Annotated in this window: 93 protein-coding genes, 2 rRNA genes and 1 pseudogene (2 of these 96 only partly in view); 69 read left to right on the top strand and 27 right to left on the bottom strand. The window is 66.0% G+C overall.

The features are described from left to right. Positions 1-2725: ribosomal RNA gene (locus BMW54_RS11275) — 23S ribosomal RNA — on the top strand; it begins 160 nt to the left of the window's first position. A 114-nt stretch (positions 2726-2839) separates the two neighbouring features. Then, a 5S ribosomal RNA gene (gene rrf, locus BMW54_RS11270) occupies positions 2840-2954 on the top strand. A 475-nt stretch (positions 2955-3429) separates the two neighbouring features. Here the strand turns inward: rrf and BMW54_RS11265 are convergent. Next, a complete protein-coding gene (locus BMW54_RS11265; RefSeq protein ID WP_090055499.1) occupies positions 3430-3987 on the bottom strand; it encodes a DUF4879 domain-containing protein in 558 nt (185 codons plus the stop codon). Between the two features lie 167 nt (positions 3988-4154). On the opposite strand from BMW54_RS11265, the gene BMW54_RS11260 reads away from it, so the two are divergent. From BMW54_RS11260 to glpK, 4 genes are all read left to right on the top strand, one after another. After that, a complete protein-coding gene (locus BMW54_RS11260; protein ID WP_090055497.1) occupies positions 4155-4928 on the top strand; it encodes a DeoR family transcriptional regulator in 774 nt (257 codons plus the stop codon). Between the two features lie 354 nt (positions 4929-5282). Further along, positions 5283-6770 carry a glycerol-3-phosphate dehydrogenase gene (gene glpD / locus BMW54_RS11255; RefSeq protein ID WP_090055496.1) on the top strand — a complete coding sequence of 496 codons (1488 nt, stop codon included), beginning with the start codon at positions 5283-5285 and terminating at the stop codon, positions 6768-6770. A 72-nt stretch (positions 6771-6842) separates the two neighbouring features. Continuing rightward, on the top strand, positions 6843-7547 hold the full coding sequence (locus tag BMW54_RS11250; protein WP_090055486.1) for an MIP/aquaporin family protein: 705 nt from the start codon (positions 6843-6845) through the stop codon (positions 7545-7547). A gap of 17 nt (positions 7548-7564) precedes the next feature. Further along, complete coding sequence (glpK, locus tag BMW54_RS11245) at positions 7565-9073, top strand: glycerol kinase GlpK (protein WP_090055483.1); 1509 nt, start codon at positions 7565-7567, stop codon at positions 9071-9073. A gap of 171 nt (positions 9074-9244) precedes the next feature. Here the strand turns inward: glpK and BMW54_RS11240 are convergent, their stop codons facing one another. After that, complete coding sequence (locus BMW54_RS11240) at positions 9245-10180, bottom strand: carbohydrate kinase family protein (protein ID WP_090055480.1); 936 nt, start codon at positions 10178-10180, stop codon at positions 9245-9247. 269 nt (positions 10181-10449) lie between these two features. Here BMW54_RS11240 and BMW54_RS11235 point away from each other — a divergent pair, with 269 nt between their 5' ends. From BMW54_RS11235 to BMW54_RS11145, 19 genes and pseudogenes are all read left to right on the top strand, one after another. Then, positions 10450-11496 carry a rod shape-determining protein gene (locus BMW54_RS11235; protein WP_072322142.1) on the top strand — a complete coding sequence of 349 codons (1047 nt, stop codon included), beginning with the start codon at positions 10450-10452 and terminating at the stop codon, positions 11494-11496. A gap of 38 nt (positions 11497-11534) precedes the next feature. Then, on the top strand, positions 11535-12545 hold the full coding sequence (gene mreC, locus BMW54_RS11230; RefSeq protein WP_090055477.1) for a rod shape-determining protein MreC: 1011 nt from the start codon (positions 11535-11537) through the stop codon (positions 12543-12545). Continuing rightward, positions 12542-13033, top strand: a complete 492-nt coding sequence (gene mreD, locus BMW54_RS11225) for a rod shape-determining protein MreD (protein WP_090055474.1) — start codon at positions 12542-12544, stop codon at positions 13031-13033. Before mreC ends, mreD begins: the two co-directional genes overlap by 4 nt. Next, the gene (gene mrdA / locus BMW54_RS11220) at positions 13030-15033 is read left to right on the top strand and encodes a penicillin-binding protein 2 (RefSeq protein ID WP_090055471.1); all 2004 of its coding nucleotides are present in this window, start codon (positions 13030-13032) and stop codon (positions 15031-15033) included. Before mreD ends, mrdA begins: the two co-directional genes overlap by 4 nt. A 2-nt stretch (positions 15034-15035) precedes the next feature. Next, positions 15036-16151 (top strand): rod shape-determining protein RodA, encoded by a 1116-nt coding sequence (gene rodA / locus BMW54_RS11215; RefSeq protein ID WP_090055469.1) that lies wholly within the window; start codon positions 15036-15038, stop codon positions 16149-16151. A gap of 139 nt (positions 16152-16290) precedes the next feature. Beyond that, positions 16291-17256: a lytic murein transglycosylase B gene (gene mltB / locus BMW54_RS11210; protein ID WP_090055940.1), complete on the top strand. Its 966-nt coding sequence runs from the start codon at positions 16291-16293 to the stop codon at positions 17254-17256. Between the two features lie 92 nt (positions 17257-17348). Continuing rightward, positions 17349-17963: pseudogene (locus BMW54_RS11205) on the top strand (septal ring lytic transglycosylase RlpA family protein); the annotation flags it as partial. A 255-nt stretch (positions 17964-18218) separates the two neighbouring features. Then, positions 18219-18587 carry an SPOR domain-containing protein gene (locus BMW54_RS11200; RefSeq protein WP_090055937.1) on the top strand — a complete coding sequence of 123 codons (369 nt, stop codon included), beginning with the start codon at positions 18219-18221 and terminating at the stop codon, positions 18585-18587. Between the two features lie 37 nt (positions 18588-18624). Beyond that, positions 18625-19848, top strand: coding sequence for a D-alanyl-D-alanine carboxypeptidase family protein (locus BMW54_RS11195; protein ID WP_090055467.1), 1224 nt, complete (start codon positions 18625-18627; stop codon positions 19846-19848). Between the two features lie 13 nt (positions 19849-19861). Next, the gene (locus BMW54_RS11190; protein WP_090055462.1) at positions 19862-20152 is read left to right on the top strand and encodes a DUF493 family protein; all 291 of its coding nucleotides are present in this window, start codon (positions 19862-19864) and stop codon (positions 20150-20152) included. A 105-nt stretch (positions 20153-20257) separates the two neighbouring features. Continuing rightward, positions 20258-20926, top strand: a complete 669-nt coding sequence (gene lipB / locus BMW54_RS11185; RefSeq protein ID WP_090055460.1) for a lipoyl(octanoyl) transferase LipB — start codon at positions 20258-20260, stop codon at positions 20924-20926. 15 nt (positions 20927-20941) lie between these two features. Further along, positions 20942-21940: a lipoyl synthase gene (lipA, locus tag BMW54_RS11180; protein ID WP_090055458.1), complete on the top strand. Its 999-nt coding sequence runs from the start codon at positions 20942-20944 to the stop codon at positions 21938-21940. Between the two features lie 31 nt (positions 21941-21971). Further along, positions 21972-24308: a carboxy terminal-processing peptidase gene (locus tag BMW54_RS11175; RefSeq protein WP_090055456.1), complete on the top strand. Its 2337-nt coding sequence runs from the start codon at positions 21972-21974 to the stop codon at positions 24306-24308. Between the two features lie 223 nt (positions 24309-24531). Beyond that, positions 24532-25392 carry a mechanosensitive ion channel family protein gene (locus BMW54_RS11170; RefSeq protein WP_090055454.1) on the top strand — a complete coding sequence of 287 codons (861 nt, stop codon included), beginning with the start codon at positions 24532-24534 and terminating at the stop codon, positions 25390-25392. Positions 25393-25712: 320 nt separating this feature from the next. Further along, entirely contained in the window at positions 25713-27407 is a 1695-nt protein-coding gene (gene aceF, locus BMW54_RS11165) for a dihydrolipoyllysine-residue acetyltransferase (RefSeq protein WP_090055451.1), read from the top strand. 13 nt (positions 27408-27420) lie between these two features. Next, complete coding sequence (gene lpdA / locus BMW54_RS11160) at positions 27421-29223, top strand: dihydrolipoyl dehydrogenase (protein WP_090055449.1); 1803 nt, start codon at positions 27421-27423, stop codon at positions 29221-29223. 66 nt (positions 29224-29289) lie between these two features. Continuing rightward, on the top strand, positions 29290-29748 hold the full coding sequence (locus tag BMW54_RS11155; protein WP_090055446.1) for an REP-associated tyrosine transposase: 459 nt from the start codon (positions 29290-29292) through the stop codon (positions 29746-29748). 381 nt (positions 29749-30129) lie between these two features. Further along, positions 30130-31455: an APC family permease gene (locus tag BMW54_RS11150; RefSeq protein ID WP_090055443.1), complete on the top strand. Its 1326-nt coding sequence runs from the start codon at positions 30130-30132 to the stop codon at positions 31453-31455. A gap of 257 nt (positions 31456-31712) precedes the next feature. Beyond that, complete coding sequence (locus BMW54_RS11145; RefSeq protein WP_090055935.1) at positions 31713-33827, top strand: beta-agarase; 2115 nt, start codon at positions 31713-31715, stop codon at positions 33825-33827. On the opposite strand, the gene BMW54_RS11140 is transcribed toward BMW54_RS11145, so the two are convergent. The 4 genes from BMW54_RS11140 to BMW54_RS11125 form a co-directional block, all read right to left on the bottom strand. Then, positions 33810-33992 carry a DUF2061 domain-containing protein gene (locus BMW54_RS11140; RefSeq protein WP_090055440.1) on the bottom strand — a complete coding sequence of 61 codons (183 nt, stop codon included), beginning with the start codon at positions 33990-33992 and terminating at the stop codon, positions 33810-33812. The two genes, BMW54_RS11145 and BMW54_RS11140, sit on opposite strands and share 18 nt — an antisense overlap. A 90-nt stretch (positions 33993-34082) precedes the next feature. After that, positions 34083-34493: a hypothetical protein gene (locus BMW54_RS11135; RefSeq protein ID WP_090055437.1), complete on the bottom strand. Its 411-nt coding sequence runs from the start codon at positions 34491-34493 to the stop codon at positions 34083-34085. 10 nt (positions 34494-34503) lie between these two features. Next, positions 34504-34971, bottom strand: a complete 468-nt coding sequence (locus tag BMW54_RS11130) for an Mpo1 family 2-hydroxy fatty acid dioxygenase (RefSeq protein WP_090055434.1) — start codon at positions 34969-34971, stop codon at positions 34504-34506. Between the two features lie 35 nt (positions 34972-35006). After that, the gene (locus BMW54_RS11125; RefSeq protein ID WP_090055430.1) at positions 35007-35903 is read right to left on the bottom strand and encodes a phosphoribosylaminoimidazolesuccinocarboxamide synthase; all 897 of its coding nucleotides are present in this window, start codon (positions 35901-35903) and stop codon (positions 35007-35009) included. Between the two features lie 170 nt (positions 35904-36073). Here BMW54_RS11125 and BMW54_RS11120 point away from each other — a divergent pair, with 170 nt between their 5' ends. From BMW54_RS11120 to BMW54_RS11075, 10 genes are all read left to right on the top strand, one after another. Beyond that, positions 36074-36385 carry a c-type cytochrome gene (locus BMW54_RS11120; protein ID WP_090055427.1) on the top strand — a complete coding sequence of 104 codons (312 nt, stop codon included), beginning with the start codon at positions 36074-36076 and terminating at the stop codon, positions 36383-36385. Next, entirely contained in the window at positions 36382-37188 is an 807-nt protein-coding gene (gene djlA / locus BMW54_RS11115; protein ID WP_090055424.1) for a co-chaperone DjlA, read from the top strand. Before BMW54_RS11120 ends, djlA begins: the two co-directional genes overlap by 4 nt. A gap of 122 nt (positions 37189-37310) precedes the next feature. Next, positions 37311-37988: a ribulose-phosphate 3-epimerase gene (gene rpe, locus BMW54_RS11110; RefSeq protein ID WP_090055420.1), complete on the top strand. Its 678-nt coding sequence runs from the start codon at positions 37311-37313 to the stop codon at positions 37986-37988. Positions 37989-38140: 152 nt separating this feature from the next. Then, positions 38141-38890: a hypothetical protein gene (locus tag BMW54_RS11105; protein ID WP_090055417.1), complete on the top strand. Its 750-nt coding sequence runs from the start codon at positions 38141-38143 to the stop codon at positions 38888-38890. 91 nt (positions 38891-38981) lie between these two features. Next, complete coding sequence (locus BMW54_RS18825) at positions 38982-39746, top strand: SEL1-like repeat protein (protein WP_090055414.1); 765 nt, start codon at positions 38982-38984, stop codon at positions 39744-39746. A 586-nt stretch (positions 39747-40332) separates the two neighbouring features. Then, positions 40333-41022, top strand: a complete 690-nt coding sequence (pdsR, locus tag BMW54_RS11095) for a proteobacterial dedicated sortase system response regulator (RefSeq protein WP_090055412.1) — start codon at positions 40333-40335, stop codon at positions 41020-41022. A gap of 118 nt (positions 41023-41140) precedes the next feature. Next, on the top strand, positions 41141-43138 hold the full coding sequence (locus tag BMW54_RS11090; protein WP_090055409.1) for an ATP-binding protein: 1998 nt from the start codon (positions 41141-41143) through the stop codon (positions 43136-43138). A 234-nt stretch (positions 43139-43372) separates the two neighbouring features. Further along, complete coding sequence (gene trpE / locus BMW54_RS11085; protein ID WP_090055406.1) at positions 43373-44848, top strand: anthranilate synthase component I; 1476 nt, start codon at positions 43373-43375, stop codon at positions 44846-44848. Between the two features lie 106 nt (positions 44849-44954). Beyond that, positions 44955-45614, top strand: a complete 660-nt coding sequence (locus BMW54_RS11080) for a UTRA domain-containing protein (protein WP_090055403.1) — start codon at positions 44955-44957, stop codon at positions 45612-45614. Between the two features lie 374 nt (positions 45615-45988). Beyond that, positions 45989-46459, top strand: coding sequence for a DUF4019 domain-containing protein (locus tag BMW54_RS11075; RefSeq protein WP_139206089.1), 471 nt, complete (start codon positions 45989-45991; stop codon positions 46457-46459). Positions 46460-46518: 59 nt separating this feature from the next. Here the strand turns inward: BMW54_RS11075 and BMW54_RS11070 are convergent, their stop codons facing one another. Then, positions 46519-47517: an alpha/beta fold hydrolase gene (locus tag BMW54_RS11070; RefSeq protein WP_090055397.1), complete on the bottom strand. Its 999-nt coding sequence runs from the start codon at positions 47515-47517 to the stop codon at positions 46519-46521. Positions 47518-47806: 289 nt separating this feature from the next. On the opposite strand from BMW54_RS11070, the gene BMW54_RS11065 reads away from it, so the two are divergent. Then, the gene (locus BMW54_RS11065; RefSeq protein WP_090055394.1) at positions 47807-48136 is read left to right on the top strand and encodes a hypothetical protein; all 330 of its coding nucleotides are present in this window, start codon (positions 47807-47809) and stop codon (positions 48134-48136) included. Positions 48137-48346: 210 nt separating this feature from the next. Here BMW54_RS11065 and BMW54_RS11060 read toward each other — a convergent pair whose 3' ends face one another. The 4 genes from BMW54_RS11060 to BMW54_RS11045 form a co-directional block, all read right to left on the bottom strand. After that, positions 48347-49717, bottom strand: coding sequence for a leucyl aminopeptidase family protein (locus tag BMW54_RS11060; protein ID WP_090055392.1), 1371 nt, complete (start codon positions 49715-49717; stop codon positions 48347-48349). Between the two features lie 61 nt (positions 49718-49778). Then, the gene (locus BMW54_RS11055) at positions 49779-50477 is read right to left on the bottom strand and encodes an HAD family hydrolase (RefSeq protein WP_090055389.1); all 699 of its coding nucleotides are present in this window, start codon (positions 50475-50477) and stop codon (positions 49779-49781) included. 3 nt (positions 50478-50480) lie between these two features. Then, complete coding sequence (locus BMW54_RS11050) at positions 50481-51986, bottom strand: LysM peptidoglycan-binding domain-containing protein (protein ID WP_090055387.1); 1506 nt, start codon at positions 51984-51986, stop codon at positions 50481-50483. Positions 51987-52280: 294 nt separating this feature from the next. Continuing rightward, the gene (locus BMW54_RS11045) at positions 52281-53651 is read right to left on the bottom strand and encodes a Do family serine endopeptidase (protein ID WP_090055384.1); all 1371 of its coding nucleotides are present in this window, start codon (positions 53649-53651) and stop codon (positions 52281-52283) included. Between the two features lie 352 nt (positions 53652-54003). Here BMW54_RS11045 and BMW54_RS11040 point away from each other — a divergent pair, with 352 nt between their 5' ends. The 4 genes from BMW54_RS11040 to BMW54_RS11025 all read left to right on the top strand — a co-directional run bounded on the left by BMW54_RS11040 (position 54004) and on the right by BMW54_RS11025 (position 61442). Next, positions 54004-56151 carry an adenosylcobalamin-dependent ribonucleoside-diphosphate reductase gene (locus BMW54_RS11040; protein WP_090055382.1) on the top strand — a complete coding sequence of 716 codons (2148 nt, stop codon included), beginning with the start codon at positions 54004-54006 and terminating at the stop codon, positions 56149-56151. 21 nt (positions 56152-56172) lie between these two features. Next, positions 56173-57099: a histone gene (locus BMW54_RS19035; protein ID WP_254779288.1), complete on the top strand. Its 927-nt coding sequence runs from the start codon at positions 56173-56175 to the stop codon at positions 57097-57099. 56 nt (positions 57100-57155) lie between these two features. Beyond that, a complete protein-coding gene (locus tag BMW54_RS11030; RefSeq protein WP_090055380.1) occupies positions 57156-57950 on the top strand; it encodes a TSCPD domain-containing protein in 795 nt (264 codons plus the stop codon). Between the two features lie 66 nt (positions 57951-58016). Continuing rightward, on the top strand, positions 58017-61442 hold the full coding sequence (locus tag BMW54_RS11025) for a P-loop NTPase fold protein (RefSeq protein WP_090055377.1): 3426 nt from the start codon (positions 58017-58019) through the stop codon (positions 61440-61442). Between the two features lie 148 nt (positions 61443-61590). Here BMW54_RS11025 and BMW54_RS11020 read toward each other — a convergent pair whose 3' ends face one another. Then, complete coding sequence (locus BMW54_RS11020) at positions 61591-62619, bottom strand: MrcB family domain-containing protein (protein ID WP_090055375.1); 1029 nt, start codon at positions 62617-62619, stop codon at positions 61591-61593. A gap of 577 nt (positions 62620-63196) precedes the next feature. On the opposite strand from BMW54_RS11020, the gene BMW54_RS11015 reads away from it, so the two are divergent. Further along, positions 63197-63472, top strand: coding sequence for a hypothetical protein (locus BMW54_RS11015; protein WP_090055373.1), 276 nt, complete (start codon positions 63197-63199; stop codon positions 63470-63472). Positions 63473-63502: 30 nt separating this feature from the next. On the opposite strand, the gene BMW54_RS11010 is transcribed toward BMW54_RS11015, so the two are convergent. Beyond that, a complete protein-coding gene (locus BMW54_RS11010) occupies positions 63503-65350 on the bottom strand; it encodes a 3'-5' exonuclease (RefSeq protein WP_090055370.1) in 1848 nt (615 codons plus the stop codon). Positions 65351-65674: 324 nt separating this feature from the next. Between BMW54_RS11010 and BMW54_RS11005 the strand changes: the two genes are divergently transcribed. From BMW54_RS11005 to BMW54_RS10950, 13 genes are all read left to right on the top strand, one after another. After that, complete coding sequence (locus BMW54_RS11005; RefSeq protein WP_090055368.1) at positions 65675-66763, top strand: lysozyme inhibitor LprI family protein; 1089 nt, start codon at positions 65675-65677, stop codon at positions 66761-66763. Beyond that, positions 66760-67416: a hypothetical protein gene (locus BMW54_RS18530; protein WP_139206088.1), complete on the top strand. Its 657-nt coding sequence runs from the start codon at positions 66760-66762 to the stop codon at positions 67414-67416. The genes BMW54_RS11005 and BMW54_RS18530 overlap by 4 nt, the downstream gene beginning before the upstream one ends. Before the next feature lie 146 nt (positions 67417-67562). Beyond that, positions 67563-68147 (top strand): hypothetical protein, encoded by a 585-nt coding sequence (locus BMW54_RS11000; protein WP_139206087.1) that lies wholly within the window; start codon positions 67563-67565, stop codon positions 68145-68147. A 303-nt stretch (positions 68148-68450) separates the two neighbouring features. Continuing rightward, on the top strand, positions 68451-68918 hold the full coding sequence (locus tag BMW54_RS10995) for a hypothetical protein (protein ID WP_090055361.1): 468 nt from the start codon (positions 68451-68453) through the stop codon (positions 68916-68918). A 114-nt stretch (positions 68919-69032) separates the two neighbouring features. Continuing rightward, complete coding sequence (locus BMW54_RS10990) at positions 69033-69500, top strand: lysozyme inhibitor LprI family protein (protein ID WP_139206086.1); 468 nt, start codon at positions 69033-69035, stop codon at positions 69498-69500. A 166-nt stretch (positions 69501-69666) separates the two neighbouring features. Beyond that, positions 69667-70299 carry a hypothetical protein gene (locus BMW54_RS18525; RefSeq protein ID WP_139206085.1) on the top strand — a complete coding sequence of 211 codons (633 nt, stop codon included), beginning with the start codon at positions 69667-69669 and terminating at the stop codon, positions 70297-70299. Between the two features lie 23 nt (positions 70300-70322). Beyond that, positions 70323-72134, top strand: a complete 1812-nt coding sequence (locus BMW54_RS10980; RefSeq protein ID WP_090055353.1) for a peptidoglycan-binding protein — start codon at positions 70323-70325, stop codon at positions 72132-72134. Positions 72135-72591: 457 nt separating this feature from the next. Beyond that, positions 72592-74070, top strand: a complete 1479-nt coding sequence (locus tag BMW54_RS10975) for a type IV secretory system conjugative DNA transfer family protein (protein ID WP_254779211.1) — start codon at positions 72592-72594, stop codon at positions 74068-74070. Between the two features lie 27 nt (positions 74071-74097). Then, positions 74098-74526 (top strand): hypothetical protein, encoded by a 429-nt coding sequence (locus BMW54_RS10970; protein ID WP_139206084.1) that lies wholly within the window; start codon positions 74098-74100, stop codon positions 74524-74526. A 74-nt stretch (positions 74527-74600) separates the two neighbouring features. Continuing rightward, positions 74601-75470, top strand: a complete 870-nt coding sequence (locus BMW54_RS10965; RefSeq protein WP_090055346.1) for a trypsin-like serine protease — start codon at positions 74601-74603, stop codon at positions 75468-75470. Next, a complete protein-coding gene (locus BMW54_RS10960; RefSeq protein WP_090055344.1) occupies positions 75467-75823 on the top strand; it encodes an antibiotic biosynthesis monooxygenase family protein in 357 nt (118 codons plus the stop codon). The genes BMW54_RS10965 and BMW54_RS10960 overlap by 4 nt, the downstream gene beginning before the upstream one ends. 85 nt (positions 75824-75908) lie before the next feature. Beyond that, complete coding sequence (locus BMW54_RS10955; protein WP_090055341.1) at positions 75909-76541, top strand: hypothetical protein; 633 nt, start codon at positions 75909-75911, stop codon at positions 76539-76541. A gap of 48 nt (positions 76542-76589) precedes the next feature. Further along, a complete protein-coding gene (locus BMW54_RS10950; RefSeq protein ID WP_090055339.1) occupies positions 76590-77543 on the top strand; it encodes an alpha/beta fold hydrolase in 954 nt (317 codons plus the stop codon). Here the strand turns inward: BMW54_RS10950 and BMW54_RS10945 are convergent. Continuing rightward, positions 77531-77923, bottom strand: coding sequence for a VOC family protein (locus tag BMW54_RS10945; RefSeq protein WP_090055335.1), 393 nt, complete (start codon positions 77921-77923; stop codon positions 77531-77533). The two genes, BMW54_RS10950 and BMW54_RS10945, sit on opposite strands and share 13 nt — an antisense overlap. A gap of 324 nt (positions 77924-78247) precedes the next feature. On the opposite strand from BMW54_RS10945, the gene BMW54_RS10940 reads away from it, so the two are divergent. Further along, positions 78248-78886: a glutathione S-transferase family protein gene (locus tag BMW54_RS10940; RefSeq protein ID WP_090055332.1), complete on the top strand. Its 639-nt coding sequence runs from the start codon at positions 78248-78250 to the stop codon at positions 78884-78886. A gap of 480 nt (positions 78887-79366) precedes the next feature. Here BMW54_RS10940 and BMW54_RS10935 read toward each other — a convergent pair whose 3' ends face one another. After that, positions 79367-80113 carry an SDR family oxidoreductase gene (locus BMW54_RS10935; protein ID WP_090055330.1) on the bottom strand — a complete coding sequence of 249 codons (747 nt, stop codon included), beginning with the start codon at positions 80111-80113 and terminating at the stop codon, positions 79367-79369. Between the two features lie 99 nt (positions 80114-80212). Between BMW54_RS10935 and BMW54_RS10930 the strand changes: the two genes are divergently transcribed. Beyond that, positions 80213-81118: an AraC family transcriptional regulator gene (locus BMW54_RS10930; RefSeq protein ID WP_090055327.1), complete on the top strand. Its 906-nt coding sequence runs from the start codon at positions 80213-80215 to the stop codon at positions 81116-81118. A gap of 11 nt (positions 81119-81129) precedes the next feature. On the opposite strand, the gene BMW54_RS10925 is transcribed toward BMW54_RS10930, so the two are convergent. After that, positions 81130-81498: a hypothetical protein gene (locus BMW54_RS10925; RefSeq protein WP_090055326.1), complete on the bottom strand. Its 369-nt coding sequence runs from the start codon at positions 81496-81498 to the stop codon at positions 81130-81132. Between the two features lie 545 nt (positions 81499-82043). Between BMW54_RS10925 and yjjJ the strand changes: the two genes are divergently transcribed. Continuing rightward, complete coding sequence (yjjJ, locus tag BMW54_RS10920) at positions 82044-83411, top strand: type II toxin-antitoxin system HipA family toxin YjjJ (RefSeq protein WP_254779209.1); 1368 nt, start codon at positions 82044-82046, stop codon at positions 83409-83411. Positions 83412-83420: 9 nt separating this feature from the next. On the opposite strand, the gene BMW54_RS10915 is transcribed toward yjjJ, so the two are convergent. Beyond that, on the bottom strand, positions 83421-83840 hold the full coding sequence (locus BMW54_RS10915) for a hypothetical protein (RefSeq protein WP_090055321.1): 420 nt from the start codon (positions 83838-83840) through the stop codon (positions 83421-83423). 481 nt (positions 83841-84321) lie between these two features. After that, positions 84322-85152, bottom strand: coding sequence for a restriction endonuclease (locus BMW54_RS10910; RefSeq protein ID WP_090055319.1), 831 nt, complete (start codon positions 85150-85152; stop codon positions 84322-84324). Between the two features lie 203 nt (positions 85153-85355). Between BMW54_RS10910 and BMW54_RS10905 the strand changes: the two genes are divergently transcribed. After that, the gene (locus BMW54_RS10905) at positions 85356-86684 is read left to right on the top strand and encodes a lysozyme inhibitor LprI family protein (protein ID WP_175472828.1); all 1329 of its coding nucleotides are present in this window, start codon (positions 85356-85358) and stop codon (positions 86682-86684) included. Positions 86685-86872: 188 nt separating this feature from the next. On the opposite strand, the gene cycA is transcribed toward BMW54_RS10905, so the two are convergent. Next, complete coding sequence (gene cycA / locus BMW54_RS10900) at positions 86873-88246, bottom strand: D-serine/D-alanine/glycine transporter (RefSeq protein ID WP_090055316.1); 1374 nt, start codon at positions 88244-88246, stop codon at positions 86873-86875. Between the two features lie 180 nt (positions 88247-88426). Here cycA and BMW54_RS10895 point away from each other — a divergent pair, with 180 nt between their 5' ends. Further along, the gene (locus tag BMW54_RS10895; RefSeq protein WP_090055314.1) at positions 88427-88810 is read left to right on the top strand and encodes a nuclear transport factor 2 family protein; all 384 of its coding nucleotides are present in this window, start codon (positions 88427-88429) and stop codon (positions 88808-88810) included. Positions 88811-88816: 6 nt separating this feature from the next. On the opposite strand, the gene BMW54_RS10890 is transcribed toward BMW54_RS10895, so the two are convergent. Then, positions 88817-89170, bottom strand: coding sequence for a response regulator (locus BMW54_RS10890; RefSeq protein ID WP_090055313.1), 354 nt, complete (start codon positions 89168-89170; stop codon positions 88817-88819). Positions 89171-89311: 141 nt separating this feature from the next. On the opposite strand from BMW54_RS10890, the gene BMW54_RS10885 reads away from it, so the two are divergent. The 6 genes from BMW54_RS10885 to BMW54_RS10860 are packed head-to-tail and all read left to right on the top strand — an operon-like array spanning position 89312 to position 94711. Continuing rightward, positions 89312-90169 (top strand): STAS domain-containing protein, encoded by an 858-nt coding sequence (locus tag BMW54_RS10885; RefSeq protein WP_090055311.1) that lies wholly within the window; start codon positions 89312-89314, stop codon positions 90167-90169. Positions 90170-90174: 5 nt separating this feature from the next. Continuing rightward, a complete protein-coding gene (locus BMW54_RS10880; RefSeq protein ID WP_090055310.1) occupies positions 90175-90537 on the top strand; it encodes an STAS domain-containing protein in 363 nt (120 codons plus the stop codon). Positions 90538-90542: 5 nt separating this feature from the next. Next, a complete protein-coding gene (locus BMW54_RS10875) occupies positions 90543-90938 on the top strand; it encodes an anti-sigma regulatory factor (RefSeq protein ID WP_217642653.1) in 396 nt (131 codons plus the stop codon). Beyond that, positions 90929-91942: an ATP-binding protein gene (locus BMW54_RS10870; protein WP_090055307.1), complete on the top strand. Its 1014-nt coding sequence runs from the start codon at positions 90929-90931 to the stop codon at positions 91940-91942. The genes BMW54_RS10875 and BMW54_RS10870 overlap by 10 nt, the downstream gene beginning before the upstream one ends. Next, complete coding sequence (locus BMW54_RS10865; RefSeq protein ID WP_090055305.1) at positions 91939-92787, top strand: sensor histidine kinase; 849 nt, start codon at positions 91939-91941, stop codon at positions 92785-92787. The genes BMW54_RS10870 and BMW54_RS10865 overlap by 4 nt, the downstream gene beginning before the upstream one ends. Further along, positions 92777-94711: a response regulator gene (locus tag BMW54_RS10860; protein ID WP_090055304.1), complete on the top strand. Its 1935-nt coding sequence runs from the start codon at positions 92777-92779 to the stop codon at positions 94709-94711. The genes BMW54_RS10865 and BMW54_RS10860 overlap by 11 nt, the downstream gene beginning before the upstream one ends. A 3-nt stretch (positions 94712-94714) precedes the next feature. Here BMW54_RS10860 and BMW54_RS10855 read toward each other — a convergent pair whose 3' ends face one another. Then, positions 94715-95722, bottom strand: a complete 1008-nt coding sequence (locus BMW54_RS10855; RefSeq protein WP_090055302.1) for a zinc-binding alcohol dehydrogenase family protein — start codon at positions 95720-95722, stop codon at positions 94715-94717. Positions 95723-96016: 294 nt separating this feature from the next. On the opposite strand from BMW54_RS10855, the gene BMW54_RS10850 reads away from it, so the two are divergent. The 3 genes from BMW54_RS10850 (at position 96017) to BMW54_RS10840 (ending at position 101209) form a co-directional block, all read left to right on the top strand. Further along, positions 96017-96931, top strand: a complete 915-nt coding sequence (locus tag BMW54_RS10850) for an SDR family oxidoreductase (protein WP_217642652.1) — start codon at positions 96017-96019, stop codon at positions 96929-96931. A 281-nt stretch (positions 96932-97212) separates the two neighbouring features. Beyond that, a complete protein-coding gene (locus tag BMW54_RS10845) occupies positions 97213-98451 on the top strand; it encodes a tetratricopeptide repeat protein (protein WP_090055298.1) in 1239 nt (412 codons plus the stop codon). A gap of 124 nt (positions 98452-98575) precedes the next feature. After that, on the top strand, positions 98576-101209 hold the full coding sequence (locus BMW54_RS10840) for a M1 family metallopeptidase (RefSeq protein ID WP_090055296.1): 2634 nt from the start codon (positions 98576-98578) through the stop codon (positions 101207-101209). A 306-nt stretch (positions 101210-101515) separates the two neighbouring features. Here the strand turns inward: BMW54_RS10840 and BMW54_RS10835 are convergent, their stop codons facing one another. Then, the gene (locus BMW54_RS10835) at positions 101516-102370 is read right to left on the bottom strand and encodes a PfkB family carbohydrate kinase (protein ID WP_090055294.1); all 855 of its coding nucleotides are present in this window, start codon (positions 102368-102370) and stop codon (positions 101516-101518) included. 4 nt (positions 102371-102374) lie between these two features. Further along, positions 102375-103679: a NupC/NupG family nucleoside CNT transporter gene (locus BMW54_RS10830; RefSeq protein WP_090055292.1), complete on the bottom strand. Its 1305-nt coding sequence runs from the start codon at positions 103677-103679 to the stop codon at positions 102375-102377. A gap of 278 nt (positions 103680-103957) precedes the next feature. Between BMW54_RS10830 and rhtC the strand changes: the two genes are divergently transcribed. Beyond that, positions 103958-104587 (top strand): threonine export protein RhtC, encoded by a 630-nt coding sequence (gene rhtC / locus BMW54_RS10825; RefSeq protein ID WP_090055291.1) that lies wholly within the window; start codon positions 103958-103960, stop codon positions 104585-104587. Here rhtC and BMW54_RS10820 read toward each other — a convergent pair. The 4 genes from BMW54_RS10820 to BMW54_RS10800 form a co-directional block, all read right to left on the bottom strand. Next, positions 104584-105021: a MarR family winged helix-turn-helix transcriptional regulator gene (locus tag BMW54_RS10820; RefSeq protein WP_090055289.1), complete on the bottom strand. Its 438-nt coding sequence runs from the start codon at positions 105019-105021 to the stop codon at positions 104584-104586. The two genes, rhtC and BMW54_RS10820, sit on opposite strands and share 4 nt — an antisense overlap. 1 nt (position 105022) lies before the next feature. Continuing rightward, the gene (locus tag BMW54_RS10815; RefSeq protein ID WP_090055288.1) at positions 105023-105784 is read right to left on the bottom strand and encodes an AraC family transcriptional regulator; all 762 of its coding nucleotides are present in this window, start codon (positions 105782-105784) and stop codon (positions 105023-105025) included. Between the two features lie 400 nt (positions 105785-106184). Beyond that, on the bottom strand, positions 106185-107102 hold the full coding sequence (locus BMW54_RS10805) for a hypothetical protein (protein ID WP_090055284.1): 918 nt from the start codon (positions 107100-107102) through the stop codon (positions 106185-106187). Between the two features lie 41 nt (positions 107103-107143). Then, a protein-coding gene (locus BMW54_RS10800; protein ID WP_090055283.1) for a hypothetical protein crosses the window boundary here: on the bottom strand, positions 107144-107329 show its 3' portion. It continues 87 nt past the right edge of the window; only the last 186 of its 273 coding nucleotides appear in the window; its start codon lies beyond the right edge, outside the window; it ends in the stop codon at positions 107144-107146.

Raw genomic sequence — 107329 nt, 5'->3', positions numbered from 1 at the left:
TAGCTATGCGAAGCGAACCCGGGGAACTGAAATATCTAAGTACCCGGAGGAAAAGAAATCAACCGAGATTCCGTCAGTAGCGACGAGCGAACGCGGACTAGCCCAAAAGTGTCGTACATTCTAGTCGAACAGCGTGGAAAAGCTGGCCGTAGACGGTGATAGCCCGGTAGACGAAAGGGTGCATGGCATGAAATTGAGTAAGGCGGGGCACGTGAAACCCTGTCTGAACATGGGGGGACCATCCTCCAAGGCTAAATACTCCTGACTGACCGATAGCGAACTAGTACCGTGAGGGAAAGGCGAAAAGAACCCCGGAGAGGGGAGTGAAATAGACCCTGAAACCGTATACGTACAAGCAGTGGAAGCCCGCAAGGGTGACTGCGTACCTTTTGTATAATGGGTCAGCGACTTACTGTCAGTGGCAAGCTTAACCGTATAGGGGAGGCGAAGGGAAACCGAGTCTGAATAGGGCGAATAGTCTCTGGCAGTAGACCCGAAACCGAGTGATCTATCCTTGACCAGGTTGAAGGTGCGGTAACACGCACTGGAGGACCGAACCCACATCTGTTGCAATAGATGGGGATGAGTTGAGGATCGGAGTGAAAGGCTAAACAAACTCGGAGATAGCTGGTTCTCCTCGAAAGCTATTTAGGTAGCGCCTCGTGCGAACACTGTTGGGGGTAGAGCACTGTTATGGCTAGGGGGTCATTGAGACTTACCAAACCATGGCAAACTCCGAATACCAACACGTGCTACACGGGAGACACACGGCGGGTGCTAACGTCCGTCGTGAAAAGGGAAACAACCCAGACCCGCAGCTAAGGTCCCAAAGTCATAGCTAAGTGGAAAACGATGTGGAAAGGCATAGACAGCCAGGAGGTTGGCTTAGAAGCAGCCACCCTTTAAAGAAAGCGTAATAGCTCACTGGTCGAGTCGGTCTGCGCGGAAGATTTAACGGGGCTAAGCTATGCACCGAAGCTCGGGGTGTACAGGTTTTGACCTGTACGCGGTAGAGGAGCGTTCCGTAGGCCTGTGAAGGTGAGTCGTAAGGCTTGCTGGAGGTATCGGAAGTGCGAATGCTGACATGAGTAACGATAAGGGGGGTGAAAAGCCCCCCCGCCGAAAGCCCAAGGTTTCCTCGCGCAACGTTCATCGGCGCAGGGTGAGTCGGCCCCTAAGGCGAGGCAGAAATGCGTAGTCGATGGGAAGCAGGTTAATATTCCTGCACTTTTCTACAGTGCGATGTGGGGACGGAGAAGGTTAGGTCTACCAGGCGTTGGTTGTCCTGGGGAAAGGCGGTAGGCAGTGATCTTAGGCAAATCCGGGATCACTTATGCCGAGCACCGAGACCAGTCCTATGAGGACGAAGTGACTGACACCACGCTTCCAGGAAAAGCCACTAAGCTTCAGCTGTAGAAAAACCGTACCGTAAACCGACACTGGTAGGCAGGGTGAGAATCCCAAGGCGCTTGAGAGAACTCGGGTGAAGGAACTAGGCAAAATGGCACCGTAACTTCGGGAGAAGGTGCGCCCCTTGGTGTGGTCACGTGCGTGACTGAGCATCGAGGGGTCGCAGTAACCTGGCCGCTGCGACTGTTTATCAAAAACACAGCACTCTGCAAACACGAAAGTGGACGTATAGGGTGTGACGCCTGCCCGGTGCTGGAAGGTTAATTGATGGGGTCAGCCGCAAGGCGAAGCTCTTGATCGAAGCCCCAGTAAACGGCGGCCGTAACTATAACGGTCCTAAGGTAGCGAAATTCCTTGTCGGGTAAGTTCCGACCTGCACGAATGGCGTAACGACAGCGGCGCTGTCTCCACCCGAGACTCAGTGAAATTGAAATCGCTGTGAAGATGCAGCGTTCCCGCGGCAAGACGGAAAGACCCCGTGAACCTTTACTATAGCTTTACACTGAACGTTGAGTTCTTCTGTGTAGGATAGGTGGGAGGCTATGAAACCGAGACGCTAGTTTCGGTGGAGCCATCCTTGAAATACCACCCTGAAGTGCTTGACGTTCTAACCTAGGTCCGTAATCCGGATCGGGGACCGTGTATGGTGGGTAGTTTGACTGGGGCGGTCTCCTCCCAAAGAGTAACGGAGGAGCACGAAGGTACGCTCAGCGCGGTCGGACATCGCGCACTGTGTGCAAAGGCATAAGCGTGCTTGACTGCGAGATCGACGGATCAAGCAGGTACGAAAGTAGGTCTTAGTGATCCGGTGGTTCTGTATGGAAGGGCCATCGCTCAACGGATAAAAGGTACTCCGGGGATAACAGGCTGATACCGCCCAAGAGTTCATATCGACGGCGGTGTTTGGCACCTCGATGTCGGCTCATCACATCCTGGGGCTGTAGCCGGTCCCAAGGGTATGGCTGTTCGCCATTTAAAGTGGTACGCGAGCTGGGTTCAGAACGTCGTGAGACAGTTCGGTCCCTATCTGTCGTGGGCGTTGGAGATTTGAGGGGGGCTGCTCCTAGTACGAGAGGACCGGAGTGGACGTTCCGCTGGTGTTCGGGTTGTCATGCCCATGGCATTGCCCGGTAGCTACGAACGGAAGTGATAACCGCTGAAAGCATCTAAGCGGGAAGCACGCCCCAAGATGAGATCTCCCGAGAGCTTGACTCTCCTTAAGGCACCATCAAGACTAGGTGGTTGATAGGCGCGGTGTGGAAGTGCAGCAATGCATTGAGCTTACGCGTACTAATGAGCCGTGAGGCTTGACCATATAACCCCAAGACGCTTCACCGTCTTAATACAATCCTCCGGTCGACCCCGGACGCTTGTCACTCGTTTACAACCCTCTGTGGAGCCGGCGCACCTGCGCTGCTCCCACCCCTTCCCTGGCGGCCATAGCGGCGTGGTACCACCTGATCCCATCCCGAACTCAGAAGTGAAACGCGCATGCGCCGATGGTAGTGTGGCTCAAGCCATGCAAGAGTAGGTCACCGCCAGGGGCTTTATCCCAAAAACCCGGTCTCATTGAGGCCGGGTTTTTTCTTTTGCGCTGTGGGAGCGGACCCGGCCGCGACCGCTTCTCGCCGCACGCCGCAGATCCTGCGACACCTCGCGACAAGCCGTCGCGCCCCGGTGCGCTCCAACGGCCGCCGTGTCGCGCGCTTGTGTGGGAGCGGACCCGGCCGCGACGGCTCCTCGCCGCACGCCTCAGGCCCTGCGGCACCTCGCGACAAGCCGTCGCGCCCCGGTGCGCTCCCACAGGCCGCCGTGTCGCGCGCTTGTGTGGGAGCGGACCTGGCCGCGACGGCTCCTCGCCGCACGCCACAGGTCCTGCGGCGCCTCGCGACAAGCCGTCGCGCCCAGGTGCGCTCCCACAGGACGCCGTGTCGCGCGCTCGTGTAGGAGCGGACCCGGCCGCGACGGCTCCTCGCCGCACGCCTCAGGTCCTGCGGCACCTCGCGGATTGGCCTGACTTCAGAGGATCTCGAGCGAGTCGCTGCGCGACGGCCCTTCGGCGGGAATACTTTCGTGACGGAACTGGCCGCCGTCGGAATCGCCGAGGTCGTACTGCAGGAACGTGCCTACCACGGTGCCTGACGAGCACGGCCAGCTGTACTGCCCATCGATGATGCACACGGGGAACGTGTACATCGGTGCCACGTTCAGCGCGACGCCATCGAGCGTCAGTCGCCGCTGGGCGGCGATTCCGACCTCGAGCACGCCGACCTTCAGGTAAAGACCATAGTGATCGTTCGACGTCCGGGTCTGATCCTCGCGGATCGTCTCGGCACCGCCGTATTGGGACTCCACGGAAAGGATCCAGACTTTTTCGATCGCACGTGGATCCGGACTCGCCGATGGCTGCCCGGCGTCGCGATACGGTGCCGGAAGCTCGAAGGGCAGGTCGGCGGAACGGCTGTATGCGGGCACGGTGCGGTAGCCATCCAGGCTGTCCGCGAGGGCACCAGCGAAGGGAAAAAGGGAGAGCGCGGTAGCGCAGGCGACACGAGTCGCCGGACAGGAAGTGAACATTGAAACTCCTTGTTCGTAGAGCGCCCGCTCCAGCGCGGGCGAACCGATTCTCTCATCGCGACTACCCGGGCAACTACCGGCATCCACTCACCGACGCGCCCGCCGCATGACTTCCACCCGCCACACGCGCCATCATGTCGGGAAGTGGAACGTTGATGGGGTAGCCGATGGAGCCAAGACTCAACAGGCGACAGGAAGAATTGATCGCGATCGTGCAACGCGAAGGGTTCGTCGGTGTCGACGAGCTCGCGAGTCACTTCGACGTCGCGCCGCAGACGATCCGACGCGATCTCAACCTGCTGGCCGACGGGGGGCTCATCCGTCGCTATCACGGTGGCGTCAGCGCGCCGTCCTCCAGTGTCGAGAATGTCGCCTACGCGGCGCGCCAGTCGCTCCAGGCGGCGGAAAAGAACCGCATTGCCGCGTCGATCGCCGCGGCGATCCCGGACGGCTCGTCGCTCTTCATCAACCTCGGCACCACCAACGAAGGCGTCGGCCGCGCGTTGCTCAACCACCGCGATCTGCGCGTCATCACCAACAACCTCAATATCGCCATCCTGCTCAGCGACAACCCGACGTTCGAAGTGATCGTCGCCGGCGGCGTCGTGCGCGGCCGCGACCACGGTGTGACGGGCGAGGCCACGATCGAGCTGATCCGTCAGTTCAAGGTCGACTTCGGCATCATCGGTATCTCGGGGATCGAGCTCGACGGCACGCTGCTCGACTTCGATTTCCACGAGGTGCGCGTGGCGCAGGCGATCATCGAGCACTCCCGCCAGGTGTATCTGGGGGCGGACCATACCAAGATCGGCCGCAACGCCATGGTTCGCCTTGGCGACTTCTCGCGTGTCGACGCCTGGTTCACCGACCGCCCCCCTCCGGACGCGTTGCAGCCCGTGCTCGAGGCATCGGGTACCCAGGTCTTCGTCGCCAAGGATTGAGCTAGAGCCCGGCCTCCGCGGCGACCGTGCCCGCTGCCGCGGGATCGCCGATACGATCGGCTCCCACCAGAGCCGCCAGCTCTCACCCATGGAATGGTCGGCCCCGCTACCGAAGGGTGGGAGCCGATCGCATCGGCGATGGGTGCTCGCACGAGTACGGCTTCGCTGCACCGCAGCGTGCGATGTTCGTTTGTGTTCGAATATGCTCGTTTACCAACAGGCGGTGCCTGACAGCGCGTAAGAAATGTTCGAATGCGCAAGGATTCACGCGCGAGTTCCACCCAAACGAACGTACCCGGGCGTAGGGTCTTTCTCACGGTTGCCGGCGCCGCCTCCCGAATGACGGAGCGTGCGATGGTCGAGCAGGTCGATGTTCTGGTGGTGGGTGGTGGCGTCAATGGCGTCGGTATCGCGCGTGACGCGGCGGGCCGTGGCCTCAGCGTCTGGCTCTGCGAGCGCGACGACCTCGCGTCCCACACCTCCAGCGCGAGCACGAAACTGATCCACGGTGGGCTGCGCTACCTCGAGCAGTTCGAATTCGCCCTCGTCGGCAAGGCGCTGGCCGAGCGCGAGGTGCTCCTGCGCGCGGCGCCGCACATCATCTGGCCGCTGCGTTTCGTGCTCCCGCACCAGCCGCACCTGCGTCCCGCGTGGATGATCCGCATCGGCCTGTTCCTCTACGACCATCTCGGTCGTGGACGGCGCACGCTGCCCGGCTCGCGGCGCGTTCGCTTCGGCAAGCACGTGACCGGCGAGCCGCTGCGCGACGAGTTCACGCAGGGCTTCGTGTACTCCGACGCGTGGGTGCAGGATGCGCGCCTCGTCGTGCTCAACGCGATGGACGCGGCGCGCCGCGGCGTTCGCGTCGAGACCCACACGCGCTGCGTCAGCGCGCGCCGCGACGGTGAAGGCTGGACCGCCGAGCTCGAGAGTCGCGACGGCAGTCGTCACTTCATCCGGGCGCGCGCGCTCGTCAATGCCGCCGGCCCCTGGGCGGCGACGTTCCTGGACGACGTGGCGCACGTGCCGCACCAGCACTCGCTGCGCCTGATCAAGGGCAGTCACATCGTGGTGCCGAAGATCTTCGACCACCGCTATGCGTACATCTTCCAGCAGCCCGACCGCCGCATCGTCTTCGCCATTCCGTACGAGCGCGACTTCACGCTCGTCGGCACGACCGACATCGAATACAAGGACGACCCGTCGCGCCCCGTCATCACCGACGAGGAGACGCGTTACCTGTGCGACGCCGCGAACCGCTACTTCAAGAAGCAGCTGACGCCCGCCGACGTCGTCTGGAGCTATAGCGGCGTACGCCCTCTGCTTCAGGACGAATCCGGCAACGCCTCGGAAGTCACGCGCGACTACCAGCTCGACATCGACGCCAACGGCCCGCCGCTGCTGAACGTCTTCGGCGGCAAGCTGACCACCTTCCGCAAGCTGTCGGAGGAGGCCGTGGACAAGCTCGCGCCGCTGCTCGGCAACACGCAGCCGGCGTGGACGGCCGATGCGCCGCCGCTGCCCGGTGGCGGCGAACGCGACATCGACGAACTGCAGGCGGACATCCGCGCGTCGCGCCCCTGGCTGCCCGATGCCTTCGCCTGGCGTCTCGTGCACAGCTACGGCACGCGTGCCCGCGACCTGCTCGGCGAAGCGGACGGTCTGCACGCGCTCGGTGAGCATTTCGGTGCGGATCTCTACCAGGCCGAGGTCGATTACCTCGTCCGCCACGAATGGGCGACGGAGGCCGAGGACATCCTTTGGCGCCGGAGCAAGCTGGGCCTGCGCGTCACGCCGGCCGACGTGCAGCGCCTTTCCGATTACCTGTCCACGAAGCGCTGAACGCTCGCGGCCACCCCCAGCGCGCGCCGGACTGCTGACCGTCGCGCGTCCCCAAGATAAGGAGTACTCAGCATGTCGGTGTACCTGAGTGAGTTCCTCGGAACGATGGTGATGATCCTGCTCGGCGACGGCGTCGTCGCCGGCGTGCTGCTGAAGGATTCGAAGGCGAAGGATGCGGGCTGGAGCGTCATCACGTGGGCGTGGGGCCTCGCCGTGCTCATGGGCATCTTCGTCGCCGCGAAGAGCGGCGCCCACATGAACCCCGCGATCACGCTCGCGATGGCGTCCATCGGCAAGCTGTCGTGGACGCTGGTGCCGGGCTACATCGCCGCCCAGATGGCCGGTGCGTTCACCGGCGCGGTGCTCGTGTACTTCGCCTACCTCGCGCACTGGAAGGGCACGCAGGACGCCACGGCCAAGCTCGGCATCTTCTGCACCATCCCGGCCATCCGCTCCATTCCGGCGAACCTCGTCACCGAGATCATCGGCACGTTCGTCCTCGTCTACTGCGTGCTCGCCATCGGCAGCAACGACCTCTCGAAGGGTCTCGCCCCGATCGCCGTCGCGCTGCTCGTGGTCGTGATCGGCATGGGTCTCGGCGGCCCCACCGGTTACGCCATCAATCCCGCGCGCGACTTCGGGCCGCGCGTCGCCCACGCCATCCTGCCCATCCCCGGCAAGGGTGGTTCCGACTTCGCCTACGCACCCGTGCCGATCGTCGGCTCGATCATCGGCGCACTGCTTGCCGCCTTCGCCTATACCGCCCTCGCGGCGTGAACCCAAGGACCCGCATCGTGACCACGAAGAAGAAATACATCCTCGCCATCGACCAGGGCACCACCAGCTCGCGCACCATTCTTTTCGACCACGACGGCAACATCGCCGGCACCGCGCAGCGCGAGTTCCCGCAGATCTTCCCGCAGCCGGGCTGGGTGGAGCACAACCCGCGCGAGATCATGACCAGCGTGCTGTCGACCATGACGGAAGTCATCAGCAGCTCGCAGATCGACGCGTCGTGCATCGAAGGCATCGGCATCACCAATCAGCGCGAGACGGCCGTGGTGTGGGATCGCCACACGGGGCAGCCCATCTACAACGCCATCGTCTGGCAGTCGCGCCAGACGGCGGAGATCTGCGACAAGCTCAAGGCCGACGGCTTCGAGGACATGGTCCGCGAGAAGACGGGCCTGCTGATCGACGCCTACTTCGCCGGCACGAAGGTGCGCTGGATCCTCGACCATGTCGAGGGCGCGCAGGAGAAAGCCGAGGCCGGCGACCTGCTGTTCGGCACGATCGACACCTGGCTGATCTGGAACCTCACCGGCGGCAAGGTGCACGTCACCGACTACACCAACGCCTCGCGCACGCTCATGTACGACATCTTCAAGCGCGAATGGGACGACGAGCTTCTGAAGATGCTCAACGTGCCGCGCGCGATGCTGCCGGAGGTGAAGTCCTCGAGCGAGGTCTACGGCAACACGCTGGCGAAGCATTTCTTCGGCCGCGAAGTGCCGATCGCCGGCATCGCGGGCGACCAGCAGGCCGCGCTGTTCGGTCAGGCGTGCTTCGAGGAAGGCCTGGCGAAGAACACCTACGGCACCGGCTGCTTCATGCTGATGAACACTGGCGAGAAGGCGGTGCGTTCGAAGAACGGTCTGCTCACCACCATCGCGTGGGGCGTCGACGGCAAGGTGGAGTACGCGCTCGAGGGCAGCATCTTCGTGGCGGGCTCGGTCATCCAGTGGCTTCGCGACGGCCTGCGCATGCTAGGCAAGGCGTCGGACTCGCAGGCGTACGCGGAACGCGCGAAGGACAACGACGGCGTCTACTTCGTGCCCGCGTTCGTCGGTCTGGGCGCACCGTACTGGAAGAGCGACGTGCGCGGTGCCGTCTTCGGCCTTTCGCGCGGCACGACGAAGGAACAGTTCATCCGCGCGGCGCTCGAATCGATGGCTTACCAGACGCGCGACGTGCTCGAGGCCATGCAGTCCGACTCCGGCATCCAGCTCAAGGAACTGCGCGCCGATGGCGGTGCGATCGCCAACGACTTCATGGCGCAGTTCCAGGCCGACATCCTCGACGTCACGCTCTTGCGTCCGAAGGTGCAGGAAACCACGGCGCAGGGCGCGGCGTATCTCGCCGGCCTCGCCGTCGGCTTCTGGAAGGACAAGAAGGACATCGCCACGCGCTGGGCAGTCGATCGCGAGTTCAAGCCGGAGATGACGAAAGAACGCCGCGACGATCTCTACGACGGCTGGAAGCAGGCCGTGAACGCGACCATGGGCTTCAAGCCACGCAACTAAGAGCATCGCCGATGCGATCGGCTCCCACCCTCTGGTAGGTCGGCCTTCGCAAGCATGGCTACCGAAGGGTGGGAGCCGATCGTATCGGCGATCACGACGAAGCGAGCCGCACAATCAAAAAGGGGCGACGCATCGCTGCGCCGCCCCTTCTTCTTCAGGCTCTTCGACCGATCAACCGATCGCGTAGCCGAACTGTTCCTCGAACGCTTCCGCGAACTGCGCGTACGTGAAGTACTGGTTCTGCGTGCCCGGATGCTCGACCTTCAGCGCGCCCATCAGCGACGCCATGTTGCCGACCGTCTTCCAGTCGTAGCCCTTCATGATGCCGAAGATCAGGCCGGCGCGGTACGCGTCGCCGCAACCCGTCGGATCGACGACCTGGCGCTCGCGCGCCGGCCCGATCTCGATCGTCTCGCCATCGGCGTGGATCTGCGACCCGCGCGGTCCGAGCGTCACGATGTACGCCTTCACCTTCGACGCGATCGTCTTCGCGTCCCAGCCGGTGCGCTGCTGCAGCAGCTGCGATTCGTAATCGTTGACGATCACGTACGTCGACTTCTCGATCATCGAGCGGAACTCGTCGCCGTTGAACAGCGGCATCGCCTGGCCCGGATCGAAGATGAAGGGCACGCCACGCGCGGCGAACTCGTCGACGTGCTGCAGCATCGCCTCGCGGCCATCCGGCGCCACGATGCCGAACTGGTAATCGGGGATATCGCGTACGTGGTTGTCGTGCGCGTTCGACATCGCGCCCGGGTGGAACGCGGTGATCTGGTTGTTGTCCAGGTCGGTCGTGATGAAGCACTGCGGGGTGAACATGTCGTCGTACTGACGCACGCCCTCGAGGCGGATGCCGTGCTTCTCCATGTGCGCGCGGTACGGACCGAAGTCCTGGCCCACCGTCGCGACCGGCATCGGGTCGCCGCCGAGCAGCTTCAGGTTGTACGCGATGTTGCCCGCGCAACCACCGAACTCGCGACGCATGCCCGGCACGAGGAACGACACGTTGAGGATGTGCACCTGGTCCGGAATGATGTGGTTCTTGAACTGGTCCTGGAACACCATGATGGTGTCGTAGGCGAGCGATCCGCAGATAACGGCAGTCATGCGTCGGTGACCCTGGAAGTAGTGGTGGGACGACCCGGGCGGGCCGCCGCAAACGCCGCCCGCGTGGGGTCCGGCAAACCTGCGAATCCTACCCAAAAAAGGGCCGCGAGGCGACCATCCGGAGGCATCGCGTGCCCGGAGCAGGGCGCTCTGCCGCACGCATCATCCGGACTTACAAGGCTTTCTTAACGTATCCGCCCTTGCGTGGGAGGGGTGGCCAATCTAGACTCGCACGCTTACTTTTTCCCGCTACGGGCGCCCGCCGCACCATGTTTAAGAAGTTCCGCGGACTTTTCTCGAACGACATCTCCATCGATCTCGGCACGGCGAATACGCTCATTTATGTGCGCGGTCAGGGCATCGTCCTGAACGAGCCGTCGGTGGTGGCGATCCGCCAGGACCGCGGCCCGGGTGGCCCCCGTGCCGTGGCGGCCGTCGGTGGCGACGCCAAGCGCATGCTCGGCCGCACGCCGGGCAACATCGCCACGGTGCGTCCGATGAAGGACGGCGTCATCGCCGACTTCACCATGACCGAGGCGATGCTCCAGCATTTCATCAAGCAGGTGCACCGCTCGCGCATGCTGCGCCCGAGCCCGCGCGTGCTGGTCTGCGTGCCCTGTGGCTCCACCCAGGTGGAGCGCCGCGCGATCAAGGAATCGGCCGAAGGCGCCGGTGCCCGCGACGTCTTCCTCATCGAGGAGCCGATGGCGGCCGCGATCGGCGCCGGCATCCCGGTGCACGAAGCCCGCGGCTCCATGGTGCTGGACATCGGCGGCGGCACCTCGGAAGTGGCGGTGATCTCGCTCAACGGCATCGTCTACTCGCAGTCCGTGCGCGTGGGCGGCGACCGCTTCGACGAGGCCATCATCAACTACGTGCGCCGCAACCACGGCACGCTGATCGGCGAATCCACCGCCGAGCGCATCAAGCTGGAAATCGGCTGCGCCTTCCCGCAGAGCGAAGTCCGCGAGATCGAGATCTCCGGCCGCAACCTCGCCGAGGGCGTGCCGCGCATGTTCACGATCAACTCCAACGAGGTGCTGGAAGCCCTGCACGAGCCGCTCTCCGGCATCGTGGCGGCGGTCAAGGCGGCGCTGGAGCAGACCCCGCCGGAGCTCTGCTCCGACGTGGCCGAGCGCGGCATCGTGCTCACCGGTGGCGGCGCGCTGCTGCGCGACCTGGATCGCCTGATCTCCGAGGAAACCGGCCTGCACGTGCAGGTCGCCGACGATCCGCTCACCTGCGTGGCGCGCGGCGGCGGCAAGGCCCTGGAGATGATCGACCAGCACGGCAGCGACTTCTTCGCGTTCGAATGATGATGGCGCGCAGCGGCGCTATGGCCGGAGCGCGCTGAATGGCCCTGAATCGCGACGACAAGTCGCCCCTGTTCGCACCGGGCGTGGCGGGAACGCTGCGCCTGATCGTGTACCTCGCGCTCGCCTGCGTGCTCATGGTGCTCGATCATCGTGGCGGCTGGCTGGCCAACGTCCGCTACGGTCTCTCGCTCGTGGTCGAACCCGTGTACCGGATCGCCGGGCTGCCCTCGCAGGGCTTCCAGGCGGCGACGGTGGCCTTCGCCGACCGCCAGCGCCTCACCGAGCAGAACCAGCGCCTGCGTGAAGACCTCCTGCTCGCCAACGCCAAGCTCAACCGCATGGCGTCCGTGGCCGAGCAGAACACGCGCCTGAAGGAACTGCTGGATACCCAGCACAGCCTGTCGCTCAACGTGCAGCTCGCGCGGCTCATCGGCGTGGACCTCGGTACCTTCCGCCACCGGATCGTGCTCAACGTCGGCGCGCGCGACAAGGTGCAGCCGGGGCAGGTCGTGATCGACGCCCGCGGTGTCATGGGCCAGATCGTGGACGTCATGCCCACCACCTCCGTCGCGATGCTGATCACCGATCCGAACCACGCCATTCCCGTGACCATCGAACGCACCGGCCTGCGCACCATCGCCTATGGCTCGCGCGCGGGCGACCTGCTGACGCTGCCGAACATTCCCGTATCCGCCGACGTGCAGGTGGGCGACAAGCTCGTCACCTCCGGCCTCGGCGGACGCTTCCCGCCCGGCTTCCCCGTGGGCGAGATCCGCGACGTGGCGCAGACCGCGTCGGGAACCTTCCTCTCCGCGCAGGCGAAGCCGGCCGCGGACCTCGACCGCAGCGAGGACGTCCTACTGCTGCACGATCTCGCGGAATCCGCGGGACCGCCGCCACCCGCGCCCAACGTCGGGCCGCCGTCCGACATGAAGCCCGATCCGAACGCGCCACCGGCGCCCACGTTGCCGGCGGTCACCTCGCCGACGGCCACGCCGCTGCCCGCGCGTGCCGCCACGGCCGCCTCGCCGACGGGGAGCACGCCATGAACCGCGTCCGCGTCCGCCAGCTCTGGTTCGCCGCCACGCTGCTCATCTCGCTGTTCCTGATGCTGATCCCGTTGCCGGGTCCGCTCACGCCCTTCAAACCGTATTGGCCGGCGCTCATCCTGCTCTACTGGTGCCTGCAGTCGGGCGACCGCGTCACGCTCGGGCTCGCGTTCTGCCTGGGCGTCGCGGCCGATCTCTTCGATGGCGTGCTGCTCGGCGAACAGGCGCTGCGCCTCACCGCGATGGTGTTCATCGCGCTGCGTTTCCGCTCGCGCCTGCGCTTCTTCCCGATGTGGCAGCAGTCGCTCGCGGTGCTCGGGTTCCTGGTGAACGATCGCATCCTGTTGCTGCTCGTGCGCGTGTTCGGCGGCGATCCGCTGCCGCCGGCCGAGTACTGGATCTCGCCGCTGGTCGGCGCGGCGCTGTGGCCGTTCGTGTTCCTGATCCTCGACGACCTGCGCGCGCGGCTGCGCATCCACGACGCATGAAGCGCCGGCGCGCCTCGATCAAGGAAGCGCGCGGCGAAGTCGCGCTGTTCCGCCGTCGCGCGCTGGCCGGCTTCGCGCTGATCCTGCTCGGCCTCAGCGCCGTGTGTGTGCGCTACGTCTACCTGCAGGTGCTGCACCACGAGGAATTCGTGGCGCGCTCGGACCAGAACCGGGTCAAGCCGCGCGCGATCCCGCCGGCGCGCGGCCTCATCTACGACCGCAACGGCGTGCTGCTGGCCGACAACGTGCCGGCGTTCCGCCTGGAAGTGACGCCCGAGCAGGTCGACGACATGGACGCGATGCTCGGCAAGCTCGGCGCCGTCGTGCCGATCAGCGACGACGACATCGCCACGTTCAAGAAGCAGGTGAAACAGGGCCGGCGCTTCGAGGGCATCCCGCTGCGCCTGAAGCTGACCGAAGACGAGATCGGCCGCTTCGCCGTGAACCGCTGGCGCTTCCCCGGCGTCGACGTCGTGCCGTACCTCACGCGTCGCTACCCGCTCGGCCCCTCCATGGCGCACGTCATCGGTTACGTCAGCCGCATCGACGCCGACGACCTCGACCGCATGGACGACGACGAGGAAGCCAGCTACAAGGGCACCACGCACATCGGCCGTATCGGCATCGAGCGTTCGTACGAGAAGCTGCTGCACGGCGCGCCCGGCTACGAGCTGGTGGAAGTGAACGCCGACGGCCGCACGCAGGCCGTGCTCGACACCACGCCGCCCACCCCCGGCAAGAACGTGTACCTCAGCATCGACGTGCGCCTGCAGAAGGCGGCGGAGCAGGCCATGGCGGGCAGGGCGGGGGCGGCGATCGCCATCGATCCGCGCAACGGCGAGGTGCTCGCGTTCGTCAGCGTCCCGGATTTCGACCCCAACCTCTTCGTCAACGGCATCAGCTCCGCCGACTACAAGGCGCTGACCACGGCACCGGACAAGCCGCTGTACAACCGCGCCCTGCGCGGCGTGTACCCGCCGGGCTCCACTGTGAAGCCGTTCCTCGCGCTCGGCGGCCTCTCGATGGGCATCCGCCGCCCGAGCGACACCGTGCTGTCCACGGGCGAGTTCTGCATCCCGGGCCAGTCGCGCTGTTACCGCGACGACAAGCGCGGCGGCGACGGCACGGTGAACATGATCCGCGCCATCGAGCTGTCGACGAACACCTATTTCTACCGCCTCGCGCTCGACATGGGCATCGACCGGCTCGCGACCTGGATGGGCGGCCTGGGCTTCGGCAAGAAGACCGGCATCGACCTCGTCGGCGAAGTCGAGGGCATCCTGCCGTCGCGCGAGTGGAAGGCCACGCGGAGCAAGTCCGGGTGGTATCCCGGCGAGACGATCATCGCGGGCATCGGCCAGGGCTACTGGGCCGTGACGCCGCTGCAGCTGGCGCACGCCACCGCCACGTTCGCCGGCCACGGCATCCCGTACACGCCGCATCTCCTGCTCGACACGCAGGACGGCGTGGACAGCCCGCGCGTGCACCAGCCGTTCCCGCCCAGCGGCCCCTCGGTGATCCGCAAGCCGTCCGACTGGAACGCCGTGAACGAGGGCATGGAAGCGGTGATCAACTCCGGCAAGGGCACCGGCAAGAAACTCGGCATCGGCTTCCCGTACCTCATCGCGGGCAAGAGCGGCACCGCCGAACGCTTCTCGCGCAAGACCGACGCGTACGACACGAACAAGAACACCGCGTATCTCGCCAGTCGCCACCGCGCGCTCTTCATCGCCTACACGCCCGCCGACGATCCGAAGATCGCCGTCGCGGTGGTGCTCGAGGCGGGCGCCTGGGGCGCGGCGGATTCCGGCCCCATCGCGCGCAAGATCCTCGATCAGTGGGTGGTGGACGAGGGCGGCCCGCGGCCGGTCGACCCCGCGCCGGGCCAGGTCGTGACGGCCGATGCCGATCCGGCGGACGCGGCGGCGGACGAACCCGAGCCGCCGGCCGCGCCGGCCAGCGCGGGTGCGCCGCCGCAGGACGATGGAGAGGACCAGTAACGATGTTCCCGCAACTCGCCCTCCGTCTGAAACGGTTCGGCCTGCGCCTGCTCTCGAAGCCGCGCCTCGACATTCCGCTGCTGCTCGCGCTGTTCGTGCTCGCGATCGTGGGCCTGTCCAACCTCTACAGCGCGGGCAACGGCAACGATTCGCTGGTGATCGGCCAGGCCGCGCGCTTCGTGCTCGGCGGCGTGCTGCTGCTCGTCATCTCGCGCATCCCGCCGCCGGTGCTGCGCTCGTGGACGCCGTGGCTCTACCTCGGCAGCACCGCGCTGCTGGTGGTCGTCGCGATCCTCGGCGAGGGGCGCGGCGCGTACCGTTGGCTCGACCTGGGCGTCATGCGCTTCCAGCCCTCCGAACTGCTGAAGCTGACCATGCCCATGATGGTCGCGTGGTACCTGCATCCGCGGCAGCTGCCGCCGGGCTGGAAGGACATCGCCGTCGTCGGCCTGCTGATCGCCGTGCCCGCGGGGCTCATCGCCGAGCAGCCCGATCTCGGCACCGCGCTGCTCGTCGCGGGCGCGGGCGCCTTCGCGCTGTTCCTCTCGGGCATGGCGTGGTGGCGGATCGGCCTGCTCGGCGGCGCGGTGGGCGCCGTGATCCCGGTGGCGTGGCAGTTCCTCCACGAATACCAGCGCAACCGCGTGCGCACGCTGCTCGATCCCGAATCCGACCCGCTGGGCAAGGGCTGGCACATCATCCAGTCGAAGATCGCGGTGGGCTCCGGCGGCGCGTTCGGCAAGGGCTGGCAGCACGGCACCCAGTCGCGCCTGGAGTTCCTGCCGGAACACACCACCGACTTCGCGTTCGCCGTGTTCTCCGAGGAATTCGGGCTGCTCGGCGTGATCCTCATCATGCTGCTCTACGCCTTCATCATCGGCCGCTGCCTGTGGATCGCGATGAACGCGCGCGACACCTATTCGCGCCTGCTCGCGGGTGCCATCGGCATGAGTTTCTTCGTGTACGTGGCCGTGAACGGCGGCATGGTCGCGGGCATCCTGCCCGTCGTGGGCGTGCCGATGCCGCTGCTCAGCTACGGCGGCACCTCCGCGGTCTCGCTGCTCACGGGCTTCGGCGTGCTGATGTCCATCCACGCGAACCGCAAGCTGCACGACTGACGATCCGCCTCAGCCTGAACATTCGCCGAAGACGGCCCCGGCCGCGCCACGACAGCGTGATACGCTTCCTTGCATGGATGAAGTTCTCGCCGCGCGCCGCGCCCGCCCCGCACGACACCTCCCGCGCCTCGCCGGCGCGATGCTCGCCTTCCCCCTGCTGTTCGCCTCGGCCGCCATGGCCGAAACCCATCCGGGCCAGGAACAGCTCGTCCGCGAAGTCGCGAAGGACACCGGCAAGAGCAAGGCCTCGCTGAATTCGCTGCTCGATGGCGCGAAGAAGCAGCAGGCCATCCTCGACGCCATCAGCCGGCCCGCGGAAGGCAAGCCCTGGCGCGATTACCGTCCGATCTTTCTCACGGAACAGCGCATCCAGGCCGGCGCGGACTTCTACCGCGAACATCGCCAGTTGCTCGACGGCATCGGCCGCACGTACGGCGTGCCGCCCGAATACATCGTCGCCATCGTCGGCGTGGAAACCTTCTATGGCCGCAACACCGGCAAGTGGAGGGTGATCGACGCGCTGACGACGCTCGCGTTCTATTACCCGAAGCGCGCGCCGTTCTTCCGCGAACAGCTGAAGGTGCTGCTCGAACTGCCGCAGAACCACCTCGGCGGTCCGCTCGACACGCTCACCGGCTCGTACGCCGGCGCGCAGGGCTGGGGCCAGTTCATGCCCTCGTCGATCCGCGATTGGGGCGTCGACTACGACCACGACGGCCGTATCGACATGAAGGGCTCGATGGGCGACATCTTCGCCAGCGTCGCGAACTACTTCAAGGAACATGGCTGGGAAACCGGCGGCCCCGTCGCCACGCGCGCGCAGCCGGACCGTCGCGCCGTCGCGCCCGCCGTGCCGAAGGACTGGCGCCCGGTCGCGCCCGTGGAGGCCTTCGTCGCCGATGGCTTCGCGCCGCTGAAGCACGTCAATCCCGGTCGCGACGCGCAGCTCGTCCGCCTGGACGGCCCCACCGGCGACGAATACTGGTTCACGTTCCAGAACTTCTACGTCATCACCACCTACAACCGCAGCCCGATGTACGCCATGGCCGTCGACCAGCTGGCGCACGAGATCCGCGCCCGCGTGAACGGACCGGCCCCGCGATGAACACCCATTCGCGCGCGAGCGCGCTTCCCACAGGAAGCCCGTGCGTCGCGTCGCGCCGCCTGCCGAAGGGGTGGGAGCCGATCGTATCGGCGATGGGTGCCCGCCGTATCGCATCGGTCGTGCTCATCGCACTCCTGCTCGGCCTCCTCACCGCCTGCGGCGGCAGCAAGAACACGCGCCCCGCATCGCGCGGCGGCAGCACATCGTCCCCCTCGCGCGGCGGCTACGACGACATCCGCAAATCGCAGCGCTCGCGCTACCGCTCCAACGCGGACAGCGTCCCGACCGACGCGCCCGACGTCAGCAAACTTCCCGAGCCCGTGCCGAAGGTCGAGCCCCGCGCGCTCTACGGCAACAAGTCGCCGTACTCCGTGCTCGGCCAGACGTACACGGTGCTGCCGAGCCCGCGCGGCTACGTCGAGCGCGGCATCGCGTCGTTCTACGGCAACAAGTTCCACGGCTACAAGACCTCGAGCCTCGAGGAATACGACATGTACCAGTTCTCGGCCGCGCACAAGACGCTGCCGCTGCCGAGCTACGCGCGTGTCACCAACCTCGAGACCGGCAAGAGCGTCATCGTCCGCATCAACGATCGCGGCCCGTTCCACGAAAACCGCATCATCGACCTCTCGTTCGCGGCCGCCGTGAAGATCGGCGTCTGGCCGAAGGGCACCGGGCTCGTGGAAGTGCGCGCGATCGATCCGTCCGACCCCGGCAGCGACCGCGGTGCGCCCTACGTGAACACGGCACCGAAACCCGCGCCCATCAGCGCGCCGCCGCCGCCCGCGCGGATCGCGAGCGGCGCGCCGGTGGGCGCCCGCACCGTCGCCACGCCCGAGCGCGCCGTGAGTCGGCCGCCGTCCGATGCCATCGCGGCCCCCGTGGGCAGCGGCCCGGTCGCGGCGGCCCCGAGCGCGCGTCCCGCCGTCGCCGATCCGGAAGCCGACGATCACGTCCCCGGCATGACCGGCATCTCGCCCGCCGAAGCGCTGCCGCCGCTCGCCAGCGCCGGCAACGGCGTCGCGTCCGCGCCGGCCGGCAAGCCGGCCTCCCAGGCCGCCCCGCGTCCCACGATCACGGCCCCCGTCGCGGGCAAGCCCAGCATCTACCTCCAGGTCGGCGCCTTCTCCGACGCGGTCAACGCGAACCGCGTGGCCGACCGGCTGAACCAGGCCGGCCTCGGCCCGGTCAGTGTGGTGGAGGCCACCATCGGTGGCCGCAGCGTGCGCCGGGTCCGCGTGGGCCCGCTGGCCGATGTGGACACCGCCGACCGGGTGACCGACCAGATCGCCGGCATGGGCCTGCCAAGGCCCTCCGTCGCGGTAGACTGACCTCCTTTTTTGTTGCTTTGACTGGACCGCTGAAACGATGAAGCTCTTCCCTCGCTCCCTGTTCGCTTTCGCCGCCGCCGCGCTCGTCGCGGGCGTGACCGTGGCGCAGCAGACGCCTCCGCGTCCCGCCCCCGTGCCGCGCCCCGTGGTGCCCGAGGCACCGGTGCCGCCGCCGCCGGACGTCGAAGGCAAGAGCTGGGTGCTGATGGACTACAACACCGGGCAGATCATCGCCTCGAAGGATCCGGACGTGCAGCTCGAGCCGGCCTCGATCACCAAGGTGATGACCGACTACGTCGTCTCCGCCGAGATCGGCAACGGCAAGATCCACATGACCGATCCGGTCACCATCAGCGAGAACGCCTGGCGCGGCGGCGGCGCGGGCACCGACGGCTCCACCAGCTTCCTGAAGCTCAACAGCCAGGTGCCGCTGAAGGACCTGCTCTACGGCATGATCATCCAGTCGGGCAACGACGCCGCCATCGCGCTCGCCGAGCATACGGCCGGTTCCGAGCCGGCGTTCGCGAACCTGATGAACGCGTACGCCAAGCAGCTGGGCATGACCCATTCGCAGTTCCAGAACGCTTCCGGCTACCCGGTGGCGAACCACTACACGACCGCCCGCGACATCGCGATCCTGTCGCGCGCGCTGATCCACGACTTCCCCGAGGACTACGCGATCTCGGCGGTGAAGGAGTTCGAGTGGAACGGCATCAAGCAGCACAACCGTAACCTGCTGCTGTGGCGCGACAACACCGTCGACGGCATCAAGACCGGCCACACCGCCGCCGCCGGCTACTGCCTCGCCGCCTCGGCGAAGCAGGGCGACGCGCGCATGATCGCCATCATCATGGGCGCCGGCAGCGAGAAGGGCCGCGCCGACGCCGCGCTGGCGCTGCTCAACTATGGTTTCCGCTTCTACGAATCGCACAAGCTGTACGAGGCCAACAAGCCGCTGGCCACGCCGAAGCTGTGGAAGGGCGCGGAGAACACCCTCCCGCTCGGCCTGACGGAAGACGCCATGGTCTCGGTCAAGCGCGGCGACTACGACAAGCTCAAGGCCAACCTCGACATCCCGACGACCCTGATCGCCCCGTTCAAGAAGGGCCAGCAGGTCGGCACGCTGCGCGTGACCCTCGACGACCAGCCGGTGTTCACCGCGCCGCTCGTCGCCCTGGCCGACGCGCCGGAAGGCGGCTTCTTCTCGCGCCTGTGGGACACGATCATGCTGTGGTTCCACAGCGACGGCGACAAGAAGTAAGAGGATTACGCTCATGCGCGAGATCGACTTCAGCGAAGCGCAGAAGGACGGCAAGGGCTTCCAGTTCCCGGGCGAGTTCGAGATCACCGCGATCGGCAACGCCAACGCGGGACTCGAGAAGCACGTGCCGTTCCTGCTCCATGGCATCGGTCTGGAGGTGCTCCACGAGACCCTGTCGACCAAGCTCACCCCGGCCGGCAACTACCAGTCGGTCACCGTGAGCTTCGTCGCGCCGACCCGCGAGAAATACCTCGAGGCGCACAGCACCCTGCGCGCCGACGCGAACATCCGTTTCACGATGTGATCGGGGTGGCCGCGGTGGCAAGGCAGGGCGAAGCGCAGATCCATCCGCCTTGTATCGTGGGCCCCACGCCCACAACTCCCCGACATCCCCCACGATCGCACCGCCATGACCCTCCCCCTCAACGTCCGCCGGCTGGGGCGCGTCCCCTACGAAGCCAGCTGGAAGGCCATGAGCGCCTTCACCGACAACCGCACCGACGACACCGTCGACGAGCTGTGGCTGCTGGAGCACGATCCCGTCTTCACCCTCGGCCAGGCCGGTCTCGACGAGCACGTGCTCTTCGCCGGCGACATCCCGGTGGTGCGCGTGGACCGCGGCGGGCAGGTCACCTACCACGGGCCCGGCCAGATCGTGGCCTACCCGATGATCGACCTGCGGCGCACCGGGGTGGGCGTGCGCGAACTGGTCAACCGCATCGAACAGGCCCTCATCGACACCCTGGGCGAGTGGAACATCGGGGCCGTGCGCCGCGAGGGCGCTCCCGGCGTCTACGTCGCGGACGCCAAGGTCGCGGCCCTCGGCCTGCGCATCCGGCGGGGCTGCAGCTTCCACGGCCTGGCCTTCAACGTGGACATGGACCTCGAGCCCTACCACCGCATCAATCCCTGCGGCTACAAGGGTTTGGAAGTCACCCAGGTGGTAGACTTGGGCGGTCCGTCGCGACTGGCAGACGTGGAAGACGTCCTGGTTCAGGAATTCTGCAAGCAATTCGGCTTCCACGCCGTGCACGCCGATCCCATTCTCCCCGAACTCCCCGCGCGCCTTGCGGTCTGAGGCTTCACAGACGTTATGACCCAGACTTCCGCCACCCCCCTTCGCAGCATCCCGATCGCCGTGGTCGACAAGCCCGGCGAGAAGATGCTCGGCAACGACAAGATCGGGCTCAACCGCGCGAGCTTCGACAGCACGCAGCCGGCGTTGCGCAAGCCCGGCTGGATTCGCGTGCGCCTGCCGCAGGGCAACGCGGTGCAGGAGCTCAAGGCCCGCCTGCGCGAGAACTCGCTCGTCACCGTGTGCGAAGAGGCCTCGTGCCCGAACATCCACGAGTGCTTCTCCAAGGGCACCGCCACCTTCATGATCCTCGGCGAGGTCTGCACCCGTCGCTGCTCGTTCTGCGACGTGGCCCACGGCCGCCCGCTGGCGCCGGATCCGCTGGAACCGGCGCGCCTGGCCGAGACCATCCGCGACATGCGCCTGCGCTACGTGGTGATCACCTCGGTCGACCGCGACGACCTGCGCGACGGCGGCGCCGAGCATTTCGCCTCGTGCATCCGCGCGGTGCGCCACGCCAGCCCGGACATCCGCATCGAGATCCTCACTCCGGATTTCCGCGGCAAGGGCCGCATGGAGCGCGCGCTGGACGTCCTCAAGGATTTCCCGCCGGACGTCTTCAACCACAACCTGGAAACGGTCCCGCACCTGTACCGCGAGGTCCGCCCGGGCGCCGACTACCAGTGGTCGCTGGATCTGCTCAAGCGCTTCAAGGCCCAGCACCCGACGGTCCCGACCAAGTCCGGCATCATGCTCGGCCTCGGCGAGACCCTCGAGCAGGTCCTGGAGACCATGCGCGATCTACGCGCCCATGACGTCGACATGATCACCATCGGCCAGTACCTGCAGCCGACGGCGCATCACCACCCGGTGGTCCGTTACTGGACGCCGGACGAATTCGAGGCGCTGCGCGTCGCAGGCGAGGAGATGGGCTTCTCCCATGTCGCTTCCGGCCCGTTGGTGCGATCCTCCTACCATGCCGACCTGATGGCCCACGCCGCCGGCGTCGTCGAATAAACACGCTCCATCGCACTGAGGCTTCGATTACATGACTCTTCGCCCCGCGATCGCTCTCCTGCTGGCCCTCTCGGCCGCGGGCGCCAACGCCCAGAACGCCGCGCCCGCGCCGATGCAGAAGCCGGGAGCGACCGAGCCCGCGACGAAGACGGCGCCCGCGCCGCAGCCGAAGGACGCCTCGGAAGCCGCGACCTCGCCCGAGCCGCAGCGCAAGGAGTCCAGCCTGCCGCTGAAGCCCACCGCCGCCGAGGCGCAGGCCTCGCAGCTGTCGGCGCGCTTCCTCACGCGCTTCCACTACCAGGCCCAGCCGCTCGACGACGCCATGTCGGCCAAGATCTACAAGGCCTACATCGAGTCGCTCGACAGCGAGAAAGTGTTCTTCACGCAGGAAGACCTCGCGAAGTTCGAACCGCTGAAGACGCAGTTCGACGACGCCATCTGGAACCAGGACCTCACCGGCCCGTTCTCGGTGTTCAACCTGTACATCACGCGCGCGGTCGACCGCATGAACTACGCGCGCGGCCTGCTCAAGCAGGGCTTCGACTTCAGCGGCAACGAGAGCTTCAACTTCGACCGCAAGAAGGCCGCCGCGCCGAAGAACCAGGCCGAGCTCGACGACGTGTGGCGCAAGCGCACGATGAACGACTGGCTGCGCCTGAAGCTCGCCGGCAAGAACGACGACGAGATCCGCAAGACGCTCGACAAACGCTACGCCACCTACATCACGCGCGTGCGCCAGCTCGACGACGAGGACGCCACGCAGGCGTTCATGACCGCGTACGCGAACTCCACCGACCCGCACACCGACTACCTCGGCCCCCGCGCCGCCGACACCTTCGACATCGCCATGCGCCTGTCGCTGGAAGGCATCGGCGCGGTGCTGCAGGCGCGTGACGACTACACCACCATCCGCGAGCTCGTGCCCGGCGGCCCGGCGATCAAGTCCGGCAAGATGAAGCCCGGCGACCGCATCGTCGCGATCGGGCAGGGCGAGACCGGCCCGATGGTCGACGTCGTCGGCTGGCGCCAGGACGACGTGGTCAAGCTCATCCGCGGCAAGAAGGACACCACCGTCCGCATCGAGATCCTCCCGGCCGATGCCGGCGTGGACGGCAAGCACGAGATCGTGACGCTCGTCCGCAAGAAGGTCACGATGGAAGAGCAGGCCGCCAAGTCGAAGGTCATCGACGTCAAGGACGGCGACGTCACGCGCAAGATCGGCGTGATCGAACTGCCCACGTTCTACCAGGACTTCGGCGCGCGCCGTAACGGCGACGCCAACTTCAAGAGCGCCACCCGCGACGTCTCCAAGCTGCTCACCGAACTGAAGGCGCAGAAGGTCGAAGGCGTCATCATGGACCTGCGCAACAACGGCGGCGGTTCGCTCAACGAAGCCACCGAACTCACCGGCCTGTTCATCGACACCGGCCCGGTGGTGCAGGTGCGCGACGCGCGCGGCCAGATCGACGCGCAGGGCGACGACGCCCCGGGCATGGCGTGGGACGGTCCGATGGCCGTCATGGTCAATCGCGGCTCGGCGTCGGCGTCCGAGATCTTCGCCGCCGCCATCCAGGATTACGGTCGCGGCCTCATCATCGGCGAGCCCACCTTCGGCAAGGGCACCGTGCAGAACCTTGTCGACCTCGACCGTTTCGGCAAGGCGACCACCGGCGAGGACGCCAAGTACGGCGAGCTCAAGATGACGATCGCGGAGTTCATCCGCATCAACGGCGACAGCACGCAGCTGCGTGGCGTCACGCCGGACATCCAGTTCCCGCAGAACGGCGACGCGAAGGAATTCGGCGAGTCGACCTACGACAATGCGTTGCCGTGGCGTCACATCGACCCGGCCGACTACAAGCCGGTGGCCGACCTCAAGCCGATCATCGGACCGCTCAACCAGAAGCACCAGGCGCGCGTCGCCACGTCGCCGGCGTGGAAGCTGATGCTCGACGAGCTGAAGCAATACCAGACGCTGCGCGACAAGACGGACATCTCGCTGAACTTCGCGGCCCGCCAGGCGGAGCGCAAGCAGTACGAGGCCATCCAGACCGATTTCCGCAACCGCCGCAAGGCGATCTTCGGCGGCGACGGCAGCCCGGGCGACACCGACGATGCCGCCACGTCCGACGACGGCCTCAACGCGAACGAGCGCAGCATCAAGTCCGAAATCAAGCAGGAGGCCGACGCCAAGAAGGCGAAGGACACGCCGCTCGACGAGGCCGCCCACATTGTCGGCGACGAGGTCGCCTTGATCAAGGCGGACCCGAAGGTCGCCTCCGTCGTGCTGCCCTACGGCGGCCGCAAGATCGACGCACCGCAGACGGCCCAGGTGCCCGCGAAACCGGCACCCGCCAGCAACCCGTAAGACGAGAAGGCGCCGAAAGGCGCCTTTTTTTTAGCCTGACCCTGTAGGAGCGCGCCCTGCGCGCGACATCTTTCGAGGCCGCGAGCACCAGGCCCTGCCGCTCTTCGCAAAAAGCTGTCGCGCGCAGGGCGCGCTCCTACATGGGATACGTGGCTCCCGACCACCCGTTCACTCATTCCCTGCTAGCCTCGACGCGCTTTTCCCAACGCTCAAAGGCAGGGCCATGACCGATTTCCTCGATCGCCTCGGCGTCGATCACGCCATGCGCGTGCTGATCATCACCTACTCGATCCGCATCGGCCTCGCGCTGCTGCTTCTCTTCGTCGGCTTCTGGATCGCCGCGCGCCTCGCCAATTTCGGTCGCCGCGCACTCGAGCGCGCACGCGTCGACGTCACGCTCGCCGGCTTCCTGCGCAACATCATCTACGGCATCCTCATCGCACTGCTGCTGATCCAGGTGCTCGGGATGGCGGGCGTGCCCACCGCCTCGTTCATCGCCGCGATCGGCGCCGCCGGCCTCGCCATCGGCCTCGCCCTCAACAGCTCGCTGTCGAACCTCGCATGGGGCGTCCTGCTGATCCTCTTTCGCCCCTTCCGTGTCGGCGATTACGTCACGGTCGGCGGCGTGGACGGCACGGTGGAAAGCGTCAACCTGATGCACACGTACCTGATCACGCCCGACAACCGCCAGGCGGTCGTGCCGAACGCGAAGGTCGGTGGCGATGCGATCATCAACTACAACGTCCGCGGCACGCGCCGTTTCGAACTCAAGGTCGGCATCGGCTACGGCGACGACATCGGCAAGGCCATGCAGGTGGTGCGCGACCTCTTCGCCGCCGACCCGCGCATCCTCAAGGATCCCGCGCCGGGCGTGTGGACCGAAGCACTGGGCGACTCCAGCGTCAACCTCGTCATCCGCGGCTGGACCACCACCGGCGACATGTGGGAAACGCAGACCACGCTGCTCCGGGGCATCAAGGAGCGCTTCGACGAGAACGGCATCACCATCCCGTACCCGCAGAGCGAGATCCGCGTGGTGGGAGCGACGCCGGACGCCGAGCGGAATCCCCTCAAGCCATCCTGACACCAGGCTCTGGCGACCCCTGCTGCGTGGGGATCGCCGATACGATCGGCTCCCACCCTCCGGTAGCCGTCTCATCGCAGGCCCCCTACCGAAGGGGTGGGAGCCGATCGTATCGGCGATCCCGCGTAGCGGGCACGCTCGCGACCGACGGCAGAGGCCGACCATCCCATCCCACCCAAACAACCGTTTGAATCGAGGAAAAACGGGACCCGCCAGCCTCCCGAGGGATTACAATCGACCGGTTGCGCCGCAGCATGGCGCGCTCCCATCCCCCGCCCGCGGGTCCGTCCGCCCGCAAGCGTCTGTTTTCAGGAGGTTCCATGGCCGACGTCAAAGAAGCCCTCGTCCCCGATATCGGTGGCAAACCCGTCCCCGTCATCGAAATCATGGTCAAGGTCGGCGATCGCGTCGAAAAGGACCAGAGCCTGGTCACGCTCGAGTCCGACAAGGCCACCATGGAAGTGCCGGCGCCGTTCGCCGGCGTCATCAAGGAACTGAAGGTCAAGGTCGGCGACGAAGTCGACGAAGGCGCGGTGATCGCGCTGGTCGAAGCCGAGGGCGACGCCCCGGCCGCCGCCGCGCCGAAGGCCGAAGCACCCAAGGCCGAGGCCCCGAAGGCCGCGGCACCCGCGCCGGCTCCGGCCGCCGCCAAGGCGCCGTCGGCATCGAAGTCGTCCGGCCCGGTCGAGGTCAAGGTGCCCGACATCGGCGGCAAGCCCGTGCCGATCATCGAAATCATGGTCAAGGCCGGCGATCGCGTCGAGAAGGACCAGAGCCTCATGACGCTCGAGTCCGACAAGGCCACGATGGACATCCCGGCGCCCGCCGCGGGCGTCATCAAGGAACTGAAGGTCAAGGTCGGCGACGAGGTCAACGACGACGACGTCATCGCGATCCTTGAAGGCGAGGGCGCTGCCGACGACACGCAGCCTGCGCCGTCCACGGACAAGCCCGGTATCTCGGAAGCCCCGGCCGAGGCGCCGCAGCGTGCCGCCGCCGCCGCGGCACCGGCGCCGTCGAAGACCGCGGAAGCCCCGGCCGGCGGCGCGCCGCGCACGCCGCCGGTGTCGTTCGACGCCAGCACGATCATGCCGGAGAACGCCCCCTACGCCAGCCCGGCCGTGCGCGCCTTCGCGCGCGAGCTCGGCGTCGACGTCGCCCAGGTCAAGGGCAGCGGTCGCGGCGGCCGCATCCAGCGCGACGACGTCGCCGCCTACGTGAAGCAGGTGATGACCTCCGCCGGCTCGCCGGCCAAGGGCGGTGTCGTCGCCGCCGGCAACGGCCTCAGCCTGCTGCCGTGGCCGAAGGTCGACTTCTCGAAGTTCGGCGAGATCGAAGAGCGCCCGCTGGGCCGCATCCCGAAGATCTCCGCCGCGAACCTCGCCCGCAACTGGGCCATGATCCCGCACGTCACGCAGTTCGAGGACGCGGACATCACCGAGCTCGAAGCCTTCCGCAAGAAGCTCGGCGAGGAGAACAAGGATCTGAAGGTCACCCCGCTGGTCTTCCAGATCAAGGCGGTGGTCGCGGCGCTGAAGAAATTCCCCACGTTCAACGCGTCGCTCGACGCGGCGGGTGAAGTGCTGACGCTGAAGAAGTACTACAACATCGGCATCGCCGTGGACACGCCGGACGGCCTCGTCGTGCCGGTGATCCGCGACGCCGACAAGAAGGGCCTGCTCGAGCTCGCCGCCGAACTGGGCGAGATCTCGAAGAAGGCGCGCGACAAGAAGCTCACCGCCGCCGACATGTCGGGCGGCTGCTTCTCGATCTCCTCGCTCGGCGGCATCGGCGGCACGGCGTTCACGCCGATCGTCAACGCGCCGGAAGTCGCGATCCTCGGCGTGTCGAAGGCCGCGATGAAGCCCGTGTGGAACGGCAAGGAATTCGCGCCGCGCCTGATGCTGCCGCTCTCGCTGTCGTACGACCACCGCGTCATCGACGGCGCGCTCGCCGCGCGCTTCGCCGTGTACCTGGCCCAGCAGCTCGGCGACATCCGTCGCCTGTTGCTCTGACGGAGGCACGCACATGGCTAACACGATCGAACTGAAGGTTCCCGATCTCGGCGGCTCGCACGATGTGCCGGTCATCGAGATCCTGGTGAAGGTCGGCGACACCGTCGCCAAGGACCAGAGCCTCGTCACGCTGGAATCCGACAAGGCCACGATGGACGTGCCCGCCTCGCAGGGCGGCCGGATCGTCGAGATCAAGGTCAAGATCGGCGACGAACTCAACGACGGCAGCGTCATCGCGCTGATCGAAGCCGAAGGCGCCGACGCGCCGGTGGCGGAGAAGGTCGTCGGCCAGTCCGTCACGAAGGACGCGCCGCCGCCGGCGGCGCCGTCGCCCGCTCCGGCGCCGCCGAAGCCGGCCACCCCGGTCGCCGCACCGAAGGCGGGCAGCGACAGCGGCCGCAAGGCCGACATCGAATGCGACCTCGTCGTGCTCGGCTCCGGGCCCGGTGGCTACACGGCCGCGTTCCGCGGCGCCGACATCGGCCTCGATACCGTGCTCGTCGAGCGCTACGCGTCGCTCGGCGGCGTCTGCCTCAACGTGGGCTGCATCCCGTCGAAGGCGCTGCTGCACGCCGCGGCCGTCATCGACGAAGCCGCGCACATGGAAGCGCACGGCATCACGTTCGGCACGCCGTCCATCGACCTCGACAAGCTGCGTTCCTTCAAGGAGAAGGTGGTCGGCAAGCTCACCGGCGGCCTCGCGCAGATGGCCAAGGCCCGCAAGGTCCGCACCGTCACGGGCGTGGGCACGTTCGTCTCGCCGTACGAGATGGAAGTCCAGACGGCCGAAGGCACGAAGCTCATCCGCTTCAGGAACGCGGTGATCGCGGCCGGTTCGCAGTCGGTCAAGCTGCCGTCGTTCCCGTGGGACGACGAGCGCGTCATCGACTCCACCGGCGCGCTCGAACTGCGCGACGTGCCGAAGAAGCTGCTCGTCGTCGGCGGCGGCATCATCGGCCTGGAAATGGCCACCGTCTACGCGGGCCTCGGTTCCGAGGTCACCGTCGTCGAACTCGCCGACCAGCTGATCCCCGGCGCGGACGCCGACCTGATCAAGCCGCTGCAGCAGCGCATCGCCAAGCGGTACAAGGGCATCCACCTGAAGACGAAGGTGGTCGAGGCGAAGGCGACCAAGAAGGGCATCGAGGTCACGTTCGACGGCGAGAGCATCCCGGACACGAAGCTCTTCGATCGCGTGCTCGTCTCCGTCGGCCGCTCGCCGAACGGCGCCAAGGTCGGCGCGGACAAGGCCGGCGTGGAGGTCACCGACCGCGGCTTCATCCCCGTCGACCGGCAGATGCGCACCAACGTGCCGCACATCTTCGCCATCGGCGACCTCGTCGGCCAGCCGATGCTGGCGCACAAGGCCACGCACGAAGCCAAGGTGGCCGCCGAAGCCGCCGCGGGACAGAAGAGCTTCTTCGACGCGCGCGTCATCCCGTCGGTCGCGTACACCGATCCGGAAATCGCCTGGGTCGGCGTCACCGAGCGCGAAGCGAAGGAGAAGGGCCTGAAGGTCGGCGTCGGCAAGTTCCCCTGGGCGGCTTCCGGCCGCGCCATCGGCATCGACCGCACCGAAGGCTTCACCAAGCTCATCTTCGACGAGGAAACCCACCGCATCGTCGGCGCCGGCATCGTCGGCCCGCACGCGGGCGACCTCATCTCGGAACTCGCGCTCGCCATCGAAATGGGCGCCGAAGCCGGCGACATCGGCCGCACCGTCCACCCGCACCCCACGCTCGGCGAATCCGTCGGCATGGCGGCCGAGGTGTACGAGGGCACGATCACCGATCTGTACATTCCGAAGAAAAAGTAATCCGCCGACACCCGCGAAGCCGCCTGGCCGGCTTCGCGGGTGCTCGCGTCGCGTCACGCTCCGGGGATGGTCTCGTTCCCCGCATCGCACAGGCTCCGTCTCGGTCGCGTTTCCGAACCCGGCCGTGTTTATCTCGTCACCGCCACCACGTGGAATCGCATCCCGTTGTTCCGCGATGTGGCGCACGCGCGAGCGGCTTCCCGCGTGTGCGATTACCCGAAGACCTGGGCGGGCGCGCGATGCCTGGCCTGGGTTCTGATGCCGGATCACTTCCACGGGCTGATTCAGCTTGACGACGGCGACCTCTGCAAGGTCATGTCGCGCTTCAAATCGCTTGTCTCACGCCGTGTGCGCGATCTTCGGCCGCGTCGTTATCCCGTCTGGCAGAAGGGTTTTCATGACGCGGGTCTTCGCGAGGAAGAGAACGTGAGGGCGGCCGCGCGGTATCTCGTCGCGAATCCAGTTCGTGCGGGTCTGGTGGGGAGCGTGAGGGACTACCCTTACTGGAATGCGGTCTGGCTTTGACTTTGGGTGACGCGCTCCGACCGGACGCTGATCGCCGATACGATCGGCTCCCACCCCTCCGGTAGGGATCTCGCGACAAGACAGCTACCGAAGGGTGGGAGCCGATCGCATCGGCGATCCCGCGCAGCGGGCATCCTCGCGAAGAACTCACCGACCGAAGGGGTGGGAGCCGATCGCATCGGCGATCCCGCGCAGCGGGCACGCTCGCGACGAACCCCCCTACCGAAGGGGTAGGAGCCGATCGCATCGGCGATCCCGCGCCAGCGGGCACCCTCGCGAAGGACTCACCGACCGAAGGGGTGGGAGCCGATCGCATCGGCGATCCCGCGGCAGCGGCACGAACAGGTCGCAGTAGGGCCTCGCTTATGGCATCGTCGGCGGATGCCAGCACCCCAGCCAGCCCACTACTTCCGTCGTCTCGGCATCTGGGATGCCGCGATGATCGTCATCGGCGGTGTCATCGGCGGGGGCATCTTCCGCACGCCGGCCACCGTCGCGCAGCTCACCAGTTCCGGCACCGAAGTCATCGTGCTGTGGACGCTCGGCGGCCTGCTCACCCTCGCGGGTGTCCTCTGCTACGCGGAACTCGGCGCCAGGCGGCCCCAGGCCGGCGGCACCTACGTCTACCTACGCGAAGCGTTCGGGCAGCTTCCGGCCTTCCTCTTCGGCTGGACGATGGCGCTCATCAACTATCCCGGCAGCGTCGCCGCCGTCGCGACCACGTTCGCCGACTACGCGTGCCGCGCCATCGGCCTCCCGCACGAATGGGTGAAGCCGTTCGCCGTGGGCGCGATCACGTTCATCGTCACGGTGAATCTCTTCGGCATTCGCGCCGGTGCCCTGGTGCAGAACATCTTCACCGTGCTGAAGCTTGGCGCGGTCGCATTGCTCATCGTCGTCGGCCTGTACCTCGCGCGCGGTCATCTCGGCGCGGCCTTCGTCGCCGATCCCACGAACGACGTGCCCGCCAGCACCATCATCGGTGCGCTGCTCCCGGCGCTCTTCGCTTACGGCGGCTTCCACTACCTCAACGATCTGGCCGGCGAAGTCCGCGATCCGCAGCGAACGCTGCCGCGCGCGCTCGGCCTCGGCATGGCGAGCGTCGTGGTCTGCTACGTGCTGGTCAACATCGCGTACATGGCCGGCCTCGGTCACGCCGGACTCGCCGCGAGCACGGCGCCCGCCGCCGACCTCATGCGCCGCGTCTTCGGCGAATCGGGCGCCACGGTCATCGCGGTCGGCATCGCGTGCTCCACCTTCGGTTATTGCAGCATCGCCATCGCGGGCGGCGCGCGCGTGCTGCAGGTGATGAGCGCCGATGGAATGTTCTTCCGGCCGATCGCGAAGATCGAGCCGCGCACGGGTGCACCGCAGTTCGCGCTGGTGGCGCTCGGCGGCTGGGCGATCGTGCTGATCCTCTCCGGTAGCTTCAACGCGCTGCTCAATTACACGACCGTCGGCGAGTGGCTGTCGCACGCCTTCGGCATCGCGACCATCTTCTGGTATCGCAAGAAGTTGCGGTCGGAGCCGTCGCCGTACCTGGTGCCCGGGTACCCGTGGCTGCCGATGGTGTTTTCCACGACGGTGCTCTGCGTGATCGCGGCCACGGCGATCGCGGCGCCTGGCGATGCCGGCATGAGTCTGGTGATCATCGCCCTTGGCGTGCCGGTGTACTACCTATGGCGCCGGAAGTCGGTCGCTCGCTGATCGAGATCGCCGATACGATCGGCTCCCACCCTCCGGTAGCCATCTCGTCGCAAGCCACCTACCGAAGGGTGGGAGCCGATCGCATCGGCGATCCCGCGGCAGCGGCACCCCCACGATATCCCCCCTACCAAAGGGTGGGAGCCGATCGCATCGGCGATCCCGCGGCAGCGGGCATCCTCGCGAACACCACCAACCGAAGCGGGCAACCGCCGATCGCATCGAGTGACGATTCACCCGCGCCGTGCGACAGTCCCCTCATGCGCACCTTCATCTTGCTCGTCATCGGCAGTTTCGTAGGCACCGCCCAGGCGACCGCGATCGACTTCGCGCGTCCCGACGCCACGGTGCGCGTCGCGACGACCAACGCGACGCTCGACCCCACGATCCGCAAGACCGCCACCGGCGAGGCTTTCGTCGCCGCCACCTTCAAGCCGTCGCCCAGCCCCGCTCTGACGCTCACGCCGGCGCAGGGCGCGTGGCACTGGCCCGCGAACGGCACGATGCGCCTGCGCGTGCAGAACGGCATGCCGTGGCCCGTGACGCTGACGATCGACGTCGCTTCCGGCGACAAACACCTCACGGCGACCGTCGGCCTGCCACCGGGCCCGCCGCAGACGCTGTCGCTTCCGCTGCACGCCACCTCGCCGCGCGCCTTCGGCATGCACGCCGGTCCGCCGATGCCGTTCGACGACGGCACCACCCGGCGTCTCGTCGCCACCAACGTCGACGGCGCGATCGACGCGAACGCGATCACGCGCGTGACGTTCTCCACGCCGCAGCCAGGCGCGCCGCAGACGCTGCTCTTCGGCACGCTCGACGATGTCGCGGGCGACGACGATCTGCGCCGCGCATATACCGGCATCGTCGACCGCTACGGTCAGTTCACCCGCGCGACCTGGCCGGAGAAGATCGCCGACGACGCCGCATTGAAACAGCGTGCGAACGCGGCGTCCGTCGCGACGCCCGCGGCGAACCTCGATCGCTATGGCGGCCGCATCGACCTTCCCGCCATGCAGGCGACCGGGTGGTTCCACACCCAGAAGCAGGGCGATCGCTGGTGGCTGGTGACGCCCGAAGGCCATGCCTTCTTCTCGCTCGGCGTCAACGCGGTGAACCTCACCGACGGACGCACGTATGTGCAGGGACGCGAGTTCATGTTCACCGCGCCGCCGAAAGCGGGCGCCCCGCACACCGGTAGCGCCGACAGCCGCAGCGACCAGGGCTCGCAACGCGACATCGGCATGAACCATGGCCTGTGGTGGGACATCTATGCCGCCAACGTCGCCCGTTCCCTCGGCGACGATGCGAACGCCGCGTGGCGTCGGCGCACGGTCGACCGCCTGAAGCGCTGGCGCTTCAACACGCTCGGCAACTGGAGCGATCCTGCCTTCGCGGGCGACCACCGCATCGCCTACACCGTGCCCATCCTGATCGTCGGCGACTACAACACCGTCGCCACCGGCTTCGATTACTGGGGCCGCATGCCCGATCCCTTCGATCCGAAGTTCGCCGCGGCGACCGACGCCGCCGTGGCGAAGGCGACGAAGGGCGTGCGCGACGATCCCTGGCTGCTTGGCTACTTCGCCGACAATGAACTCGCGTGGGCGGGGCAGGGGCCGCAAGGCCGCTGGGCGCTGGCGACCGGAAGCCTCGCGCAGGGTCCGGAAAGCCCGGCGAAACAGGCCTTCCTCGCTTACCTGAAGAAGACGCGCGGCGACGTGGCCGCGTTCGCGAAGGCGTGGGGCGTCGCGGTCACGTCGTGGGATCAGGTGGCGGCGAGCAGGTTCAAGGCGCCGGATCCGAACGAAGCGCATCCGGCGATCGCGGCCGACGACATCGCCTTCCTGAAGCTCTACGCAGGGAAGTACTTCGAGACGGTCGCGACGTCACTGAAGAAAGCCGATCCGCATCACCTCTTCCTCGGCGGACGCCTCGCCGTGCGCACGCCCGAAGTGGAGGAGGCGAGCGCCCGGTATGCCGACGTCACCAGCATCAACACGTACACCGACGTGCCCGAACACGGCTTCGACATCGCCGCGTTCCGCCGCTACGACAAGCCCGCGATGATCACCGAGTTCCACTTCGGCTCGGCGGATCGCGGCCCGTTCGGCAACGGCGTCGCCGCGGTGGCCAGTGAAGAGGAGCGCGGCAAGGCCTACGCGCGCTTCGTCGACGCCGCCGTGGCGTCGGGCGTCCTCGTCGGCACGCACTGGTTCCAGTACGTCGATCAGCCGGTGACGGGACGCGTGCTGGACGGTGAGAACGCGCACATCGGGCTGGTCGGCATCACCGACATCCCGTTCGAGGGTTTCACCCGCTCCGTGACCGATACCAACGCCCGCGCGGGCGGTGGGTCAGGCGGCGGCCGATAGGCGAAGGCCGCCCTTGTCGCCGCGGGACATGTCCCGACCCAACGCGAACGCGATGGGCTCGGCGATGCCGACGATCGTGCTGATCGCGACGTTCTGGTTCACGGCGTAACTCATCGAAAACGCGATGCTGAAGTGCGTCGCGGCGAACTTGATCTTGCGGGCCATGGCGAGTCACCCCAATACGAATGACTCTCATTATGGGGTCGGCATCCCCCGAGTCCAATGGTTCTTCCCAATGGTGCCGATAGCCCGGCGCTATCGGTGCAGCGCGGTGCCGCCGATCATGGCGACCACCATCACCAGGGCCACCACCATGCAGGCGCTGGTCGGCTTCACGCGGCGGGCGTCGACGCGCGGCACGAGCCGCCAGATCAGCCAGACGCCGGCGAGCATGTCCAGCACCAGCGCGGCGCGCATCCAGGGCAGGGCGAAGACGGACTGGCCCACGGCCTGCCCATGCTGCGCGGCGATCACCAGTCCGCCCGTGAGCACCGCCAGCAGCATCCACAGCAGGCTGGCCAGGTAGACGCGGTTGAACACCACGGGCACCCGCTCGAGCCAGCGCAGGGCGAACCAGCCGATGACGGCGGGGACGACGGCGGCGGCGCTGGAATAGATCACCCACCAGATCGCGGCGGAAAGCAGGGTCAGGAGGGTCTGGGTCACGTCGGGTCGTTCAGTAGGACGGGCCGAACCGGCCGAGGGCCTTGCTCATCAGCCACGCGGGGCCGATCAGCAGGTACTGGAGGTCGGTGAGGAAGGACGGCCGGCGGCCTTCGATCCGGTGCCCGATGAATTGCCCGATCCACGCCACCACGAACACCACGACGGCCAGCCAGAGAAGGCCGCCGCTGCCGATGGAGCGGTAGAGCATGTCGGTGAACAGCGCCAGCACGATGAACGCGCCGGCCATGGCCAGGCCGATGCGCCGCGACAGGCGGAAATAGTAGAAACAGAAGGCCAGGAACATGGCGAGCACGGCCCAGAACCCGGGCCGGCCGAGCCAGCCGGGCACGGGGATCAGCCAGACGAAGGCGACCACCGTCCAGGTGATCGCCGGCACGCAGATCCAGTGGATCAGGCGATTGGTGGCGTTCTGGTGGTCGCGGCTGTAGTTGCCGAACCAGGTGGCTGCGTCGCGCATGGCGTCCCCTCCGTGCTGCCTTCGTTGCGCCAAGCTTAGTCCAGTCGGATGCCGGCCAGCTTGTCGAGCGCCTCGGCGTACTTCTCGGCGGTGCCACCGATGACGTCGGCGGGCACCTTCGGCGCGGGAGGCGTCTTGTTCCAGCCGATCTGCTCCAGGTAATCGCGGACGAACTGCTTGTCGTAGCTGGGCGGGCTGATGCCCACCTGGTAGTCGTCGGCGGGCCAGAACCGCGAGGAATCCGGGGTGAGCATCTCGTCCATGATGTGCAGCACGCCGTTCTCGTCCGTGCCGAATTCGAACTTGGTGTCCGCCACGATGATGCCGCGCTTCGCCGCGTACTCCGCCGCGAAGCGGTAGATCTCGAGCGTGGCGTCGCGCACGGCGTTCGCCAGATCGGCGCCCACGGCCGCCACCACGCTGTCGAAGCTCACGTTCTCGTCGTGGTCGCCCACGGCCGCCTTCGTCGACGGGGTGAAGATCGGCTCCGGCAGCTTTTCCGCCTGCTGCAGACCGGGCGGCAGCGTGATGCCGCAGAGCGCGCCGGTGGCCTGGTAGTCCTTCCAGCCCGAACCGATGAGGTAGCCGCGCGCGATGGCTTCCACCGGCACCGGCTTGAGACGTTTCGTGATCACGGCGCGCTTCGCGTACAGCGCCGGGTCGACGCCCGCGGGAAGCACCGAGGCCACGTCCTCGCCCGTCAGGTGGTTCGGGATGATGTGCTTCGTCTTGTCGAACCAGAAGTTGGAGATCTGCGTCAGCATCTCGCCCTTGCCCGGGATCGGATCGGGCAGCACCACGTCGAACGCCGACAGCCGGTCCGTCGCCACCATCAGCAGGCGGTTGCCGGGCAGGGCGTAGACGTCGCGCACCTTGCCGCGGTGGATGAGCTCCAGGCCCGGCAGGTCGGATTGCGAAAGGGTGGTGGGCACGGCGAGGCTCCGGTGAGGCGGGGAATCCGCCCATTGTAGCGGTGTCGCCGCGAACGGTCGGCGTCCCGCCTACCGAAGGGTGGGAGCCGATCGTATCGGCGATCCCGCGCCAGCGGGCCCAGGCTCACCACCCTGCTAGAATTCCCGATCAACGCCCCCATAGCTCGCCCATGCGCATCCTCACGACCGCGGCAATCGCCCTGGCCCTTTCCGTCCCTGTCCTCGCCGCACCGCCTGCGAAGCCGGCGCGCCTCGGACTGTGCGCGGCCTGCCACGGCGAGGACGGCGTGGCGAAGATCCCCGGCGCGCCCAACCTCGCCGGGCAGAAACTCGACTACCTGCGCGAAGCGCTGCGCCAGTATCGCGACGGCCGCCGCGACATCCCCGTGATGCGCGCAGCGACCGGTCCCCTCACCGACGCGGAGCTCGACCAGCTCGCCCAGTGGTACTCCGCCCTGACCCCGCCCCGGGCCGCCCCATGAATTTCACCGCCACACTCATCGGCGCCGTCATCGGCATGTCGGTGACGCACAACCTGCTCGGCGCGCTCGTCGGCGGCATCCTCGGCTTCATGTTCGACGCCAGCCGCCAGCAGCGCCAGCGCACTCCGACCCAGGGCGGCTACGTCGCGCCGCTGTTCGCGCTGATCGGCGCGGTCGCCAAGGCCGATGGCCGCGTGTCCGAAGCCGAGATCGCCATCGCCGAACGCCTCATGGCGCGCATGGGCCTCGACCAGGACGCCCGCCGCGTCGCGATCGAAGCGTTCAACGAAGGCAAGCAGCCCGAATTCGACGCCGCGGCCGTGATCGACGAACTGCGCCAGTGGGTCGGCCACCGTCGCGACCACGCGTTCCCGGTGATCGACGTGGTGATCGAGACGGTGCTCGCCGAAGGCCAGCCGTCGCCGGAGAAGATGGCCATCCTGCGCCAGCTCGCCTTCGCGCTGCGCGTCAGCGACATGGAGCTGATGGCGCTCATGGCGATGAAGGGCTACGCCTGGAACGCCAGCGCCGGGGGCCGCTCCTACGGTGGCGGCCGCGCGAATGGCGGCGGCTACGTGCCCCCGCAGCGCAATCCGCAGGGCCCCGATCCCTACGCCGTGCTCGGCATCCAGCGTGATGCCGACGACCGCGCCATCAAGCGCGCGTACCGCAAGCTGATCTCCGAACACCACCCCGACCGCCTCGGCGATCTGCCCGAGGACATGCGCCGCCGCGCCGAAGCCCGCGCCAGCGAAATCAACGCGGCCTACGAGCGCGTCAAGGCGGAAAGAGGGTTCAAGTAAGGCGGGGGCCGATGCCCGCACCATAGCTACCGGAGGGTGGGAGCCGATCGCATCGGCGATTCCGCGACAGCGGCCCCCCGGCGATATCATCCGAAAGCACTTCTCGTCGAACGGTACCCATCATGGCCAAGCAGTCCCCCGTCATCGCCCCGTCCATCCTCTCCGCCGATTTCGCCCGCCTCGGCGAATCCACGCGCAAGGTGCTCGACGCCGGCGCGCAGTGGGTGCACTTCGACGTGATGGACAACCACTACGTGCCCAACCTCACCATCGGTCCCATGGTGCTCAAGGCATTGCGCGATTTCGGCATCACCGAACACATCGACGTGCACCTGATGGTGAAGCCGGTGGACCGCATCGTTCCGGACTTCGCGAAGGCCGGCGCCCGCAGCATCAGCTTCCATCCGGAAGCCACCGAGCACGTCGACCGCACCATCCAGCTGATCAAGGATGAAGGCTGCGAGGCTGGCCTCGTGTTCAACCCGGCCACGCCGCTGTCGTGGCTCGACTACGTGATGGACAAGATCGACATGGTGCTCATCATGTCGGTGAATCCGGGCTTCGGCGGGCAGAAGTTCATCCCGACCGCGATCGACAAGATCCGCCACGTCCGCGAGCGCATCGACGCCAGCGGCCGCAACATCCGCCTCGAAGTGGATGGCGGCGTGAACGCCGACAACATCGGCCAGATCGCCGCCGCGGGCGCCGACACCTTCGTCGCCGGCTCCGCCATCTTCGGCGCCCCCGACTACGCCGACGTCATCCGCCGCATGCACGCCGCGATCGAAAAGAACCCCTGAGCCGCCGCCCGCGACATCCTCCGGCCGCCCGCGGCAGCTTCCGAAGCTTCTTGCTGCCGCCACCCGCCAGCTAAACAAGATTTCACGAGCAAAAAGCAAACTATGTAGTACTGTAAACCGTGCTCTCGGGTGAGCCTCTGGAGGATACGCTGATGAAGTCGTCGTCCGTTCTTGTCTTGCTCCTCGTTCTGGCCACGCCGATGGCGGCCCTCGCCGGTCAGCGTCCGCAGCCCTTGCCCGATCAGAAAGACGTCGTCGCGAAATCGCTGATGCCGTGCCCCGGCGGACTCGAGCGCTTCCTCCCGGGCGATTACTACTTCTGCTCCGCGGCTCGCAGCTACTGGAGCGGGCACGAAGGCCTCGCCCGCGAAAGCCTCAAGGATGCCGCGCGCTGGGCCAGCAAACCCGCGCAATACGCCCTTGGCGTCATGTACTTCAACGGCGACCACGCGCAGCGCAACCGTCCGCTTGGACTCGCCTGGCTGGCGCTCGCGGCGGAGCGCCACGATCCGTCCTACGAGCCCGCGTTCATCTCCGCCTTCCAGCAGGTCACGCCCGAAGAGCGTGCGCAGGCCAATGCGTACTGGCAGGAGCTGAAGGAAACCTACGCGGACGCCGTCGCCGCTCCCCGCGCGGAGCGCCGCTTCGATCGCGAATACCAGCAGATCGCCTGGGCCACCAACTTCGGCGGCAGCGTCTTCATCGACGGCGTGACGATCCCCTACGGTTACGGCTTCGCCGAGGACGCACCGCTGCAGAGCGGCTTCTCGCTCGGCCGCCTGCTGCAGAGCCAGAAGGCCATCTACTTCTACGGCTACAACAGCCACGTCTTCGTGGGCGACGCCGAACTCGTGCCCATCGGCACCATCGCGGCCCGCACGCCGAAACCGTCCGAGGACTAACCCGGTAGGAGCGCGCCCTGCGCGCGACATCTTCTCGCGAGGAGGCGCCTCCTACCCATCCACGGAACCACGACCAGGGGAGAAGGACATCATGTCGGTAAGGCGTATCGCGTTATCCCTGCTCTGCACCGTCTTCGCCGCTGGCGCGATCGCCGGCGAGGCGTCTCCTTCGAATCCCAAGGACGTGATCCGCCAGACCGTGCGCTACTGCGCCACCGGCCTGGAGCGGCTCCTCCCGGGTGAATACTATTTCTGCGCCGCGGTCCGCGATTTCGGCAAAGGCCACAACAACCTCGCCGCCGAGCGCCTGCGCGACGCCGCCTACTGGGCCAGCAAGCCGGCGCAGTACATCCTGGGCCTCATGTATTACAACGGCGACGAGGGCAGGGTGAACCGTCCGCTCGGCATCGCCTGGCTCGCCATCGCGGCCGAGCGCCACGATCCGAAGTACGAAGCAGCGTTCGCCCGCGCGTATCTCGAAAGCACGGCCGAGGAGCGCGCCCAGGCGAACGTCTACTGGAAGGATCTGCGCGAAACCTACGCCGACACCAGCGCGGGCGTCCGCGCCCACCGTCGTTACCAGTCGGAGATGCGCATGATCGAGGCCGCCTCGTTCTTCGGCGGCTCCGTCTTCATCGCGGGCCTCACCCCGCCGGGCGACCCGACCGGCCAGTTCGGGGACGGCACCGACACCTCGCGCGTCGGCGGTGTCTCGGGCTACGCCGTCGGGAAGATGATCAAGGACGACGCCGACGAGTACTTCCGCGGCATGGTCGGCACGGTGACGGTCGGCGAAGTGCAGCCGGGCTACGTGGCGATCGGCCAGGTGGCGTCCGAGGTCAAGGCGCCACGGTAACCGCGACAAAAAGCTCCCCCGGCCAGGCGGCTGGGGGAGTGAAGGGAGGCTCCGTCAGGAGCGTCTCAGGGGGAAGGGTGACCGGTCAGACCGGCTGCCAGTTCGGGTCGGGTTCCGCCGCCCCGGCGACTGGCGCGCTTCCGTGCGCGCCAGCCGCGCCAGGACCTTCCATGGCCGGTTCCACGAAGTCGTCGAAGAGATCCATGAGCTTCCTCCGTCAATGCATGCCGAAGAGCAGGCCAAGAGCCAGGGCGCCAAGGGCGAGGGCCACGCGCAGGGGCTCGAAGTCGCGATCGAGTTCGGTGTTGTCGGCGTCGGGTTTGGTCTTCATGGGTTCTCCTCCGGCGCCGGTCGGTGCGCCGTCATGGACAGTTGAACGCCGATGACGGCGGCAGGAACGTCCCCTGTAGGGCATTCCGCAGACGGTTTATGGCAAATGGATGGCAAAGTTTTCGTGACGCGCCGGACGCGGCCCGGACCCGGCGCGCCACGAGGCGAAACGCGGGCAAATCGGGCACGGGCCTTGCAGATGGGGCGGCCGCATAGCACCCTGCGCGCAGTCCGATCCACTCACCGGAAGCGCCCCATGGCCCGCAGTATCGCCATCGTCGAAGACGAACCCCTGATCCGCGCGAATTACGTCGAGGCGCTGAACCGTTTCGGTTACGAGGCGCGCGGCTACGGCTCGCGCGGCGAGGCGTCCAACGCGTTCGCCATGCGCCTGCCCGAGCTCGTGATCATCGACATCGGCCTCGGCGACGAGCCGGAAGGCGGTTTCGACCTGTGCCGCGAGCTGCGCGCGAAGTCGGCCACCTTGCCGATCATCTTCCTCACGGCGCGCGATTCCGATTTCGACGTGATCTCGGGCCTGCGCCTCGGCGCCGACGACTACCTCTCGAAGGACACCAGTCTCCACCAGCTCGCCGCGCGCATCGCGGCGCTGTTCCGTCGCATCGAGTCGCTGAAGACGCCGACGGCGTCGGAGACCGTGATCGAGCACGGGCCGCTGAAGCTGGAATCCGAACGCATGCGCGTGCTGTGGAACGGCATCGAGATCCCGCTCACCGTCACCGAGTTCTGGATGGTGCACACCCTCGTGCGTTTCCCCGGCCACGTGAAGAATCGCGACCAGCTCATGCGCGAAGCGGAGCTCGTGGTCGACGACGCCACGATCACCTCGCACATCAAGCGCATCCGCAAGAAGTTCGTCGCGCTGGCGCCCGATTTCGACGCGATCGAAACCGTGCACGGCGTCGGCTACCGCTGGACCCCGTGACACCCCCAACCATTCCCTACCGAAGGGGTGGGAGCCGATCGCATCGGCGATCCCGCGTAGCGGGCACGCTTGCCGAACAGTACCGACAGCAGCCGAACCGGCCGGCGACGGCCGACCCATGACCCTCCGCCAGAAACTCCTCCTCGTCGCCCTCTGCACCCTGGCCCTCCCGGTCGCCGGCTGGCTCTATGTGCGCCAGATGGAAACGCTCCTGCGCGAAGGCCAGGCGCAGGCGCTCGTCGCCTCCGCGCGCGCGATGGCCCGCAGCCTCGTCGTGGTCGACGCGCCGCTGCCGCCCGCGGGCCCCGCGTGGTACGTGCAGCGCACCGCCGTGCCCATCGCCGTCGACGGCTACGGCGACGACCTCGCCGCGCTCAGTCCCTGGGCGCAGACCTTCGGTCGCAACGCGCGCGTGATCCTCGCGGAAGACGACCACTGGCTCTATTTCTTCATCGACGTCCGGGCGCCGCAGCGGCACCGCGCCGACGCCACCGATCGCCTCGCGCTCAACGCCGACCACCTCATCGTGGCCATCGGCAGCGGCGACGACGCGCAACGCTACCTGCTCGCCAGCGCGGCTCCCGGCGCCACCACGGCGATCGCGCTCGACGCCGAGGCCGGCGTGCTGCCCGACCGCATCAACGCGCAATGGCAGGAAGACGGCAGCGGCTTCCGCGCGGAGTTCCGCCTGCCGCGCGGACTGCGGCTCGACCGCTTCGGCCTCGGCGTCCATGTCATCGCCGATGGCGACCACGAACCGCTCACCGCCGAAAGTCGCCCGTTGCTCGACTTCTCGCCCGCGCTGTCCCAGGAAATCGCACGCCTCGCACCCGATGGCGTCCGCGTGCGCGTGCTCTCGGACGGCGCATGGCTGATGGCGCAGAGCGGCAAGCTGCAGCTGCCGGATCTTCCGTACAGCGAGCGCCCCGGATGGTTCGCGTCGCTCGTCTACCGCTCGCTGCTCGCCACGCGGCTCGATGCCGACAGCGCCTGGGCCGAGGATGCGCCGCGCATCGATCTGCCCGAGGTGCGCGAGGCCCTGCAAGGCAAACCCGCCACCGCGTGGCGCGCGGGCGAAGCGCGCGGCAGCGTCGTGCTCGCCGCCGCGATGCCGATCCAGATGCGCGGCAAGCTGCACGGCGTGGTGCTGCTCGAACAACCGAGCCGCGCCGTGCCGCTGCTGGCCAACCGCGCGTTGTTCGGCCTGCTGCTCACGAGCTTCGCCGTGCTGCTCGTCGCGGGCGGCGTGCTGCTGCTCTTCGCCACGCGTCTCACCATCCGCCTGCGCCGCCTGCGCAACGCCGCCGAGCGCGCGCAGGACAACGACGGGCGTCTCGACGGCCCGTTCCCTCTCACCGACGCCACCGACGAACTCGGCGACCTGGCGCGCAGCTTCGAGCGCCTGTTCGAGGTGGTGGGCGGCTATACGGATTACCTGCGCACGCTCGCGTCGAAGCTCTCGCACGAGCTCAACACGCCGCTGGCGATCGTCAAATCCTCGCTCGACAACCTCGACCACGCCGGCCTGCCCGCCGAAGCCGAGCCCTACCTCGCCCGCGCACGCGACGGCGTGGCGCGCCTCGGAGCGCTGGTTCGCGCCATGAGCGAAGCCAGCCGCATGGAACGCGCGATCGCCGCGGCCGAGGCCGAGGACGTCGACCTCGCGGACATCGTCCGTGGCTGCGCCGAGGGTTACCGCAACCTCACGGGCAACCGGAAGCTCACCGCCGAGATGCCCGCAACACCCGTCTTCATGCATGTCGCGCCCGAGCTCATCGCGCAGGCGCTCGACAAGCTGTTCGACAACGCGCTGTCGTTCACGCCACCTGGCGGCTGGATGCGCATCGCGCTGCGCCCCACGCCCGAAGGCGCCGACATCGAGCTGGCCAACCAGGGCCCGCCGCTGCCCGCCGCCATGCAGGGCCGCCTGTTCGATTCGCTGGTGAGCCTGCGCGACAAGGCCACCCCCGGCGACGCCCCGCACCTGGGCCTGGGCCTGTACGTGGTGCGCCTCGTGGCCGAGCGCCACCAGGGCCTCGCCAGCGCAAGAAATATCGACGACGGCGTCGCCTTCACCCTCCACCTCAAGGGCATGCCCCGCCAGCGGCTGGCGTGAACGCCGCGCTGCGCAGGAGATCGCCGATACGATCGGCTCCCACCCTCCGGTAGCCAGTCCCACCCACCGAAGGGGTAGGAGCCGATCGCATCGGCGATCCGCGGCAGCGGGCACCCTCGCGACGAACCCACCCACCGAAGGGGTGGGAGCCGATCGCATCGGCGATCCCGCGGCAGCGGGCCAGATCGCCGTTACAATCCCTGATTCACCCCAACACGTCGCCCCCACGACCCCATGATCTCCCGCGAACAGTTCGACGCCTACGCCGCGCAGGGCCACACCCGCATTCCGCTGGTGCGCGAGGTCTTCTCCGACCTCGACACGCCGCTGTCGGTGTACCTCAAGCTCGCCGATGGCCCGTACACCTTCCTCTTCGAATCCGTGGAAGGCGGCGCGACCTGGGGACGTCACTCCATCATCGGCCTGCCGGCCCGGCGCGTGTATCGCCTCCGTGGGCACGAGCTCGAGGTGGAGGAGAGCGGCGAAGTGGTCGAACGCCGCCACCTCGACGATCCCCTCGCGGAGATCGAGGCGCTGCGCAAGCAGTACGACGTGCCGAAGCTCCCCGGACTGCCCGACTTCACCGGCGGCCTCGTCGGTTACTTCGGCTTCGAGACCATCGGCTACATCGAAAAGCGCCTCGCCCAGTGGGACAAGCGCGACGAGCTCGGCACGCCCGACGTGCTGCTGATGCTCGCCGACGAAGTCGCGGTGTTCGACAACCTCAAGGGCCGCCTGTACCTCATCGTCCACGCCGACCCGTCACGCCCGCAGGCGTACGCCGAAGCCTCCCGTCGCCTCGACGCGCTCGCCTTCCGCCTGCGCCAGGCCGGCGTCTCGTACCCGCAGATGCTCCAGCCCGCCGCGCTCGACGAATCGGATTTCAAATCGTCGTTCACGCGCGAGGAGTACGAGGACGTGGTGCGCAAGGCGCAGGAATACATCCGCGCCGGCGACATCTTCCAGGTGGTGCCGTCGCAGCGCCTGAGCATCGGTTTCAATGCACGCCCCGTCGATGTCTACCGCGCGCTGCGCGCGACGAACCCGTCGCCGTACATGTACTTCATCGACATCGGCGCGACGCAGATCGTCGGATCGTCGCCGGAGATCCTGGTGCGCCTGAAGAACGGCCGCGTGGTGCTGCGCCCGATCGCCGGCACGCGTCGTCGCGGCAAGGACGACGCCGAGGACATCGCGCTGGAAACCGAGCTGCTCGCCGATCCGAAGGAACGCGCCGAGCACCTCATGCTGATCGACCTCGGCCGCAACGATGTGGGCCGCGTGAGCCAGACGGGCAGCGTGGAGCTCTCGGAATCGTTCGTCGTCGAGCGCTATTCGCACGTGATGCACATCGTGTCGCAGGTGGAAGGCGACATCAAGGACGACCTCAGCTACATGGACGTCATCAAGGCCACGTTCCCCGCCGGCACGGTCAGCGGCGCGCCGAAGATCCGCGCGCTGGAGATCATCCAGGAGCTCGAGCCGTTCAAGCGCAACATCTACGCCGGCGCGATCGGCTGGCTCGGCTGGTGGGGCGACGCGGATACCGCGATCGCCATCCGCACCGCCGTCATCCAGGACGGCCGCCTCCACGTGCAGGCCGGCGGCGGCGTGGTCTACGACTCCGACCCCGGCGCCGAGTGGGAAGAAACCATGAATAAGGGCCGCGCGCTGTTCCGCGCGGTGGCCCAGGCCGCCAAGGGCCTCTGACGGCAGGGTAGGAGCCGATCGCATCGGCGATCCCGCGGCAGCGGGCCCGAAGCCGGTGTCGCCGGATACTCCCTCGTGACCAACGAACCTCATAAGAAGAAAAACCATGACCACCCGAACCCTGATCGCCGCCACCTCCCTTGCCGTCCTCGCAGCCACCGCGCAAGCGCGCGAACCGTGGAAGGACGACGTGGCCTCCCGCACGCAGGTGCTGGCGCTGCTGCAGTCGTTCAACGCGGACCTGCTCAGCCACCCCAGCGCGACCCTCACGCTCGAACGCTGGTGCGGTGCCCACGGGCTGGCGCCGGAGGCGAAGATCGTCGCGCATCGCATCAAGGGCCAGGACAAACCGCTGCCGGACGACGCGCGCGAAACGCTCGGAATCGGCAAGGACGAACCCGTGCGTTACCGCCGCGTGCAGCTCGCCTGCGGCGAGCGCGTGCTCTCGGAAGCCGACAACTGGTACGTGCCCGCGCGCCTCACGCCGGAAATGAACCAGATCCTCGACACCACCGACCAGCCGTTCGGCAAGGTCGTCCAGGCGCTGCATTTCCGTCGCCAGACGATCAGCGCGGAGCTGCTGTGGTCCCCGCTGCCCACCGGCTGGGAGATGGACGCGCCGCTGCCGCCCGCACGCGACGCCCGCCTCGCGATCCCGCACGACGTGCTCCGCCATCGCGCGGTCCTCTACACCGAGACCAACCAGCCCTTCAGCCTGGTGGTCGAAACTTACACCGACGAGGTGCTGGCCTTCGGCCGTCGTTGATACCTGCGGGCCGCGCTTCGCAGGAATCGCCGATACGATCGGCTCCCACCCTCCGGTAGCCAGTCCTACCTACCGAAGGGGGTGGGAGCCGATCGCATCGGCGATCCCGCGGCAGCGGGCACCCTCGCGATATCGCACCTACCGAAGGGGTGGGAGCCGATCGCATCGGCGATCCCGCGGCAGCGGGCACCCTCGCGATATCGCACCTACCGAAGGGGTGGGAGCCGATCGCATCGGCGATTTCCCGCGGCAGCGGGCACCCTGGCCGCACCCCACCAACCCGCGTATCCCATCCGGCCGACTTGGCACCCGCGCCGGACCGCCGGAAGCTGTCCCCGACCCCTCCCGGAGCGCGACCCGTGTCCTCGGTGCCGATGCCAAAGCGCAAGCCCCCTGCGCCCGCCTTCCGCGGCGCCAGCGGCTACGCCTCGCTGCTGAGCATCAGCAACGCGCCGAAGCTCGGACCGCAGCCCAATTCCCTCGACCTTGCGGTCAGCTGCGCCACGCATTGGGTGCGCATGTCCGACGGGCGCCGACCCGACGCGATGTGGCTCGAAGCCGGTGCGATGATGCAGAAGCTCGTCCCCCGCGCCGAGTGGGTGCGCTACCTGCGCAAGATCCGCCTCGATCGCGGAGCGCTCGTCGGGCGCGAATGGTTCGAAGTCACCCGCGTGCGCGATCCCGCCGGCCTGCCCGCGGGCGATTACCTCAACGTGATCTTCGTCGCGCACTATGCCCGCGCGGTCATCTTCGAGACCGTCTCGCTCGCGCCCGGCAGCGGCGGCTGGCTCCCGGTGGGCTACGTGATCCGCCCGGTGCAACGCGAGATCAGCCTCTCGCAGTAATCGCCCACCGACCTTCGGGTGGGAGCGCGTTCACGCGCGAACGGGTGCTCGCGATCCCGTCACAACACGCCATCCAGCGCCCGATAGAACCGCTCCGGCGCTTCGATCATCGGCGAATGCCCCAGCCCGTCCAGCGGCACCAGCGTCGCGCCGGGAATGCGCGACGCGGCCTCCTTGCCGAGCGTCGAATAATCCCCGAGCTTCGCCGCGACATCGGCGGGCGTGCCGTCCTTGCCGATCGCCGTGCGATCCCGCTGCCCGATGATCAACGCCGTCGGCACGCGGATGTCCGGAAACTCATATACGACTGGCTGCGTATAGATCATGTCGTACGTCAGCGCGCCGGCCCACGCGGACGCCTCGCGCCCGTCGCCTTCGTACATCCCCGCCTGCATGAGCGCCCAGCGGTCGTACTCCGGTTTCCAATTGCCGTCGTAGTAGCTCTTCAGCTGATACGCCTTGATGCTCGCGTACGACGTCTTCACCTCGCTGGCGTACCACGCATCGACGCTTCGCCAGGGCACGCCCTTAGCCTTCCAGTCCTCCAGCCCGATCGGATCGACGAGCACGAGCTTTTCCACGCCCTGCGGATACATCAGCGCATACCGCGCGCCGAGCATCCCGCCCATCGAATGCGCGACCACCGTCGCCTTGTCGACGCCGAGGCTCGCCAGCAGGTCGTGCGTGTTCGCCGCGAGCTGGTGAAAGCTGTACTGATACCCGCGCGGCTTCGACGATTTGCAGAAGCCCACCTGATCGGGGATCACCACGCGGAACCCCTTCGCACGCAGGTGTTCGGCCGTCGCCGCCCAATACGGCCCGCAGAAATTCTTTCCATGCAGAAGCACCGCCGTCCGGCCGTTCGGGTGTTCCGGCTTCAGGTCCATGTACGCCATCTCCAGCGCCTGCCCCTGACTCTTCACCGGGAACATCGACACCGGATAGGGATATTCGGCACGTTCGAGCCGCCCGCCGAGGGCTTCGACCTTCGGAGCGTCGTCGGCGAGGGCGGGTAGGGTGGCGGCGAGGAGCAGGGCGGTGACGAGTGGGCGAAGCATCGGAAGTCTCCGGTGAGGCATCGGTGCAGGCTACCGCAAGGCCTGCAACGTTCCGTCACGTACGAATCGCCGACACGATCGGCTCCCACCCTCCGGTAGCCAATCCGACCTACCGAAGGGTGGGAGCCGATCGCATCGGCGATCCCGCGCAGCGGGCAAGCTCGCCCCACCGACGCGGGCACCGCCGGGTATGGAAAGCCGATACCGCCCCATGATCCCGTCACATTCCGATAGCCATCCCCGAGGCCGATGGCATACTCCTCGAAACGCGCCACGCAGGAAGCTCGATATGCCCGACTTCGACTCAACGAACCACGTCTACACCCGCCCTCCGATGACGCGCGGCGTCGATCCGCAGCGCATGAACTGGCTCTGGCAGCTGATCCTGCAGGCGACGGATCTCGATCCGTCCGACGTGCGCGTGGCGCTCGTCGCCGCCGGCGTGGGTGGCGCGGAAAAGCGCATCGCCAGCTGGCAGGCGCGCGAGGGCGACGACAACTACTTCCCGCTGACGATCGCGGAACTGGAGCGCAATCTGCGCTCGGTCGTGGCGTGGAAGGAAAAGCGCGCGCAGCAGAGCGAAGCGGTCGGCGCGGGGGATGGCGATACCGAAGGTTGACCTCGCCTTTGGATACCGCGCTTCGCAGGAATCGCCGATACGATCGGCTCCCACCCTCCGGTAGCTAACAACAGGTAGGAGCCGATCGCATCGGCGATCCCGCGGCAGCGGGCATCCTTGCGAAGAACTCACCTACCAAAGGGGTGGGAGCCGATCGCATCGGCGATCCCGCGGCAGCGGGCCTATCGCCGATGACGCCGCTCCGCGAGATCAGGAATACCGCTCCGACAGGAACCGGAAAAACGCCCGCAATCCCTGCGCCTCGCCTCCGCGCGGATGCGCCGGCCGATCGCCGTCATTCCACGAATACGTGTCCAGGTGCATCCAGTTCTGGCTGTCCGGCACGAAGCGCTCCAGATACAGCGCCGCGGTGATCGCACCGGCGTGCCTCGACGGTCCCGCGTTCGCGAAGTCCGCGATGCCCGACTCCAGCATCCGCCGGTACGGGCGCCACAACGGCAGACGCCACAACGGATCGTGCACGGACTCGGCCGCGTCGATCACGCTGTCGGCCAGCGAATCGCGATTGGTGAACAGCGCCGGCAGCTCGGGACCGAGCGCCACGCGCGCGGCGCCCGTCAGCGTGGCGAAATCCACGATCAGGTCGGGCACCTGCTCCACGGCGTAAGCCAGCGCGTCGCACAGCACCAGACGGCCCTCGGCGTCGGTGTTGTCCACCTCCACCGTATGGCCCGCGCGCGTGCGAATCACTTCGCCCGGACGCATCGCGTTGCCCGCGATCGCGTTCTCCACCGCGGGCACCAGCAGCGTCAGGCGCACGGGCAGCTTCGCCTGCATCACCAGGCCGGCGAGCGCGATCGCGTGCGCGGCGCCGCCCATGTCCTTCTTCATCCAGCGCATGCCATCGGCCGGCTTGATGTCGAGGCCGCCGGTATCGAAGCACACGCCCTTGCCGACGATGACGAGCTTCGGGTTCGAGTTCTTGCCCCAGGTGAGCTCGATCAACCGCGGCGCACGATGGCTCGCGCGACCCACGGCATGGATCGTGGGGAAGTTCGCCTCGAGCAGTTCGTCGCCCACCCACTCCTGAACCTTCGCGCCGTGCGTGTCGGCGTGCGCGCGGATGGCCTTGGCAAGATCTTCCGGCCCCATGTCCTCGGTGGGCGTGTTGACCAGATCGCGCACCTGCGCCGTCGCGGCGATGAGCGGAGCGACCGCGCGCAGCGTCGCGGGCGTGACGGCCAGCTGCGCCGGTTTGCGATCGTACGTGCGGTAACGATCGAAGCGATAGGCGCCCAACGCCCAGCCCAGCGCGGCGAGCTCGACGTCGTCGATCACGCTCTCGGCGTCGAGATCGTACACACCTTCGGGCAAGCGATACGGCAGGGCGCCCAGCGCCATCAGCGGATGACGACGATCGACGCCGACGATCACGCGGGCGATCTCGCCCTTCGGGCCCGGCACCACCACCAGCGAACCGGGTGTCGGACGGAATCCGGTTGAGGTCAGCCAACGGCGCTGTGTCGCGTCCAGTCGGCCCTCGGCGGCTGCCATGCTCGAAGCGTCGACGGCCTCGATGGCGATGCGTTTTCCGGATTTGCGTTCGATGAGCGGTGACATCAGGCCTCCCGTGCCTCGCGGTTGCCAACCGCGTCAAATGTTTCGTCGGTGAAACGCTATTCTAGCGGCCGTCCGCCGCCGCTGCGTCAATCCAGTCGGCAAGCGATGCCATGTCGGCGAATTCGAGATCCGGTGCCGGCCCATGCGACCAGCGCTCGCCCGTGCGGTTGAGCCACACCGTGCGCATGCCTGCTTCCCGCGCGCCGACGACGTCGAGCAGCGGATCGTCGCCAACGTGGAGGATGTCTTCGGGCGCCATGCCGAGGGCCTCGGCGGCCGCCAGGAAGATCTGCGGATGCGGCTTGGCCACGCCCACGCCGCTGGCGTTGAGGCGCGTATGGAAGAGGTGGTGCAGCCCGATTATTTCAAGATCCGCATTGCCGTTGGAAATGCTGACCAGCGGCATGCGCGACGCGATGCGCTCGAGGGCGGGCAGGGTGTCGGGATACAGCTCGACATTGTTACGAGCCGCGAAATAAATGCGCCACAGCTCGTCGACGGGCGCGTCGTCGATGCCGCAGGCCGCGAACGCCTCGCGGATGGTGATCCGCCGCTGTTCGCTGAAATCGTGCGAGAGGTGCGTGTGTTCCCGCGCCACTTTCTCCCGGAGCTCGCGCATGGCCTCGATGGGCCATGCGGTCGCGACATCCGGATGGTGTTCCTTGAGCCAGCGGTCGACGCAGTACTCGGCCTCGATCAGGGCCGGAAGCACCGGCCACAGGGTGTCGTCGAGATCGAGCGAGACGGCGCGGACGGGCACGGCTTAGCGCGCGCCGACCTTCAGCACCTGGCCGAGGCGGACGTTGTTGTCCTTCAGGCCGTTCATGGCGCGCAGCTGGTTCACGTCCACCGCGTTCTTCTTCGCGATGGAGTAGAGCGTGTCGCCCTGGGCCACCTTGTACGTGCGCGAGGCGGCGGCCGGCTTCTTCTCCGCTGCCTTGGCGACGGCGGCCTTGGCCGGCTTCGCGGCCGGCTTGGCTTCCGCCACCTTCGGCGTCGCGACGGCGTTCGACTTCTCCGAGGCGTCGGCCGGGGCGGTGACCACCGGCTTGGCGACCGGCTTGCCCTTCACGGTGACGGCGTCGGCGAGCACCTTGGCGAACTTGCCGCCGGCCTTCGCGTTGTCCGAGGCGGTGAACGCTTCCGAGCGCACGCCGAAGAAGCCCATGTGCGCCGTGGTGGTGACGCTGGCGACGACGTGGGCGAACTGCGACGGCTCGGCCGTGGTGGCGACCGACGCCTTGGTGTCCTTCGCGGCCTTGGCGCCCTTGCCGGCGACCTGCGCCTTGGCGACCGCGGCTTCCTTCGCGACGGCCGAGGCGGCGAGCGCCGGTGCGGCGGCTGGAGCGGCGCTCGGGGTGGTCATCGCCTGACCCACGTTGGCACGCGTGCCGACGGTGGAAGCGATGGCGGCACGGCGGGCGGCGTCCTTCGAGGCGAGCGCGGCGCCGTCGGCGTAAGGCACGAGGCTGTGCGCACGCAGCAGCGCGCTACCGGCGCTGGAGGTGACGAACGACACGAAGTCCTTCGCCTCCGCGGCCTTCGGGCCGGTCTCGTTGGTGACCAGGTAGATCTCGGTGTACAGCGGGTAGGTGCCGCTGCCGACCGTCGACATCGAGGGCGCGACGCCGTCGATCGAGAGGATCTTCACCTTCTTGTTCGAGGCGACGCCCGCGAGGGTCGTGGCGCCGAGGCCCTGCTTGTCGAGCGTGACGCCCTCTTCGAGCTTCGCCACGTTCACGTAGAGGCGCGGCGCGGCCACCGGCTGGTTGCCGCGACCGAACAGCAGCTTGCGCAGGCTGTATTCCACGCCATCGGCCGGGCTGGCCACCGCGTAGAGGTTGATCGGGGCATCGTTGCCGCCGAGCTCCTTCCAGTTGGTGATGTGCCCCATGTAGATCTCATGGAGCTGCTTGAGCGTGATGTTGCTGACCGGGTTGGACGGGTAGGTGACCATGACCAGGGCGTCCCACGCCACCGGCGTGAAGGTCAGCGACTGCTCCGCGCCGCCGATGCCCGGGCGGGCCGAGCCGGCGAGGTCCGCCGTGCCCTTGGCGACGGCGTCGATGCCCGAGGCCGTGTTGAACGGCTGCAGTTCGAGCTTGCCCTTGCCGGCCTTCTCGTAGGCCTTGGCGACGTCGGTGACCACGCCGCGCGCGGTGGTGATGTCGCCGCGCCAGACCAGTTGCGGTCCCGCGGCAAGAACGGTGGCGGAGGCGCTAAGGCCGATCAGCGTGGCGGTGAACAGTCGCGCGAGACGAAGAGACATGGACGGCAAGAACCTCGGATGGGGCTGGGACAGGCAAGCAAGGCCGCAATTGTGGGCCATCGAGGCCCCGCGCGCCATTGACGTCATTCAACATCCTGCCGAGGCGAAACGGAACGTAGGCTGTCGGGGTGTTCATGGAACCTCGAAGCGCCTATCGCCGATACGATCGGCTCCCACCCTCCGGTAGCCAGACCCACCTATCGAAGGGGCAGGAGCCGATCCCGCGCAGCGGGCACGCTCGAGAAGCACCCACCTACCGAAGGGGTGGGAGCCGATCGCATCGGCGATCGAACGTCACAACACCGCGTAATACACCCCGCCATCCCGCACCACGGTCAGCAACAGCTGCCGCCCGCCCAGCTTGCCCGTGGTGGGGAAGCTCTTCACCCCCATCACCCGCTGCTGCGACACGGCCACCACGATGTCGCCATCCTCCAGCCCCGCGGCGTCGGCACGCGAACCGCGCTTGATGCCGCTCAGCGCCACGCCGTACAGCCCCTGCGCCTTCTGCTCCGCGGTGAGGTCGCTCAGCGTGACGCCCGCCAGCCGCGGATCCACCTTCGCGCCATCCAGCGTCGCGATCTTCGCCGCGGCCACCGTCGCTTCCACCTCCCGCGTGGCGCCATCGCGTTTCACCGACAGCCGTACCTTCGCCCCCAGCGGCAGCAAGCCTTCCGCATTGCGCACGTCCTGCGCCCCGCGCACCGGCTTCCCGTCGACGGCCGTCAGCACGTCGCCCGTCTGCAAGCCCGCGCCATCGGCGGGTGAGCCGTCGTTCACGCGCGTCACCACCGCGCCCGCGACGCCCTTCAGCCCGAGCGCCGCCGCGATGCGCGGCGTGATGTCCTGCACCTCCACGCCCAGGTTGCCGCGCCGGACCCTCCCGTACGCCAGCAGCTGCTTCATCACGCCGGTCGCGAGATCGGTGGGAATGGCGAACCCGATGCCGACGTTCCCGCCCGAGGGCGTGAAGATCATCGAGTTGATGCCCACCAGCTCGCCGCGCAGGTTCACCAGCGCGCCGCCGGAGTTACCGGGATTGATCGACGCATCCGTCTGGATGAAGTTCTGGAAGCCCTTGCCCAGGCCCGAGCGGCCCAGCGCCGAGACCATGCCCGAGGTGGCCGTCTGTCCGAGCCCGAACGGATCGCCCACCGCCACCACGAAATCGCCCACGCGCAGCTGCGACGAATCCGCGATGGGCAGCGCCTGCAGGCGCTCCGCCGGCACCTGCAGCAGGGCGACGTCGGTATCCGGATCGCTGCCGATCAGCTTCGCCTTCAGATCGCGCCCATCCTGCAGCGTGACCGTGATATCGTCCGCGCCCCCCACGACATGGTGGTTGGTCAGCACGTAGCCCTTGGCCGCGTCGACGACCACGCCCGAACCCAGGCTCTGCTGCACGCGCTCGCGCGGCACGCCCTGGTTTCCGAACAACTGGCCGAACAACGGATCGTCGAAATAGGGATCGCGTGCCCGCACGCGCGTCTTCGTCGAGATGTTCACCACGGCCGGGGTCACCTTCGCCAGCATCGGTGCCAGCGAGGGCACGGGCTGGCCGTCGACGGCCGCCGGCAGCGACGCGAACGCGGGCGTCGCGGCGGCGAGCGCGAGGGCGAAAGACAGGGCAAGGCCAGTGGTTCGCCGGTAAGTGCTGGCGGGCATGGGAAAGCTCCTTGAGTGGTGTGTCCGGGACGCATTCGACCACGACACCGCCCACCAGTTTCAACCCCTGAGACGTACGTCCCGGACACTTTACATCGACCCCCTCCGGGCTTAAGGTACACACCGGCCGCAACCACAACATCTTGTGTTCCTTCGTTCGCCACTTACCAAGTGCTGGTGCTGCGGATACTCAGGTACAAGCTTCAAACCATCGCCGGTGAAGGCTTTTCCGGACACCGCGATGGATGATCAGGGATGGTCGACGGGATCCGTGGGGGAGGCCGTCGACGGGTTGCGCCGACGCAAACCAATAAAAGGCCTGTCAAAGGTCGAGACCGAGGACGACACACACATGAGCACTGCACGTGCGCAAGCCATCGGGCTTGAGACTGCCGCCATTCCGCTTCAGCCCGCCTCGTACGACATCTGGGACAAGAAGTACCGCCTGAAGGCGAAGTCCGGCGACCCCGTCGACGCTTCCGTGGACGGCACGTACCAGCGCGTCGCCCGCGCCCTTTCCGATGTCGAAGCCACCGCCGAGCTGCGCGACCACTGGAACGAACGCTTCCTCTGGGCGCTGCGCCGCGGTGCGATTCCCGCCGGCCGCATCACCTCCAACGCCGGCGCGCTGGAGCACAAGCCCGCCACCTCCACGATCAACTGCACCGTGTCGGGCACCATCCACGACTCGATGGACGACATCCTCGAGAAGGTGCACGAGGCGGGCCTCACGCTGAAGGCCGGCTGCGGCATTGGCTACGAATTCTCGACGCTGCGCCCGCGCGGCGCGTACGTGTCCGGCGCCGGCGCCCACACCTCGGGCCCGCTGTCGTTCATGGATATCTACGACAAGATGTGCTTCACCGTCTCGTCCGCCGGCGGCCGCCGCGGCGCGCAGATGGGCACGTTCGACGTGAGCCACCCGGACGCCAAGGAATTCATCCGCGCCAAGCGCGAAGATGGCCGCCTGCGCCAGTTCAACCTCTCGCTGCTGATCACCGACGGCTTCATGGACGCCGTGGAGAACGACCAGGACTGGCCGACCGTCTTCCCGGTGCACGTGAAGGAGCAGGGCGAGATCGACCTGAACGACGCATCCAAGGTCGTCTGGCGCGAGTGGCCCACCAAGGAAAACTACGTCACCCGTGACGACGGCCTGGTGGCCTGCAAGATCTACGGCCACATCCGCGCCCGCCACCTGTGGGACATGATCATGGTCTCGACGTACGACTACGCCGAGCCGGGCTTCATCCTCATCGACCGCGTCAACGAGATGAACAACAACTGGTGGTGCGAGCACATCCGCGCCACCAACCCCTGCGGCGAGCAGCCGCTGCCGCCGTACGGCTCGTGCCTGCTGGGCTCGGTGAACCTCACCACCTTCGTGCGGGATCCGTTCGGCCCGAAGGCCCGTTTCGACTGGGACGAGTACCGCGAAGTGGTGCGCGTCTTCACCCGCATGCTCGACAACGTGGTGGAGATCAACGGCCTGCCGCTGCCGCAGCAGCGCGAAGAGATCATGTCCAAGCGCCGCCACGGCATGGGCTTCCTCGGCCTGGGTTCCACCCTCACCATGCTCAAGATGCGCTATGGCTCCGCCGACGCCGTGACCTTCACGGAAGACGTCTCCCGCGAGATGGCCGTGGCCGGCTGGGAAGTGGCGCTGGATCTCGCCAAGGAGAAGGGCCCGGCGCCCGTGCTCGCCCGCGAGTACGAAGTGACCGGCGACATGCTGCGCAAGCGCCCCGAGATGGTGAAGGACGGCTGGAAGGTCGGCCAGAGCATCAAGGGCAGCGTGCTGCACGCCAAGTACTCGCGCTATATGCAGCGCGTGGCCGAGGTCGCTCCGCACCTGGTCGACGCCCTCGCCGAGACCGGCGCGCGCTTCACGCACCACTCGTCGATCGCGCCCACCGGTACCATCAGCCTGAGCCTCGCCAACAACGCCTCCAACGGCATCGAGCCCAGCTTCGCGCACCACTACTCGCGAAACGTGATCCGCGAAGGCAAGAAGTCGAAGGAAAAGGTCGAGGTCTACAGCTACGAGCTGCTGGCCTACCGCGCCCTCATCAACGGCGACGCCATGCCGTTCTCCGACGACCCGAAGACCCGCCTGCCGGAGTACTTCGTGGCCGCCGACGACATCAGCCCCAAGGAGCATGTCGACATCCAGGCTGCCTCGCAGAAGTGGATCGACTCCTCCATCTCCAAGACCGCCAACGTACCCACCGACTACCCGTACGAAGACTTCAAGGACATCTACTTCTACGCGTACAAGCAGGGCCTGAAGGGTTGCACGACGTTCCGCTTCAACCCCGCCGCGTTCCAGGGCGTGCTGGTGAAGGAAACGGATCTCGAGAACACCCTCTATCGCTTCGAATTGGAAGACGGTAGCGTTGTCGAACTGAAGGGTAACGACGAGGTCGAGTACGACGGTGAAATGCACACCGCCGCGAACCTCTTCGATGCCTTGAAGGAAGGCTATTACGGCAAGTTCTGACCCCGCGGAGAGGGAATACGTATGTCGAGTGAAAACCAGGTCGTCGAGGGTGAGCTGCCCGACGTCGACACCAACGAGACCGACACCACGCCGGTAGCGGAGACGGAAGTCGCCGCTGAAGAAACCCCGGCACCGGTCGTCGCCAAGAAGGTCGTCAAGCGCAAGCCGGTCGCCCGCAAGGTGATCGACGCCGCGTCGCCGGCGCCCGTCAGCGACACGTCGGGTGACGACACCCGCGCCGCCGAAGACATCTTCGAGCCGGTGGTGAAGACCCCGAAGGCTCGCAAGGCCCCGGTGAAGAAGGCCGCCGCCAAGAGCGCCGGTTCCGCCGAGTCCACCGAGACGACGGCCGTCGCCGAAGCCCCGGCAGCGAAGAAGGCCGCCAAGCGCGCACCGGCGAAGAAGGCCGCTGCGAAGAAGGCGGTGAAGAAGGCTGCCGCGAAGAAGGCCCCGGCCAAGAAGGCCGCCGCGAAGAAGGCGACCAAGAAGGCCGCCGCCAAGAAGGCTGCACCGAAGAAGGCCGCTGCCAAGAAGGCGGCACCGAAGAAGGCTGCCGCCAAGAAGGTCGCTGCCAAGAAGGTCGCCGCCAAGAAGGCGGTGAAGAAGGCCGCCGCGAAGAAGGCCCCGGCGAAGAAGACGGCAGCCAAGAAGGCCGTCAAGAAGTCGGCCGGCCGCAAGGTCGCCACGAAGAAGGTCGCCCGCAAGGGTGCGACGAAGACGGCCGCTCGCAAGAGCCCGGCTCGCGCCGCCAAGAAGGCCACCGGCAAGGTCGCTCGCAAGAGCGCTGGCCGCGCCCCGGTAAAGAAGACGGTCCGCAAGGCCGCCGGCAAGACGACCGCCCGCAAGGCGGTTGGTAAGAAAGTCGCCAAGGCGACGAAGAGGTCCACTGCCAGCAAGACCGGTCGCACGTCGGCGCGCAAGAGCGCGGTCCGTGGCCGCCGTAAGTAAGTAGCACCCATCCGGCCCGGCGTACGCGCCGGGCCGGATACCCAAGAGAGAAGACCATGGCGATCAAGATCGAAAAGAAGATCAAGGGCTACAACGTCGTTAAGCCCGAGGACAAGGCCGCCCCGGCCCCGGCCCCCGCGCCCGTGCCGGTGAAGGAAGCCGCGCCCGTGGCCGAAGTGATCCAGATGCACGAGAGCCTCGAGCGTCCGGAAACCCTCGTCGGCAACACGTACAAGATCAAGTCGCCGCTCTTCGAGCACGCGCTGTACGTGACCATCAACGACATCGTCCTGAACGCCGGTACCCCGCACGAACAGCGCCGTCCCTTCGAGCTCTTCATCAACTCGAAGAACATGGACCACTTCCAGTGGATCGTGGCGCTCACCCGAATCCTGTCCGCCGTCTTCCGCAAGGGTGGCGACGTGACCTTCATCGTCGAAGAACTCAAGGCGGTGTTCGACCCCCGCGGTGGCTACTTCAAGGCCGGCGGCATCTACATGCCCAGCATCGTCGCCGAGATCGGCGGCGTGATCGAACAGCACATGAAGTCGATCGGCCTCATCCACGACCCCGAAATGAGCGAGGCCACCCGCCAGCTCATCGCGGAAAAGCGCGCCGCCTACGAAAAAGCCACGGCCAAGCCCACCCCCGCCCCCGCCGCTGTAGGAGCGGACCTGGCCGCGATCGCCCCTAGCGACACCGCCCAAGCCGCCGCCTCCCCAGAACCCCACACCAACGCCTCAGGCTTCCCGCCCGGCGCCACCCTCTGCGCCAAGTGCAACACGCAGGCGCTCGTGCTGATGGATGGGTGCCAGACTTGTTTGAATTGTGGGTATTCGAAGTGCGGGTGAGGTGACGAGAGGACGATTGCCTTCGTTCGTTCTAAATATCCTAGGCGCTGATTGAAAGGAGTTCTGATGCGAGGTTCGGGGGACACGGCCGAGAGGCTGCAGTCGGACTCGCCGGCCGATGCCGACGCATTTGGCGCTCACGAACGAGTAGCCGCCAGCATCTTTCAACTCATAACGAATAGTGAGGGCGGTAAAGCGATCGCTCTCGAAGGGTCATGGGGCGCTGGTAAATCAACAGTAATCAAGCTGTTGGCCTCGAAGTGTCGCTCGTCTGACATTGCTGTCTTCATTTACGACGCATGGGTGCACTCAGGTGATCCTCTCCGCCGTGCCTTTATGGCTTCGCTGATTGAGGATCTCCAGCGGAGAAACTGGCTTCCCACGAACAAGAAATGGGAAGACGAGTTAGCTCTTGTTTCAGGAAAGCAGCGAAGAACTACGCGATCGGTGACGCCTGTTTTCACCAGATTCGGAAGACTGTTGGCGCTTAGTCTCCTTGGTCTGGTACCCGGTGTCACTCTGCTCGGTAAGGGCGTGGACGCAGTTCTGCAGGCGAAATCATTCTATATCGATAAATGGTCCGTTTTGGCGGGATGGCTCGGAGTCGCGCTCTGTTTAATGCCGCCGTTGATCTGTGTAATTCACTATGTTTCATGTTTGATCTCGGGTGCTGCAAAGCGCGACTATTTTGCAGCAGTCTTGAATAAGCAGACGGATGTAGAAGCAATGGTCGTCACCGACTCCGGTGACCCGACGTCCATTGAGTTTCAATCTCTGTTTATCGAGGCGCTTAAGGATGCTTTGGCTCAAGCACCCACTCGTAGGCTGGTGGTCGTCATCGACAATCTCGACCGGCTTAGTGTCGAGGAAGTACAAAAAGCATGGGTTCTCCTTCAGTCATTCACGGAGCTTTCGGCCACTGCGCATGTCCCCGGAAATGAGCGGCTTTGGATTGTGGTGCCCGTCGCGCCGACTGCGCCAGCTGCCGGGGAGGCCGAAAATTCGAGTAGAAACAACGGCGCGACCGCAATTTCGCCACTATTTCTTGAGAAAGTGTTTCAAGCCAGATTTCGTCTGCCGCCGCCCATTTTGAAGAACTGGCAGCCGTTCATGGATCGGCTTCTAAGAGATGGTATACCTGCGGCGAGCGAATCTGATCGTCAGCAGATTCTCGCACTCTACGTTTCGCTTCGTCAGAGCAGACAGATGCCGACGCCGCGCGACATAGTCCTCTTCGTGAACCAACTCGCGATCTTTTCTGCGCAGTGGAGAGGCCGTTACTCCTTAGCGGTAGGTGCCGCCTTCACGTTGGAGTGTTCAACCGACGCGTTGCCTCGGTTGGAGCGGGGAGATGCGCCCTCGGCAACAGCACGTCGAATGATAGCGACTGACCTTAAAGAGGCGTTCGCTTGCATCTACTTCAATACTGGCGACGCAGCGGGAGCACTCGAACTCCTGCAATCACCTGTCGCGCACGACCTACTGGAGCGAGCCGATACGACAGGTATTTCAGCCCGCTTTCAAGAGCATTCTAGCTTCGCCCCGATATTGATTCGCGCATATGCGGGTGCAGCCGATCGTTGGGTGTTCGATAGCCCGATGCTGGTAGTTAAGGCGTCCTTGGCGATTGCGCGGGCGGTCGAATCCTCATCGCTTGGAGACAGTCCAAAAGCTGGCTCGTTCTTGAGAGACGTGCTACAGGCAGTGCATGGGACGGTTGCGTGGGCGCTACAAGAATTCCGCATTGTTCCGGTTGCGGAAGCATCGTTCGTCGATCTGTCGCTCAGGTTGATGCATCAGGAGGAGGGCGAAGCGCCGGTGATTCGCGAACCTCTCGTTACAAAATCGCTCGCCTCAGCATTGTGTAAGTCACCATCGAATGCCGAAGCGCAAGAGGCGACGTCGCAAGAATTGGGCTTGTACATTAAGAGTGTGAATTCGCTGCTGGCGAATGTTGCGCTCCGAGACGCAATTACTGATCTCGGATTGGCATGGGTAGTGCCGTTCGCTCCTGTGGGGTTTAGGCAGCTTTTGGCGGCTCTCGATGAGAGCTTGCCACCAAAACTGCTTGCTCCGGTCGGAGGTGGCACTGCTGTAGCAGATTTTCTCGAGACTCGTATTACCAAAGGCTTAGTGTCCGTCGACGATCTCGTCGTGTTTGATTGGCTTGTGGACGGGAGGCATGAGCGGCAAGAATCGAAGGTATTCGAAGCAATCAAGGTGCAGTTAACGGCAGAAGATGCCCTTTCTTCGACTCTCGCTGTTGCAATAGGGACTTTGACTCTCTCTAAGGCATTGCGCCCCGCGCACTCCGCGATTCCGGATCTTAGGATTTCACTCTACAATGCCGCTGTACGTCAGCATGAGGGAGACGATGATGCCGGCGCTGCGATGCTCCTTCTCGCAGGGATCTCCTTCGCAGCAATGGATGATGGTGACGAAGAGCTAGGCGAGGTGCCTCCCGAGTTCCGGCAAATAGCTTCGAAGCCCAAGCCTCAGTTAGTCAATGGGCTACGAAAGCTCGTGCTCGAACGTCGCCTGGTAGGTATTCTATTGAAAGCCGTCGAGCGAGATAAGTACCTTGGTCCGATTGTGGCAGCCGTAATCGCTGATCGCAGCGAGCTGAACAAGGATCTCCTCGCCATGCCTGATTCCGGCTTGATGGAGCGGGTGGAGGCACTGCGGCAAGCCTTCGGTGACAAGGGATGGGAACTTGTCGACCAAACGCTACGTCTCCGCATGGAGGACGAAAGCATGGAAGGGTATCTGTGTCTGAGTGTCCAAACGCAAATAGGGCGGCGATGGATTTCACGCTGTTTCACCAAAGGCATTGGTGACCGGGCCCGCCTGGCTGGCGAAGCAGCTCAGGCCCTAGTGGCCCTACCGGCTCGAGCTTGGGAAGAAGCTTCGAAGGTGTTTACTTGGGATGCGTTGCTAGCGTGTCAATTGGTCGAGTCGGGCGTCCAGATAGTTCTTCCAAATGTGGCAATCACAGCAATCGCGCTCATCGGGAGGGCTGCAGAAGGCAATCTTCCATGGGATGTAAGCCGTGTGGCTCAGTTTTTGAAGGTACTGAAGCCGGCCCAGCGGCATGAGCTGGCTAAGTCGGAGGCTGCCCGTCTAACGTCGACAACGGTCCCAGCCAGTACTGAGTATTGGACACTAGTCGCTCCGCTGCTTGACACCTATCTGCTGCGACCGACGTCACAAGCGGAGCTGCTCGAAGTCGCCCGAGCAATTCTTGGCGCGCCAAGCGCGCCTGCGCTTGGCTGGCTCCTTCTGTATTTGAAGTCGGGTCCAGGTGTCGCTCGGTCATTCGGTGATCGCGACGTCAAGCGCGCGCTTTACTCCATTATTTCGACGAGCAGTGGTTCTTCATCGCCAGGGGATCCGATACACGCGGAGCTGCGGAAGGTGAAGGCAGCGATCTCTCGGTTGGCGAGTGGCCGAGCAAAGAAAGGTCGGAAGCAGGTTAGAAAAGTGACCTCGTAGTTACCTAGCCCTTCCTCGTCGGCTGCCAAAGGTATCCCGTAGCGATAACGGTAGGAGTTCTGTTGCAAAGCCATGACGGCCTACTCGCGCCTGGCATATGACGCGTCTTGGAGTAGGGTCTAGCCGTTACGAAACGACGCAACTACGCCTACGAGCGAAGTTTGAGATGTCTTTCTCTAAAGAGACCAACATCGTGCACGAAATCTGAGCGATGGATCATACGATGGCAATTCGAGCACAAGACCGCGAAATCTTTCTTTGGGTCTAGCTCGACTCGACCACGTTCGAGGGTCGAAATCGGCTTGAGGTGGTGCGCTTCAATATAGCCATCACCGAGTTCGCCATATTTTTCGCCGAAGCTGGTGCCGCATGCTTCGCATGTAGTTCCCCGAATTCGCTTGACGTCCTTGACAAGGCGAGGGTTCCTCTCAATGCGCTCATGCAGCCGCCGACGCGAGGCATCCTCGTACTGTTTGCGTGAGCTCGGTTCGGGCTCAATTTCCAAAGATGACGCTGTCGCCGATTCAGTCGAGAGAAGTTGGTTGTACAGAAGGCTGAGTTGCTCAAGATCCGTCCTGATCACCGAATCAGCAGGCACTTCGCCGCTTGGGTAGAACTTTGCGAGAACGTTACCGGCTTCATAGAACGACGTGTCGTTCTGAGGGGAGGACGGTGCAAGATCAATATTGTCCAGGTCAAAGTTGTTGGGGCGTCCGCCGATCATTGCTCGAAAGTTCTGGGCTCTTGCCTTTAGGGCGGTCTTGGCGTCGGCACGGTATAGCGCCTTTGCTTCCGTCATCGCCTGAGTCAGGCACAGGTAAGCGCCTCGCATGTCTTCGCGGAAGAGCAGGCAGCCGTAGTATCCCTTTTGGGCTGATGTCGTAACGAAAGGATCGAACAAGGCGATCCAAGGACCGCGAGCCCAATTGCCTTTGCCTGGACTACCTTCAACAATCAGATGACGGCTCTCGGTCCGCAACAGACCTTGGACGAGTGCGGGGAGCTCTGCTCTAATGAACGCTGCCATTGGATGTTTCGCAAATGGCTGCTGCGTTGCCTGCAGATACTCATTGAGTACGCGTTGAATGCCGGTCGACACATGATTCGCAAAAACGGAATCGGCGCTTCTGGGCACAACTGCGTCGCCGCTGGCGTGTTGTTCGCGTACTTGATTCATTGGATTCCCCTTCTATGAGAAGTATCTCAAGAGGACGGGAAGAATCAAGCGACAAACTCTGCGCTGGAAACGCCGCAGCGACGGTTATCCGGGCTCGAGGTTCGAGGACCCTACATACACTAGGCTGTGTTTTTGATAGGGTCTGGACCCTGCGTGAGAGTGAACTCAGCTCTTAACGCAGGAAGCGCGAGCCAGGAGCGTTGCAGCGCCCCTGACCCGCTAACCACAACCAACTGTATTGGAGTCGATAGTGGCTACCCACGATCATACGGCACACGCTCGCCCGCCGAATCCCCCCGGCGACACCCCATCCGGTTACCGGGCTGTCTGCATCCGTCGCAGACGCGGTTGATCGACCGGGCGTCAGCGCTTTTCTGAGGTAATTCTCGGCCGTGTGACCCGGCGCGTCCTCTTGCGTGTCGCTTTCATGGGCTGACGCCTCTCCACGTCGTCAATCAAGCTGTCCGGGGCCCGGTCACGGGCAGCCGGTGAAACCGCGAGTCCTATGGTCCGCGGCACGTCGCTGTGTGGGCGTGCCGCGTCAGGAAGCGGGTGATTCTTTCCAGGGAGGTTCCTTATGTCTTTGCCCGGTCGTTCCTCGACGCTCCGTGCCGTCTATCCGCTCGACCCCGAGACCACCACGCACGACCTGTTGAACGGTGCCGTGGAGTGGCTGGGGTATGCGCGCACCCTTACCGAATTCCTTGCCGATCTGATCCACGAATCCGACACCGTGGAATGCGGGCGCATGGCGTTGTCGCTTGAAGCGATCGCGTCGCTCGTGCAGATCGGGGCTCAGTGCACCGCGCAGGCGCATGCGCGGATGACGTGGGAGAGGGCGCAGGGCGACTAGGTCCGCGTTCTGGCTAGGTACGGGACGGCATCAGGCGGCCGCCAGCGACTCGCCAATCGCCCGGCCAAGCAGTTCGGCATGCTCCGAGTCGGCGTCATGTAATGCCATGACGTGCTCGGTCGCCCGGGTGATAGCCACATAGAGGAGGCGTGCCTCCACGACTGGGTCTTCGCCCGTGGTGGGCATCTGTCCGAGTCTTGGGATGAACACCAGTGGAAACTCCAGGCCTTTACTGCTGTGCATGCTGACGATCTTTACGGACGGTCCGCCCTGGAACAGGGTGGCCTTACCTTGTCGGTCGGCGATTCGCGCGTCGATCCTGGCTCTGACCAATGCGTCGTGGAAGTGTTTCGCGTCGGCGTCCTTGCGGACGATGATCGCCATGTCGGCCAGGGAGCGTCCTTGTGCGCGCTCGTCCCGAATGCGCGCGACGATGACACTCGTCTCGTCGTCACGCCCCTGCGTTCGGATGAGCTCCGGCATCGGGCCTCTACGGCCCGCGCTTTCCGGCGCGATCACTGGTTGCCCGTCGTCGGTGGCGACATCGGCGGTCGGCTGCGCTTCAATAAACGCCTTCGCTACCGACAGGATCTCAAGCGTGTTCCGGTAGTTGAGCTTGAGGATCGTCGTGTGACCGACCGCGTCGATGCCGACACTCTTCCATGAGAAGCGGCGGCGCTCCGCCTTGCCGTAGATGTTCTGCGTGTCGTCGTACAGCACCAGCAGCGAGTTTGTCGCCGGGTCGACCATCTGTGTCACGAGCCGGTACCAGTCCGGTGCGAAGTCATGGCCTTCATCGATGAGGATGGCGCCGTACTGGCCGCGTGGCACAAGTCCTTTCTCGACGCCCTCCATGAGGACCTCGGGGAACCGGTCGAACATGTCGGTTCCGGTCGGCTTCACGAGATGGTAGGCATTTATCTGTGCAAAACACCACGCGTGGAAGTTGTAGACCTGCACCTTACCGCCCAGGCCGCGCTCATGGATCAGCTGCTGGAGGCGAGCGGCGAGAGTTTTGTTGAAGCAGAGCACGAGCACCGGTCGCGTTAGCGCCTTGGCCAGGTGCACGCAGCGGTAGCCGAGGATCATCGTCTTTCCGGACCCGGCGACCCCATGGATGATGCGATGACCATCGCCCAGCGAGCGGGCCAACTGTTCCTGCTGGATATCCATGACCTTGATGAGGTCCGGGATATCGATCACCGCTTTGGGCGCGTTGTCGAATAGGCCGAACTGGCCCTCTCCAGGAACGACGCGAACCTCGGGGAACAGGTGCCAGCGGACGCGATCGATCTGCGGAAGTGTGAGCGCTTGGCCGAATCGCCAGGGGAACATGTCCCATAGCCGCTTCTGGAACGCCTCGGCATCGACGGACGGCACGAACTCGTCCTGACAGATCACGAGATGCGACGGCATAACGGCAGACAGCCTTGCCTCGTCGAACTGGCGTCGGGAGATGTTCGCCAGGACGACACCGTGCGCCCAGGGGCAGATGAGCTTGCCCGCGTATCGAGAGCCTTCGGGCTGGCGGAGCGCGGGGTCCTGCTCGAGCAGCTTCTCCACTTCGAGGGTGTACTGCCTCGCCTGGTCGATGGGGTTGGCGGCCTCAGTGAGGCCTTTGTCGGTCAGTAAGGTGAACGTCTGGGGGCTCGTAGACCGAATGGTCTCAAGCTTCCAGTCTTTGACCTCCAGCGCCAGGATGCCGCGTCGAGGATGGAATATGACGAAGTCCGGCTTCCGATACTTCGACCCGATGGGCACGTCGTACCAGAGAAGGTAGTCGTCATCGAGCTTCTGTTCGAGGCGCTCGGAAACGCGCTTCTCGCCCGCGGTCATTCGACTGACGCAACTCGATCGTGCCGGAATCTGCTTTGCCACCCTGGCTGTTCCCCTGTGTTCCGCCTTGGCTACGGCCTGCGCCGCGGTGCGGATGCAGGCGCGCGGCTAATCTCTGGCTATCGGCGTAAGCCGCCGATACTTGAACGATTTTCCCTGCGATACGGCGTAAACGCCTACGCATTTTCGGCATTGAATGGCTCGTGGTAGTCCATTGCGCTGCTCAAGACGCCTTGCCGTTGCGCGCGGCATCGTCTCGCGGCAATTTTCCGAAAACTTCCATATATCGCACCCGAAGGTTGGCGTAACGTGCCGCTACTTTTCGCGGCGCCGCGCAACAAGGCGCGGGCTTCCCAAGGAGGGACTATGTACGTGGACGAGGTTCGTGGTCGCTGGCGCCGGCCAGTCGGCCGTTCTGCGGGTATGAGGCTGTGGGCGTTGAGCCTGGCAGCCCTTCTCGTGGCGCCCTGCGCCGCACGCGCGAGCGATGCGGTCGTGCCGGATTTGCCTGCCAAGGTCCTTCCCTTCGTCGAGAAGGGAAGGACCGTTCTGGCGTTCAAGGAGGCGCCCGCGGACGAGGCAGGGGTCAACAACCTCGTGTTCGTCACGCGGCATGCGCCTCCGGGAGCCGCTCCGGCGCCGACTGAGGGGCCCGTCGAATACGCGTGCGAGCTCGTGGCGCTGCGCGAGGACAGAAACGGCATTCGTGTGACGGGTCGAACCACCGAGGCGGTCCAATGCTCGGGGAATCGGACGAACCTTCAGGCAGGATTTCGGGAACTCGACGACAACCTCTCGCTTGTCGGGAACGAACTCAGGTTCAAGAACTACTGCAACACCGTCCGGGCGGGGTGGTTCACCTACTCCTTCCGCTTCGAAGGTGGTCGCTGGCGTGTCTCCGCCAGTGAAGCGTCCTGGGATTCGGCCAACGAGGACGGGTTCAACATGGAGGTGACGCAGTCCATATCGGAACAGGATATCCGGCTCACGTACATGGAGGACTTCTCGCAGGCTGGCTTACGCGATGCGCTGCAATCATCCCAAGTAAGGAAAGTCGATTACCGTGGTCTGCTCAACATAAAGCCTGAGGCATCCGAACGAGCCGCCGGCATCCGCACCTCGTACGCGCGGTGCATGGATAGGGCGGAAGCCGACTTCTTCGCGATCATCGAGTGTTCGAATGTGGAGTACCTGTTCCAGGACGAACGGTTGAATGCCAGCTACAAGAGGCGGATGGCGAGCCTCGCTGAGAACGAAAAGGAAAAACTTCGTGCCGAGGAGCGGCTATGGATCAAAGCCAGGGACTCCTACTGCAACTCCAACGAATTCGGCGGCGTGACGTCGCGAGCCGTCATCGCCTCGTGCCACATGTTCCAAACCGCGTATCGAGCGACGACGCTCGAACGTTCCGCTAGCTTGCAGGCGACCGCTGCTCGATCTGGGGTGGCTCGGTGATCGCCGTACGTAAGGCCACCGTCGCGCTCGCCGTGATCGCGGTGTACGCCACGCAAGTGAGTGTAAGGGCTGAGACGGCGACACCGCCAAGTAGAACGGTTCCCGATGAGGCAGTTCCGTTCGTCCCGCAGGGAGGTGTCGTGATTGCCTACGCGGAGGTCGAGGCGGAAGGCGATGCGAAGACCATGGCCATGGCCGTCCGCACTCTGCGCCCGAATCAACCTGCGGATATCGATCCATGGGATGCGGATTACACGTGTGACCTGATTATTCTGCGGAACGAAGGCGGAACGGTACGGGTAACCGGTCGTTCGAGCCGTGCGATCGCGTGTCGAGGAAACCTCCTCAGCCCGGATGTCGGAACTCGTGTTCTGGACGACAGCCTGGACCTGCGAGAGGACGAAGTAACGTTCAGAAATCTTGGAGACACGGCTTTTGAGGGTATGTCCAGCTACTCGTTCCGATGCGCAGCGGGAGCGTGGCATCTGTCGGCCGCGACAGCGGTTTTCTCGTCACATGGACCAAGAGGTGGGGTTACACATAGAAAACAAGCGATCTCCTATCCAAAGGATTTCGGACTAATCCGCATGGAGGACTTCGACCCGGACGCTATTGAGCACGTCATGTCGAAGTCGGAACGAGTAATCGACTAAGCACATTGCGATGCTGCGGAACGTTCGAAGGGCGATGTGCGAAGCGCGCTATACGACTAGGCGACCAGGCGCAACGAAGAATGTGGGGCGCTGAAACAATGAGACTAAGTGCAAAAATAGCGCCTACATTGATGCTAGTGACCGGCATGGCAATTACCACGGTAAGTGCGAGTCCGGATGTGCCGAACTCGCACCCCTCCGAGCGCGATATCGAACGGGGGCGTGCCATCGAAACTCGCGATGTCCCGTCCATCCTCAAGCATCTCACGAAGTATCGGTCGACGACGTTCGGCAAGCGGGCTTGTGTCGTCGGTGCACTGGCGGACGAGGACGGGCTCTACCAAAGCCCCTACGTCTACGTCACGACTGCAAGCACTGACCGCGTCGATTGGATGCGTCGCTTGCCGTACCCGGCTGAGTTCTATCAAGGTCGGGCCACCCACTGCCTTGCCCATGGCGACTACGTCTATGTCCTCCTGCAGGTGGACACGGATTCGCATCAAGCGACAAACCAGACGATCGTGTCCGTCGTCAAGCTCGATGCCCGGAGCGGGCGGCTGGTCAGGGCTCGCGAGGTCGAGATAGACGGCGTAGGACGAGGAGCTTCGCGCTGGTTGAATCGAAGCGAGGATGTCTTCCAGGTGGAAGGCAATTCCATTCGTGTATCCGGACGATACCGGAGCATGGATTCCGATGAGATAGAAGCATTCTCGACAACGGTCGATCTGTAGTCATCTGACGCGATTTCTCCGCTCGTGAAGATCGGGGAAGGCACGGCGCAGGTGCGTCCGCCGATGACGTGCGAGCGGGAGCAGAGCAGTTGGTGGAAATTTTCAGAATAGTCCTATGTACCGCAACCGAGATATGCGTTTTAGTGTCATTCGGAATTGCTAAGCGCGTCGCTCATTGAATCGAGAGCGGCGTGCCCGCTTCCGTGCGAGCAAGGATTGTATCTAGACGGTTCCGTTAGGTGTCTCGACCTAGCAGCGAGGCTTACAAGGAATCGGTTCATCGCGATAAAGAGGAGGCAAACGATGGAACTGAGACAGTTGATGGTGACGGCGTTCTTGGTGTCCGCAGTCGGCATCGGTTTTGAGGCCTACGCCGCCCCAGTCGGGGACAAGGTCGTCAATTCGTCTGCAGAGCTCGGCCCGGAGTACAAGGAGATTCATATCTTCCCAGAATTCAGGAAGAAGCTTCTGGCTGACGGATGGGAGGCGGAAAAAAATCCGGATTGCCACGACGCGGTCAAGGGCGCCCTCTATGACGAATTGTGTAGCAAAGATCCCGGCGATATCAGTTGTCGCCTATGCACGATTACGCCTGAGCTCTTCAGGATGACGTCAGATGGCTACCTGCTCATGAAATACAAGAAATCGGGTGTATCGCTCGGCGTGACGCTCTATGGCGACACGAGAGATTTTGATCATCCAGGCGAATACGGCTTGTCTATCGTCGGCTGGGACTATGAGGCGGGAATGAACGTTCAGCTGCTCGATTAGGGTGGGGCGATCAGCGCAAGCGGAGGAAGACTGCGAAACGCTCACAGGAGCCGAATGTACGCGCACGTTGGAGACGACGATCAGAAGTAGCGGGTCAACGGAAGGACATTGAAAGTGAGCGACCAGAAGCGCGGAAGTATAAGGAAGACATTGGCAAGCTTCGCGGCGACCTTGGTTCTTGTCGTGGGTGTCTGCGGAGCTGATGCCGTCCCTCAAGAAAACACCGAGGCCGACCAGCATGGGATTCGTTCGAGCTATCAGGCCTGCCTCGATGCCTCGGACGCGGTGACCCCGGTCATGAAGGACTGCATGGGCGAAGAAATGACATATCAGGACCAACGCCTTAATGCCGCTTACAGGCGACTGATGAGTCGTCACGGCCTGGACAAGGCCGCGCTTCGTTCCGACGAGCGCTTATGGCTGAAGTGGCGCGACGAGCGCTGTGATGTAGGAAGCAACGCCGGACAAGCAGACGATCTTGTGGCTTACAACTGCATGGTCCGGGAAACCGCGGTGAGGGCCTCCGTGTTGGAGGCAATGTTTAAGAAGTGGCGGCCCGCAAATGAAGGTGGTGCCGAATAGAAAGATGGTGGTGATCCTGGGTGTGGTACCCCGGCGTCGCGAGCCTGGCTAAGCAGAGCCGGCCACGTGCCATCCGAAGAAAAGTCTCGATCCGGGCAAGCTGAAGAAGGCAATGTCTGAGTCAAGGAAGATCTACAAGTAACGGCGTTCTTTTCGGAGTAAATCCATGCATTCAAAAACACCGTTAGCGGCGGCCTTAGTCGCGGCGATCAGCGTCTGCTCTATCGATGTCGTAGCTAATCCAGCTCTTAGCTCGTATACGTTCGTCGAGAATACTGTTGAAGCAAACGATAGGCATCAGCCGGATGAAGTTCCCCCTGCAGTCGATCATTTCAGAAGATACGACTCAGCCGGGTTTGGAGATAGGCGATGCACAGTTGGAGCGTCAACCGACGAAGATGGTCTCAATCAAAAGCCCTATGTCTTCGTATCCGACATAGCCAGCAGGAAGGTCGTTTGGGGTCGATATATCCCTTTCGCGCGCGAGTTCTATGAAGGTCGAGCGACCCATTGCCTCGCACACGATGGCCATCTTTATGTTCTTTTACAGGTTGACACGGATTCGCATCAAGCAACAAATCAGACCATTGTCTCCGTTGTAAAAATGCGTGAGAGCGACGGTGAGGTCATTCGTATTGTCGAGAATCGCTTGCATGGCGTGACCGGAGCCGTGACGGAGTGGGTAAGCCACAGGGAGGGGGCGTTTCGTGTGGAGAACGACCATATTTTGGTCGCTGGGTCGTATCGAAAGCTTGACTCTGAAGACATCAAGACGTTTTCGACGGTTGTGGGTTTCTGACTATTTATATGGAGGTTTGATTCATGGATGCAAATGAGGAGTTCATCAAGCGGATTTATCCGGCCGCGATAAAAGTCGCTCAGGAAACCGGTATGTCATGGGAGCTTCTCTTGGCTCAAGCGGCACACGAGACCGGTTGGGGAAAGAAGGTGCTCGAAGGCACCAACAATGTGTACAACATCAAGGCGAGTTCGGAGTGGAAAGGAAAGACGAAGACTTTCCGCGTCTGGGAGCGGGATGCGGTTAGCAACGAGAAGTACTGGACCGACAGCGCCTTTCGGGTATATGACTCGGTCGAGGAATCAATACGCGATAGAGTGAAGTTCTTGCGTGACAACCCGCGCTACGCGAAGTCGGGATTGTTCGATGAAGGCACGCTAGGCGATCTTCGGAAGGAAGCAGAGGCCCTAGAGCGTGCACGCTTTGCGACCGATGAAAATTATGCAGACAAGATCGTCGAAGTCTTCCACGGGAGAACGATGCGCAGGAGTATTGCCGCAGCGCAAGCGGGCGAGGTGGAATCAGTCAATCCATCAAGGTCGTCTCCTACCATTCTTAAAGAGGGCGCAAGGGGCCAGCAGGTCGCGCAATTACAAATGCAGCTAGCACGCCTTGGCTACATGTCAGCGGGAGGCGAACACGTGGACGGTCAGTTCGGGGAGCAAACTCGGCTAGCCTTGCAGGCGTTTCAAAGGAATCATGACTTGCGGGCGGATGGCATCGCCGGTCCGCTAACGTTCGCCAGTGTTGCCAACGCCATTCGAATCGAGACCCGCACCATTGGGAGTCCTGATGCGCCATACCTACTGGAAGCGGAACATCGTCGATTCGTTGAGCCCTATCAATCGGTACCTTCGCGACCAGTCCCATCACTCGGAGCCGCGTTCGATCGGATGCCGCGCGAAGGTCAAGCGCTTCAGGTAGATGCGCTTCATGCATCGCGCTTCGACGCGCCCGATTCGGCCTCTACGATCCGGCTTCAAGAGAGCCTTAACACGCTAGGCATGACGGACCGTCGCGAAGAGCCTCTATCGGTCCATGGCGTCTACGATCTCTCAACCAAGGAGGCTGTTGCACGCTTCCAGCGGCAGGAAGGTCTCCCGATCACCGGGCTGGCGGATGAGGCGATGCGGCGAACAATTGACAGTCACGCTTTCATGGTGGAGCTACGGCGGGGACATGAGACAAACCGCTACCAGGCTGACTGGACGCACGACGGCGCCGCGACAAGGGAGGGCCATGCGCATTCGATGGCGCGCTCCGCTTCTGTCGAGCCCATCAAGCCTGTCGATGCGGTCTCAATTGAAGGGCCGACCATCCAGTGGCGCGATAAAGAAGGTCCGACCATTCAGTGGAGGCAGTCTGCCGTCGATCCGTTGGAGTCAGACCGTGTGCTTGGACCGGAACGAAGTGCCGACGTCCCGCGTTCAGGGTATGACACACCGCTGACGGAATCGCGAACGCCGGAACCCAAGCCGGGCCTTTCGGACCCCCGCAACCCCGAAAACCCCCAGCACGGCCTCTACACCGAACTCGGCCGCCGCATACCCGACGCCTCAGAGGACCGCCTGCTCCAGTTCACCGCCGCCTGCCACACCAGTCGCATCACTGCGGACAACCTGAGCATCTGTCACCTGGACGAGCAGAACTTGACGATAGGCTTCCTCGGAAATGGCCGTCTCTCCTTGCCCGTTACCGTCGACCTGAAAAAGGCGCCGCCGGAGCCCGAGCAGGCCATCGAGCAGATCGCGCAGTACGACCATCAGCAGGCTCAGGTCCGCTCCGAGTATCTGGCCCAGCAACAGCAGATGAGCAGGAGCGGACCCTCCCTCTGACGGTCTGCCGTTGGCCGATCAGCGCCTCATCCGCTGACGGTCGACCACGCTCAGGTGTCCCGGCCGGGTGGATTCCGGCCGGGACGAGACTTTTTGCGAAGGAAAGCAACGATGTTTGATAAGAAACGAATGGCCGCCATGTTTTTTCTATTGGCGGCTGCGCTCGTGGCCGGCGAGTACGCTTCCGGCTACCTGCTTTATTGGCTCACGAACTGGAATATCGAGCCGGGCTTCCTGACATACTGGACCTATATCCGCGCGGTAGACGTCCCCGAGTTCGCGCCGTACGTCCTGAAGATGAAGCTCAGCGGAGTGATCGGTTTCGCGTTGCCGATCGTTCTCTGGCTTGGTATCAGCTTCAAGCTGCTGCAGGCGCGTCCTGAACCGACGCACGGCAATGCGCGCTTCGCCGACCTGGCCGATCTGAAGAAGGCCGGTCTGCTCAAGCCGAGCCCGGATGCGGTCCTCATCGGCAAGTACAAGGGCTACTACCTCTGGCTCAGCGGCGCAGCACGTCATCACGATCAGCCCGACGCGCTCGGGCAAGACGACCTCGATCGCGACCCCCGTGCTCCTTTCCTACCTGATGTCGATGATCGTCCTCGACATCAAAGGCGAGCTCCACGCCTCGACGAGCGGGTGGCGTGCGGCGCAGGGTCAGAAGATCTGGGTCTGGGCGCCGTACGACGATGCCGGCAAGACGCATCGCTTCAATCCGATGACGACGTTCGTCGGCATGGACCCGGGCAAGCGCATCGGTGAGATTCAGACGATCGCCGCCATTCTCTACCCGGATCAGCCGGGCGGCGATCCGTTCTGGATCTCGCAGAGCCGGGCGGCCTTCACCGCGTTCACGTCGTTCATGTTCGAGCGCTGGGATGAAAGGATGCGGTGGCTCACCAAGAGCAACGCCGCCGACGAGCTCATGCCCGATCCCAACGTCTGCGATCAGTTCCCGAGCTTCGAGCGGGTGCTTCGCCTTTCGAGCGGCACCGACGAGATGGAGACGAAGGAACTCCTGACCACGATCGTCAAGGATCGCTCGTACGCGTTCGTCAGCTCGCAGACCAAAACGGTCTTCCGCAACCTGATCGGTCTGCCCGATGAGACGTTCTCGTCGGTCATCGCGAGCATGCAGGCGCCCTTGCAGCAGTTCCTCAGCCCGATCCTCGCCGCGGCCACCAACGCCACCGACTTCAAGGTGGAGGACTTCCGCAAGATCCTCAGCACCCTCTACGTCATCATCCCGACCAACAAGCTCGACGAGAGCGCGAAGCTGCTGAACATCTTCTTCAGCACGGTGATCGGCAAGAACCTCGACAAGCAGCTGGGCGAAGAACCCGACCTGAAGTACCAGCTGCTGATGCTGATGGATGAGTTCACCGCGATGGGGCGCGTGGACGTCTGGGCCAAGCGCATCTCGATCTCGGCAAGCTACGGCGTGCGCGACCTCTGCATCATCCAGAGCCGTGCTCAGCTGAAATCGGCCTACGGCGAGAACGACGCCCAGAACTTCATCACGAACCACGGCGCCCAGATCGCGTTCGCACCCCGCGAACAAGCGGATGCGAACGAGTACAGCGAGATGCTCGGCTACAAGACGGTGCGCAAGCGTCAGCAGAGCACCAGCCGCGGCGGTGGCGGCCAGCAGGTATCGACGAGCTACGTCGAAGAACGCCGCGCGCTGATGCTGCCGCAGGAGGTCAAGGAAATGCCGGCCGACGACGAACTGGTGTTCTACGAAGGCTGCCGTCCCATCCGCGCGAAGAAGAACTGGTTCTTCAAGGACAAGATGTTCAAGGAGCGGGCGGCCGTGCCGCCTGTCGAGGTGAGTGCGGCTCAGAGGAGTGCGGCGATCATCGCGATGCCTGCGCCACTGGAGATGCCGACGGACGCTGCCAAGGCGGCCCTTTCTCGGGCGGCGAAGGCAGCCTGATACCGAACGATCGAATAGGAGTGGTGCATGAAGAGAAAGGTTACGGTGTTTGCTGTTGCTCTGATGGTGGCGTGTTCTTCGGTCGCTGGGAACGCCCGGGCCGATCCGAGAGAGAAGTCACCAAAGCTTGGGCCTCAGTATCGAAAAGCAGAAACCGTTATGGAGTTTCGACGAATGCTGCTTGCCGATGGATGGATACCGGAAGAGAATCCGGATTGTCTCGAAGCGGTCATCGGCGGTGACTACGAGGAGACGTGTCGTGACGATCCAGAGGAAAGGCGATGCCGCGTCTGTGCGATGGTGCCGGAGATTGCGGTCAGTACGGGGAGCGGACATACGATTCTCGCGTACACCAAGGAAGGGACCAGACTTGACGTGGAGCTATATGGCGAGATCGGCGACGTCGACAGGCCCCCACCGCACGATCTGGCGATCATGGATTGGAGGTTCCACTGATTCTTCAACGACAATAGGTTCCGTAAGACGGGGCAACGCCATCTAGCCGCCTGGATCACCATGAGGATGAATCGATGAAATGGAGTCTCGTGTTCTGCCTGTGGGCGATGTCCAGTGCGGCCGGGGCCGTGATCACCCGGGCCGATGTCGACGATGCGCGCTATCGGGTCGATCCAGGAGCGGTACCTGCGCTGGCGGACCTGCCGGGTGAGGGGCACGGCGTGCTCATCGCCCCCCGGTGGGTGCTGACCGCCGCGCATGCCGCGCCGATGATGATGGAAGGCATGGAAACCGATGTGTCGATCGGCGGAGTCGCGCGTCGGGTGTCGCGGGTGGTCGTCCACCCGGGCTATCGAAAGGTGCCGGAAGCGCTCATCAAGGAAGTCCTGTCGTCGGGCGACTTCGCCAGGCTGTATGCCTCTCTTGGCTCGTCGGACGACATCGCGCTGATCGAGCTGGCGTCGCCCGTCAGCGGTGTCGCGCCCATGCCCCTCTATCGCGGGGACCAGGAAGCCGGAAAGACGGCGGAGCTCTTCGGGAAAGGCGCCACGGGCCATGGCGATCGTGGCCAGGATCCCGCGAGTTCGCACCGCACCATCCTTCGCCATGCCTTCAATGTGATCGAGGGCGCCGACTCGCGCTATGTCTGGTACCGCTTCGACGCACCGCCGGCCGGCCTGCCGCTCGAAGGCATCACGGGTGGTGGCGACAGTGGAGGTCCCTTGGTCATTGGCACGGCCGCATCGGCGCAGCTCGTCGGCCTCGGTTCGTGGAGTCGCTACCCGAAGGATCACCCGTTCTGGAAGGGCTGGGCGCCGGATCGCCCGTTCGTCGGAGGCCTCTATGGTGTGGTGGTGTATGCCGTTCGCGTCTCGCGCTACGCCCCGTGGATCGATAGCGTGATGGCTTCGCCCGAGGAAGCACATGAGGAGACGCCAAAGTGACCACGCCTTCCGACCCGAACGATTCGCCGACACCGCCGACCCCTGCACCCGGCTTCGCGGTGATCTACCGGTGGCGCATCCATGCCGGCCGTGAAGCGGACTTCGTTGCCGCATGGTCGAGGATCACCGGCCTGTTGAAATCCGAGCGCGGTTCGCTCGGTGCACGTCTCCACCGTGGGCAGGATGGCATCTGGTACAGCTACGCCCAGTGGTCGACGGAAGCCGCGCGGGCCGAGGCCTTCTCGCTCGGTCCTGTGGACGAAGCGGCACAGGCCGTGATGAAGGATGCCATCGCTGAATCCTTCCCCGAGATCCCGCTCGAGCCTGTGGTCGATCTACTCATTCGGGCATAAGCTCGAGGAGCTCGTGGCTCCGCCCACCTGAACTATCGGCACGATTTCGTGTCGAGGTAAGTCAGGACGAACCGGGGGCGGGACGATGCAGCCGAGGTACCAGGCATCCGTTGGACGCGGCATCCTTTGGGGAATCATCATCGCCGCGCATGTCGGGCTGATCGCCTGGCTCTACGCCATGCGCGCGAGGCCGGATGTCGAGCTGCCGTACGCATCCCAGGAGCAGCCCATGGATGCCCTTCGCGTCCGGTTCGTCTCCGCCTCCGTGCAACGGCGCCAACCGATCGACCGGCATGCTCCGAAGGTCGTCACGCTGCAGACGTCTGCGTCTCGAACGCTGCGGGCGCCGTCATCCATCCCGTCCAGAACACCAGAACCTGCCTCCGGAAGACCGCCCGGGCAACCGTCCGAGCCGTCCGCTGACTCCGTCGGGCCTACGGGTGGCGCTCAGACGGACGCCGATTCGCTGCCGCATTTCTCGGGGAATCCCGATCTTCGCCAACCCACGTGGAACGCGGCGCCCCGAGCTCCAGGAGCCTCCGATGGCGAGCTGGCGAAGACATTTCATGTAAGGCGCGAAACCAGCATCGACGACAGCGTCCGCGGCATCGGCCGGTACATGGCGTGCAGCCGCGTCCAGATGAAGCGCAATCAGGTCGGCGGAAGCATCGATCCGACCGTTGCCACGGCGTATGCCGCCCTGGGCTGCAAGAAGTAGGCGAACCGAAGCCGGGCGTCCTGCAGGTTCCGCCCAAATCACCGACAAGTGTCTTCAGTCACCGTCGGTGACCAGAAAACCCCGTGCTATATCGAACCTTCACTTCCGGAGGTCGCAGTGAACAGACTCGCATCCGTTGCCATCCTCGCTGCGCTGTCCTTCGGCGCATGGTCCGCAAGCGCCCACGCCGACGGAACCCTCGATGGTCGTTTCGACATCGGCGGTCGCTCCATCAAGCTGAAGTGCGAGGGCAGCGGCACACCGGTCGTGGTGGTGGATGCGGGGCTGGGCACCGCGCCGGCGGAAGATCCGGGCTGGCTTGGCATCGCGGCCAAGGTTGCGCCGGTCACGCGCGTGTGCCTGTACGACCGTGCCGGCGTCGGCGGCAGCGATCCGGTGAAAACGCGCCCGCGCACCAGTAAGGATGCCGCCGAGGATCTGCACGCCGCCCTTAAAGCGGCGCATGTGCCGGGTCCTTATCTTCTGGTCGGACATTCCATCGGCGGGCTGCACGCCCAGGTGTTCGCCAGCATGTATCCGAATGACACGGCTGGCCTCGTTCTCGTCTCGTCGACGCATCCGGATCAATCGAGCGCGTGGCTGTCGGTGCTCGGGCCCGCGAAACCTGGCGAGGAAAAAGCGGTGACCGAGGCACGCACGTTCATCAGCACGGTGCAGACCGATCCGGCGAAGAACGAGGAAGGCCTCGACATCACGCCAAGCCTCGCGCAAGCGAAGCAGCTGCGCTCGCTTGGCGCGAAGCCCGTCATCGTCGCGACGCACAGCCCGCGCTTCCGCATGGTGCCGGGCCTCTCGGAACCGATGTCGATCAAACTCGAAGACGCCACGCAGCGTCTGCAGAAGCAGTTCCTCACGCTGTCGAGCAACGCGCACCAGAACATCGCGGCGACAGCCGGCCATGGGCTGCCGCATGAGGATCCTGCGTTCGTGGTGGCGAACATCCTGCAGGGGGTGAAGGCGGTGCGAGCTCAATCGCCCTGATAGACCGCCTCGACGTTCACGCCATCGGGGTCGAGCACGAACGCCGCGTAATAGCGTGAGTGGTAGTGATCCCGAATCCCGGGCGGGCCGTTGTCCCGGCCACCTGCGGCGAGCGCTTCCTCGTAGAACTGCCTCACCTCGGCGCGGCTGGCCGCCTCGAAGGCCACGTGCATCACCTTGCCCGGCGCGGCGTGGTCGTGCAGCCACAGGCTCGGGTACTCGTTCGCGCCGAAGCCGAGTCGCGTGCCGCCGTTGCGCGTCTCGTGCGGGCCGATGGTGACGAGGAGCGTCACGCCCAGCGGTGCGAGCGCGCGCTCGTAGAACGCCCGGGCCTTCTCTATGTTCTCGACGGCGAATTCGATGTGGTCGATAAGCGGCATGCGTGGCTCCGGCGCGTGGCTGATGGGGCAATGTCGGATAGTTTTGGCTGTAGATCAACGGGTGGAGGGTGGCGAGCCCTTGTTGGCTGCGGCGGAGCGGATCGTGTCGCTTCGTCGTTCGCGCGCGAGCGCGCTCCCACCTGCGGGATGGGCTGCGGTTTGATCGTGCGGCGCAGCAGGGGGTGGGGTCGGAATCGCTGTAGTCTCGCCGGGCGGACCAGCGTTTCCGAAGGATGTCGCGCTGCTCACCGTCGAAGGCTTCCGCGCGGCGAACGCACTCATGGCGCCATACCTTCGGGCCGATTGCCAACCTGGGGAGTAACGATGACCATCACGATCACCGCGTTCGAACGCTCGCCCGATGGCGGCAAGGGTCTGGCGCGCGACACCCGCGTGCGCTGGGCGCTGGAGGAGGTGGGGCAGCCCTACGAGGTGCGCCTCGTGCCGCATCCGCAGATGAAGCAGCCGGACCACATGGGCCTGCATCCCTTCGGCCAGATTCCCACCTACGAGGAAGACGGTCTCGTGCTGTTCGAAACGGGAGCGATCGTGTTCCACCTTGCGGAGCGATATGGCCATCTGCTGCCGGCCGACGCCAACGCGCGGGCACGCGCGATCACGTGGATGTTCGCGGCGCTCAACTCCGTGGAACCGCCGATCCTCGACATCTTCATCGCGAAGATCCTCGAAGGCGACAAGCCATGGGCGGCCGAGCGCGTGCCGATCGTGATGGAGCGCGTGCGTCAGCGACTGAAGCTGCTTTCGGATCGACTGGGCGACGCCGAGTGGCTGGACGGCAAGTTCAGCGCGGGCGACCTGCTGATGGTCTCGGTGCTGATGCGCGCGCGACCGTCGGGCGCCCTCGCGGAGTTTCCGCGGTTGGTGGCATACGTGGAGCGCGGCGAGGCGAGGCCGGCATACCAGCGTGCATTCGCGGCACAGCTGGCCGTCAACACCGCCTGACACTCACCACCGGCTATCACCTTTCGCAGTAGGAGCGGACCCGGCCGCGATCGCTCTTCGCGAGGAGCAACAGGCCCTGCTGCGCAGCGGCGAAAAGCTGTCGCGGCCAGGTCCGCTCCCACAGGTGAAGAGGCGTGGCGAGCACCCATCAGGCGCCGGTGTCGGTGACGACGTCCCGATCGACCGGCTACCCCTCACCGCTGTCGGAGCGGACCTGGCCGCGATCGCTCTTCCCGAGGAGCAACAGGCCCTGCTGCCCAGCGGCGAAAAGCTGTCGCGGCCAGGTCCGCTCCCACAGGGTGACGAGGCGTGGCGAGCATTCTTCACGCGCCGGCGCACGACAACGTCCAGGTCGAACGGCTACCGCCTGCCGCTGTAGGAGCGGACCTGGCCGCGACCGCTCTTCGCGAGGAGCAACAGGCCCTGCCGCCCAGCGGCGAAAGGCTGTCGCGGCCAGGTCCGCTCCCACAACGGCTCGCTTTACGAACGGGCCGCCTGCGACCACTCCACCGCGTCCGCGCCGGCGGGAATGCGCATCGGGGCCGATGCGTCGGTGGCGGCGCGCCAGACGGCTTCCGCGACGTCGCTCGAATGCGTGACCGGGCCGTCGGCCGTCATGCCGCTGAAGACCTGCTGCATGAAGTCGGCATAGGTGGGCGACGGGGGCTGCATGCGGGCGCGGGCGTTTTCGCCGAAGCGCGTGTCCGGGGCGCGGCCGGGGAGCACGAGGTGTGCGCGTACGTTGAAAGGTGCGAGCTCGAGCGCAAGCGATTCGGTGAAGGCGTTCACGGCCGCCTTGCTTGCCGAGTAAACCGACAGCAGCGGCAGCGGGCGGTACGTGACGCTCGACGTGACGTTGATGACGACGCCGTTCTTGCGCTCGCGCAGCTGCGGCAGCACGGCCTGGGTCATGGCGATCGTGCCGAGGGTGTTGGTTTCGAAGACGTCGCGGACGGTGTCCATCGTCATGCCTTCCAGCGCGCTGAGCACGCCGATGCCCGCATTGTTGACGAGGACGTCGATCGGGCCGGCTTCGTCGATCGCGCGACGGATGCTCGCCGCGTCGGTCACGTCGAGCGCGAGGACGCGCATGCGGTCGGACGCCGGGAAGAGATCGGTGCGCGGCGTGCGCATGGTCGCGACGACGTTCCAGCCCTTCTCGTGGAAATGGCGAGCGATATCGAGGCCGAAGCCGGACGAGCATCCGGTGATGAGGACGGTCTGCATGGTGACTCCTGGGGTGAGGGTGCCTGTCGGCCACGATAGGCGCCCCGCCTCGGACTCGCTACACTCTGAAGTCCGAATATCGTTTGCGAGAGTCCGGCCATGATCGATCCCCTGGCGGAAGTGGTCACCCTGCTGCAGCCCAGCCTGCGGCGGTCGAAGCTCGTCTCGGCGGCCGGGTCGTGGGGCGTTCGCCAGGCGGAGCAGGGCAATCCGGTGTATTGCCTGATCCTCGATGGATCCTGCCGCCTGACCCTCGGCGACGACGAGCCGATGGCGCTGCAGGCGGGCGATTTCGTATTGATCCCGGCATGGCGCGACATGCTGCTGTCCGGCAACGAGCCGCCCAGGCCCGAGGACATCGACCGGCATCCCGTGGAACTCCCCAATGGCGAGCACCGTCAGGGCACGCCGGAGGGCCCACACGAGGTGCGCTTCCTCGCGGGCCTGTGCGAATTCGGGTCGCCGGACGCGGCGCTGCTCGTGTCGCTGCTGCCGCGGGTCGTCCTGGTCCGCGACGAGCCGCGGCTCTCGACGCTGGTGCAGCTGGCCAGCGACGAGGCGCGTGCGCAGCGTCCGGCGCGTGAGGTGGTGCTGGCGCGTCTGCTGGAAGTGCTATTCATCGAAGCGCTTCGTTCGACCGCGGGAACCGACGCATCGCCTGGTCTGCTGCGCGGTCTAGCGGATGCGCGTCTCGGCATCGCCATCCGTCATATGCACGAGAATCCCACGCGCGCGTGGACCGTCGTGCAACTCGCCAAAGAAGCGGCCCTGTCGCGCTCGTCGTTCTTCGAGCGCTTCAGTCGGGAGGTAGGTGTCGCGCCGATGGAGTACCTGCTGGCCTGGCGCATGGGGCTCGCGAAGCAACTGCTGCGGCGCGGGGAAGGAACGGTGGCGGAGGTGGCCGAGCGCGTGGGTTACAGCTCGGCCAGTACGTTCAGCGTGGCGTTCGCGCGGCATGTGGGAATGCCGCCGATGCGCTTCGCGCGAGAGTCGGGTGGGCTCTGATCGAACGGCGGTTACATGCCCGCCGCGTCAAGCATCGCATTGCCCGTCTTGCCGGGTACGCCGCCCGCCTTGTAGGCACTGACCATCTTCCCGGCCTTGTCGAATTCGATCACGGTCGATTCGTGCACGCTCGGTCCGCCGGGGAACACCGAAAGGCGCGTGTAGTAGTAGGTCCACACCTCCTTGCCCTTGAACTCCTTCTTCTCGGGCGGATGTCCGATGGCTGCGATCACGTCATCGGTCGTGGTAACGCCTTTCTTGAAGTTCGCGAGTTTGTCCTGCGTTACCTCGATACCGGTCTTGTGGTCCAGAGGGGTCGCGCACCCCACAAGTGCAACAGCGACAATCGCGGCGGCGAACAGAACGGAACATTTCTTCATCGTGGCTCCATAGTTGTTTAGGGATATCCATAAGGCTGCACAGCCGCTCGAGGTTCGTCGCGAATCCAGCGCGGCGACGAATGCTCGCACTCGTCGCCGCTCGACAACAATCGGATGACAAGCGAATCGCGAAAATATCCGGAATTTTCAGAAAAGTTCTATGTCGATACGCATTTTGTTTGAGAAGTAAATAGGCATGTCCCACGAAATGCGTGCATTTTCTGGCTTGCGTCGCTGCTGACATCCGCAGTGGCCGAGCTTGTCTCTTGCCGCCTCACAGCACGTCTCCGGCGATCAGGGATCAGCCATGTCGCGCGCGGGCCGTTCGGGCGGACTAGGGCTCGGCCACTACGTCCAGTGGGGCGTTCTCACGCATGTGGGGTGAGGAGCGCCCGCGGTGTACGGGAAGGGCGCCACGGCGTCGGTCGCCGCTTGATGTCTGCATGAATCTATTCATGTGTCCACTGGAAGTTGAATCAACTTACTGATAAAGAAAGATATTGACATAGAAAATCTATTCATATATCTATTCATGCATGGCAACGATGGTGCGCGCCGAGCAGCTTCTCACCGCCCTGCGGCTGCGGGGTGCCTCAAGCGCGGCCGACCTGGCCGCGGATCTCGGCGTCAGCCAACCCACCGTTTCTCGTCTCCTGGCTTCAGTCGGCGACGTTGTGGCGAGGATCGGCCAGGCCCGACGTAGCCGCTACGCGGCGATTCGGGATGTACGAGGCCTCGGCTCGCGCTGGCCCCTGTTCCGCATCGACGCCCAAGGGCGACCACAGGAGTTCGGCCTTCTGACGGCCCTTTATCCGAGGGGCGCTTTGGTCGCCCCACGTCGGCCGACCGACTGGATGCGCGACGAGTTCTCGGATGGCCTGTTTCCCGGCGTGCCCTGGTTCCTCGACGATCAGCGACCGCAGGGGTTTCTCGGTCGCCAGTTCGCGCAGCGCTGGGCTGGCGCCCTGGGATTACCGTCCGACATCCTGCTATGGGATGACGATGCGGTCATGACGGCGCTGTTGCTTCGCGGGAGCGACGGGCCCGGCGACTTCGTACTCGGCGAGCGATCGCTCGAAGCGGCGCTCGCCGAAGGGCCGTCACCCATTCCGACCGCCGAACGCGGCGAGGTCTATGCGCGGTTCGCGGAGGCGGCGATGGGTGGCGCGGAAGTCGGATCGTCGGCTGCTGGCGAGCAACCGAAGTTCACCACCGCGGTCGCCGACGGGAATAACGAGACGCGCCACGTCATCGTGAAGTTCAGCGAGCCTGTCGATGGCAACGCCACCGCGCGTCGCTGGGCCGACCTGCTTCTGAGCGAACACATCGCCGGAGAAGTCCTTCGGGACCACGGCCACGCCAGTGCACGCTCGGACATCGTCTGGTCAGGAGGGCGCGCGTGTCTCGAAGTGACGCGCTTCGATCGCATCGGCGCGTACGGACGACGCGGCTGCGTCACGCTGGCCGCGTGGAGCGATGCGCACGACGGCGTGCGCGACGATGGTTGGGCGGGTGCCGCCTCGCGAATGCGCGCCGGAGGATGGATCGATGCCGATACGCTCGAACGCATCCGGGAACGCTGGTGGTTCGGTCGGCTCATCGGCAACACCGACATGCATTTCGGAAACCTCGCGTTCTTCCTCGATGACGCGCTACCGCTCGAACTCACGCCGAACTACGACATGCTGCCGATGATGTACCGTCCTGCTGCGAGCGGTGCTGTCGTCGGGCGTGAGTTCACGGTCGCGACGCCGACGCCGGCCGACCTGGCGGTGTGGTCGCTCGCTAGCGGCTGGGCAGTGTCGTTCTGGCAGCGCGTCGCGGAAGACGCCGGCATCAGTCGCGAGTTCCAGGCCATCGCGAATGCCAACGCGCAGATCGTGACCAGGGCGCGATCGCGATTCGCGTCGTGACGGAGTGCGTCATGCTTCGACGTCGACACGGCGGAGCGTGCCGTTGAGACGCTTGAGCAACGCCAGCCCGCGGATGGAAATGTCCCTTTCGGCGATGCGGCCTTGCGCATCAGCGCAAGCGATCTGCTGTTGAATGATTTCGTACGAATTGTCCATCCGGAGATCGAGATATTCATCGTGCGATAGCGAACCGTCGTTCCATATGCCGAGGGTGCATATGAGGTCCAATGCCTCATCACCCGAAATCTGTCCTGTGCTCTGCAGTTCGGATACCGCGTCGAAGAACTGGCGAACCGTCATGTTCGAGAAGTCGTATCGATCGGCCGGTCGCGGATCGCTGACGGATGACGCCTCCACGGTGGCTGGATGGACACTGTCAGCATTGGCGACGGGCGCGAACGTTGCGTTGGAGATAGACGATATATGCATGAATCGGCTTCCTGCGCTCTTGGGATGATTTCTCCATCGTAAGCAAAGCGTCTGTCGACGAACGATCTGATCTCGACCTCGCGGCGTCGTCCTACGAAAAGTGTCGCGTTGGAGGTAACAAAGCAGGCGCCAGTTCTGGCTGTTGGAGCGCACCTGGGCGCGATGCCTTTTGAGGCTGTGTGGCAGGTCCTGAGGCTCTTCGCGAGGAGCCTTCGCGCCCAGGTGCGCTCCAACAAGACAATCTGCGGGCGATGCGGCGACGCGCTGTTGGAGCGCACCTGGGCGCGACATCTTTTGAGGCCGTGAGTGGCAGGTGCTGATGCTCTTCGCGAGGAGCTGTCGCGCCCGGGTGCGCTCCCACAAGCCAAGCTGCGGGCGACGGGTGCGGCTTGGCGAAGCGCTGTTGGAGCGCACCTGGGCGCGACAGCTTTTGGGGCCGTGAGTGGCAGGCCTGTGCCTCTTCGCGACGAGCCAAGCCGCGTTACGGAACCGATGGCGTCGTTTTTTCCAGGATGCGCATCGATTCCGCGTTGGCCGCTTCCCATGCGGCGATTTCCGCTTTCGTGGTCGGGAGGTGGGCTGGCATCGCCGCGTGGCCGTTCATCGTGCTCGCGGGCGACGACTCCACCGGCGTGCCTGGCGTGGCGGGCACGTGGCGGGACGTGATGGCCTGCGCCGCCAGCACGCGCATGGCGCCCTGGGTCGCGCGTGCGGCGTCGGTGCGCGCCTTGAGGACCGTCATCGCGTAGTACTGCCACAGCACGCAGAGCGAAATGGCCATGGTCAGGAAGGCGGCTGCGACCGCGACGATGGGGGCACGGCTGCGCCCGGCGCGCTTCGGTGGATGCCGCGAGGGGCTCCACGACGGCATGGCGTCGAACGAGGCGAACGGAACCGCGGGCTCCTCGATCGGCCCGAGCATCGCGCGCACGGCCTTGCCGTCGATCAGACGGATGTGCCGGAACTTCGCGGCGGCCTCGATCGCGGCGTCGGTGAATTCGCCGGAGGTGATGACGATGGCGCCAGTCGCGGCGGCCGTGTGCATCACGCCGATGAGCTGGTGCACGTCGTTGTGCGGCACCTTCCAGCAGTTCCAGTGCTTGCACTGCACGACGATCGTCTCGAGGCCCTGGCGCAGGATCAGGTCGATGCCGCCGTCGGTGCGGCGCGGGCCGCCGCCGGTGCCGACGTGGTCCACCTCGAACCCCTGCGCACGGTAGTAGTCCGCGATCAGGTGCTCGAACGCGTCCCACGATACGCGGGTGAGCGCGTCGTCGTAACGGAAGCTCACGGGCTTGAAGCCCGTGCTCATCGGATTGTCCTTTGGTGCGGCATGCGATTCCCCTGTTCGCACGACGGCACCGCCCCCCGGCTGGCCACGTGGAATCGGCCGACTATACCCAATTCTCGGGTGCGTTCCTGTAGGCGAAGGACTACAACATTTCCGGGTCGGGAGCGTTCGGCGCGTGTCTCCTAGAATGGTCGGAATGCACCCGCTCACCGAGGAGACGTTTCGTGAGGATCACTGCCACCGTACTGTCGCTCGCCTTCGCGGCCGGCACCTGTCATGCCGCCGGATTCGATTGCGGCAAGGCGTCCACCGCCGTGGAGAAGGCCATCTGCGCGTCACCGGCGATCTCCGCGCTGGATGGCGAGCTCGGCGAGGCCTTCCGGGCGGCGTTGAAGAACCACCCGGACAAGGCCGACGCGCTGAAGACCGACCAGCGCCACTGGCTGGCTGAGCGCGACGCGTCGGTGGCCGCTTACCTTGGCGATCACCCAGGAAAACCACTCGCGGCCGACGTGGCGCGGTATCCCACGCGCATCGCCTTCCTGCGCGGTCTGGATGCGAAGGCGCCGAAGCCGCTCGACACCGTGCAGGCGCTACTGCCACGGTTGCCGAAGGGGTCGGACGATGTGCTGGCGGATCTCGCGAAGGCGGGGGCGTCTGTCGCCGTGGCCGCGGAGGTGTCGCTCGACGATGCGAAGGCGTTTCCGTTCGAGCCCGACGCAGCCGTGACGAAGGCGCTCGCGGAACTCGACGCGTCGTCGGGCTACCGCAAGCTCGACGGGATGCCGGTCAGCTCGGTGTTTTCCGTCGGGGGCACGGCGTCATGCTGGACCGAAGTGCCGTTCCGGATCGAGGGCCGCAAGGCGATCGCGGTCGACGCGCCGGGCGCATGGGCGCCGGACTGCATGTCCCGCCATGGCATGGCGCGCGTCGGCAGCGACATCATCGCGACCGTGCTGTCGAATCCGTCGCCCGACGAGATGAACCTCGGCATCAGTCGCTGGGAAGGGACGCGCTTCGGGCCCGACGCGCAGCTGACGATGCGCTTCGATCACGCATTGGTTTCCGGTGGTAGCGCGTGTGCGCCGAAGCAGTCGCCCTGCGAGGATTTCGCCGCCGTCGCGATGGCGGCGGCTGCGCGCTACGAGCGCAGCCCGGTGCAGGGCACGCTGGATCGCCCGCTGAAGGGCGCCGCGAAGGTGTCGTACGACGCGCTGCTCGCGGCGGCGCGGGCGCCGGGTGGTCTCGCGCCGAAGGGCGAGTCGGCGACGTTCCGGGATCTGCCGGATTTCGGCGGCGCGGTCGGCGAAGGGATGATGACCGGCTACGGCGACGAAGCCACGTTCTTTCCGATCGACTTCCGTGGAGAGACGTTGCTGGGGTACATCGGGCATGGCCACGTGGGCTGGCGCGTCAACGACGATTGGATGCTGTCGGCGTGGCGGCTGAAGGCGGGCACGCTGGAGCCCGTGGCGTCGATGTACGTGAAGGTGGAGCGCGGCGCGCTGTTGCTGTCGGCGGTGGTGCCGGCGCCGGAGCCTCAGTCGCTTTAGTAGGTTTTGCTGTCGCGAGCACCCATCGCGCCCAGGTGCGCTCCAACAGGCTTCTCGCTCCTGTAGGAGCGGCCTTGGCCGCGATGGGGTGGCGGAGGGTTTCTACCTTCGGGTGGGAGCGGCCTTGGCCGCGAAGGGGTGCTTGCCGCGAGCATCCCATCGCGCCCAGGTGCGCTCCAACCGCGGTTTCAGGCCTTGCGGCGGCGCAGGGCGTAGCCGATGCCGAGGATCGCGAACCACACCGGGCTGGCGATCAGCGCCTGGCGCGTGTCGCTTTCCAGTGCGAGCAGCACGAGCACGAACGCGAAGAACACCAGGCAGGCCCAGCACATGAACACGCCGCCTGGCATCTTGTACGCCGACACCGCGTGCAGTTCCGGACGCTTCTTCCGGTAGGCCATGTAAGCGATCAGGATCAGCGACCACACGAACATGAAGAGGATCGCGGCCAGCGTCGTGACCAGCGTGAACGCGGTGACGAGGTTCGGGATGACGTACACCAGCATCGCGCCGCCGAGCAGGCACAGGCACGAGAACAGCAGGCCACGCGAGGGAACGGCGGCCTTCGACAGGTGCCGGAAGGTCGACGGCGCATGGTCTTCCTCGGCCAGGCCGTAGAGCATGCGGCTGGTGGAGAAGATGCCGCTGTTCGCCGACGACGTGGCCGACGTGAGCACGACGAAGTTGATCAGGCTGGCCGCGGCCGGGATGCCGGCGAGCACGAACAGTTCCACGAAGGGGCTCTTGCCGGGCAGCACCTGGCGCCACGGCGTCACGGACATGATCACGACGAGCGCGAGCACGTAGAACAGGATGATGCGGACGGGGATCGAATTGATCGCCTTGGGCAGGTTGCGCTCCGGATCGGCCGTCTCGGCGGCGGTGGTGCCGACGAGTTCGATGCCGACGAACGCGAACACCGCGATCTGGAAACCGGCGAAGAAGCCGCCGATGCCGGTGGGGAAGAGGCCACCGTCGTTCCACAGGTTCGCCAGCGACGCCACGTGGCCGTCCGGCGAGCGGAACGCCCAGGCCACCATGCCGAAGCCGGTGACGATGAGCGCGCAGATGGCGATGATCTTGATCAGCGCGAACCAGAACTCCAGTTCGCCGAAGAGGCGCACGGTGGTTAGGTTGAGGCAAAGCAGGAGCGCCACACACAGCAACGCCGGCACCCATGGCGCGAGCCCAGGGAACCAGAACTGGGCGTACGAGGCGATGGCGATCACGTCCGCGATCGCGGTGATGATCCAGCAGAACCAGTACGTCCATCCGCAGAAGAAACCGGCCCATGGACCGAGCAGGTCGGTGGAGAAGTCGATGAACGACTTGTACTGCAGGTTGGAGAGCAGCAGCTCGCCCATCGCGCGCATGACGAAGAAGAGCATCACGCCGATGATGAGGTAGACCAGCAGGATCGACGGGCCCGCCAGGCTGATGGTCTTGCCCGAGCCCATGAACAGGCCCGTCCCGATGGCACCGCCGATGGCGATCAGCTGCAGGTGGCGGTTCGACAGGCTGCGCCTGAGGTGCTCGGGGGACTGCTCCTGCGGATGCGACATCGGGCGGCTCGGGGTTGGGACGGAAGCGGGCACCATACGGGGGAGGGGGAGGGGTCGGCAAGGCACGGCATCACGCGCACCGGGGCCGCTGCCGCGGATCGCCGATACGATCGGCTCCCACCCTCCGCACGGTCGCCGGCTTCGTTACTATCCGAAACGCCCACCGTGCTGGATACCCTCATGACCGACCCGTTCCGCCAGGCCCTGATCGACGCCTACATCGACGCGTACAACCGCTTCGACATCGAGGGCATGCTCGCCGTGCTCTCCGACGACGTGCGCTTCGAGCACCATGCGGGCGGGGATATGAGCGTGGCGACCGACGGCAAGGACGAGTTCGGGAAGCTGGCGCGGGTGGGTGCGGCGCTGTTCGCGTCGCGGCGGCAGGAAGTGACCGCGGTCCGCGACGAGGGCGACACGGTCGTGGTGGACATCGCCTTTCACGGCGAGATCGCCGAAGACATCCCCGACGGCCCGGGCGCGGGCACCGTGATCGAGATGGTGGGGACGTCCGAGTTCGCGTTCGACGGAGGGAAGATCAGCCGCGTGATCGACCGGGCCTGACTTCCGTCAGGCGGCCAGGTCGCGGATCGCGTTCAGCAGGGTCTTTCGGTCGTAGGGCTTGGCCAGATACCGCATGCCCGGCCGGAGCCAGTCGTGCTGTTCCGGGGCCTCGCCGGAGGTCACCAGCACGCGCATGTCGTGATGGCGGATGGCCAGCTCCTGGCCGCCGATCCGGCCGGGCATGTTGATGTCGGTGAACAGGACATCCGCCTTGCCGGTCGCCAGCCAGTGTTCGGCCTCGTCCCCGTTGCGCACGGAATGCACCTCGTAGCCTTCCATGTCGAGGATCATTTCGGAGAGGTCGCGGATGGCGTCGTCGTCTTCGACGAGCAGTACGACCGGGAGGGGTTGGGACGACATGGGACGGGCTCTGGTAAGGGACGCTGGACGAGGCGATTAGCCCGTCCGCCGTGAACACGATGTCAACGCGTTCGGCGACGAACTGCACTATTCCATTGTGCCGGGTGTGAACGCATCATAGCGTTTTTACAGGGGATGCCCATGGCCGCACTGTCTCAGCGCACTATCGACGCCGTTCGGAAGAACGAATCCAGCCTGCTCGCGGAGTGGACCGCCAATCTGGACGCCAGCGGTGCCTCGCGCGACGCGCGTATCGGCCACGCCGAGTTCGAATCGCAGACGAAGGAATTCCTCCGCCTGCTCGTCACCGGATCGGCCACCAGCGAGATCAACGGTGCCGGCGGCAACGAGTGGAGCGAGATGCGCGGCTTCCTCGAGCGCCTCTCGCGCAGCCGTGCCCTGCAGGGGTTCGACTCGCAGCAGACCGCCAGCTTCATCTTCTCGCTGAAGCGCCCGCTCTTCGACCTGCTCCAGGTGGAATACGCCAGCGAGCCGACGGAGCTCGCCGGTCAGCTCTGGGCCGTCTCGGAACTGCTCGACGGCCTCGGCCTGCACACGATCCGCACCTTCCAGAAGTCGCGCGAGGAAGTGATCGCGCGTCAGCAGGAAGAACTGCTCGAACTGTCCACGCCCGTGGTGAAGCTCTGGGACGGCGTGCTCGCCCTGCCGATGATCGGCACGCTGGATTCCCAGCGCACCCAGGTCGTCATGGAATCGCTGCTCCAGCGCATCGTCGAGACCGGCGCCGAAATCGCCATCATCGACATCACGGGCGTTCCCACGGTGGACACCCTGGTCGCGCAGCACCTGCTGAAGACCGTTACCGCCATCCGCCTGATGGGCGCCGACGCGATCATCAGCGGCGTGCGTCCCCAGATCGCGCAGACCATCGTGCACCTGGGCCTCGACCTGCAGGGCATTGTCACCAAGGCCAATCTCGCCGACGCGCTCGCGCTGGCCCTGAAACGCTCGGGTTTCATCGTCGGCAAGGAAGGCTGATCGCCATGGAGCGCATCCCCATCCTGCGCATGGGCGAGTTCCTGCTCGTCACCATCCAGGTCGACATGCACGATCAGCTGGCGCTGACCCTGCAGGACGACCTCTCCGAGCGCATCAGCGACACCGGCGCGCGTGGCGTCCTCATCGACATCTCGGCGCTCGACATCGTCGATTCCTTCATCGGCCGCATGATCGCCACGATCTCGGGCCTGTCGAGGATCATGGACGCGGAAACCGTCGTGGTCGGCATGCAGCCCGCCGTGGCGATCACGCTCGTGGAGCTCGGCCTGACGCTGCCCGGCGTGAGCACGGCGCTGGACGTGGAGCGCGGCATGAAGCTGCTGCGTGACCGCGTGTCCGCGCGATGAACACGATCAGGCAAGGCACCCAACCGATCCGGATCGAACAGGATGTCGTGCTCGCCCGACAGACCGCGCGCAAGCTCGCCGTCGAAGCCGGGCTGCGCCTGGTCGACCAGACCAAGCTGATCACGGCGGCCAGCGAACTGGGCCGCAACACCGTCATCTACGGCGGCGGTGGCGACATGGACTGGGAGCTGCTGGAAGACGGCGGGCGCAAGGGCCTGCGCCTGATCTTCCGCGACGAAGGTCCCGGCATTCCCGACGTGAAACTGGCGATGACCGATGGCTGGACGTCGGGCAGCGGCCTCGGCCTCGGCCTCACGGGCGCCAGGCGTCTCGTGGACGAATTCTCGCTGGAGAGCGCGGCCGGCGCGGGCACGCGCGTGACGATCTGCAAATGGACGTGACCTTCAGCGGCGAACCGACCCGCATCGTCGCGATCGAGGACGCCACGCAGATCGGCCAGGCGCGGCGCGTCGCGCAACTGGCGGCCGGCGGCGCGGGGTTCGATGCCACCGACGCGGGCCGCGTGGCCCTGGTGACCACGGAGCTGGCCACCAACGTGCTCAAGCATGCGCGCAGCGGCGAGATCCACATTTCGGTCGTGCAGGGCGACGGCGCCTATGGCGTCGAGGTGACGGCCGTCGATCGTGGCCCCGGCTTCAACCTGGCCGATTGCCTCCCCGACGGATTCTCGACCGGCGGCACGCGCGGCGAAGGCCTCGGCGCGGTGCGCCGTCAGTCCGACGTCATGGACATGTACGCCGATCATCGCGGCTCGGTGGTGATGGCGCGCCTGTACCCGAAGGGCTTCGCGAGGGCCGACATCCGCTTCGCCGCCACGCAGCAGCTGATGCAGGACGAGACCGTCTGCGGCGACGGGTGGGGCGTGGCGCTGGACAAGGACAAGGTGTCGATCCTGCTCGTCGACGGGCTGGGGCACGGCATGTCGGCGCACGAGGCGGCGAACGCCGCGCTGGCGACGTTCCGCGAGGCGCCGCTCGAAGAGCCGGTCAACCTGATGGGCGCTCTCAACACCGGCATGACCGGCACGCGCGGTGGCGCGGTCGCGGTGGCGCAGTACCTGCGCGAGAGTGGCGTGCTCCGCTATGCGGGCATCGGCAACATCGCGGGCGGCCTGCTCACCATCGATGGCTCGCGCGGCCTGGCGTCGCATCCCGGCATCGTCGGTGTGCAGGCACGCCGCGCCCAGTCGTTCGATTTCCCGCACTCGCAGGGCAAGCTGCTCCTGATGTACAGCGACGGCCTGCAGTCGCGCTGGAACCACAAGGAATACCCCGGCCTGCCCAACCGGCACCCGGGCGTCGTCACGGCGCTGCTGTATCGCGACTTCAATCGCGGCCGCGACGACACGACCATCCTCGCCATGACCCTCGGGACCGGCCTGTGAGCGACAACGACGACATCGCGCGGCTGACCGCGGAAAACGATTCCCTCCGCGCGGAACTGGAAGAGACCAACCAGGGCGTGCTCGCGCTGTACGCCGAACTCGACAAGCAGGCCGAGCAGCTGCGCCAGGCGTCGGAGCTGAAGAGCCGGTTCCTCTCGTACATGAGCCACGAGTTCCGCACGCCGCTGGGCTCCATCCTCAGCATCGCGCGCCTGATGGCCGACGGCATGGACGGCCCCCTCAACGGCGAGCAGCAGAAGCAGGTGTCGTTCGTGGCCAACGCCGCGCGCGAGCTGAGCGACATGGTGGACGACCTGCTCGACCTGGCGAAGATCGAGGCGGGCCGCATCACCATCTCGCCGGCGTGGTTCGAGCTGATGGACCTGTTCTCGGCGTTGCGCGGCACGTTCCGCCCGATCGTGGACGCGACGGAGGCCGACCTGATCTTCGAGGATCCGGAGCACATGCCGAAGCTCTACACGGACGACAAGAAGCTCGCGCAGATCCTGCGCAACTTCATCTCCAACGCGCTGAAGTTCACGCCGCGCGGCGAGATCCGTGTCTCCGCGCAGCTGGAAGGCGACGATCGCGTGCGATTCGCCGTCAGCGACACCGGCATCGGCATCCCCGAGGAACTGCAGGGCGCGCTGTTCGAGGACTTCACGCAGGTGGACTCCCCGTTGCAGAAGCGGCTGCGCGGCACGGGCCTCGGCCTGTCGATCTGCCGCCAGTTCGCGCACCTGCTGGGCGGCGAGGTCGGTGTGGTGAGCCACCCCGGCAAGGGTTCCGTCTTCCATGTGGTGCTGCCCCTGAAACTCTCCAGTGAGTCGAACGATGCCTCGTAACTCCCGGCTGCTGATCGTCGACGACAACGCGGCCACGCGCTATGCGATGCGGCGAACGGTGGAGCGCGCGGGTTACGAAGCCATGGAGGCCGGCACGGGCACGGAAGGCCTGGCGCTTCTTGCCAGCCACGAGTTCGCGGCGGTGATCCTCGACGTGAACCTGCCCGACATGAGCGGCTTCGACATCGTGCGCCGATTGCGCGAGGCGCCGGAGACGATGCTGCTGCCCGTCGTGCACGTGTCGGCCGCGTCGATCGACACGGGCGACCTGATCACCGGTCTCGACAACGGCGCGGACGCCTATCTGATCCATCCGGTGGATCCGGACGTGATGCTCGCGACGCTGCGCACGCTGATGCGCGTGCGCGAGACCGAAGACGAACTGCGCGCCGCCGAAGCGCGGTTCCGCGAGATCTTCACCAACATCGCGGCGCCGATCGCCGTGGTCGACGGAGCGCTTCGCATCCTGGATTCGAACGAGGCGTTCGACCGGCTGATCGAGGATGCCGGCTGCACCGGCGAACTGGTGTCCTGCTTCGAACCGGGCCAGGATGAAACCCTGGCGCAGATGCGCGAACACCTCGCGTCGAACGAGCGCTGGCGCGGCGTGCTGTGCATGCACTCGCGCGCGGGCGTCCGCGAGACGGAATGGCGGGTCACGCCGTATCGCAAGGAAGGCGGCCTGGTCTTCGTCGAGGACGTCACCGAGCAGCGTCGCCGCGAGCGCGATCAGCTCGAACGCATCGACACGGCGCACAGCCAGCTGGCGATCGAGAAGGCCGAGCGCGAACGCACCGAGCTGCAGCTGTTGCAGGCGCAGAAGATGGACGCGCTGGGCAAGCTCACCGGCGGCATCGCGCACGACTTCAACAACCTCCTGACCAGCATCATCACGGGCATCGACCTGATCAATCGTCAGGTTGAGGCCGGCAAGCCCGACAAGGTGCAACGCTTCGCCGATGCCGTGCTCGGTTCCGCACGTCGCGCCGCCGCGCTCACGCACCGCCTGCTCGCGTTCGCGCGCCAGCAGCCGCTCGATGCGAAGGCCTCCGACCTCAAGGGCAACGTCCGTTCGCTGGAAGACATGCTGCGACGGACGCTTGGCGAGCGCGTCACGCTGGAACTGGATCTTTCCGGTGAGCCCGTGGTCGCCGAGGTGGACACGAACCAGCTCGAGAACGCGGTCATCAACCTCGTCATCAACGCGCGCGACGCGATGCCCGAGGGCGGACGCATCCGGATCGCCACCGGACGACGGCGCCTCGTCGGCGACGGCTCGCTGCCCGATGGCGATTACGTGCACGTGACCGTGTCGGACAACGGTTCGGGCATCGCGCCCGATGTGCTGCAGAAGGTGTTCGAGCCGTTCTTCACCACCAAGCCGCTGGGGCAGGGCACGGGTCTCGGCCTGTCGATGATCTACGGTTTCGCGCGCCAGTCCGGCGGCGAGGCACGCATCGAAAGCGTCGTGGGCCGCGGCACCGAGGTGACGCTGCTGTTGCCCGCCAGCGAAGGCGAGGTGGTGACCGTCACGGCCGGCCAGGGCGAGATCGCCGGCGGACACGGGGAGCGGGTGCTGTTGGTGGAGGACACCGACTCGTTGCGCATGTTCACCGCCGAGGTCCTGACCCAGGCGGGCTACACGTGCGTGGCCACGGGCGACACCGATCGCGCGCTGTCGCTGCTGCGCGGCGACGAATCGTTCGACCTGCTGCTCACCGACATCGGCATGCCGGGCCTCGACGGACGCGAGCTTGCCGACGTGGCGCGCGCGTGGCGTCCGACGCTGCCGGTGCTGTTCATGACCGGCTACGCGGAAAACGCGACCGAGCGGTCGCGTTTCCTCAATCGCGGCATGGATCTCATCGCGAAGCCGTTCGAGATCGATGCCTTGCTGACGCGCGTCAGGCAGATGCTCGATTAGGCTTCAGAAGCCCTCGAGCACGATCTTGCCCTTCGCCTTGTGGCTCTCGATGCGCTGGTGGGCGCGGCGCAGGTTCTCGGCGGTGATAGGGCCGAAGTGCTCGCCGAGCGTGGTGCGCAGGGTGCCGTCGTCGATCAGCGCCGCGACGCGATCCAGAAGCTCGTGCTGCTTGATCATGTCGGGCGTCTCGTAGGTCGAGCGCGTGAACATCGACTCCCAGTGCAGCGAGATCGCCTTGCGCTTCAGCCTGGTCGCATCGAGCGCGTGCGGGTCGTCGATCAGGCCGAACTGGCCCTGCGGCTTAACGATCTCCACGATCTGCTCGTAGTACGCGTCGGTGTGCGTGAGGCTGATCAGGTGATCGACGTGCGCGATGCCCAGCGCTTCGAGTTGCGGTCCGAGCGGCTTCGAATGATCGATCACATGATGCGCGCCCAGTTCGCGGACCCACTGGGCCGTCTCCTCGCGCGAGGCGCTGCCGATGACCGTGAGCTTCGTCAGGCGGCGCGCGAGCTGCACCAGGATCGAGCCGACGCCACCACCGGCGCCGATGATGAGGATCGACTCGCCCTCGTGGCCGCCTTCAGCGATCTTCAGGCGGTCGAACAGCATTTCCCACGCGGTGAGCGCGGTCAGCGGGAGCGCGGCGGCGTGGGCGTCGTCGAGCGTGCGCGGCTTGTGGCCGACAATGCGCTCGTCGACGAGCTGGAACTCGGCGTTGCTGCCGGGGCGGTTCAACGCACCGGCGTAGTAGACCTCGTCGCCTTCCTTGAACAGCGTGACACCTTCGCCGACCGCCGCCACCGTGCCGACGGCGTCGAAGCCCAGCACGCGGGGCGCCGTGGTCTTCACGCCGGCGCGCACCTTGGTGTCGACGGGATTCACCGAGACGGCGCTGACGGCGACCAGCAGGTCGCGCGGGCCGGGGACCGGCTGGGGAATGTCCATTTCGACCAGCGAATTCGCGTCGTCGATGGGCAGGCCGTGATGGGTGTAGACGATGGCTTTCATGCGGGTGGCTCCGTTGAGGATGGCGTCATGCTCCTCCCCGGGGCGTTGCCGAAAAACCATCGCCGCGCGGGATCACTTTCATCGCCACGGTGAAAATCGGACGCCCTGGAGCGCGCTCCCTTCGCATCCGCATGACGGTCCGTCCACCGACCGATCCCGACAGTGGGGCGGCCCACCGACGGAAAGGCTGCCCCCATGACCGACGACTTCTCCCCGACCCGCCGCCGTATCTTCCAGAACGCCTCGCTCGGTGCCGCCGCGGCGGTACTCGCCGGCGCCCCGAGTTTCAGCGCCATGGCCGCCGAATCGACCGGACCGGGTGGCACGCGCCCCCTGGTCGACCCACGACAGGGCTTTCCGCACCCGCCGTTCGCGAACCAGAGCCAGCCCTGGCCAGGACTCGCGGGGAAGATGACGCCGCGGCCCGACCACGGCGAAACCAGCTACAAGGGCAGCGGACGACTCGCGGGACGCAAGGCGTTGATCACCGGTGGCGACTCGGGCATCGGGCGCGCCGTCGCCATCGCGTACGCGCGTGAAGGCGCCGATGTCGCGATCAGCTACCTGCCAGCCGAGGAGGACGATGCGAAGGAAGTCGTCGACCTGATCCGCAAGGCGGGCCGCAAGGCGCTGGCGCTGCCGGGCGACATCCGTGACGAGGCCTGGTGCGGCCAATTGGTGCAGAAGACGGTGGAGGCGTTCGGCGGACTCGACATCCTCGTCAACAACGCGGGCCGCCAGCACAGCTTCGACTCGATCCTCGACATCAGCACCGAGTACTTCGACTGGACGGTGAAGACGAACCTCTACGCGATGTTCTGGATCACCAAGGCGGCCGTGCCGCACCTGCCGCCGGGTGCCGCGATCATCAACACGACATCCGTCAACGCGTACAACCCGTCCGAGAACCTGCTCGACTATGCGATGACCAAGGGCGGGATCATGATCTTCACCAAGGGTCTGGCGAAGCAGCTCGTCAAGAAGGGCATCCGCGTGAACGGCGTGGCCCCCGGCCCGTTCTGGACGCCGCTGCAGGTATCGGGCGGCCAGACGCCGGAGAAGCTGCAGAAATTCGGCGGCGATACCCCGATGGGCCGCCCCGGCCAGCCGGCCGAGATCGCACCGATCTACGTGCAGCTGGCGTCCACCGAGGCGAGCTACGAAACCGGGCAGATCTTCGGCGCCTCGGGCGGGGCGGGTAATCCTTAGCGCTTGATCGCCGATACGATCGGCTCCCACCCTCCGGTAGGTGACTTACCACCGAACCGCTGGGAGCCGATCGGATCTGCACTTCCGCGTCAGCGGGCAATCTTGCGACAACCTATCTACCGACGGGGTGGGAGCCGATCGCATCGGCGATCCCGCGTCAGCGGGCATGCTTGCCACACCCGCCGGAAGGCCTAGGGCCCCCTCCCAAAAACCCGATATCTTTCAAACGGCTTCCCGATTACTATCCGCCCCGTGACGACAGGCGTTTTCAGGGGAACGGGATGTCGGAAGGGAAATCGGGGGCACTCGTCGATCGGCGTTTCGCGGCCGAGATGGACGCGTTGCAGCGTTTCGGGCGGGTGGAAAAAGAAGCCCAGCTCGGCGATGCGGACGCTCAGTACCGCCTCGCGCAGATGTACGCCGCGGGCGATCACGTCGAACAGGACTATGCACGCGCCACGCAGTGGTTCCGCCGGGCCGCCGAGCAGGGACACGTCGAAAGCCAATGCCGCCTCGCCGCGCACTTCGCGGAAGGGCTCGGCGTTCCGCGCGATCCCTTCGAAGCCGCCGGGTGGTATCGCCGCGCCGCCGACACGGGTTCCGCCGAAGCGCAGTGCGCGCTCGGCATGTTGCATGCGCGCGGCCACGGCGTCGTCGCGGATCGCCAGGAGGCCCTGCGCTGGTGGGGTCTGGCGGCCGACCAGGGGCACGTGCAGGCCTGCGTGAACCTCGGTGTATCGCATTACTTCGGACGTGGCGTTCCGCGCGACGCCGAACTCGCCTTCGCGTTCTACACGAAGGCCATCGAGCGCGGCGACCCTGGGGCACGTGGCTACGCCGACGCGTTGTGCAGCGTCGCGCACATGTATTGCGACGGCATCGGCGTGCCACGCGACACCACCATGGGTGCGCATCACTATCGGCGCGCGGCGGAGATGGGCAACGGCACGGCGCAGTTCGCGCTCGCCAAGCTCTATCTCGAAGCCAGCGCGCAGCCCGAGGATCGCGAGCAGGCGCGCCACTGGTTCGCACGCGCGGCGGAGCAGGGCGACAGCGAAGCGCGTCGTATGCTCGCGGAACTGGAAGCGCTTCCCGCCGAGACCGACGCGACGCCGGAACGCATCGCGCAGATCGGCCCGCAGGACGCTTCCGCGCAGTTCCTCCTCGGCCAGCGGCTCGCCTCCGGCGACGGCGTGGCACGGAACGATCGCGAAGCCGTGCGCTGGCTGGCGCTCGCCGCCGAGCGCCATCACGTCGCCGCCCAGTACGCGCTGGCCACGATGATCGACGCCGGCCGCGGCGTGCCCCGTCGGATCGACGAGGTGGTGCGGCTGCTGCGCAGCGCGGCGGGTGCCGGCCATGCCGACGCCCAGTTCGACCTCGGCCTGCTCCACGAGCGCGGGGACGGGGTGCCGAGAAATCCCTCGATCGCCCGGGCCTGGTACCGCAAGGCGGCGGCACGCGGCCACCTGAAGGCGCTGCGCAAACTGGAGAAGCGGTCGTGGTGGCGGTTCTGGTGAAGCGGGGGTCGCAATAACCTGCGTCCGTGACTTCCGGCGCTTTCCCGCGCGCGGCACGAGGACGACCATCGGCGGATGACCGCCGGGCGGATGTCCGCCGGGGTCCGTACATAGGGCAACCCGCATGCGTAAATCCCTCGTCAGCGCGATCGCATTCGCGCTCGCCGGCTTCTCCCTCGCCACCGTCGCCGCGCCCGCGAACGACACGGCCGAGCTCGCCACCACCCAGCTTCCGCGCAACGTGCGGCCGACGCATTACGACGTGGCCGTGGTGCCGCATGCGGACAAGCTCGCCTTCGACGGCAAGGTGTCCATCGCGATCGACGTGCTGCAGCCGACGCCGTCGATCACGCTCAACGCGATGAACATGACGTTCGCCAACGTCTCGCTCGCCGCCGCGAAGGGCAAGGCGTCGTTTGCCGCGCCGAAGGTCGCCGTCGACGCCGACGCGCAGACCGCGACCTTCACCTTCGACCACGCGATACCCGCCGGCAGCTACGTGCTGACGATGGATTACACGGGCAAGATCGGCACGCAGGCCAATGGCCTGTTCGCCATCGACTACGACACCAAGGCCGACGGCAAGAAGCGTGCCCTGTACACGCAGTTCGAGAACTCCGACGCGCGCCGCTTCATCCCCTCGTGGGACGAGCCGGCGTACAAGGCCACGTTCACGCTTTCCGCCACGGTGCCCGCCAGCCAGATGGCCGTGAGCAACATGCCGGTGGCGTCGAAGAAGGACATCGGCAACGGGCTGGCGAAGGTCACCTTCCAGCCGTCGCCGAAGATGTCGACGTACCTGCTGTTCTTCGGCCTCGGCGAGTTCGATCGCGCCACCACGAAGAGCGATGGCGTGGAGATCGGCGTCATCACGCAGAAGGGCCTGACGTCGCAGGCGCAGTTCACGCTCGACACCGGCAAGGCCGTGCTGCAGGAGTACAACGCGTATTTCGGCGTGCCGTACCCGCTGCCGAAGCTCGACAACATCGCCTCGCCGGGCCAGAGCCAGTTCTTCTCGGCGATGGAGAACTGGGGCGCGATCTACACCTTCGAGTACGCGCTGCTGCTGGATCCGACGATTTCCACGCAGTCCGACAAGCAGGAGGTCTTCAACACCGCGGCGCACGAAATGGCGCACCAGTGGTTCGGCGACCTCGTGACTATGCGCTGGTGGGACGACCTCTGGCTCAACGAAGGCTTCGCGTCGTGGCTTGCCTCGCGCACCACCGAACGCTTGCATCCGGAATGGCACACCAACCTCGAGGCCGTGTTCACGCGCGAAGGCGCGATGTCGCGCGACGCCGTGGCGACCACGCATCCGGTCGTGCAGCACGTGGCGACGGTGGAGCAGGCCAGCCAGGCGTTCGACTCCATCACCTACTCGAAGGGCGAGTCGGTGATCCGCATGCTCGAGGCCTATGTGGGTGCCGACAAGTGGCAGAAGGGCGTGCAGGCGTACATCAAGGCGCACGCGTATTCGAACACCGTCTCGGACGATCTGTGGAAGGCGATCGACGCCGCCGCCGGCATGCCGGTGAGCACCGTCGCCCACGACTTCACGCTGCAGCCGGGCATCCCGCTGGTGCGCGTCGAGTCCGTGTCGTGCGCGAACGGTTCCACGACGCTGAAGCTCTCGCAGGGGGAATTCACACGCGACCGCCCGGACAAGAAGCCGCTGTCGTGGCACGTGCCGGTGATCGCGAAGACGGTCGGCGGCGCCACGTCGTCGACCCTGCTGGAGAACGGCGCCGGTTCGCTCACGGTGGCGGGCTGCGCCCCCGTGCTCGTCAACGCGGGACAGACGGGTTACTACCGCACGCTCTACGCACCGGCGCAGATCAAGGCGCTGCAGGGCGCGTTCGCGAAGCTCGATCCCATCGACCAGCTCGGCGTCACCGCCGACGTCTGGGCGCTGGGCATGGGCGGCCTGCAGCCGGCGTCGGACGTGCTGGACCTGATCAAGGCCGCGCCGCTGGATGCCACGCCGCTGCTGTGGGACGGCATCGCCAGCGACTTCTCCACGCTGGACGATTATTACGAGGGCGATGCGACGCGTCAGGCCGCGCTGCGCAAGTACGCGATCTCGCGTCTCGCGCCGAAGTTCGCGCAGGTGGGCTGGGAAGCGAAGCCGGGTGAGGAAGCGCCGGTGGCGATCCTGCGTGCGCACCTGATCGGCACGCTGTCGCACCTGGGCGATGCGAACGTGATCGCCGAGGCGCGTCGTCGCTATGCGAGCGACACGATGCCGCCGGAACTGCGCAAGTCGATCCTCGCCGTCGTCGCCGCGCATGCGGACGGCGCGACGTGGGACAAGCTGCACGCGGCGGCGAAGGCCGAGAAGACGCCGCTGGTGAAGGATCGCCTGTACGCGTTGCTGGCCACGCCGTCGGACGAGGCGCTGGCGAAGCGTGCGCTGGAACTGGCGCTGACCGACGAGCCGGGCGCGACGAACAGCGCGGCGATGATCTCCGCCGCGGCGCGTGCCCATCCCGAGCTCGCGTTCGACTTCGCCGTGGCGCACAAGGACAAGGTCGACCAGTTCGTGGATTCGACCTCGGCCGCGCGCTACTACCCGATGCTGGCCGGCGGTTCGCTGCAGCTGTCGACGATCGACAAGATCAAGGCCTTCGCCGACAAGTACATCGCACCGACCTCGCGTCGTGACGCGGAGACGAGCATCGCCAACATCCGCTACCGCGCGATGGTCCGCAAGGACCGCCTGCCGGCCGTGGATGCGTGGCTGAAGAAGAACGGTTGATGGGTGCCTGAAACGAAGCCGCCGGTCGCGAGGCCGGCGGCTTTCGTGTATCTGGCCGCGCTACGCGCGGATCGCCGATGCGATCGGCTCCCACCCTCCGGTAGCCATCTTGCGGAGTGTGGGAGCCGACCGCACTGGCGATCCCGCGCAACGGGCACCCTCGCGACAAGCTATCGACCGAAGGGAGGGAGCCGATCGCATCGGCGATCCCGCATCAGCGGGCACCCTCGCGACAAGCTATCTACCGAAGGGTGGGAGCCGATCGCATCGGCGATCCCGCGCGCAGCGCGGCCCGGTCGCGCTACCTCACCCGGCCGCGGCGCAGGCCGCGACGAGCGCTTCGCGGAAGCACGGCACATCGACCAGCCGCGCGGCCAGCGTGCCCTTGAACACGTCCCCCGAACCGCAGGTCGGCACGCGGTAAAGCTCCGACTCATCGCCGTGCCGGTCCGCACCATGCGAGACCAGGCAGCTCTTGTCCAGCGACACCACGACGGTGCCCGCGCACAAACGACGGGCGAGCGCGTTGATCGTCGTATCGTCCATGCTCGTCACCGCCTGCGCCGTGATGTCGATCGAGAGGAAACGCCCGCACACGCGAGCGAACTCGTAGACGTCGAGCAGCAGCACGTCGGTGCTGGCGAACTCGCGCACCGAAAGGCCAGGAGGCAGCGGGCCCGGATCCAGCACACGAAGGATGCGCTTCTCGCCGGCCATTTCGAGCGTGGCCGCGACGGCGTCGATGTTCGCCTCGGTCGAGACGAGCAGCACCTTCGCGCCCTCGAAGAGATCGGACTGCGCGGCGATGAAGCCGGCATCGAGCCGGTCGTTCGCGCCGGACGACAGCACGGACATGACCTGGCCCTTCGGATCGACGACCAGTGCGGTGCGGCCGGTGCGCACGCCGGACACCACCTGCCAGCGGGCCACCGCGTTGAGCGGCAGGCCGGAGGGATCGATGGTGTCGTCGCCGATGGCGGCGATGAGGCCGGTGGCCACGCCGGCGTGCGCCGCGGCGACCGCCTGATGAAAGGCCTTGCCGCCGGGACGCCGTTCGAACGCGCTGGCATACGCCGGCTCGCCCGCGCGGGGAAGGCGTGGCGTCTGCCAGCGCTCTTCCTCGCTGTAGCCACCGACGACCAGCAGGCGCGCCGCGGTCATCCGGTCAGAAGCGTTCGAGCACGCCGGCGATGGTCGCCGTCATGAACGTCGCGATCGAGCCGCCCAGCACGGCGCGCAGGCCGAGGCGGGCGAGGTCGCCACGACGGTTCGGGGCGAGGCCGCCGATGCCGCCGATCTGGATGGCGATGGAGGAGAAGTTGGCGAAACCGCAGAGCGCGTACGTGGCGATCAGGCGGCTTTCCGGCAGCAGGTCGGGCAGGTGGCGCGCGAGGTCGGCGTAAGCGACGAATTCGTTGATGACCACCTTCTGGCCGATGAAGCTGCCGACCAGCGTGGCGTCCTGCCACGGCACGCCGATGAGCCACGCGACGGGCGCGAGCACCCAGCCGAAGATCGTTTCGAGGCTGAGCGCGACCGGATGGCCGGCGCTGGCGGTGAGCCACGCGTTGATGCTGTGCTCGCCACCGATCGTGCCGGCCCACTGCACCGGGCCGTTGATCAGGGCGATCAGCGCGATGAAGGCCAGCAGCATGGCGCCGACGTTCATGGCGAGCTTGAGGCCGTCGCCCGCACCGGTGGCCGCCGCGTCGATGACGTTCGCGGTGGTCTTCTCGACCTCGATCTTGACCGTGCCGCGCGTCAGCGGCTCCTGCGTCTCGGGGACGAGGATCTTGGCCAGCACCATCGTGGCCGGCGCGGCCATCACGCTCGCGGTGAGCAGGTGCTTCGCGTAGAACATGCGCTGCGCGGGATCGTCGCCGCCCAGCATCGCCACGTACGCCGCCATGACGGAACCGGCGATGTGCGCCATGCCGCCGATCATGACGGTCATGAGCTCGGCCTGCGTCATGCGCTCGATGTACGGCTTGATGGTCAGCGGCGCTTCGGTCTGGCCGATGAACACGCTGGCGCAGACGCTGGTGGTTTCCGCGCCGGAGACGCGCATCACCTTGGTGATGACCCAGGCCATGCCCTTGACGATCTGCTGCATCACGCCGAGGTGGTACAGCACGCCGGTGAGGGCGGCGAAGAAGACGATCGTCGGCAGCACCTTCACCGCGAAGATCACGCCGAACTTCTCGCTGTCGAGCAGGCTGCCGAAGATGAAGCGCGAACCGACGTCCACGTAATCGAGCAGACGCACGAAGCCGGTGGCGATCGCGTCGAACACGTCGCGACCCAGCGGCACCTTCAGCACGATGGCGGCGAAGGCGATCTGCAACAGCACGCCGGTGGCGACGAGCTTCCAGTCGACCACGCGCTTGTTGTTGGAGAAGCAGAACGCGATGCCGACAAGCACCGCCAGACCGAACAGGCCAAACAGAACATGGCCCAGCAAACCCAGCATCGTGACGTACCCCTTGGGAGGCCGGGGGTAGCCCCGTGACCGCTTTAAAAAACGCGAGGTTACGGGAGGTGGCCTTATGGGGCAAGTTCGGATGTGTACGAGGCGTCACGACCCCTCACCGTCGCCCCGGCGTACGCCGGGGCCCACGTCGTCGGTTCCCGGTTGTGCGAGGCGCTGATGTGTTGGCTCGCGGGGAGGGGCGTCGCGCTCAGGTCCACCGAGGACGTGGACCCCGGCGTGCGCCGGGGTGACGTTTCGGGACGGTAGGATAGGAACCCATGAACCTCTTCCTCACCATCGCCCTCGTGCAGATCGTGGCCCTGGTCACCCCGGGTCCCGATTTCTTCTTCGTATCCCAGCTGGCCGCCAGCCGGTCGCGGCGCGAGGCGCTCGCCGGCGTGATCGGGATCGCCCTCGGCGTCGCCGTGTGGGCGGCGCTGGCGCTCCTGGGCCTGCAGATCCTGCTGCACCGGCTGGCCTGGCTGGAGCGGGGCATCGCCATCGCCGGCGGCGCGTACCTGTGCTGGATGGGCTTCCAGATGCTCCGGGCGTCGTGGAAGGCGAAGGCCGACGCTGCCGCGCCCGTGGTCGACGTTCGCGGGTCCAGTCCGGGGCGTGCGCTGATGCGCGGGCTGGCCACCAACCTCGCCAATCCCAAGGCCGCGATCTACTTCGCGTCCATCTTCTCGGCGTTCGTCGGCGACGGCATGGGCGCCGCGGCGCGCTGGGGCCTGTGGGCGATGGTCACCGTCGAAACCTTCCTCTGGTTCGCCATCGTGGCGGGGATCTTCGCGCTGCCCGCCATGCGCCGGGGCTACGTGCGGGCCAGCCGCTGGATCGACGGCGGGGCCGGCGCCATCTTCGTGCTGTTCGGGCTGCACCTCGTCTTCGGGCGCCGTGCCGCCTAACTCTTGTCGAGGTTCCGGGTGACCTGCGCCAGGCTGGCCGCGAGCACGGCCGGCTGATCGACGCCCTCGAGCGCCGTGCGGGCGAGATCGGCCACGAGGGCGCGGACGCGCTCGGCCATGCGCTTGCCGGCCGGCGTCAGGGCGATGTCCACCAGGCGCCGGTCGGACTCGTTGCGCTCGCGGCGCATCAGGCCGCGCTCGATGCCGGCATCCACCGCGTGCGTGACCGTGCTGGCGTTGACGCCGCATGCGACCGCCAGTTCGGTGGAGATCATGCTGCCGCGGAGGGCGAGCAGCAGGAGCATGTCGCTCTGCAGGGCGGTGAGCCCGAACTCGCGCTGGGCGCGTTTGCCCACGGTGTCGCGCAGCCGGGAGCCGGCCAGCATCAGGTCCCGGCCCAGACCGAGGGCCGTCGTCGTGTCTTCCGATGCCATCTCAGTCGGCCGCCCTGCGCCAGGCACCGGGCGGCATGCCGACGGTGCGCGTGAAAACCCGGGTGAAGTGGCTCTGTTCCGCGAAACCGCAGGCCAGGGCGATGTCCGCCAGCGACAGCGTGGTGTCGCGCAGGAGCTGGCGGGCGCGTTCGATGCGGCGGTCGAGCAGCCAGCGGTGCGGCGGCTTGCCCAGGCTGCGGCGGAACGCGCGGGAAAAGTGATTGACGGACAGGCCACACGCGTCCGCCACGTCCGACACCGGGAACGACTGGTCGAGCCGCTCGTCCATGTAGGCGACCGCGCGGCGCTCCTGCCAGGTGGCCAGGCCGCCGCGCGGGGCGCCGGTCTCCTCGGGCGCGGTCGGCAGGCTGAGGATCGCCCTCAGCGCGAGGGCCACGTGGGCGAGCAGCGGGGCGTTCGGGGCCTCGGCGCGCAGGCTGTCGAACAGCACCTGGGCGAGCGTGCGCACGGCCGGGGGATGGTCGCTGTCCATCGCGCCTTTCGGCTCGCCGCGGAAGAGGATGGCTCCGCCGCCCATGCCATCCGACGCGCAGGCGGTGCGATAGACCAGCAGCAGGTCGTCGGCCGCGTCGTCGAGCGCGATCTCGGTGAGCTGGGAACGGCCGCGCAGGTCGTCGACCAGCCGCAGCCCGCCCTGGCGGTCGTCACGGTCGACCGCGGCGGAGCGCTGCGCGAGGTCGACGATCACCGTGGCGAGGGCGCGGCGATAGGTGCTTGGGCAGGTCGATTCGGCGCGGTACATGGGCCGATCCTTTTCGGGTATCGGAGGGCAGGACAAGGATTGCGCATGCAAGTATCGGCATCCACCCCCATAAGAGGTAGACCGTCCTCCGACAACACCGCGGTGCCTAAAACGCCCACCTCAGGATGGCCGCGACCACGGCGACGACCACCACGATCACGACGACGTGCCGCAGGTAAGGGCCGCCTGAAACACCACCGTCATAACTGGCGTCGTCGTAATCGTGCGACGCGTCGCGGGGATGGCGGACGAACGGGAGGCGGAGACGTTTGCGGGGTTTTCCGGGCATGGCGACCTTGGTGACGTCAGGGTGGGAGCGCGTTTACGCGCGAATGGGTGCTCGCCGCGAGGACGTTCGCGCGTGAACGCGCTCCCACCCGGAGGCAGGCCGCCACCGTCGTCATGGGGACGCCACGCGCGAGGTATTCCTGAGTTCTTCGAGGATCTCGGGCCCGCGCACGTCGATGTGGTCGAGGTTGTTCACGTAGAAACGCACGAAGGGTTTTTCGGCATCCTTCGGCATCCAGGGCTTCGCCCAGACGAACACCACGCAATACCCATCCGACTCGGCGATCAGCTTGTCGAGACGCGCACGCAGGAGGCGGCGCACCGGATACGCGTCGATCTCCTTCGCCGTGAGGGTGATGGTGGGACGCAGCTCCGCATCGTCGTGGCGGAAAGGACGCGAGAAACGCAGGTAATAACCGCCTTCCTTCGTCGCCCGAAGCGAGGCGGTGCCCCACCACACGGCACGCGTGCCGAGCAGGTCGGCGACCTTCTGCCGGTAGACGTTGCGGAAGAGGGCTTCGTAGGTCTGCGTCTCGCCGCCGATCTCGACGGTGGCCTCGTCCAGGTCCTTGTCGCGGCGATGCTCGAGGAACTTCTGCACGAGCGAGGAGAGGCGGTAGTAGTGGCTGGCGCGCGGCCTCGACACCGCGCTGGCCGAGGCGACCGCGCGCTGCGCCGGTGAGGCGACCGCGTCGGCCCGCGGCGTCGCCGCCGGCGCGCGGAAGTGATCCGCGGGGCGTTCGGCTTCGAACACGTCGGGTCGCTTTTCCGCTTTCGATTCGCCGCGACCGTGCGCGACTTCGCAGGTGTCGGCGTGATCTTCGAGCCGGTACGAACGAAAGTAGGGACGGATGCGCAGGTTCTGCTCGGGCTTGTCCAGGCAGGCGCAGATCAGCGGCGCGGAACATCCGCTGCCGACGCACGTGAATCGCGCATCGCGGTCGAGCAGGTCGGCCCAGTGGAGCTCATAGGCGCGCTCGGCGGTGATGCGTTCGTCGTGCCCGGCGGTGAAAGCTTCTTCGATCGACACGTGGCCATCCGGCATCCCTGTTGGCGCCCACTGTAGCGCGATCAGAACGAGCCGAAACCCCGCGCCGGTTCCAGGCCCATGTCGAGCTTCACGCCGCGCAGGAACGCGAGCACTTCCTCGTAACGGCCCAGCGCCACCAGCGCCTCGGCGGTGCGCATGCCGAGCGTCGCGATCGGATCGTCGCGGTACCAGGCGATGCGCGCGGCCTCGTCGGGCTCGACGCGCGC

It is taken from the genome of Luteibacter sp. 329MFSha (genome assembly GCF_900111665.1).
Lineage (GTDB): Bacteria > Pseudomonadota > Gammaproteobacteria > Xanthomonadales > Rhodanobacteraceae > Luteibacter.
Note: the sequence above shows the minus strand (reverse complement) of the source record. Positions and strands in the feature narration are given on the sequence as shown.

Excerpts from the sequence above, each read along its gene's own strand:
- BMW54_RS10855 (WP_090055302.1), bottom strand. The coding sequence starts at position 95,722 with ATGAAAGCCATCGTCTACACCCATCACGGCCTGCCCATCGACGACGCG.
- BMW54_RS10975 (WP_254779211.1), top strand. The coding sequence starts at position 72,592 with ATGCGGTCCTCATCGGCAAGTACAAGGGCTACTACCTCTGGCTCAGCG.
- BMW54_RS11070 (WP_090055397.1), bottom strand. The coding sequence starts at position 47,517 with ATGCTTCGCCCACTCGTCACCGCCCTGCTCCTCGCCGCCACCCTACCC.
- mreC (WP_090055477.1), top strand. The coding sequence starts at position 11,535 with ATGGCCCTGAATCGCGACGACAAGTCGCCCCTGTTCGCACCGGGCGTG.
- BMW54_RS11195 (WP_090055467.1), top strand. The coding sequence starts at position 18,625 with ATGAAGCTCTTCCCTCGCTCCCTGTTCGCTTTCGCCGCCGCCGCGCTC.
- BMW54_RS10880 (WP_090055310.1), top strand. The coding sequence starts at position 90,175 with ATGGAGCGCATCCCCATCCTGCGCATGGGCGAGTTCCTGCTCGTCACC.
- BMW54_RS11000 (WP_139206087.1), top strand. The coding sequence starts at position 67,563 with ATGGCAATTACCACGGTAAGTGCGAGTCCGGATGTGCCGAACTCGCAC.
- lipA (WP_090055458.1), top strand. The coding sequence starts at position 20,942 with ATGACCCAGACTTCCGCCACCCCCCTTCGCAGCATCCCGATCGCCGTG.
- BMW54_RS11020 (WP_090055375.1), bottom strand. The coding sequence starts at position 62,619 with ATGAATCAAGTACGCGAACAACACGCCAGCGGCGACGCAGTTGTGCCC.
- BMW54_RS11105 (WP_090055417.1), top strand. The coding sequence starts at position 38,141 with ATGAAGTCGTCGTCCGTTCTTGTCTTGCTCCTCGTTCTGGCCACGCCG.
- trpE (WP_090055406.1), top strand. The coding sequence starts at position 43,373 with ATGATCTCCCGCGAACAGTTCGACGCCTACGCCGCGCAGGGCCACACC.
- lpdA (WP_090055449.1), top strand. The coding sequence starts at position 27,421 with ATGGCTAACACGATCGAACTGAAGGTTCCCGATCTCGGCGGCTCGCAC.
- BMW54_RS11030 (WP_090055380.1), top strand. The coding sequence starts at position 57,156 with ATGGCGATCAAGATCGAAAAGAAGATCAAGGGCTACAACGTCGTTAAG.
- BMW54_RS10895 (WP_090055314.1), top strand. The coding sequence starts at position 88,427 with ATGACCGACCCGTTCCGCCAGGCCCTGATCGACGCCTACATCGACGCG.
- BMW54_RS18525 (WP_139206085.1), top strand. The coding sequence starts at position 69,667 with ATGCATTCAAAAACACCGTTAGCGGCGGCCTTAGTCGCGGCGATCAGC.
- BMW54_RS10980 (WP_090055353.1), top strand. The coding sequence starts at position 70,323 with ATGGATGCAAATGAGGAGTTCATCAAGCGGATTTATCCGGCCGCGATA.
- BMW54_RS11120 (WP_090055427.1), top strand. The coding sequence starts at position 36,074 with ATGCGCATCCTCACGACCGCGGCAATCGCCCTGGCCCTTTCCGTCCCT.
- BMW54_RS11200 (WP_090055937.1), top strand. The coding sequence starts at position 18,219 with ATGACCGGCATCTCGCCCGCCGAAGCGCTGCCGCCGCTCGCCAGCGCC.
- BMW54_RS10835 (WP_090055294.1), bottom strand. The coding sequence starts at position 102,370 with ATGACCGCGGCGCGCCTGCTGGTCGTCGGTGGCTACAGCGAGGAAGAG.
- BMW54_RS11265 (WP_090055499.1), bottom strand. The coding sequence starts at position 3,987 with ATGTTCACTTCCTGTCCGGCGACTCGTGTCGCCTGCGCTACCGCGCTC.
- BMW54_RS10955 (WP_090055341.1), top strand. The coding sequence starts at position 75,909 with ATGCAGCCGAGGTACCAGGCATCCGTTGGACGCGGCATCCTTTGGGGA.
- BMW54_RS11050 (WP_090055387.1), bottom strand. The coding sequence starts at position 51,986 with ATGTCTCTTCGTCTCGCGCGACTGTTCACCGCCACGCTGATCGGCCTT.
- BMW54_RS11130 (WP_090055434.1), bottom strand. The coding sequence starts at position 34,971 with ATGCGCGACGCAGCCACCTGGTTCGGCAACTACAGCCGCGACCACCAG.
- BMW54_RS10940 (WP_090055332.1), top strand. The coding sequence starts at position 78,248 with ATGACCATCACGATCACCGCGTTCGAACGCTCGCCCGATGGCGGCAAG.
- BMW54_RS10915 (WP_090055321.1), bottom strand. The coding sequence starts at position 83,840 with ATGCATATATCGTCTATCTCCAACGCAACGTTCGCGCCCGTCGCCAAT.
- rhtC (WP_090055291.1), top strand. The coding sequence starts at position 103,958 with ATGAACCTCTTCCTCACCATCGCCCTCGTGCAGATCGTGGCCCTGGTC.
- mltB (WP_090055940.1), top strand. The coding sequence starts at position 16,291 with ATGCTCGCCTTCCCCCTGCTGTTCGCCTCGGCCGCCATGGCCGAAACC.
- BMW54_RS10845 (WP_090055298.1), top strand. The coding sequence starts at position 97,213 with ATGTCGGAAGGGAAATCGGGGGCACTCGTCGATCGGCGTTTCGCGGCC.
- BMW54_RS10815 (WP_090055288.1), bottom strand. The coding sequence starts at position 105,784 with ATGTACCGCGCCGAATCGACCTGCCCAAGCACCTATCGCCGCGCCCTC.
- lipB (WP_090055460.1), top strand. The coding sequence starts at position 20,258 with ATGACCCTCCCCCTCAACGTCCGCCGGCTGGGGCGCGTCCCCTACGAA.
- aceF (WP_090055451.1), top strand. The coding sequence starts at position 25,713 with ATGGCCGACGTCAAAGAAGCCCTCGTCCCCGATATCGGTGGCAAACCC.
- BMW54_RS11145 (WP_090055935.1), top strand. The coding sequence starts at position 31,713 with ATGCGCACCTTCATCTTGCTCGTCATCGGCAGTTTCGTAGGCACCGCC.
- BMW54_RS10935 (WP_090055330.1), bottom strand. The coding sequence starts at position 80,113 with ATGCAGACCGTCCTCATCACCGGATGCTCGTCCGGCTTCGGCCTCGAT.
- BMW54_RS11240 (WP_090055480.1), bottom strand. The coding sequence starts at position 10,180 with ATGACTGCCGTTATCTGCGGATCGCTCGCCTACGACACCATCATGGTG.
- BMW54_RS11090 (WP_090055409.1), top strand. The coding sequence starts at position 41,141 with ATGACCCTCCGCCAGAAACTCCTCCTCGTCGCCCTCTGCACCCTGGCC.
- djlA (WP_090055424.1), top strand. The coding sequence starts at position 36,382 with ATGAATTTCACCGCCACACTCATCGGCGCCGTCATCGGCATGTCGGTG.
- BMW54_RS11075 (WP_139206089.1), top strand. The coding sequence starts at position 45,989 with ATGCCAAAGCGCAAGCCCCCTGCGCCCGCCTTCCGCGGCGCCAGCGGC.
- rodA (WP_090055469.1), top strand. The coding sequence starts at position 15,036 with ATGTTCCCGCAACTCGCCCTCCGTCTGAAACGGTTCGGCCTGCGCCTG.
- BMW54_RS10945 (WP_090055335.1), bottom strand. The coding sequence starts at position 77,923 with ATGCCGCTTATCGACCACATCGAATTCGCCGTCGAGAACATAGAGAAG.
- BMW54_RS11170 (WP_090055454.1), top strand. The coding sequence starts at position 24,532 with ATGACCGATTTCCTCGATCGCCTCGGCGTCGATCACGCCATGCGCGTG.
- glpD (WP_090055496.1), top strand. The coding sequence starts at position 5,283 with ATGGTCGAGCAGGTCGATGTTCTGGTGGTGGGTGGTGGCGTCAATGGC.
- BMW54_RS11045 (WP_090055384.1), bottom strand. The coding sequence starts at position 53,651 with ATGCCCGCCAGCACTTACCGGCGAACCACTGGCCTTGCCCTGTCTTTC.
- BMW54_RS10850 (WP_217642652.1), top strand. The coding sequence starts at position 96,017 with ATGGCCGCCGAATCGACCGGACCGGGTGGCACGCGCCCCCTGGTCGAC.
- BMW54_RS10885 (WP_090055311.1), top strand. The coding sequence starts at position 89,312 with ATGGCCGCACTGTCTCAGCGCACTATCGACGCCGTTCGGAAGAACGAA.
- BMW54_RS11080 (WP_090055403.1), top strand. The coding sequence starts at position 44,955 with ATGACCACCCGAACCCTGATCGCCGCCACCTCCCTTGCCGTCCTCGCA.
- BMW54_RS11175 (WP_090055456.1), top strand. The coding sequence starts at position 21,972 with ATGACTCTTCGCCCCGCGATCGCTCTCCTGCTGGCCCTCTCGGCCGCG.
- mrdA (WP_090055471.1), top strand. The coding sequence starts at position 13,030 with ATGAAGCGCCGGCGCGCCTCGATCAAGGAAGCGCGCGGCGAAGTCGCG.
- BMW54_RS11060 (WP_090055392.1), bottom strand. The coding sequence starts at position 49,717 with ATGTCACCGCTCATCGAACGCAAATCCGGAAAACGCATCGCCATCGAG.
- BMW54_RS10890 (WP_090055313.1), bottom strand. The coding sequence starts at position 89,170 with ATGTCGTCCCAACCCCTCCCGGTCGTACTGCTCGTCGAAGACGACGAC.
- BMW54_RS11040 (WP_090055382.1), top strand. The coding sequence starts at position 54,004 with ATGAGCACTGCACGTGCGCAAGCCATCGGGCTTGAGACTGCCGCCATT.
- BMW54_RS18825 (WP_090055414.1), top strand. The coding sequence starts at position 38,982 with ATGTCGGTAAGGCGTATCGCGTTATCCCTGCTCTGCACCGTCTTCGCC.
- yjjJ (WP_254779209.1), top strand. The coding sequence starts at position 82,044 with ATGGTGCGCGCCGAGCAGCTTCTCACCGCCCTGCGGCTGCGGGGTGCC.
- BMW54_RS11005 (WP_090055368.1), top strand. The coding sequence starts at position 65,675 with ATGTACGTGGACGAGGTTCGTGGTCGCTGGCGCCGGCCAGTCGGCCGT.
- BMW54_RS10925 (WP_090055326.1), bottom strand. The coding sequence starts at position 81,498 with ATGAAGAAATGTTCCGTTCTGTTCGCCGCCGCGATTGTCGCTGTTGCA.
- BMW54_RS10830 (WP_090055292.1), bottom strand. The coding sequence starts at position 103,679 with ATGCTGGGTTTGCTGGGCCATGTTCTGTTTGGCCTGTTCGGTCTGGCG.
- pdsR (WP_090055412.1), top strand. The coding sequence starts at position 40,333 with ATGGCCCGCAGTATCGCCATCGTCGAAGACGAACCCCTGATCCGCGCG.
- BMW54_RS19035 (WP_254779288.1), top strand. The coding sequence starts at position 56,173 with ATGTCGAGTGAAAACCAGGTCGTCGAGGGTGAGCTGCCCGACGTCGAC.
- BMW54_RS10995 (WP_090055361.1), top strand. The coding sequence starts at position 68,451 with ATGGAACTGAGACAGTTGATGGTGACGGCGTTCTTGGTGTCCGCAGTC.
- BMW54_RS11190 (WP_090055462.1), top strand. The coding sequence starts at position 19,862 with ATGCGCGAGATCGACTTCAGCGAAGCGCAGAAGGACGGCAAGGGCTTC.
- BMW54_RS11235 (WP_072322142.1), top strand. The coding sequence starts at position 10,450 with ATGTTTAAGAAGTTCCGCGGACTTTTCTCGAACGACATCTCCATCGAT.
- BMW54_RS11140 (WP_090055440.1), bottom strand. The coding sequence starts at position 33,992 with ATGGCCCGCAAGATCAAGTTCGCCGCGACGCACTTCAGCATCGCGTTT.
- cycA (WP_090055316.1), bottom strand. The coding sequence starts at position 88,246 with ATGTCGCATCCGCAGGAGCAGTCCCCCGAGCACCTCAGGCGCAGCCTG.
- BMW54_RS11260 (WP_090055497.1), top strand. The coding sequence starts at position 4,155 with ATGGAGCCAAGACTCAACAGGCGACAGGAAGAATTGATCGCGATCGTG.
- BMW54_RS11025 (WP_090055377.1), top strand. The coding sequence starts at position 58,017 with ATGCGAGGTTCGGGGGACACGGCCGAGAGGCTGCAGTCGGACTCGCCG.
- BMW54_RS11250 (WP_090055486.1), top strand. The coding sequence starts at position 6,843 with ATGTCGGTGTACCTGAGTGAGTTCCTCGGAACGATGGTGATGATCCTG.
- BMW54_RS10970 (WP_139206084.1), top strand. The coding sequence starts at position 74,098 with ATGAAGAGAAAGGTTACGGTGTTTGCTGTTGCTCTGATGGTGGCGTGT.
- BMW54_RS10910 (WP_090055319.1), bottom strand. The coding sequence starts at position 85,152 with ATGAGCACGGGCTTCAAGCCCGTGAGCTTCCGTTACGACGACGCGCTC.
- BMW54_RS10860 (WP_090055304.1), top strand. The coding sequence starts at position 92,777 with ATGCCTCGTAACTCCCGGCTGCTGATCGTCGACGACAACGCGGCCACG.
- BMW54_RS10930 (WP_090055327.1), top strand. The coding sequence starts at position 80,213 with ATGATCGATCCCCTGGCGGAAGTGGTCACCCTGCTGCAGCCCAGCCTG.
- BMW54_RS10840 (WP_090055296.1), top strand. The coding sequence starts at position 98,576 with ATGCGTAAATCCCTCGTCAGCGCGATCGCATTCGCGCTCGCCGGCTTC.
- BMW54_RS11015 (WP_090055373.1), top strand. The coding sequence starts at position 63,197 with ATGTCTTTGCCCGGTCGTTCCTCGACGCTCCGTGCCGTCTATCCGCTC.
- BMW54_RS11150 (WP_090055443.1), top strand. The coding sequence starts at position 30,130 with ATGCCAGCACCCCAGCCAGCCCACTACTTCCGTCGTCTCGGCATCTGG.
- BMW54_RS10870 (WP_090055307.1), top strand. The coding sequence starts at position 90,929 with ATGGACGTGACCTTCAGCGGCGAACCGACCCGCATCGTCGCGATCGAG.
- BMW54_RS10820 (WP_090055289.1), bottom strand. The coding sequence starts at position 105,021 with ATGGCATCGGAAGACACGACGACGGCCCTCGGTCTGGGCCGGGACCTG.
- BMW54_RS10965 (WP_090055346.1), top strand. The coding sequence starts at position 74,601 with ATGAAATGGAGTCTCGTGTTCTGCCTGTGGGCGATGTCCAGTGCGGCC.
- mreD (WP_090055474.1), top strand. The coding sequence starts at position 12,542 with ATGAACCGCGTCCGCGTCCGCCAGCTCTGGTTCGCCGCCACGCTGCTC.
- BMW54_RS11155 (WP_090055446.1), top strand. The coding sequence starts at position 29,290 with ATGGTCTCGTTCCCCGCATCGCACAGGCTCCGTCTCGGTCGCGTTTCC.
- rpe (WP_090055420.1), top strand. The coding sequence starts at position 37,311 with ATGGCCAAGCAGTCCCCCGTCATCGCCCCGTCCATCCTCTCCGCCGAT.
- BMW54_RS11065 (WP_090055394.1), top strand. The coding sequence starts at position 47,807 with ATGCCCGACTTCGACTCAACGAACCACGTCTACACCCGCCCTCCGATG.